General features: G+C 37.9%; 86 protein-coding genes, 3 tRNA genes, 2 rRNA genes and 2 pseudogenes (2 of these 93 cut by a window edge). 71 read left to right on the top strand and 22 right to left on the bottom strand.

Annotated features, from left to right (window positions below; all coding sequences use genetic code 11):
- From ACYIB7_RS14950 to ACYIB7_RS14940, 3 genes are all read right to left on the bottom strand, one after another.
- On the bottom strand, positions 1–2,731 hold the 5' portion of the coding sequence (locus tag ACYIB7_RS14950) for a TonB-dependent receptor (protein WP_103983666.1). The gene continues 509 nt to the left of window position 1, outside the view; only the first 2,731 of its 3,240 coding nucleotides appear in the window; it begins with the start codon at positions 2,729–2,731; its stop codon lies off the left edge, out of view.
- Between the two features lie 233 nt (positions 2,732–2,964).
- On the bottom strand, positions 2,965–3,897 hold the full coding sequence (locus ACYIB7_RS14945) for a FecR family protein (protein ID WP_103983665.1): 933 nt from the start codon (positions 3,895–3,897) through the stop codon (positions 2,965–2,967).
- 172 nt (positions 3,898–4,069) lie between these two features.
- Complete coding sequence (locus ACYIB7_RS14940) at positions 4,070–5,380, bottom strand: acetylxylan esterase (protein ID WP_103983664.1); 1,311 nt, start codon at positions 5,378–5,380, stop codon at positions 4,070–4,072.
- Between the two features lie 621 nt (positions 5,381–6,001).
- Between ACYIB7_RS14940 and ACYIB7_RS14935 the strand changes: the two genes are divergently transcribed.
- The 8 genes from ACYIB7_RS14935 to ACYIB7_RS14900 all read left to right on the top strand — a co-directional run bounded on the left by ACYIB7_RS14935 (position 6,002) and on the right by ACYIB7_RS14900 (position 15,806).
- Entirely contained in the window at positions 6,002–6,313 is a 312-nt protein-coding gene (locus tag ACYIB7_RS14935) for an ABC transporter permease (protein WP_160034706.1), read from the top strand.
- Between the two features lie 69 nt (positions 6,314–6,382).
- On the top strand, positions 6,383–6,904 hold the full coding sequence (locus tag ACYIB7_RS14930) for a shikimate kinase (RefSeq protein WP_480337632.1): 522 nt from the start codon (positions 6,383–6,385) through the stop codon (positions 6,902–6,904).
- 9 nt (positions 6,905–6,913) lie between these two features.
- On the top strand, positions 6,914–8,125 hold the full coding sequence (locus ACYIB7_RS14925) for an alanine dehydrogenase (protein WP_099464687.1): 1,212 nt from the start codon (positions 6,914–6,916) through the stop codon (positions 8,123–8,125).
- A gap of 90 nt (positions 8,126–8,215) precedes the next feature.
- Positions 8,216–10,069 (top strand): 2-oxoacid:acceptor oxidoreductase subunit alpha, encoded by a 1,854-nt coding sequence (locus ACYIB7_RS14920; protein WP_103983660.1) that lies wholly within the window; start codon positions 8,216–8,218, stop codon positions 10,067–10,069.
- A gap of 4 nt (positions 10,070–10,073) precedes the next feature.
- On the top strand, positions 10,074–11,090 hold the full coding sequence (locus ACYIB7_RS14915) for a 2-oxoacid:ferredoxin oxidoreductase subunit beta (RefSeq protein WP_480337630.1): 1,017 nt from the start codon (positions 10,074–10,076) through the stop codon (positions 11,088–11,090).
- A gap of 250 nt (positions 11,091–11,340) precedes the next feature.
- A complete protein-coding gene (pckA, locus tag ACYIB7_RS14910) occupies positions 11,341–12,948 on the top strand; it encodes a phosphoenolpyruvate carboxykinase (ATP) (protein ID WP_099464684.1) in 1,608 nt (535 codons plus the stop codon).
- Positions 12,949–13,135: 187 nt separating this feature from the next.
- On the top strand, positions 13,136–14,236 hold the full coding sequence (locus ACYIB7_RS14905; protein ID WP_103983658.1) for a TlpA disulfide reductase family protein: 1,101 nt from the start codon (positions 13,136–13,138) through the stop codon (positions 14,234–14,236).
- A 31-nt stretch (positions 14,237–14,267) separates the two neighbouring features.
- Entirely contained in the window at positions 14,268–15,806 is a 1,539-nt protein-coding gene (locus ACYIB7_RS14900) for a YifB family Mg chelatase-like AAA ATPase (RefSeq protein WP_480337629.1), read from the top strand.
- A gap of 6 nt (positions 15,807–15,812) precedes the next feature.
- Here ACYIB7_RS14900 and ACYIB7_RS14895 read toward each other — a convergent pair whose 3' ends face one another.
- Positions 15,813–16,649, bottom strand: coding sequence for a helix-turn-helix domain-containing protein (locus tag ACYIB7_RS14895; RefSeq protein ID WP_103983656.1), 837 nt, complete (start codon positions 16,647–16,649; stop codon positions 15,813–15,815).
- Between the two features lie 511 nt (positions 16,650–17,160).
- Between ACYIB7_RS14895 and ACYIB7_RS14890 the strand changes: the two genes are divergently transcribed.
- From ACYIB7_RS14890 to ACYIB7_RS14860, 7 genes are read left to right on the top strand one after another with little or no spacing between them, the layout of a single operon-like run.
- Positions 17,161–18,006, top strand: a complete 846-nt coding sequence (locus ACYIB7_RS14890; protein WP_480337627.1) for a DUF4493 domain-containing protein — start codon at positions 17,161–17,163, stop codon at positions 18,004–18,006.
- Between the two features lie 18 nt (positions 18,007–18,024).
- Complete coding sequence (locus ACYIB7_RS14885; RefSeq protein ID WP_480337625.1) at positions 18,025–18,786, top strand: DUF4493 domain-containing protein; 762 nt, start codon at positions 18,025–18,027, stop codon at positions 18,784–18,786.
- A gap of 13 nt (positions 18,787–18,799) precedes the next feature.
- Positions 18,800–20,125 carry a DUF4493 domain-containing protein gene (locus tag ACYIB7_RS14880; protein ID WP_480337623.1) on the top strand — a complete coding sequence of 442 codons (1,326 nt, stop codon included), beginning with the start codon at positions 18,800–18,802 and terminating at the stop codon, positions 20,123–20,125.
- A complete protein-coding gene (locus tag ACYIB7_RS14875; protein WP_480337621.1) occupies positions 20,125–22,371 on the top strand; it encodes a DUF4493 domain-containing protein in 2,247 nt (748 codons plus the stop codon). The genes ACYIB7_RS14880 and ACYIB7_RS14875 overlap by 1 nt, the downstream gene beginning before the upstream one ends.
- 7 nt (positions 22,372–22,378) lie before the next feature.
- Positions 22,379–23,119 carry a hypothetical protein gene (locus ACYIB7_RS14870; RefSeq protein WP_480337619.1) on the top strand — a complete coding sequence of 247 codons (741 nt, stop codon included), beginning with the start codon at positions 22,379–22,381 and terminating at the stop codon, positions 23,117–23,119.
- Between the two features lie 6 nt (positions 23,120–23,125).
- A complete protein-coding gene (locus ACYIB7_RS14865) occupies positions 23,126–24,751 on the top strand; it encodes a PCMD domain-containing protein (protein WP_480337618.1) in 1,626 nt (541 codons plus the stop codon).
- 10 nt (positions 24,752–24,761) lie between these two features.
- Positions 24,762–28,964 carry an InlB B-repeat-containing protein gene (locus tag ACYIB7_RS14860; RefSeq protein WP_480337616.1) on the top strand — a complete coding sequence of 1,401 codons (4,203 nt, stop codon included), beginning with the start codon at positions 24,762–24,764 and terminating at the stop codon, positions 28,962–28,964.
- Between the two features lie 82 nt (positions 28,965–29,046).
- Here the strand turns inward: ACYIB7_RS14860 and ACYIB7_RS14855 are convergent, their stop codons facing one another.
- Complete coding sequence (locus ACYIB7_RS14855; RefSeq protein WP_103983650.1) at positions 29,047–30,123, bottom strand: SGNH/GDSL hydrolase family protein; 1,077 nt, start codon at positions 30,121–30,123, stop codon at positions 29,047–29,049.
- A gap of 112 nt (positions 30,124–30,235) precedes the next feature.
- Here ACYIB7_RS14855 and metG point away from each other — a divergent pair, with 112 nt between their 5' ends.
- From metG to ACYIB7_RS14710, 29 genes and pseudogenes are all read left to right on the top strand, one after another.
- On the top strand, positions 30,236–32,275 hold the full coding sequence (metG, locus tag ACYIB7_RS14850; RefSeq protein ID WP_480337615.1) for a methionine--tRNA ligase: 2,040 nt from the start codon (positions 30,236–30,238) through the stop codon (positions 32,273–32,275).
- 24 nt (positions 32,276–32,299) lie between these two features.
- A complete protein-coding gene (locus tag ACYIB7_RS14845; RefSeq protein WP_103983648.1) occupies positions 32,300–33,439 on the top strand; it encodes a DegT/DnrJ/EryC1/StrS family aminotransferase in 1,140 nt (379 codons plus the stop codon).
- Positions 33,440–33,451: 12 nt separating this feature from the next.
- A complete protein-coding gene (locus tag ACYIB7_RS14840) occupies positions 33,452–34,468 on the top strand; it encodes a Gfo/Idh/MocA family protein (RefSeq protein ID WP_099464672.1) in 1,017 nt (338 codons plus the stop codon).
- Positions 34,469–34,808: 340 nt separating this feature from the next.
- Positions 34,809–35,738: a UDP-glucuronic acid decarboxylase family protein gene (locus ACYIB7_RS14835; protein ID WP_480337613.1), complete on the top strand. Its 930-nt coding sequence runs from the start codon at positions 34,809–34,811 to the stop codon at positions 35,736–35,738.
- Positions 35,739–35,755: 17 nt separating this feature from the next.
- On the top strand, positions 35,756–37,069 hold the full coding sequence (locus tag ACYIB7_RS14830) for a UDP-glucose dehydrogenase family protein (protein ID WP_480337612.1): 1,314 nt from the start codon (positions 35,756–35,758) through the stop codon (positions 37,067–37,069).
- 41 nt (positions 37,070–37,110) lie between these two features.
- A pseudogene (locus ACYIB7_RS14825) lies at positions 37,111–37,662 on the top strand (ORF6N domain-containing protein).
- Positions 37,663–37,693: 31 nt separating this feature from the next.
- On the top strand, positions 37,694–38,101 hold the full coding sequence (locus ACYIB7_RS14820) for a sugar 3,4-ketoisomerase (RefSeq protein ID WP_099464668.1): 408 nt from the start codon (positions 37,694–37,696) through the stop codon (positions 38,099–38,101).
- Between the two features lie 3 nt (positions 38,102–38,104).
- Positions 38,105–38,593, top strand: coding sequence for a sugar 3,4-ketoisomerase (locus ACYIB7_RS14815; protein WP_480337610.1), 489 nt, complete (start codon positions 38,105–38,107; stop codon positions 38,591–38,593).
- Positions 38,590–39,024: a sugar 3,4-ketoisomerase gene (locus ACYIB7_RS14810; RefSeq protein WP_099464666.1), complete on the top strand. Its 435-nt coding sequence runs from the start codon at positions 38,590–38,592 to the stop codon at positions 39,022–39,024. Before ACYIB7_RS14815 ends, ACYIB7_RS14810 begins: the two co-directional genes overlap by 4 nt.
- Positions 38,999–39,484 carry an acyltransferase gene (locus ACYIB7_RS14805; RefSeq protein ID WP_099464665.1) on the top strand — a complete coding sequence of 162 codons (486 nt, stop codon included), beginning with the start codon at positions 38,999–39,001 and terminating at the stop codon, positions 39,482–39,484. Before ACYIB7_RS14810 ends, ACYIB7_RS14805 begins: the two co-directional genes overlap by 26 nt.
- A gap of 5 nt (positions 39,485–39,489) precedes the next feature.
- Complete coding sequence (locus tag ACYIB7_RS14800; protein WP_099464879.1) at positions 39,490–40,587, top strand: DegT/DnrJ/EryC1/StrS family aminotransferase; 1,098 nt, start codon at positions 39,490–39,492, stop codon at positions 40,585–40,587.
- Positions 40,588–40,677: 90 nt separating this feature from the next.
- Positions 40,678–40,977, top strand: a complete 300-nt coding sequence (locus ACYIB7_RS14795) for a GtrA family protein (protein WP_480337607.1) — start codon at positions 40,678–40,680, stop codon at positions 40,975–40,977.
- The gene (locus ACYIB7_RS14790) at positions 40,967–41,905 is read left to right on the top strand and encodes a glycosyltransferase (protein ID WP_099464663.1); all 939 of its coding nucleotides are present in this window, start codon (positions 40,967–40,969) and stop codon (positions 41,903–41,905) included. Before ACYIB7_RS14795 ends, ACYIB7_RS14790 begins: the two co-directional genes overlap by 11 nt.
- A gap of 6 nt (positions 41,906–41,911) precedes the next feature.
- The gene (locus tag ACYIB7_RS14785) at positions 41,912–43,789 is read left to right on the top strand and encodes a hypothetical protein (protein WP_480337605.1); all 1,878 of its coding nucleotides are present in this window, start codon (positions 41,912–41,914) and stop codon (positions 43,787–43,789) included.
- A 7-nt stretch (positions 43,790–43,796) separates the two neighbouring features.
- On the top strand, positions 43,797–45,248 hold the full coding sequence (locus ACYIB7_RS14780; protein WP_480337603.1) for a lipopolysaccharide biosynthesis protein: 1,452 nt from the start codon (positions 43,797–43,799) through the stop codon (positions 45,246–45,248).
- A complete protein-coding gene (locus ACYIB7_RS14775; RefSeq protein ID WP_099464660.1) occupies positions 45,235–45,894 on the top strand; it encodes a class I SAM-dependent methyltransferase in 660 nt (219 codons plus the stop codon). Before ACYIB7_RS14780 ends, ACYIB7_RS14775 begins: the two co-directional genes overlap by 14 nt.
- A complete protein-coding gene (locus ACYIB7_RS14770) occupies positions 45,891–47,078 on the top strand; it encodes a glycosyltransferase (protein WP_099464659.1) in 1,188 nt (395 codons plus the stop codon). Before ACYIB7_RS14775 ends, ACYIB7_RS14770 begins: the two co-directional genes overlap by 4 nt.
- Positions 47,079–47,080: 2 nt before the next feature.
- The gene (locus ACYIB7_RS14765; RefSeq protein WP_099464658.1) at positions 47,081–47,815 is read left to right on the top strand and encodes an FkbM family methyltransferase; all 735 of its coding nucleotides are present in this window, start codon (positions 47,081–47,083) and stop codon (positions 47,813–47,815) included.
- Entirely contained in the window at positions 47,812–48,921 is a 1,110-nt protein-coding gene (locus ACYIB7_RS14760) for a DegT/DnrJ/EryC1/StrS family aminotransferase (RefSeq protein ID WP_099464657.1), read from the top strand. Before ACYIB7_RS14765 ends, ACYIB7_RS14760 begins: the two co-directional genes overlap by 4 nt.
- A 20-nt stretch (positions 48,922–48,941) precedes the next feature.
- The gene (locus tag ACYIB7_RS14755; RefSeq protein ID WP_099464656.1) at positions 48,942–49,568 is read left to right on the top strand and encodes a class I SAM-dependent methyltransferase; all 627 of its coding nucleotides are present in this window, start codon (positions 48,942–48,944) and stop codon (positions 49,566–49,568) included.
- Position 49,569: 1 nt separating this feature from the next.
- A complete protein-coding gene (locus tag ACYIB7_RS14750) occupies positions 49,570–50,223 on the top strand; it encodes a LicD family protein (protein ID WP_480337600.1) in 654 nt (217 codons plus the stop codon).
- Between the two features lie 9 nt (positions 50,224–50,232).
- On the top strand, positions 50,233–51,237 hold the full coding sequence (locus ACYIB7_RS14745; protein WP_480337598.1) for a glycosyltransferase family 10 domain-containing protein: 1,005 nt from the start codon (positions 50,233–50,235) through the stop codon (positions 51,235–51,237).
- A gap of 26 nt (positions 51,238–51,263) precedes the next feature.
- Positions 51,264–51,953 (top strand): WbqC family protein, encoded by a 690-nt coding sequence (locus ACYIB7_RS14740; protein ID WP_480337596.1) that lies wholly within the window; start codon positions 51,264–51,266, stop codon positions 51,951–51,953.
- Positions 51,953–52,900, top strand: a complete 948-nt coding sequence (locus ACYIB7_RS14735; RefSeq protein WP_480337594.1) for a hypothetical protein — start codon at positions 51,953–51,955, stop codon at positions 52,898–52,900. Before ACYIB7_RS14740 ends, ACYIB7_RS14735 begins: the two co-directional genes overlap by 1 nt.
- Entirely contained in the window at positions 52,897–53,574 is a 678-nt protein-coding gene (locus tag ACYIB7_RS14730; protein ID WP_480337592.1) for a class I SAM-dependent methyltransferase, read from the top strand. The genes ACYIB7_RS14735 and ACYIB7_RS14730 overlap by 4 nt, the downstream gene beginning before the upstream one ends.
- Positions 53,571–54,509 (top strand): glycosyltransferase family 2 protein, encoded by a 939-nt coding sequence (locus tag ACYIB7_RS14725; protein ID WP_480337591.1) that lies wholly within the window; start codon positions 53,571–53,573, stop codon positions 54,507–54,509. The genes ACYIB7_RS14730 and ACYIB7_RS14725 overlap by 4 nt, the downstream gene beginning before the upstream one ends.
- Positions 54,510–54,519: 10 nt before the next feature.
- The gene (locus ACYIB7_RS14720; RefSeq protein WP_480337589.1) at positions 54,520–55,785 is read left to right on the top strand and encodes a glycosyltransferase family 4 protein; all 1,266 of its coding nucleotides are present in this window, start codon (positions 54,520–54,522) and stop codon (positions 55,783–55,785) included.
- Between the two features lie 10 nt (positions 55,786–55,795).
- Positions 55,796–56,545, top strand: a complete 750-nt coding sequence (locus tag ACYIB7_RS14715; RefSeq protein ID WP_099464648.1) for a glycosyltransferase family 2 protein — start codon at positions 55,796–55,798, stop codon at positions 56,543–56,545.
- A gap of 22 nt (positions 56,546–56,567) precedes the next feature.
- Entirely contained in the window at positions 56,568–59,099 is a 2,532-nt protein-coding gene (locus ACYIB7_RS14710; protein ID WP_480337587.1) for a YfhO family protein, read from the top strand.
- A 619-nt stretch (positions 59,100–59,718) separates the two neighbouring features.
- On the opposite strand, the gene ACYIB7_RS14705 is transcribed toward ACYIB7_RS14710, so the two are convergent.
- The 9 genes from ACYIB7_RS14705 to ACYIB7_RS14665 all read right to left on the bottom strand — a co-directional run bounded on the left by ACYIB7_RS14705 (position 59,719) and on the right by ACYIB7_RS14665 (position 72,251).
- A complete protein-coding gene (locus tag ACYIB7_RS14705) occupies positions 59,719–60,843 on the bottom strand; it encodes a glycosyltransferase (protein ID WP_480337586.1) in 1,125 nt (374 codons plus the stop codon).
- Positions 60,844–60,914: 71 nt separating this feature from the next.
- The gene (gene ahcY / locus ACYIB7_RS14700) at positions 60,915–62,333 is read right to left on the bottom strand and encodes an adenosylhomocysteinase (RefSeq protein ID WP_103983621.1); all 1,419 of its coding nucleotides are present in this window, start codon (positions 62,331–62,333) and stop codon (positions 60,915–60,917) included.
- A 41-nt stretch (positions 62,334–62,374) separates the two neighbouring features.
- Positions 62,375–63,394 carry a hypothetical protein gene (locus ACYIB7_RS14695; protein WP_103983620.1) on the bottom strand — a complete coding sequence of 340 codons (1,020 nt, stop codon included), beginning with the start codon at positions 63,392–63,394 and terminating at the stop codon, positions 62,375–62,377.
- 454 nt (positions 63,395–63,848) lie between these two features.
- On the bottom strand, positions 63,849–64,571 hold the full coding sequence (locus ACYIB7_RS14690; protein WP_103983619.1) for a glycosyltransferase family 2 protein: 723 nt from the start codon (positions 64,569–64,571) through the stop codon (positions 63,849–63,851).
- Positions 64,572–64,867: 296 nt separating this feature from the next.
- Positions 64,868–66,028 carry a PepSY-associated TM helix domain-containing protein gene (locus ACYIB7_RS14685; protein WP_480337583.1) on the bottom strand — a complete coding sequence of 387 codons (1,161 nt, stop codon included), beginning with the start codon at positions 66,026–66,028 and terminating at the stop codon, positions 64,868–64,870.
- 68 nt (positions 66,029–66,096) lie between these two features.
- Positions 66,097–66,552: an alpha/beta hydrolase-fold protein gene (locus ACYIB7_RS14680; protein WP_480337581.1), complete on the bottom strand. Its 456-nt coding sequence runs from the start codon at positions 66,550–66,552 to the stop codon at positions 66,097–66,099.
- A gap of 19 nt (positions 66,553–66,571) precedes the next feature.
- Positions 66,572–67,963, bottom strand: a complete 1,392-nt coding sequence (locus tag ACYIB7_RS14675) for a DUF4374 domain-containing protein (protein WP_480337579.1) — start codon at positions 67,961–67,963, stop codon at positions 66,572–66,574.
- 50 nt (positions 67,964–68,013) lie between these two features.
- On the bottom strand, positions 68,014–70,314 hold the full coding sequence (locus tag ACYIB7_RS14670; RefSeq protein WP_103983680.1) for a TonB-dependent receptor: 2,301 nt from the start codon (positions 70,312–70,314) through the stop codon (positions 68,014–68,016).
- A 296-nt stretch (positions 70,315–70,610) separates the two neighbouring features.
- Positions 70,611–72,251: a fumarate hydratase gene (locus ACYIB7_RS14665; protein WP_103983616.1), complete on the bottom strand. Its 1,641-nt coding sequence runs from the start codon at positions 72,249–72,251 to the stop codon at positions 70,611–70,613.
- 173 nt (positions 72,252–72,424) lie between these two features.
- Here ACYIB7_RS14665 and ACYIB7_RS14660 point away from each other — a divergent pair, with 173 nt between their 5' ends.
- Both ACYIB7_RS14660 and ACYIB7_RS14655 read left to right on the top strand, forming a co-directional pair.
- A complete protein-coding gene (locus ACYIB7_RS14660; RefSeq protein ID WP_099464638.1) occupies positions 72,425–73,126 on the top strand; it encodes a response regulator transcription factor in 702 nt (233 codons plus the stop codon).
- Positions 73,123–74,394, top strand: coding sequence for a sensor histidine kinase (locus ACYIB7_RS14655; protein WP_099464637.1), 1,272 nt, complete (start codon positions 73,123–73,125; stop codon positions 74,392–74,394). Before ACYIB7_RS14660 ends, ACYIB7_RS14655 begins: the two co-directional genes overlap by 4 nt.
- A 12-nt stretch (positions 74,395–74,406) precedes the next feature.
- On the opposite strand, the gene ACYIB7_RS14650 is transcribed toward ACYIB7_RS14655, so the two are convergent.
- The 3 genes from ACYIB7_RS14650 to ACYIB7_RS14640 all read right to left on the bottom strand — a co-directional run bounded on the left by ACYIB7_RS14650 (position 74,407) and on the right by ACYIB7_RS14640 (position 76,367).
- Positions 74,407–75,243 carry a PepSY-like domain-containing protein gene (locus tag ACYIB7_RS14650; RefSeq protein WP_480337576.1) on the bottom strand — a complete coding sequence of 279 codons (837 nt, stop codon included), beginning with the start codon at positions 75,241–75,243 and terminating at the stop codon, positions 74,407–74,409.
- Between the two features lie 18 nt (positions 75,244–75,261).
- Positions 75,262–75,699 (bottom strand): PepSY-like domain-containing protein, encoded by a 438-nt coding sequence (locus ACYIB7_RS14645; RefSeq protein WP_099464635.1) that lies wholly within the window; start codon positions 75,697–75,699, stop codon positions 75,262–75,264.
- A 68-nt stretch (positions 75,700–75,767) separates the two neighbouring features.
- Positions 75,768–76,367, bottom strand: coding sequence for an HU family DNA-binding protein (locus ACYIB7_RS14640; protein WP_099464634.1), 600 nt, complete (start codon positions 76,365–76,367; stop codon positions 75,768–75,770).
- A 233-nt stretch (positions 76,368–76,600) separates the two neighbouring features.
- On the opposite strand from ACYIB7_RS14640, the gene ACYIB7_RS14635 reads away from it, so the two are divergent.
- The 4 genes from ACYIB7_RS14635 (at position 76,601) to ACYIB7_RS14620 (ending at position 84,657) form a co-directional block, all read left to right on the top strand.
- Positions 76,601–78,853, top strand: coding sequence for a trypsin-like peptidase domain-containing protein (locus ACYIB7_RS14635; RefSeq protein WP_480337575.1), 2,253 nt, complete (start codon positions 76,601–76,603; stop codon positions 78,851–78,853).
- Between the two features lie 134 nt (positions 78,854–78,987).
- Complete coding sequence (locus ACYIB7_RS14630) at positions 78,988–80,679, top strand: tetratricopeptide repeat protein (RefSeq protein WP_103983613.1); 1,692 nt, start codon at positions 78,988–78,990, stop codon at positions 80,677–80,679.
- A gap of 164 nt (positions 80,680–80,843) precedes the next feature.
- A complete protein-coding gene (locus tag ACYIB7_RS14625) occupies positions 80,844–83,027 on the top strand; it encodes an LruC domain-containing protein (RefSeq protein ID WP_480337574.1) in 2,184 nt (727 codons plus the stop codon).
- A gap of 103 nt (positions 83,028–83,130) precedes the next feature.
- Positions 83,131–84,657 (top strand): DUF4434 domain-containing protein, encoded by a 1,527-nt coding sequence (locus ACYIB7_RS14620; RefSeq protein WP_103983611.1) that lies wholly within the window; start codon positions 83,131–83,133, stop codon positions 84,655–84,657.
- 180 nt (positions 84,658–84,837) lie between these two features.
- Here the strand turns inward: ACYIB7_RS14620 and typA are convergent, their stop codons facing one another.
- On the bottom strand, positions 84,838–86,634 hold the full coding sequence (gene typA, locus ACYIB7_RS14615) for a translational GTPase TypA (protein WP_103983610.1): 1,797 nt from the start codon (positions 86,632–86,634) through the stop codon (positions 84,838–84,840).
- Between the two features lie 170 nt (positions 86,635–86,804).
- Between typA and rpsO the strand changes: the two genes are divergently transcribed.
- From rpsO to ACYIB7_RS14600, 3 genes are all read left to right on the top strand, one after another.
- Positions 86,805–87,074, top strand: coding sequence for a 30S ribosomal protein S15 (gene rpsO / locus ACYIB7_RS14610; RefSeq protein WP_099464629.1), 270 nt, complete (start codon positions 86,805–86,807; stop codon positions 87,072–87,074).
- Between the two features lie 160 nt (positions 87,075–87,234).
- Complete coding sequence (locus tag ACYIB7_RS14605; protein WP_099464628.1) at positions 87,235–87,819, top strand: helix-turn-helix domain-containing protein; 585 nt, start codon at positions 87,235–87,237, stop codon at positions 87,817–87,819.
- A gap of 11 nt (positions 87,820–87,830) precedes the next feature.
- On the top strand, positions 87,831–89,480 hold the full coding sequence (locus ACYIB7_RS14600) for an AMP-binding protein (RefSeq protein WP_099464627.1): 1,650 nt from the start codon (positions 87,831–87,833) through the stop codon (positions 89,478–89,480).
- Positions 89,481–89,558: 78 nt separating this feature from the next.
- Here ACYIB7_RS14600 and ACYIB7_RS14595 read toward each other — a convergent pair whose 3' ends face one another.
- Complete coding sequence (locus tag ACYIB7_RS14595; protein ID WP_103983608.1) at positions 89,559–91,790, bottom strand: polyribonucleotide nucleotidyltransferase; 2,232 nt, start codon at positions 91,788–91,790, stop codon at positions 89,559–89,561.
- 200 nt (positions 91,791–91,990) lie between these two features.
- Here ACYIB7_RS14595 and ACYIB7_RS14590 point away from each other — a divergent pair, with 200 nt between their 5' ends.
- The 3 genes from ACYIB7_RS14590 to ACYIB7_RS14580 all read left to right on the top strand — a co-directional run bounded on the left by ACYIB7_RS14590 (position 91,991) and on the right by ACYIB7_RS14580 (position 94,215).
- Positions 91,991–93,145 carry a TlpA disulfide reductase family protein gene (locus ACYIB7_RS14590; RefSeq protein WP_103983607.1) on the top strand — a complete coding sequence of 385 codons (1,155 nt, stop codon included), beginning with the start codon at positions 91,991–91,993 and terminating at the stop codon, positions 93,143–93,145.
- 191 nt (positions 93,146–93,336) lie between these two features.
- On the top strand, positions 93,337–93,807 hold the full coding sequence (greA, locus tag ACYIB7_RS14585) for a transcription elongation factor GreA (RefSeq protein ID WP_099464624.1): 471 nt from the start codon (positions 93,337–93,339) through the stop codon (positions 93,805–93,807).
- 12 nt (positions 93,808–93,819) lie between these two features.
- On the top strand, positions 93,820–94,215 hold the full coding sequence (locus ACYIB7_RS14580; protein WP_099464623.1) for an HIT family protein: 396 nt from the start codon (positions 93,820–93,822) through the stop codon (positions 94,213–94,215).
- A gap of 221 nt (positions 94,216–94,436) precedes the next feature.
- On the opposite strand, the gene ACYIB7_RS14575 is transcribed toward ACYIB7_RS14580, so the two are convergent.
- Both ACYIB7_RS14575 and ACYIB7_RS14570 read right to left on the bottom strand, forming a co-directional pair.
- The gene (locus ACYIB7_RS14575; protein ID WP_103983606.1) at positions 94,437–95,528 is read right to left on the bottom strand and encodes a PspC domain-containing protein; all 1,092 of its coding nucleotides are present in this window, start codon (positions 95,526–95,528) and stop codon (positions 94,437–94,439) included.
- A gap of 11 nt (positions 95,529–95,539) precedes the next feature.
- Positions 95,540–95,866 (bottom strand): PadR family transcriptional regulator, encoded by a 327-nt coding sequence (locus ACYIB7_RS14570; protein WP_099464621.1) that lies wholly within the window; start codon positions 95,864–95,866, stop codon positions 95,540–95,542.
- 357 nt (positions 95,867–96,223) lie between these two features.
- On the opposite strand from ACYIB7_RS14570, the gene ACYIB7_RS14565 reads away from it, so the two are divergent.
- The 11 genes and pseudogenes from ACYIB7_RS14565 (at position 96,224) to ACYIB7_RS14515 (ending at position 110,507) form a co-directional block, all read left to right on the top strand.
- Positions 96,224–98,032, top strand: a complete 1,809-nt coding sequence (locus ACYIB7_RS14565; RefSeq protein WP_103983605.1) for an AMP-dependent synthetase/ligase — start codon at positions 96,224–96,226, stop codon at positions 98,030–98,032.
- A 59-nt stretch (positions 98,033–98,091) separates the two neighbouring features.
- A protein-coding gene (gene prfB / locus ACYIB7_RS14560; protein WP_146059474.1) for a peptide chain release factor 2 occupies positions 98,092–99,217 on the top strand; the annotation gives its coding sequence in 2 pieces (ribosomal slippage) (positions 98,092–98,154 and positions 98,156–99,217; 1,125 coding nt in all).
- Positions 99,218–99,281: 64 nt separating this feature from the next.
- Positions 99,282–99,872, top strand: a complete 591-nt coding sequence (locus ACYIB7_RS14555; protein WP_103983603.1) for an RNA polymerase sigma-70 factor — start codon at positions 99,282–99,284, stop codon at positions 99,870–99,872.
- 78 nt (positions 99,873–99,950) lie between these two features.
- Positions 99,951–100,841, top strand: coding sequence for a FecR family protein (locus tag ACYIB7_RS14550; protein ID WP_146059473.1), 891 nt, complete (start codon positions 99,951–99,953; stop codon positions 100,839–100,841).
- Between the two features lie 216 nt (positions 100,842–101,057).
- On the top strand, positions 101,058–104,411 hold the full coding sequence (locus tag ACYIB7_RS14545) for a TonB-dependent receptor (protein ID WP_160034697.1): 3,354 nt from the start codon (positions 101,058–101,060) through the stop codon (positions 104,409–104,411).
- Between the two features lie 11 nt (positions 104,412–104,422).
- Positions 104,423–106,387, top strand: coding sequence for a RagB/SusD family nutrient uptake outer membrane protein (locus tag ACYIB7_RS14540; RefSeq protein WP_480337570.1), 1,965 nt, complete (start codon positions 104,423–104,425; stop codon positions 106,385–106,387).
- 20 nt (positions 106,388–106,407) lie between these two features.
- Entirely contained in the window at positions 106,408–107,292 is an 885-nt protein-coding gene (locus tag ACYIB7_RS14535) for a DUF5000 domain-containing lipoprotein (RefSeq protein WP_103983599.1), read from the top strand.
- Positions 107,293–107,392: 100 nt separating this feature from the next.
- Entirely contained in the window at positions 107,393–108,463 is a 1,071-nt protein-coding gene (locus tag ACYIB7_RS14530) for a DUF4855 domain-containing protein (protein ID WP_103983598.1), read from the top strand.
- The gene (locus ACYIB7_RS14525) at positions 108,460–109,569 is read left to right on the top strand and encodes a DUF4855 domain-containing protein (protein ID WP_099464612.1); all 1,110 of its coding nucleotides are present in this window, start codon (positions 108,460–108,462) and stop codon (positions 109,567–109,569) included. Before ACYIB7_RS14530 ends, ACYIB7_RS14525 begins: the two co-directional genes overlap by 4 nt.
- An 85-nt stretch (positions 109,570–109,654) precedes the next feature.
- Positions 109,655–109,728, top strand: a tRNA-Ile gene (locus tag ACYIB7_RS14520).
- Between the two features lie 220 nt (positions 109,729–109,948).
- A pseudogene (locus ACYIB7_RS14515) lies at positions 109,949–110,507 on the top strand (ORF6N domain-containing protein).
- Positions 110,508–110,526: 19 nt separating this feature from the next.
- Here the strand turns inward: ACYIB7_RS14515 and ACYIB7_RS14510 are convergent.
- Complete coding sequence (locus tag ACYIB7_RS14510) at positions 110,527–112,575, bottom strand: alpha-L-fucosidase (RefSeq protein ID WP_480337567.1); 2,049 nt, start codon at positions 112,573–112,575, stop codon at positions 110,527–110,529.
- A 660-nt stretch (positions 112,576–113,235) separates the two neighbouring features.
- On the opposite strand from ACYIB7_RS14510, the gene ACYIB7_RS14505 reads away from it, so the two are divergent.
- The 4 genes from ACYIB7_RS14505 to ACYIB7_RS14490 form a co-directional block, all read left to right on the top strand.
- Positions 113,236–114,763 (top strand): 16S ribosomal RNA (locus ACYIB7_RS14505).
- 189 nt (positions 114,764–114,952) lie between these two features.
- A tRNA-Ile gene (locus ACYIB7_RS14500) sits at positions 114,953–115,026 on the top strand.
- A 22-nt stretch (positions 115,027–115,048) separates the two neighbouring features.
- Positions 115,049–115,125: transfer RNA gene (locus tag ACYIB7_RS14495), tRNA-Ala, on the top strand.
- Positions 115,126–115,263: 138 nt separating this feature from the next.
- Positions 115,264–115,343 (top strand): 23S ribosomal RNA (locus tag ACYIB7_RS14490) (it continues 2,799 nt past the right edge of the window).
- Together the 16S and 23S rRNA genes with 2 tRNA genes alongside form the textbook arrangement of a ribosomal RNA operon.

Raw genomic sequence — 115,343 nt, 5'->3', positions numbered from 1 at the left:
ATATAGGTTTAGGATTACCGTCTTTATCTTCAATAACCCAGCGTCCGTCTTCATCAATATCTACTACTTTGAATCCGTAAAAATCTCCAACTCCTCCGCCAACATACAAACGATGGGTACTCTGTTGGATTGGTTCGCCGGTATTCCCTTCATCCAGAAAACCTGATTTTAATTGAAAACGATCATTGGAAAGAGACAACAATTTGTTCTTATTGGTAGAATAATTGATAGTGCTTCCCCATGTAAATTCTTTTGTTTGTACAGGAATGAAATTCAGGCTGATCTCAAGCCCTTTGTTTTCCATTGTTCCTGCATTTGCGATGATGTTTTCGTATAAATAAGGAGGTTGGGCAACCTGGTATTGCCATAACATATCTTTTGTTTTACGCTGATATAAATCGATGCTACCACTGATACGTTCTTCCAGGAAACCGAAATCGATACCTACGTTCCATTCTTCTTTCTTTTCCCAACGGAGATCGGGATTTGAGTTGGAGGATGGTTTGATAGTCGGTATCCATCCGTCTGCTGTATAAAAATTATCACCTGTTGCCAATTTGCTTAATGATAAATAAGGTTCGGTAGGGATTGTTCCGGTAACACCGAATCCGGCACGTAACTTTAATGTGCTTAATATATTCTTTGTGCTTTCCATGAATCCTTCATTGAATAGATTCCAACCTGCAGAGAAAGCAGGGAAATTACCCCATTTATGGTCTGCACCGAACTTGGAAGAGCCTTCGTGGCGGATGCTTGCAGATAATAGATATTTATTATCAAAATTATAATTTACGCGGGCAAAGAATCCGATAAGCGTGCTTTCTTGTTTTTGAGTAAGTTGTGTCGCTTCACCTCTCTTCAAAGCGGCACCGGAGCCCATATCATTATAAGTATATTGATCAGATGGAAAATCCCAGTTAGTCATGGCAGACCTTTCAAATATGTCATTCTGGTATGAATAACCAACTAATCCTGTTACATCGTGTAGTCCGAATTGTTCTTTGTATTGGGAGGTCACTTCAAGTAAATTCTCTCTTTTGTAAATACTTTTCTTTGAAGCATAACCATTTTTGCTGTCTCTGATCGTGGAAAGATGTTTCTTTGTTTCTGCGTAACCCTGGGTTTCATTGAATGATGTACGGGAGCCTAATACCCTGATGAACCATTGACGGATAGGAGTAAGTGTTACTGTTCCGAATGTCCGCAATTGCGTGTTTTTCGCTTCGCCGCTACTTTCTTCTATAAGAGCAAGAGGATTGGCATATTCATGTATTTCGGTATGTTCAATCCAATTACCGTTGTCATCTTTTGGACGTTCTGTCGGATTGTTGATTAAAGCATTCCGATATATTTCACCTTTGAAACTGGACTTATAAGTACCGTTTTCTGCATTATCTTTTTCTCCCAACATACGGTACTTCTGTTCACGTCCCATGATGTTTAAGTTGAACTTCAATAAGCCATCCCACATGCTGTGGTTAACTTCCAGACGTGAAGTTAATACATCGTTGTTCGATTCTTTTATAATACCTTGTGCCGACTTATAATTAATATTCGCAATATAATTGGTATTTCGCGTACCACCTTTTAAGCTGGCATTTGTAACCCAGGATACAGGAGTACGTGTAATTTCGTCCAGCCAATCGGTATCATATCCAAAGTCGTTGGCCCCTGCAACGCCCTGACTTACAAGTTCGCGATATTCGCCGGCACTCATCATATTCAGCTTTTTCTTTACTTGCTGGGTCGTAACATAGGCTTGTATATCTATAGATAGAGGGGTTTCTCCCTTGGCTTTTTTTGTAGTGATAAAGATAACGCCATTGTTACCACGCGTACCGTAGATAGCTGCTGCCGAACCATCTTTTACCACATCGATACTTTCTATGTCTTCGGTGGCAACTGTAGTAAGATCACCGGGAACACCATCAATAATAACAAGAGGTGAAGTGCTGGACCTCAAAGTTCCTACACCACGTAACATAATTTGTGTGGAAGCAGTTGGATCTCCATTGGGTAATACTACTCCCAGTCCGGCTACTTTACCTTGTAATAACTGGGCGGCATCCTGTACGGCTCCTTTAACGAACGATTCGCTTTTAATACTGGCAATGGAGGAGGTCAATTCGCCTTTTTTCTGTGTACCGTAACCAACTACTACAACTTCGTCCAATACCTGGTTGTCGCTTTTTAGCTGAATGTTATAGCTGTTTTGATTATTAATGGCAACTTCTTGCGTTAGATAACCAATATAGGAAATTTGTAATATGCTTCCTGAGTTTGGGACTTCCAGAGTAAATTTCCCGTCAAGATCCGTAATCGTTCCGTGATCGGTGCCTTTAATAATTACATTAGCTCCAATAACCGTCTCTCCGCGATCATCTATTATTGTTCCTGTAATTGTCCTTTGAGACTGTTGTGCAACCGACGCTTCACGGCGCATTAACATAATATTGTTTCCTTCCATTGCATATACGACATCTGTTTTGTCGAAAATATCCGACAGAACTTCTGTAACTGTGCGGTTGGATGCCGTAACAGAGGTTTTACGGTGCAGATCCACTTCTTTACTGTTATAGATAAACAGATAATCCGTTTGCTTTTCTATTTCTTCCAGAACTTTCCGGGTGTCTACGTTTCGCACTTGTATGTTGACTCGCATCGTTTGGGAATTGACGGATGCAAACATGCCGGCGGTAAACATAAATAGCGATATTAAAGTTAACCTCATCCTTCTAATTGTTTTGTGTTGTGTTTTTTCAGGGCACAAGAATCTCTTATTCCAATTTTTTTTCATACTTTTGTTTTCTAATGATGTTAGCACTTGTAATTTTCGTAATAATTCATTAGGGTGCTGACTTTGACGCGGGGTGTGTGTGAATATACCCCGTGTTTTTGCACCACGATAATCAGGTTACATTCTTCATAGGCTTGTCTGAATTAAGATTAACAATGTGATTCGATTTATTTTATTGTAATTAGATTACGTTCGTCATCTTTTTCGTATGTAAATTTATGTTTGAGTTGAAGTACTTTTAGCACATGTTCGATACCGTCTTTTATACGGAATTTACCGGAATAACGATATTGAAGAAGCGGAGCCCGTTCTACCTTTATGGTTACATCATAGTAGAGTTGCATCTTTTCGATCAGATTTTCGATCGTTTCGTTTTCAAAGCAGAACAATCCGTCCTTCCATTTGAAATAATTATAATCAGGAATATGCTGTTTTGTTAGCTTTCCGTTGGTGAGCTGAGCAATTTCATTTGGTTGCAACCGCAAGTTTTTTGTCATATCCGGAGATGATATTTCGACAGCCCCTTTTAATAATGAAGTCTCAAACATATTACTTCTGTTGTATGCTTTCACATTGAATTCGGTTCCTAAAACATGTATGGCATATTTTCCTGTTTGGACTGTAAATGGGGCTTTTTTGTTATGCTGAACCGTGAAATATCCTTCTCCATCCAATTCTACGTTTCGTGCATCGGCTGTAAAATGATTCGGGAATCTAAATGTAGAATGGGAGTTAAGCCATACTTTTGTTCCATCGGCAAGAGTAAGCTCAACACGCTGGCCGGCCGGTACATAGACAGTCTGCATTTCCGGTAAAATCGTATCCTGATTGAATAATTGCTTGGTTACCATAAAACAGATGATAAGAATGGCTGCGATTTTGGTAAATTCTATGGCAATGCGATATAGATTAAATTTGTGTGCAGGTTTCTTGGTCTGGTTGTGGTCTTTTGTCACATTCCATAAAGAGATATCATATAGTTTGCGGGTAGCCATATATTGGCGCATATTTTCCGGGGATTGTTCGATCCATAACATCACGGACCTTTTCTCATCTTCGGTTGCTTCGCCTTTGATATATCGTAGTAAAAGTTCTTCCATGTAGTATTATATATTATGTGATTTATATAAATAACGATACATGGAAAGATATCCCTAGTAGAAAAGTAATATTATTATAAAAAAATCATCCCGATCATTTTTAAAAAACATCCCGATGATTTGAAAAAATGATCGGGATGTTTTTTAAATGATTAAGGATCGATATGGATCTTTAGTTTATGTTCAATTGTTTCCAAATCCAATTACTCCATTCCTCTGCTTGCTCGTCATACCAGAAGTGTCCGTCCTGCGGGTAAATATGTAACTCTTTAGGCGAAGTTATCGTATTATAAGCTGCTTGCATGGAGGTAGGAGGACATGTTTCATCGTTATATCCCCAACTGAACCATCCTGGGACGGTGAGGAATTTGGCAAAGTTTACGACATCATAATATTTGCAGACATTTTTAACCGCTTCCTTAACTTCTGTAGACTGACTAAGATAATGCGGCCATCCTCCGGCTCTTTTTTCCAGATAAGCCAGATGATCGCACATACCCGGCATTAAGGGAGCGTAAAAAGTTACACGTTTGTCTAATGCAGCAGTGATAACACTTAGGGCGCCTCCCTGGCTTGACCCGGCAACTCCTAATGTTTTATTATCAAATTGCTCAAGACTGCATAAAAAGTCTACAGCCCGTATGCAGCCGGCTATCACGCGGTTGTAGTAGAAAGCGTCACGGTCGGTATTGTTGATTTGCCAATAGTTTTTTAATGCACCGTTGAAAAGGTTGTTGTAAAAAGATTGCGTCATGGTGACCGGAATGCCGTGAATACCGATTTCCAGCGTTATGGCACCATGTGAAGCGGTGTAAACATCGCCGTTATAGGGGCGGATGCCTGCTCCGGGCACACGTAATAGTGCAGGATATTTACCTTCTTTCTTCGGTATGCAAAGAATGCCGTAGGTACGTGATCCGGGGCGGACGTTCTGGAAACTGATGTGATATACATTTACTTTGTCGGTACAACGTTCGGGCAGTAAAACCATTGTCGGGTTAAGATCTGTCTGACGGGCTTTTTCCAAAGTCGAATCCCAGTACGTCTTGAAGTCTTTAGGCATGTCCGTAACCGGTTTTATTTTTTCGGGAGCATAACCTACTGTGGCAAGGCCTGAATAATCTCTTCCATTTACATGGGCTGTTACTTTGCAGCGAAGGAATCCGGGAACAGGCATGCGTCCTTTCACTTCCAACTTGCCGTTTTTGAGCGGTTGATTTGTCTTTTTCTCTGCCGGATATTCGATTGGCCCCAACTCATAGTCGACTGTTACATCTTTCAGTTCGTTCTGCGCTTTGAATACACGGATAGTGAATGTGCATGGTTCGTTTTCGGTATACAGGCAATCCGCCTTGTCGGGCGAAACCATCACGGTAATCTCTTTGCTTTGTGCCTGTACTGCTGTAATAGAACAGAAAATCAAAATAAATAAACTAAGCGTGCGTTTAACATACGCTTTTTTCTCAAGTAGTGTTTTTCTCATGATACAGATAAATAATTTATTAATAAAGCTATGTTGCAAACTTACAGAAAAAAACTGAAAATGCCATTTTCGCCAAATATCAATTTTTTATATATGTCTAATAATTAGACAGTATTGTAAAATTATTGGACACTCCGGCTTTATTCCTGTATTTGTAATTGTCTGATGAATATAGTGTTGTCTGTTTGGGCACGTTTTTTGCAATTTATAACCGTTCTTCTCTTATGAATAAATAAACCGCATAGTGCTAACTAAATTAGAAAATTATGAAATCTATATTCAGAAACTTATACAACGTTTTTCAGAGATCTAAAAGAGCTGTGATTATAAATGTTTTAGGGTTGTCTGTTGCATTTGCAATTATTATTGTTGCAGGAATTAATTTTATGAATATGAGCATGGCTCTGATCCCTAAACGGATGAAGTCAATAAATATACATAAGTACTAGGAGGTACAAACTCGTCTATAAGAGTGAACTATATTTTTGAATCGATAATTGTAAGTTCACTTTCGTTTTTGATTGGATTGGTGTTCGTCTTTTTGGTTTCAAAAACGTCTATAACGTCTTTGTTTTCAGTATAATTGCTATTATTATATCAATTACTGGAGTTTTAGGTCTTGTGTTTTTTGAAAATGAATACCGTCAAAAAGAGATAGGCATTCGTAAGGTGCTAGGCTCCGGTGAGATGGAGATATTAGCTTTGTTTAATAAAACCTATTTAACAATTTTGATTGTATGTTTTGCGATAGCATGTGCTATAGCTCATTATTTTATTGCTAAATGGCTGGAGAATTTTTCCTTGCAGACACCTCTTTATTGGTGGGTATTCTTTGTTAGCGGATTATTCGTTGTGGTAATTACTGTAACGACTGTTAGTTGGCAGAGTTGGAAAACTGCTACGAGTAACCCGTTGGATGCTATAGTGAGATAATTTTCTCTTTCCCTACATTACCTAATGCAATTTAATAATTACATTTGCGGTTAAACTATATGATATAAAATGAGACGTATTTTCCTGATAGGCTATATGGGAGCCGGCAAAACAACGATAGGGAAGGATTTATCCAAACGGTTGGGGCTTTCATTTATAGATTTGGATTGTTATATAGAGGGCCGTTATCTTAAAACGGTGGGACAGCTTTTTGCCGAAAAAGGAGAAGATACCTTTCGCAAGATTGAACGTAATATGCTTCAGGAGGTATCCATGTTTGAAGATGTATTGATTTCTACCGGAGGAGGTACGCCTTGTTTTTTTGAAAATATGGAATTTATGAATCGAAACGGTAAAACCGTTTATTTGCGTGTTTCTGTGGATGAATTGGTAAAACGTTTAGAACTTTGTAAACATACCCGTCCGGTTCTGAAAGGTCATTCAGGAAAAGAATTGAAAGATTTTGTTGCAGAGAGTTTGAGTAAAAGAAGTCCGTTTTATGAACAGGCGTCTGTCGTTTTTGACGCCGAAGTTATGTTGACGGATTCGGATGTGCAAACCATATCTGCGGCTTTGGAAAAGATATTATAGTATTATGTTATGGAAACGACAGGTTGTGGGCAGATTCAGGGAGCTTATATTCCTCAGGAGTTATTGAAGGAAATAAGTAAAATTGGTAATCGTTTGCTGATAGGTATTCCCCGTGAACGCAATAAGGATGAAAGACGTTTGATCCTTACACCGGAAGCAGTAGACATGCTGACAGGATGCGGACATCGTGTCTTGGTGGAAAGTGGTGCCGGATTAGGAATTAATTATTCTGATAATCATTTTTCCGAAGCAGGGGCAGAAATCGTTTCTACGGCAGCCGAAGTGTTTCAGGCCGATATTATATTAAAAGTGTTACCGCCGCTGGAAGCAGAAGTTGCATTGATGCGTCCGCGAACTACCTTGTTCTCGATGATTCAGTTGAATCTGTTTACTCAGGAAGCCTACGAGCTGATGATGGCAAAACGCATTAATGCGATAGCTTACGAGCTGATAGCGGATGATCATAAAAAATATCCGGTATTGAACGTAATTTCCGAAATAGAAGGAACGGCATCTATAACCATTGCCTCCGAATTATTAAGTAACGTACAAGGGGGAAAAGGCATTCTGCTTGGAGGTATCCCCGGTGTTTCTCCCACTGAAGTTGTTATTGTGGGGGCTGGTAATGCGGGAACGGTAGCTGCGCGGGCTGCTTTAGCTTTGGGAGCCTCCGTGAAAGTATTTGATGATGATATAAATAAACTGCGGACTATCCAGCAAGTTTTGGGGCAAGGACTTTTTACCTCTACTTTTCACCCGAATGTATTACAAAATGCTTTTCGTAGTGCCGATGTTGTGATAGGAGCAATGCGATATATAAATACCCGCCACCGTTATGTAATTGCGGAAGAATTGGTCCGTACAATGAAAAAAGGAGCTTTGGTAATAGATTTGCGGATTAATCAGGGTGGCTGTTTTGAAACAACCTGTTGCTTATCTCCAGAGGAGCCGACTGTTTTTGAACAATATGGCGTATTGCACTATTGTAAGCCGAATATCAGTAACCGTGTAGCACGGACAGCATCAATGGCTTTTAGTAATATATTTGTTCCTTTACTTCTTTTTTATGGCGACGCAGGATCGATTCAAGGGCTGATAAAGGCGGATAGCGGTTTCAGGTCGGGAGTCTATATGTATTGCGGGAAACCGGTCAACAGTTATGTCTCTAATCATTTTAATTTATCCTCTAATAGTTTGGATTTATACCTCTCGGCGTTTTAAGTAGTAAAAGTTTTGTACTCGTAAAGTTTATGCTTTACTTTGCAGTGCAGGGTCTTAAATTAATAAGCGATTAAGCTAATATATAATATTATGGCAGAACAGACAAAAGTTACAACTCTGGAAAAGGTTGTAGTGCGTTTCTCGGGAGATTCCGGAGACGGCATGCAGTTAACCGGAACAATCTTTTCAAATCTGTCGGCTATTTTCGGGAATGAAATATCTACATTTCCGGACTACCCGGCCGAGGTACGTGCTCCACAAGGCACACTAAGTGGCGTATCAGGATTCCAGGTACATTTGGGATCACGTAAAATTTTTACACCAGGTGATAAGGCTGACGTATTGGTTGCAATGAATCCGGCAGCATTAAAAGTAAATGTGAAGCATTTAAAGCCGAATGCAATTGTCATTATTGATACCGATTCATTCCAGAAAAATGATCTGGATAAGGCTTTGTTTACAACAGATGATCCGTTTGCCGAACTGGGTTTGAATAGCGTACAGGTGATCGCAGCTCCTATATCTACAATGGTAAAGGAAGGGCTGGTTGAGTTTGGTCTGGATAATAAATCAGCCCTTCGTTGCAAAAATATGTTTGCCCTTGGGTTGGTATGTTGGTTGTTTGAGCGTCCTTTGGATGAAGCTATGCATATGTTGCAGAATAAGTTTGCCAAGAAGCCGGATATTGCTAAAGCTAATATTAAGGTTTTGACGGACGGGTATAATTATGGTCATAATATACATGCTTCTGTTTCAACGTATCGTATTGAAGGTAAAAAAGCAACTCCCGGGTTTTATACGGATGTGAATGGTAATAAAGCAACTTCTTACGGACTGATTGCTGCTGCAGAAAAGGCAGGTTTGCAGTTATTTCTGGGTAGCTATCCTATTACTCCGGCTACAGATATTTTACATGAGTTGTCAAAACGTAAGGATTTAGGAGTTATTACCGTACAGGCAGAGGATGAAATTGCGGGTATTTGTACTTCTATCGGAGCCAGTTTTGCAGGTTGTCTTGCTGCAACATCAACTTCAGGCCCGGGTTTGGCCTTAAAAAGTGAAGCGATCGGTTTGGCTGTAATAGCGGAACTTCCTTTAGTTATTATTGATGTTCAACGTGGTGGCCCTTCAACAGGTATGCCTACCAAGAGTGAGCAAACTGATTTAATGCAGGCTTTGTACGGACGTAATGGTGAAAGCCCGTTAGTCGTTATTGCTGCTTCTACTCCTTGTGATTGTTTTGATGCTGCGTTTTGGGCTAGTAAGTTGGCTGTTGAGCACATGACTCCTGTTATTTTATTGACAGATGCCTTTATTGCTAACGGATCTTCTGCATGGAAATTACCTGATCTGGATAAGTATCCGGAAATTAAGCCGAACTATGTTTCCAATTATAATGATGAAAAAGTATGGAAAGCTTATAGGCGTGACAAAGACAGTTTTGTTCGTTATTGGGCTGTTCCGGGTACAGAAGGATTTGCTCATCGTTTAGGTGGCCTGGAAAAGGATTATGAAACGAGTGCTATTTCTACTGATCCGGCTAACCATCAGAAGATGGTTTCTACTCGTCAGGCCAAGATAGATAAGATTGCCGATTATATACCCGAATTGGATGTTGTTGGTGATAAGGATGCTGAATTGCTGATTGTTGGATGGGGAGGAACGTATGGACACCTGTATGAAACTATGGAAACAATGCAGGAAAATGGCAAGAAAGTTGCTTTTGCACACTTTAAGTTCATTAGCCCGTTGCCAAAGAATACGGCAGAGGTTCTTTCCAAATACAAAAAGGTTGTTGTTGCTGAACAGAATAATGGGCAGTTTGCAAATTACTTACGTAGCAAAATATCAGGATTTAATCCGTATAAATTCAACCGTGTAAAAGGACAACCTTTTGTTGTCTCACGATTAGTTGAGGAATTTACTAAAATAATGGAGGCTTAAAAAGATGGCAACAGAAGAAGTAAAATTTCAACCGAAAGATTATAAAAGCGATCAGTATGTACGTTGGTGTCCGGGTTGTGGAGACCATGCAGTATTGAATTGTTTGCATAAAGCGATGGCCGAAATTGGAGTAGCTCCTCACAATATGGCTGTAATTTCTGGTATTGGGTGTTCTTCACGCTTACCTTATTATATGAATACTTATGGTTTTCATACGATACATGGCCGTGGTGCTGCTATTGCTACGGGTGTAAAGACAGCACGCCCCGATTTGAATGTATGGCTGATAACTGGTGATGGAGACTGTCTGGCTATTGGCGGTAACCATTTTATTCATGCCGTACGTCGTAATGTGGATATTAATATTGTGCTTTTCAATAATAAAATTTATGGTCTGACAAAAGGACAATATTCTCCAACGTCAGATAGAGGATTTGTTTCTAAAAGTTCTCCTTATGGAACTGTAGAAGACCCTTTTGTTCCGGCAGAGCTGGCTTTAGGAGCCCGTGGTAATTTCTTTGCCCGTGCTATAGATGTTGATTTGAAGAATACCACTGAAATCCTGGCAGCTTCGGCTCGCCATAAGGGAACATCGGTAACCGAAGTGTTAGTGAATTGCGTCATTTTCAATGATGCTATTCATAAAGGTATCGTTGATAAGGAATATCGAGCAGAACGTACTATTTTTCTTCGTCATGGAGAGAAAATGTTGTTTGGTAAGGATAACCAGAAAGGTATCGTATTGGAAGGTTTAAAGCTGAAAGCTGTAACAGTAGGAGAAGATGGTTATACAATAGATGATGTTCTTGTACATGATGCTCATGAAAAAGACAATACACTTCACATGATGCTTGCAATGATGGGAGATGATATGCCGGTAGCCTTGGGTGTGATCCGTGATGTGGATGCTCCTACATATGACGAAGCAGTTCACCAGCAGATAGAAGAAGTACAGGCCAAAAAACCGATTCGTAAGTTGCATGACCTGCTTATGAGTGGTGAAGTCTGGGAAATTAAGTAGCAAAATGAGGTGAATTGTAATCTCCACTGAGCAAATGGAATACATGTTTTGTTAAATGCATAGAAAAGAGTCATTATTACTGAAAAATTTCCTTAATAGGGTTCGGACTATAAAAAAATGTATTACTTTTGTACCGCGGTTAACAAGGGGAACTTAAAAACAGCAAGGTTAGAGTATAAGTATATTAAAACCGCTTTACTTACTGAGTGAGATAAAAATTATATAAGTCAATTATTTAAATTAATTCAAGATGGCTAATTTAGATTTAAGCAAGTACGGAATTACAGGTGTTACAGAGATTGTACACAATCCGTCTTATGATGTTCTGTTCGCTGAAGAAACAAAACCAGGTTTGCAAGGTTTTGAAAAAGGTCAGGTAAGTGACATGGGCGCTGTAAACGTTATGACAGGCGTTTATACAGGTCGTTCTCCTAAAGATAAATTCTTCGTAATGGACGAAACCAGCAAGAATACTGTATGGTGGACTTCTGACGAATACAAAAATGATAACAAGCCGGTAGATGAAAAATGCTGGAAAGCTTGTAAGGAATTAGCAACTAAAGAACTTTCTAACAAAAGATTGTTCGTTGTTGATGCATTCTGCGGTGCTAACGAAAATTCTCGTTTGAAACTGCGTTTCATCATGGAAGTTGCATGGCAAGCTCATTTCGTAACAAACATGTTCATTCGTCCTACAGCTGAAGAACTAAAGAACTTCGGTGAACCGGATTTCGTTATCATGAACGCTTCTAAAGCAAAAGTTGAAAATTACAAAGAACTTGGCTTGAACTCTGAAACTGCTGTTGTATTCAACCTGACTGAAAAGATCCAGGTTATCCTGAATACTTGGTACGGTGGTGAAATGAAGAAAGGTATGTTCTCTTATATGAACTATCTGTTACCGTTGCAGGGTATGGCTTCTATGCACTGTTCTGCTAACACAGACAAAGAAGGCAAGAGTTCTGCTATCTTCTTCGGTTTGTCAGGTACAGGTAAGACTACATTATCTACAGATCCGAAACGTCTGTTGATTGGTGATGACGAACACGGATGGGATGATGAAGGTGTATTCAACTTCGAAGGTGGTTGCTATGCTAAGGTTATCAATCTTGACAAAGATAGCGAACCGGATATCTGGAATGCTATCAAACGCGACGCTTTGTTGGAAAACTGTACTCTTGATGCTGAAGGTCATATTAACTTCGCAGATAAGAGCGTAACAGAAAATACTCGTGTTTCTTATCCTATTTATCATATTGAAAACATTGTTAAGCCGGTTTCTAAAGGACCTCACGCTAAACAAGTTATCTTCTTGTCTGCAGATGCATTTGGTGTATTGCCTCCTGTATCTATCCTGACTCCGGAACAGACTCAGTATTACTTCTTGTCTGGTTTCACGGCTAAATTGGCTGGTACAGAACGAGGTATTACTGAACCTACTCCTACTTTCTCTGCTTGTTTCGGTGCTGCATTCTTATCATTGCACCCAACAAAATATGGCGAAGAGTTGGTTAAGAAAATGCAGAAAACCGGTGCTAAGGCATATTTGGTAAATACAGGTTGGAATGGTACTGGTAAGCGTATTTCTATCAAGGATACAAGAGGTATCATCGATGCTATCCTTGATGGTTCTATTGATAAAGCTCCTACAAAGGTTATCCCTTATTTCGACTTTGTTGTTCCGACAGCTCTTCCAGGTGTTGATCCGAATATCCTTGATCCTCGCGATACATATGCAAGCCCTGCACAATGGGATGAAAAAGCTAAGGATTTGGCTACCCGCTTCCAGAAAAACTTCGCTAAGTTTACTGGCAACGCAACAGGTAAGGCTTTGGTTGCTGCTGGTCCTAAGTTATAATTGGTTAAAATTCGTTGGTAATTTTTACTTACGATTAGAAATATTTGAATTAAAAAGCTCAGAATATTACATTCTGGGCTTTTTTTTGTTATATATGAGTTAATTTTATTAGAATTGTGAAGTTGTTTTAAAAATATATTCATATCTTTACCCCAAATTATCTGTTATTACAGGGAAAGAAGGTATAATGATTAAAAAACTAATATATTTTGTCGGAATCTTGTTGTTTTTGTCATCATGTGGCAGGAATGATACTTACCAGATAGAGGGTAAACTTATAAATCTGGAAGACCAGACAATATATGCCGTTTTTGAAGGAGGTGATTATAAGGTTGTTGATACCGTAACTTGCGAAAAGCCAGGCGTTTTTGTAATTGAACAGGCACAAAATGATTTTAATTGTGTAACTGTGTTTTTTGAAAATAAAACCCGGTGGATTACTGCATATCTGAAGCCGGGAGAAAAAGTAACAATATCGGGAGATGCGCAATATCCTTTGTTGCTGCAAGTAAAAGGCGGACGTATTAATGATAAATTATCAGCTATGCGTAGAGGTATAGCACCTTTGCTAAAAGAATTTACCGATCTGAATCGTATATTAAACGAAAAGAAATACAATAGTGCGATAGAAGAAGCCGATGTAGCTTCACGTTTGGCAAATGTAAATTTGCAATTGTCGGAGCACGCTATGGAATATATAAAGGAAAATCCTGATGAAGAAGCATCTATTGTATTGATTCAGTTATTTTTTAATGATGCCGAAGATACACGTAAAACAGATGAATTATTAGCTTTGCTAGATCCGAAGATAAAGAGTTTTTATCTTGTGCGTGAGTTGGAACAAGCCAGTGCCCGTGCAAAACGGACAGCTATTGGAGCCGAAGCACCCGGATTTACAGTAAAAAATATATATGGGAATTCGGTTAGCCTTGATTCGTTTTCTCAGAAATATGTATTGTTGGCTTTTACTGCTCCCTGGTGTGACATGTGCCAAACAGAAGACCTTTATCTGGATAAGGTAGCAACTGAATATCCAAAAGAAAAACTAGATATTTTATTAATCAGCCTGGACGATAATCAAAAAGGCGTTCGCGATGTATTAAAGAAAGATAGCATTGACTGGAATCTGGTAACCGATTCAGCCGGACAAGCCACAATGCTTATCGATTTATATAATGTGAATGCTTTACCCCGTTGTTTTTTAATAGATGAAGAAGGTAAGATCCTTTTGAAAACGGATAATGGGGCGGAAATAAAACAGACGTTGGAAAATCTGATTGAAAGATAAGAAGTCCGACTATAACTTATAAATCTTAACTATGTTAGTAAAATCCTATGCTGCTGCCTTGCAGGGTATCTCGGCTACTGTTGTCACTATTGAAGTAAATTGTACGAAAGGAATCCAGTTCTTTTTGGTAGGGTTGCCGGATGTTGCTGTTCGTGAAAGCCATGAACGGATAATATCAGCATTACAGGTAAGCGGTTATAAATTTCCCCGAAATCGAATTGTTATAAATATGGCTCCAGCGGATATCCGGAAAGAAGGTTCGGCTTATGACCTTCCTTTGGCCGTAGGGATATTGGCTGCAGCAGAAGAACTGGATGTCTCTCTGCTTGATAAATTCCTGCTGATGGGTGAGCTGTCATTGGATGGAAGCCTTTTACCTATAAAAGGAGCTTTATCTATAGCAATTAAAGCCAGGGAATCGGGTTTTAAAGGTTTTATCCTTCCGAAGCAGAATGCTCGTGAAGCTGCTGTTGTAAATGATCTGGATGTGTATGGTGCAACTAATATTAAAGAGGTTATCGAGTTTATGAATGGTAACCAGACAATGCAACCAACAATTGTAGATACCCGGAAAGAGTTTTATGAGCAGCAGGACTTTTTTGATTATGATTTTTCGGATGTTCGCGGCCAGGAGAATGTAAAAAGAGCGTTAGAAGTTGCTGCAGCCGGCGGCCATAATTTAATAATGGTAGGGCCACCGGGAAGCGGCAAATCTATGTTGGCAAAACGTTTACCATCAATTTTGCCTCCTTTTACATTGCGGGAATCACTTGAAACAACTAAGATACATTCGGTTGCAGGTAAGATAAGTGGTGATACATCTCTTATGGTTCAACGTCCGTTCCGTTCTCCGCATCATACAATTTCTACGGTAGCAATGGTTGGCGGCGGAAGCTTTCCTCAACCCGGAGAAATTAGCCTGGCACAAAATGGAATCCTTTTCCTTGATGAACTTCCGGAATTCAATCGTAGTGTTCTTGAAGTCATGCGCCAGCCGCTTGAAGATCGTAAGATAAGTATTTCCAGAGCACGTTTTACTGTCGATTATCCGGCTAGCTTTATGTTAATAGCCTCGATGAATCCATGCCCTTGTGGTTATTATAATCATCCGGAACGTCCCTGCTTGTGTACTCCCGGAGCTGTACAAAAGTATATGAACCGTATTTCCGGTCCATTACTTGACCGTATAGATATACAGATTGAAATAGTTCCGGTTCCTTTTGAAAAGATATCTGAGCAACGCCCTTCCGAGTCCAGTGCGCTGGTTCGTAAGCGTGTAGTGAAGGCTCGCGCAATTCAGCAAAAACGTTTTGTTGACTGCAATGATATTTATTGTAATGCACAGATGACTACCCGGTTGCTCCACAAATACGCTGTCCCTGACGAAACGGGTTTATTGCTTTTGAAAAATGCTATGCAGCGCCTTCATCTTTCTGCACGGGCATATGATCGTATATTAAAAGTATCCCGTACCATTGCCGATTTGGATGGTTCTTCCGATATACATTCTTCCCATTTAGCTGAGGCCATTAATTATCGTAATCTGGATAGGGAAAATTGGGGTACGTAATTCTCCTTAGCTATTTCTGTATTCCTGAGGCCCCATGCCTACATTTCTCTTAAAATATTTGCCGAAAAAAGACATATTTGTGAAGTTTAGTGAATATGCAATATCGTGAATAGTTAAATCTGTTGATTTTAATTGGGTTTTTGCATCCATAATTACCATTTGAGTAATGATTTCGATACAAGTTTTGCCAGTTACCTGTTTTACAATGGTGCTGAGGTGGGCAGGAGTGATGCCAAGCCGCTTGGCATACCACGCAACATTACGTTGCGTGGTGTAATTTTGCATAACGAGTTGTCCGAAGTCTTTACTTATTTGTTCGGCTTTGGATAGATTTGTTTTGTTTGGAACCTTGTCTTTATATATTGCTCCAACACCTAATAATATGCCTGATAGAAGATGGTTTAATATATCTTTGCTTAATTGAAAATTAGCATAAGTCTTGATCAATAGTTTAAAATAGTCTTCTATTAGATAGGCTGATTCTTCCTTTAGAGGTATAATAGGAGTTTCTTTTATTGAATATATGGCATCTAATGCTGGTTTTGTGATATTGGTATTGTTGATGAAATCAGAAGAAAACCCTATAAAATAGATACGTAAATCACCTTTTATGGTATGTATCTGGAAAATAGAACCTGGTAGAATTGTGATGAAACAGCATGGTTTTACCTGGAAACGGGTCAGATTAATAGATACTTCTATCTCTCCCTGCATGCATAGTACAAAAATCTGGGCTTTTAACCGGCATGGGAAATCAGTATAAAGACTCAGGATTTCTTTAGTGACATTTGTTCCTATTACCCAGTCATGCGGCAGATCTATTTTAGGTATATCGTTTTCCATTCTATGATATATTTCTGTATGTGCAAAGATAAAATGATTTTAGAAGCTGTCTGAAAATTAGGTTTTAATTTTACAATAGTTGGTTAAACAACGGATTGTTGTATAAGAAAAAAGTCGTGGGCAGGTAAGTTTTAAAATCATCGGGATGTTTTTGAGAAATCATCGAGGTGATTTTATAAAAATATCCCGATGAAATTTAAATAAGGTTCAAACAGGTTTATCAGCTTGCATTTTGCGAAGGGTCGATTTGCTTTTTTGTATAAGGTTTATTTCTGAAAAATAGGACACGAACGAAATGGCACTAATTCCTTTTTATGCAAAATCAGCATGTTAAAATATTACCTTTTATATAATTTCTAAAAAAAAGAACATGTAATCGAATAAATAGACCTTGCTAAGTTTATGCAGTTGTCGTTTCTTTGCATCGGTTTATTAATAGGTGAAGAAGGGTATTATTTTATTTTTTGTTTGTGTTTTATTGAGGCTGAATTAAGTAATTATTTACTATATAATGAAAAAAAGTAAATTAGCACATAGCCTGTTGGAGGCTATGTTGTATTCTTTCAGCATGCTGATCGTAGCAGCATGCCTTTTCTCGTGTGATACGGATCGTTTAAATGATGGCGGGGGGAGCGGCCGTTTACGTTTGAGTTTGGCTGCAGATACAACGTCTTTAAAAAAAGGAATCAGTAGCTCAACTAAAGCTAATTCTGTATCAGGTGAGTTGCAGCAATTTCTTATTACTGCAGATTATAAAATCCGCATTGTCCAAGATAAAGATACGGTTAAGTCTTATGATCGTTTCGACCAGATGCCATCCGAAATAGAACTGCAGGAAGGTGCTTATACTCTTGTTGCTTATAAAGGAGACGATTTGCCTGCTGCTTTTGAGAATCCCTATTTTGAAGGAAGTTCAGATTTTACGGTTAAAGCCGATATGAGTACACCTATAGATGTTACTTGTACATTAGGAAACGCACGGATAATGGTGGACTATACGGAAGACTTTAAAAAAATGTATTCAGATTATACCACATTGCTTAAAACTTCTTTTATAGGAACAAATGTGGAAGTGCTTAAAACTGAAATACGCCCTCTTTATATGCAAGTTAAAAAGGATGGAACAGAACTTCAGATATTTATTAAGCTAAGAAAAGTGGGGGAGACGAAAGATAAAACGTATGAAATCCCATCTACTATAAAATTGGAACGCAGGCAAAATATCCGTTTGATCTTTAAAACGGATGGAGCTTCCAACGGAATTGGGCTGGATATTCAGCTGGATGATGAGTTAATAAAGCATACATTTGAACCTGTGGAAATTCCTGATTTTATGCTTCCGGAAAATAAAAACTGATAATAAGAAATAGAAAATATGAGATCTGTAGTATACTTTATATATTTATTGATGACAGCCTTGTGTATAGCTGGTTGCAGCAATGAAGAAGACGGAATGCCGAATTTTGCGGATGGAATGGGAGGATTGAACTTGAATACTCCGGCAACGGAGGAAGAGGTGGATATTCCTGTTATATATACCCGGTCAGGAGAAATAACTTTTAATTTGGATCCGGCAACGTTTCCGGTTGTGATTTATAAAGAGGATGGAAAAACAGCTGTTAAGACATTTGACTCTTTTACGGCATTGATAGAAGCAGGTACTCCTTTGGTTCTGCCGGTTAACAATTATGTGGTGAAAGCCTGTTCGTTTAACCCCGATAAAAAAGTCTCGGAACAGCCTTACTTTGAAGGAACTACTAATTTTACGATAGAAGAAAAGGTGGTTCTGAATACTTCGGTGTTGTGTACTTTTAGAAGCCTGGGAGTTGAATTACGCCTGTCCGACCGGTTTAAGGAGTTGATTGCCGAACAGCCTGAGAATTATGATTACACCGTTAACGTATCGAATGAACAAGGAATCTGGACTTTCGATAAAAAGAATATGGAGCCGGGGTATTTTCTGGATAGTTGTGATCGTCTGATTGTAAAAGTCGTTATCAAAATGGCCGGACAGACATATCCGGAGCGTACTTGGTATTTCAAGAATAATGGTGCTGCTCCGCAGGTAGGAGAATATTATATTGTAACACTTGATGCGGGAAGAGACGATCTGAAAATGTCTTCATATAAACTATAAATAATCTGGACGGATGAAAGCAGTTAATAATATATTGTTTTTGGTTTTAGCAGTTTTATTGTTTCTTATTTCTTCATGTGAGATGAAGAAAGACCTGCTTGGACAGATTGATAAACCTGCGGGCAATAAAATACCGGCGGATAAGGCTGGTATGCTCGATTTGGAATTGAAACCGAACAAAGAAGCAGATATTCCCGAATCGAAAGGAGGCGTTTCAGGTTCGGATGTGGTTGTGATAGATGTTAATGATTTTGTTGTAGATATTTTGGACAGTATCGGGCAGGTATATAAGCATTATGAAAGTTATGCCGAGTTGAAAAAGGAAGGAGGACTTCTGCTTCCGGAAGGCAAGTACTCAATCAGGGCAATGCTGGGCGAAGATGTGAATGCCGGTTTTGATTCTCCGTTCTATTCCGGTACGAATCAATGTGAGATAACTCCGAAAGAGGTTGCAAAGGTAATTACAGATTGTGTGTTAAGTAATAAGAAAGTTCAGTTCCGTTGTTCGGATGAGTTCATGAAGAGCTTTGAAGACGATTATTCGATTGTTGTGGATAATGGGAATGGTGCTTTGACTACTTTTAAAGATGAGAAACGTGCCAGTTATTTGAAAAATACCGGGACATTACAGTTTACTATTTACACTACAACTCGTAGCGGTAAAAAAAATAAGGTATATAATATTGATTTGTCTGGACAAACAGAGGTACAAGAGCATAATAATATTCTGGTTGATTTAGGTATTGTAAATGATGTTCCGGGAGATGACGATAATGATAACCCCGGCGGAGAAGATCCTGACGAACCTGAAGATCCGGGAGACGATGATAAGCCGGAACAACCAATAAAATCTCCAACTATAAAAGTAGATATTGTTCTGATAGAAAAAGATTATATAATTGAGATTCCTTCCAATTTCGTGGATGCGGGAGGAGAAGAACCAGAACAACCCGCTGATCCTTCGGACAAACCTACTGTAGGTGCCACTTTGGATGGAACAATATTTAATATTGCGACAACACAGGATGTTACAAATTCATCGAAGGTCGTTATTCAGTTGACGGCTCCGGGAGGATTGAAGACCTTGATGGTTAAAGCAGGGATTGTAATTGATGGTGTACAGACGCCAATGGATCTTGATATATTTGATTTACCTCCTACAATTGCTGATCTATTGAAAGATATGGATTTGCCCCAAAAGGATAAAACCAGTATGCAGAAGTTTGAAATATCTCCATTCATGCAGATGTTGGGTGAAGGAATAAATACGTTTGAAGTGACTATGACTGATAATAAAGGTAATGAGGGCGGTGGAATAATTACTTTAAATAAAAAGTGATGAAAACAAAGAATATAATATATAGTTTATTTCTATTGGCGATCTTCTTTACTGCGTGTAATGAAGATCGTGGGAATTTAGCTCCAGTCGGAACTTTGCGACTGAGCGTAGATAAAAATGAACAAATTCTTACTAAAAGTGCGGTTACCACCGAAAAATTGAAAGTCTGTATTATTAATGCAGAAAATGATACGGTGAAGTCGTACGATGATTATGTGAAAGAAGTAAAGAATGAAAAATTGATATTGCCGGTAGGAACATATACGGTATCTGTTTCATCCAATCAGACGAAAGATGCCGGATGGGAAAAGCCTTTTTACGCTGGCGAAGAAACAGTGGTGGTGAAAGCCGGGGAAATTACCAGTGCGACAGTGGTCTGTAAAATAGCTAATGTTAAAGTAACTGTTACTTATGCAGACCAAGTAAAAGAAAATTTCGTTAATTATGAAACAACCATAAGTAATAGTAGTGGTACATTATTTTACGCACGTGATGAATACCGCTCGGGATATTTTACACCGGATAAGTTGACAGCCAGTTTAGCATTGACAAATAATGACGGTAAAAAGTATACTATAAACCGTGTTTTTACAGATATAAAGCCTCGCTATCATTATACAATTAAGTTTAAGATTGGTGATGAGCCTGAAAGTCCGGAAGGAGGAAGTGGTTTTGGTATAGAAGTGGATGATAATGCCAAAGTGGTAACTTGCGAAGTGGTAATTAATGAGGATGATTTGGAAGGCAAAAAGATTCCGGTTCTTAAACTGTCTGATATATTTAAAGATAACCTTCTTTCTATAAAAGTGGGAGAAGACTTGCCTTCTTCTTCTTTACAGATTACGTCAAAAGTTGGAATAGAAGCACTGACAGTAAAAGCTGAATCTGATTTGTTTAAAACAAAAGAGCTGGAATTGTTTGATTTAACCCATTTGGATGGAATGAGCCAGGCTAAATTGGAAACTTTAGGCTTTCCACTATTGCCGGAAAATCATAATGTGAAAGATATTACGTTAAATTTTGATGTTTTAACCGGTGTATTTTTACAGGATATAGCGTCTCAGCGATCAAAGAAACAGCATAAGTTTACTGTTTATGCGATGGATTCATTACATCAGGAAACAGAGTTAAAGTTTATAATTGAGGCTAAGCCGGATGTTGCTATTTATGTAGAAAATCCGAGTTGTTGGAGTACATTTGCTGTATTGAAGGGTTTCTGTGAAGATAAAAGTAGTTATTTTAAATTACAGATAGGAAACGGAAGTACGGTTGATGTGAAAGATTGCAAATGGGATTCGGAAGGAAATATGACAGCTTTGGTCATTGGCTTAAAACCAGATGTTATTTATAAATATTGGCTGGCTTCAGATGAGAATTCAGATATTGCGTGTGATCCTATAGAATTTACATTGAGTATTCCCTCCGAAGTGCCTAATATAGGGTTTGATAGTTGGGGAACAAGGTCTGGAAAAGGTCCCATGGGAAATGCAACTTATATATCTCCTAATGATGCAACTTATTTTTGGGATTCAGGAAATTTAGGTGCAAAGGCAGGAAACGAAGTGTTGACAGATCAAACAGATGAAGTTGCTTTGTCTTCTTCTAAAAAGGCTGCTCGACTAGCTTCTACTTGGGCAGGGGTGCTTAGCTTTGGTGCTTTTGCTGCAGGAAGTATTTATTCAGGAGAACCGTTGTCTGTAACTACTAGTGGTGCAACATTGAAATATGGACGTCCGTATCAAGGCTTCCCTACCTATTTACAAGGTTATTACAAATATACTCCCGGGGCAATTGATTATTTAGATTCGAGGTGTCCGATGAAAAATATAGTAAAAGGAACTCCTGATACATGTTTTGTTATGGTTGCTTTGAGTACAAAACAGTTTAATGTTGTTTCTACAACAGGAGAGGTTAAAGTTTATCCCAAGGATGACCCTGCTGTATTTGCTTATGGTGAATATTCGTCGGGCAAGACGGAAGACCTGACTGGTGAAACACTGGATGTATCCATATTAAATGGATATGCTCCTTTTAAGATAAGGTTGAATTATAAATCGGATGTACCTTCTACCGGATCATTCTATATACTGATTGTTGCTTCGGCCAGTAAGTATGGTGATTATTTTACAGGCTCTACCAGTAGCGTTATGTATGTAGATGAGTTTAGTCTTGATTATGATTATGATGAGAAGGCTTTTTCTCAAACGGGGCTAAAAGACTTGAAACCGGTAAAGATTAATGAATAAACAAAATATGAGAGGATTTCTATTCCTTATTGTGCTTTTAGCATGTTCCGCTTCATTGTCTGTGCAGGCAAAAGGCAATAAATATGACCGGGGTATTGTGATGAAGACATTTATTCCCAAAGGTCAATGGATGGTAGGAGCTACATTTTCGTATTCCGAACATGTAGACGATAACTTTGAGTTTTTGTCTGTACTAAAAGATATAAACAGTACCGGATATTCATTTAAGGTCACTCCGTTGGTGAGTTACTTTATCCGCGATAATATCAGTATCGGAGGACGTTTTGCTTATTCTCGCTCATTCACTAAATTGGATAACATAAAATTAGCCTTAGGCGATGATTTGAGTTTTGAAGTTAAGGATTATAATAGTGTAGGGAATACTTATTCGGCAGCAGTGTTTTTGCGTACGTACCTAAACCTGGGCGACAGCAAACGGTTTGGCTTGTTTAATGAAGCCCGTGTAAGTTATGGGTATTCTGAAAGTACCGGCTCCTCAGGAACTGGTGTGGATTTGACGGGGATGTATGAGTTGAAACATAACCTGAATATAGGTGTGGCTCCTGGTATTACAGTTTTTGTGAATGACTTTACGGCTGTGGAAGCATCTGTAAATGTGGCGGGTCTTAACTTTAACTGGTACGATCAGACACGCGACCAGGTTTATAAAGGTACACGTACCTCTAGCTCCGCTAATTTTAAAATCAATCTGTTGTCTATCGATTTAGGTATTGTCTTTTATCTTTAGTGTGTTATGAGAGGGAGTGCTATTCTATATTGTTGTTTGTTGCTTTTACCTTTTACAGGATGTATCAAGAATGACTATCCGTTGCCTACGGTTAAGGCAGAGATACTTGAATTAGCTATAGAAGGTGCTCAATCTGTGAAGATTGACGATGCCACAAACACCGTTACTGTCAAGGTGGCGGATACGTTGGATCTAAAAGATATGACGATAAAGAAACTGCTGGTAACAGATAAAGTAACAGTCATTCCGGACGAAAATGCATGTAAAGACTTTGTGAATTTCCCGGATACGGGCTTTACATCATTGGACTATTTGCCAAGCTCGGCTAATACGCATATGGATTTCAGAAAGCCGGTTTCGTTCATACTCCGTTTATATCAGGATTATGAATGGAAAGTACATGTAACACATGCGATTGATCGTAAAATCAGAGTAAAAAATCAGATAGGAAAGGCCTTGGTAGATGAAAATACAAAGAATGTTATTATTTATGTGGATAAAGAATCACAGCCTTCTTTCCGCAATGTAGAAATAGAGGAGTTGCAGTTGGGTAGTTCGATTGCCGAAACAGTACCGGAACCCCAGTCTGTAACAGATTTTACGCGCCCTCGTGTTTTCCTTGTATCTGTATTTGGAGAAACGGAACAATGGACGGTTAGTGTAAAATATCCTTCAGGAGATATAGAGACAACCGAAGTTTCGGCATGGGCGAAAAGAACCTATTTTAGCGGTACAACTAAGACAGGTGAGGTAGATTTGAAATATCGCGTGAAAGGCGAGGAAGAATGGGAGTATATGTTGTCTGGTGACTTAACGGTAGATGGCGAAACTTTCCTTGCTGTTATAACACATTTGCATCCGGAAACTACCTATGAATATATACTGACAATAGACGGTAGCGCTGAAGATATGCAGGAGTTTACTACGGAGAAGATGGAAGAAGTTCCTAATATGGGCTTTGATAATTGGATTAGTGCTAATGGAACTGTTTATCCCAATCTTGATTTGGAATCAAATTATTTCTGGGATTCGGGCAATGGAGGTGCTAAAACAGCCGGGAAGATACCTACGGAAGAAGAAAAACGCAATGTTGTAAAAGGGTCGGCAGCTAATTTACATTCGGAGTATGCAATGGTGGCATTTGCTGCAGGCAATATTTATACAGGTAAGTTTGTTAAAGCGATTGTCGATTTGGCGAACCCGGGAGCTGAACTCGATTTTGGCCGTCCGTATGTAGGCCGTCCTTCCGGAATGCGAGGATATTATAGTTACCGTCCGGGTACTATCGATTATGCCCAAGGGGCATATGCCGATATGATGGGACAAAAAGATTCTTGCCATATTTATATCGCTTTGTTCGATTGGACACAACCTTTCCGTGTGAATACACAAAAGTCGTTATTTGTTGATTTAAGCTGGAGTAATGAATCTATGATTGCTTTTGGAGAGTTTAAGACCGGTGCAACGAATACGGATTACAGTACATTTAAAATAAACATGAAGTACCGGGATTATTTTACTAAACCGACTTATATATTGATTGTTGCCAGTGCCAGTAAATATGGAGACTATTTTACGGGTAGTACGAAAAGTGTATTGTTGTTGGATGAGTTTGAATTGGTGTTTGAATAAAAGAATCGTTATGATTATGAATAGAATATGTAATAGATTATCTCTAGGGATTTGGTTCTTTATTATGTTAATCTTTCCATTGACATTAGAGGCTCAAACACCAGCACTAGTATCTAGTAAAGATCAATTAAAAAAAGCAGTGGCTGCTGGTGGTAGTATCCAACTACAAAATGATATAAATATAGATTATGAATTAACAATATCTAAAGATGTTGTTTTGGATTTGAATGGTAAAACTTTGAAAAGAGAGCAGAAAGAGTATAGTGATATTATTTGTGTAAAATGTACAGCGGGAAATATAGTAATTAAAAATGGTACAATAATAGCGAATCAAACAAGAGGGGCTGCTGGCGGTCGTGGTTCGGGTTTAGATATTAGTGGAGCTAATGTTACAGTAATTAATTGCAATATATCAGGTAAAACATCATCTTGGAGTTCTGTGGCTGGTACTGCAGTCCAATATTATAGTGGTAGTTTACAGCTTGTTAGTGGTGTGTTTTCTGCAAGTTCTGCAGCTTTAGGTAAAGAGTATGCTATTTGGTCGAACTCAGGAAATATCAATAATTTTTTAAAAGGTTGTCTACTGAAAAAAGACAATAATATAGTGACATCTTTTGGCACAAGTATAGAAGGTACAGTAACTGTTTCTCTCATCAACTATGTTATCAAGTACGATTCAAATAATGGCAAAATAACTTCAGATGGTTATACAACTGCCTATTCAATCTTAAATGATGGAGAAGCAAGAATTTTACCAACAGTAACACGTGAGCATTATAAATTTCTCCATTGGTATAACAATTCAGGAGATAATGTAAATGAGAATACAGCGATAACACCATCTACTTTCCCTTATATAGATATTGATCACAAAGACGACCAAACAGTCAGTTTCAAAGCTAAATGGGAGGTCTTGCCTTACACTATCACCTATAATACAGATGGGGGAGGTACAATTGCCAGTACACCGTATACGGTAGAAAACTATCCCGAATCTTTACCAACCCCAACACGTGATGGCTATATGTTCACAGGCTGGTTTAACGGAGCTACCCCTGTTACATCTCCTACCGCATTAACCGGAAATGTTACTTTAACGGCACGTTGGTCGGAGTATAAGTATGCGCTTTCGTATGTTACAAATACAGAGACAACACCCTCAGCTCAAAATTATACAAAAGCAACATCCGGTACAATAAAAATTCCTTCTACATGGGAAAGAAAAGGCTATACCTTTAAGGGTTGGTACGACAATGAAAAGTTTGACGGCAGTCCTGTAACTGTTGCTCCATGTCCACAGGATGGAAAAAATGTAATTGTATCACTTAAACTATATGCAAAATGGGAGGCAATCCCTTATACATTGAACTATGATTTGAATGGAGGCGGTACTTTTGCAATTACTCCGGATGCAACTTATACAATAGAAAAGACTCCGTATGTATTACCGGTACCAAAGCCGAAGACCGAAAATATAACTTTTAAAGGTTGGTATAATAATCCCGATTTAACAGGTGATCCGATAACGACCATAGCCAAAGGAGATATTTCAGACAAACATTATTATGCTAAATGGGTAACAACTTATTATGCTATATGTCACTGGGAGTCTGAGACACGTCCTGGTATTGATAAGGTAGAGGATAAGAAAATATCCTTTACAAAGGAAGATGAAGTAAAGTTGCCTGTGTGGGATATTGTAGATGGATATGATGTTGTGGGATGGTATGAACAAGGGCAAGAAGCTATAATAACTACCATAAAGAAAGGTACGGAACGCAACTTGAATTTATATGCCAAATGGAAGTTAGCAGAGTATTCTATTAATTATGAGGCTTATTATGGAACCTTACCGGGAGATGCGGCTAAGACTTATACTGTAATATCGGAAGATATTACCTTGCCTTATCCGGTACGTTCGGGCTTTACCTTTGCAGGATGGTATACTGAGCAATCTTTGGTAAATAGAATAGAGAAACTGCCGAAAGGTTCTATGGGAGATAAAACCTATTATGCGAAATGGCTGGCTGGAAATATTGTAGTATTTGATAAACCGGCTAATGGTAAAATCTCGGTAAAGAATGGCACGACAGAAATTAAATCGGGAGAAAAAGTTGGTGCAAATACGAAATTAACAGTTATGGCTATTCCGGAATCTTCTGTGTATAGTTTGGTGAAACTTACTGTAAATGGAAAGGAATATACCTCTTCGCCACAAGAAGTAGAAGTGCCTGCAGATAAAGGTTTGACTGTTTCCGCCGAGTTTGCAGACTTGCGTCCATCGGCATTAGCTCCTAAAATAACAACGACACCTTCAAATACAGATTTTGTTCCTGCAGGAGAAAGTGTAACGGTTTCATTAACGAATACGGATGACGCGGCTACCTTGTATTATAGTATAGATGGTTCTACTCCGAAACAATATACACAACCTTTCCAGGTGAGTAGCCTTGCCGAAGGTAAAACAGTTGTTGTTACAGCTTATGCGAAAAAAAACGGTCATAAGGATGGAGTGGCAACGCGCAATGTTGCTTTTGGCAAAGGCAAAGTAACGATTATGTTTACTTTACCGAAGGGAGTAACGGCTATAAATCCGGAAGGTGGCGAGGTTATATCAGCTGTTGCCAGTGGAGGATCATTTGAATTTAAGTTGCTGGTAGAAAAAGCTTATTTTGAATCGGTGGATGATTTGAAAGTGGAAGCAAACGGAGTGGTGATTCATCCGAATGCGAAGAATATTTATACGTTGCCTAATCAAACAGGCAATATTACTGTCCGGGTCAGTGGTGTCAATGGCATTACTCATACTGTAACACTAAAACAATCGGCAAATGGATATATCTGCTATACGGGAGAAGATGAAGATAGCGCACCACGTACGGTGAGCCATGGTGATAGAGTGTCGGTTACAGCAACGGCAGATACAGATTATAAATTCTTCTCGTGGACGGATGGAACAAGTGATAATCCGCGCCAGGTGCTTATAGAAAAGGACACTGTTATCCAGGCACGCTTCGTACAGGAAGATCCGGGCTATTTGATGGTATTGCCAACCTTAACAGGGGCAAAGGTGAAACCGCTGACAGGCTATGCTACCGAAGTGAAAAAAGGTGGAACGTTTAAGTTCTATATCAGCAAGGAAAGCGATTATAGCGAATCGGTTCCGGAAGTATATGCAAATGGTGAAAAATTAACGGTTTACAAGGATGTATATAGTATCTATAATGTAAAGGAAAACGTAGTGATTGCCGTGGATGGCATCCAACTGAATAAAACGGCGCTAAAGCTTGCAGAGAATGTGCTTGCCTTTAATCTGGAAACGGCAGAACAGATTACGGATCAGGCTCTGACGCCTACAACATTGATTTATCTGTTAGCCAAATCGCCTGCAGATAAACGTTTCTCTATGTGGAATGATGGTAAAGCGGATAATCCGCGTATCATTGCGGTGAAGGATGCACAGCAATTGTTGCCACTATTTATATCGACTTCGAGCGAGAAGACAGTAAAAGTAGATCTGCCTCTTATACCGGGAGCCGGTATGGGGGCTGTCAATGCTAATGCCGAGGCTATTGTTTCCGGTAGCGATGTGCAACTGAAACTGGTTATCCTGCCACAGTACAGTAAGAGCCAGCCGATTGTGACAGTAGAAGGTAAAGTGCTTGAACCTGGTATGTCAATGCGTTCTTCTTCGGAAACAAAAACATTATTTTATAATCTGGATAAACTGGCGAAGGACGTGAAGGTGGAAGTATCCGGGTTGGAATTGAATGATTATACGGTCTCACTACAACAAAATACGGGAGGTACGATACGTGCCAGTAAAACCGGTTTGTTGAAGCATGGTACAGTAATTACTCTGAATGCTACACCTTCGAATGGTAATATATTTTTGAAATGGGGTGATGGTAATACGATGAATCCATATACTTATACAGTAACCGGAGATTGTGCGTTTAGTGCTCAATTTGGAAATGGGAATATTCCATTAAATAATGAATCGATTGGAATGGATGGCGTACGTATTTATGTTTCCGGCAGAGTCTTGCATGTGGAAGCAGAAAAAGCTATGAGTTTATGTATTTGGAGTTTTGGTGGACAGATGACACATAATATAGGTATTCCGGCAGGCAATTCTGCAGTAAATCTGCGTAGCGGTGAATATGTTGTGAAGGTGGGTGAAAACAAACCAGTGAAAATATCGATACGATAAACTTTCTGTTATAAAACAATTTGCTCCGCTTATCATCCAATTATTGGATGATAAGCGGAGCAAATTGTTTGTAAGTGGTTGATTATTCCTTTATATGTTTCTTCAATACCGGATAAAGTAATTCCGAATATCTCATAAAGCCTAAGTCTGTGAAATGAATCCCATCGACGGTTGCTTCTGCATCGTGGCCGATCATATCTTTGGAGGAAAGCATATAGATATTTTTTTCTCCTTTTTCTTTTAACGAACGGAAGATTGCATTGATCTCGTCGTTTTTGTCTTTTACCTCCCTGGCAATTTGCTGGTCGAAACGTGTATGAGTGAATATGGGATCTTCTATAAATAGGATTGGTGTATCTGGATGTTTTTCGCGAATGATGGTATAGAACTTAACAGCCCGTTCTTTCATTTGCTCTACACTGGCATTAGGCACGAAGTCTAATACGAACATGGAGGCATCCACTTCGGAGATCAATTCTGCTATTTCGAGATCCAACAATGCGTTACCACTAAATCCCAGATTTATACATTCCCGGTTTAACCAGCGGGAAAGAATATTTGTGTGTGCCATGCCTGGACGATTGGCACATCCTCCCTGAAGAATACTGCTGCCATAAAATACGATGGGTTTTTCTCTTACGGGCAAGTTTATTTTAGGTTGTGTAATTTCTGCAAGCGAGTCAATACCGATACTTAAAGAAACTGTTCCGTCGTATAATGGGAGATATAGCATATATTCCCGTTCTTCCGGTTTCATGTTGGAAATTATAGTTGCCGTATTATCTTTTCCTGTTGGCCGTCCGCTATTAACGAATGTCCATTTTCCGTCAAGCAGACAATAAAGGTCAAGTCCTTTTGTTCCTGTCGGGGTCATGTGGTTCATGAGATTGTTGGTCAGAACCTCCCATTTGGCAGCTATGGTTGTGGAGTTGGAATGAAAGCGGATGGCAAGCCCCGCGCTGTTTTTACCAAGTTCCCAGACGGGCCCTCTCGATATGGACTTTAGAGATTCAGGCAAACGGCTATAGCGTGTATAAGTATTCTCTGTAGCTTTACCTAAAAGAGGAAAATTGGATGCGTCGTGATAAACGATTTGTCCTTTTATTGAAAAAGAAAACGAGAAAAGAAGTAATGAAATTAAAATAACAGGTGTTTTCATAATGTATATTATTAAAAATTGATTCAAAGGTATGAAATAGAATAAGAATCTCCAATATCAGACTTTCATAATAATTCCTTACCTTTGCATCTTAAAAAGAGAACGCAAAGATATGGAAAAACAATTTAAGAGGACGCTGATAACTACGGCGTTGCCGTATGCAAACGGACCGGTACATATTGGTCATCTTGCCGGTGTGTATGTGCCTGCCGATATTTATGCACGTTATCTTCGTTTAAAAGGTGAAGAGGTTTTGATGATAGGGGGTTCGGATGAACATGGTGTGCCTATTACATTACGGGCAAAGAAAGAGGGGATTACTCCTCAGGATGTTGTTGATCGTTATCATGCTATTATAAAGAAGTCTTTTAAAGAATTTGGAATCTCATTTGATATTTACTCCCGGACGACATCTCCTACGCACCATCAAATGGCTTCCGACTTTTTCCGTACTTTATATGATAAGGGAGAATTTATTGAAAAAACAAGCGAACAGTACTATGATGAAGAGGCCAAACAGTTTTTGGCCGACCGTTATATTACCGGAACTTGCCCCCATTGCGGTAATGAAAAAGCGTATGGCGACCAATGCGAAGCTTGTGGTACGTCTTTAAGCCCTACGGATCTGATTAACCCGAAATCGGCTATTAGTGGTAGCCAGCCTGTAATGAAGGAGACCAAGCACTGGTATTTACCGCTGGATAAATGGGAACCATTTTTGCGTGAATGGATTTTGGAAGGGCATAAAGAATGGAAATCGAATGTGTACGGTCAATGTAAAAGCTGGCTGGATATGGGGTTGCAACCTCGTGCAGTAAGCCGCGACTTGGATTGGGGTATTCCCGTACCGGTTGAGGGAGCCGAAGGTAAGGTTCTTTATGTGTGGTTTGATGCACCTATTGGTTATATTTCTAATACAAAAGAGTTGTTGCCTGATAGTTGGGAGACTTGGTGGAAAGATTCTGAAACGAAGATGGTTCATTTTATCGGAAAAGATAATATTGTATTTCACTGTATTGTGTTTCCTGCCATGTTGAAGGCCGAAGGTTCTTATAATTTACCGGAAAATGTACCGGCTAACGAGTTTCTGAACCTGGAAGGTGATAAAATCTCCACTTCGCGAAACTGGGCTGTTTGGTTGAATGAATATTTAGTAGATATGCCGGGTAAACAGGATATATTACGTTATGTCCTGACTGCAAATGCTCCGGAAACAAAGGATAATGATTTTACCTGGAAAGATTTCCAGGCACGTAATAACAATGAGTTGGTTGCCATCTTAGGTAATTTTGTCAACCGTGCATTAGTGCTTACCGAGAAATATTTTGAAGGAAAAGTACCTGCTGCAGGTGAACTGACCGATTATGATCGTCAGACTTTAAAAGATTTTGAAGATGTAAAAGCCAATGTAGAACGTTTGTTGGATACCTATCATTTCCGTGATGCACAGAAAGAAGCTATGAACCTGGCACGTATCGGCAATAAGTATCTGGCAGATATGGAACCATGGAAGTTGGCAAAGACAGATATGGCCCGTGTCGCTACAATTATGAATATTGCTTTGCAGATTACTGCAAACCTGGCAATTGCTTTTGAACCATTCCTTCCGTTCAGCATGGAAAAATTGAATAAAATGTTGAATGTGCAACCGCTTGGTTGGTGTCGTTTAGGTGCGACAGATTTGTTGAAAGCCGGACATCAATTGGGAAAAGCTGAACTTTTATTTGAAAAGATAGAAGATGCTGTTATAGAGGCTCAGGTGCAAAAACTATTGGATACCAAAAAAGCAAACGAAGAGGCTAATTATAGAGCAAAACCGGTACGTGAAAATATCGAGTTTGATGATTTTCTGAAATTAGATATCCGTGTAGGTACAATTCTGGAATGTGCTAAAGTGCCGAAAGCAGATAAACTTTTGCAGTTCCGTATTGATGACGGTCTGGAAAAACGTACGATCGTTTCGGGTATTGCACAACATTACAACCCGGAAGAATTGGTAGGTAAACAGGTTTGTTTTATTGCAAACCTGGCTCCACGTAAGTTAAAAGGTATAATTTCGGAAGGTATGATCCTTTCTGCAGAAAATTTTGACGGTAAATTGGCCGTTATTACTCCTGAGAAAGAGGTAAAACCAGGTAGTGAGGTAAAGTAAATAACTACTTAATACGATATTATTATGGAAGGAAAGAATATTCCGATGGTGGATTTGCGTAGTCAGTATCATCGTTTAAAAGGTGAAATTGATGAGGCTATTTTAACTGTAAATGAAAGCACAGCTTTTATTAATGGTCCACAGGTAAAAGAGTTTGCAACTCATCTTGAGGAGTATTTGGAAATTCCTTTTGTAATACCTTGTGGTAACGGAACGGATGCGTTACAGATTGCATTGATGGCATTAGGGCTGCGTCCGGGAGATGAGGTAATTGTTCCTGCATTTAATTATGTGGCAGCAGTGGAAACCGTTACTCTCTTAGGATTGGTTCCGGTGTTGGTCGATGTAGACCCGTGGACATTTAATATTAATCCCTGGCAGATCGAACAGTGTATTTCCAGACGGACTAGAGCGATTATTGCAGTACACTTATTCGGACAGGCATGTGATATGGGAATCATTTTGGGAATTGCAAAATCTTATCATTTGTATGTTATAGAAGATAATGCCCAATCCTTGGGGACTGGTTATATTTGTGAAGACGGGACTGTAAAAAAAGCCGGAACGTTAGGCCATGTCGGTACTACTTCATTCTTCCCTTCCAAGCCGTTGGGATGCTATGGCGACGGAGGTGCTTTGATGACGTCCGATCGTCGGTTGGCAGATCGAATCCGGATGATAGCCAGTCATGGACAGACCGAAAAATATCATCATAAATTGGTAGGTTGTAATTCACGCTTAGATACGATACAAGCAGCCATTCTGGATGTGAAGTTGAAATATCTGGATGAATTTAATGATAATAGAATAAAATTGGCAGTCCGGTATGATGAAATGTTGTCTTCTTGTAAGCATATTGAAGTTCCTCAAAAATCAACTTTCTCACAGCATATATTTCACCAATATACATTGGTTGTGAAAGATGGAAAACGAGATTCTCTCCAACAATACCTGAAAGAAAAGGGAGTTGCGTCTACAGTCTATTACCCAATACCTTTGCAGGATCAGGAGGCATTTAAGGACACAGCCTTTATTCCTTATAAGATAAAGGTGGCAGGCGATTTGTCAAAATCCGTATTATCAATTCCGATTTACTCTGAAATGACGGTTGAAACACAGGATTATATTATAAAAACGATTTTGGAAGCAGATCAAAAGATCTGATAGGAATATAGAATGAAACAAGGTAATAAAATTCGTTTTGCTGTTATAGGTTGCGGCCATATAGGTAAACGTCATGCAGAAATGATAACCCGTGATGAAGGGGCGGAACTGGTAGCTTTGTGCGATATCCGTACTAAAGGAGAATTGGAAGTTGATATTTATACAGTTCCTTTTTTTCAGAGCCTGGAAGATTTGCTAAACTCCGGTTTGGATATTGACGTAATTAATATCTGTACTCCTAACGGTTTGCATGCACCAATGGCAATTCGCGCGATAGAGACCGGCCATCATGTCGTAATAGAGAAACCAATGGCATTAACTCTCCCTGATGCTGAAAAAGTTGTATATACTTCTCTTAAATATTGTAAGCAGGTATTTTGTGTAATGCAGAACCGTTATTCTCCTCCTTCTGTGTGGATAAAGGAGATGGTAGAATCCGGAAAGTTGGGTAAAATTTATATGGTACAGCTTAACTGCTATTGGAATCGTGACGAACGGTATTATAAGGCTGGTGGTTGGCATGGCGATGCAGCTTTGGATGGAGGGACTCTTTTTACTCAATTCTCCCATTTCATAGATATAATGTATTGGCTTTTTGGTGATATATGTAATATCCAGGCTCGTTTTGCTGATTTTAATCATAAGGATTTGACCGCTTTTGAAGATTCCGGTTTTGTGAATTTCCAATTTGTAAACGGAGGAATGGGATGCCTGAATTATTCTACATCTGTCTGGAATAAAAATATGGAGAGCAGTATGTTGGTCGTAGCTGAAAACGGTAGTGTTAAAATCGGCGGCCAATACATGAACGAAGTAGAGTATTGCCATATTAAAAATTATGAAATGCCCGAATTAGCTCCTACTAATCCGGGTAACGATTATGGACCATACAAAGGATCTGCGCAAAACCATAACTTTGTTATCCGTAATGTTGTGAATGTATTATCCGGCTCCGCTGCTATTACTACGAATGTACTGGAGGGCATGAAGGTTGTGGATATAGTGCAGCGGATATATGCATTGAAATAATAAAACCATCCCGATCATTTTAGGAAACCATCCCGATGATTTTTCAAAATCATCGGGATGGTTTATAATTGCTTGTATGGGAAGTCTTATCCTTATGCAGGATGTTTTACCAAAACCTTTAAAATTCAAACGGAATTTAGATTATATTATGTGAAAAGGATTTTGATTCAAATAACGAAAGCCCGAAACCAGATAAATAACTACCATTTTATGAACTTTAATTTATTCAAATTCCTATCTTTGTGGCACTTTTAGTTGTCCTTGGATGGGGGTGACGAGCTTTTGTGTATCTATAAGAGAATTCCATAATGTATAGCTTAAGGATTAAAAGGGAGATAAAATGAAACAAATTCTGGTCACCGGTGGAGCCGGCTTTATCGGTTCGCATCTTTGCGAACGTCTTTTGAAAGAGGGTAATAGCGTTATTTGTATGGATAACTATTTTACCGGGAAAAAGAAAAACGTCCTTCACTTATTAAACAATCCTTATTTCGAATTAGTTCGTCATGATGTAACATTTCCTTATTATGTGGAAGTAGACGAAATTTATAACTTGGCTTGCCCTGCTTCTCCGATCCATTATCAATTTGATCCGGTAAGTACAGTGAAGACATCGGTTATCGGGGCTATTAATATGCTGGGCTTGGCGAAACGTATAAAAGCCCGTATATTACAAGCTTCTACCAGTGAAATATATGGAGATCCGGCAGTACATCCACAGGAAGAAAGCTATTGGGGAAATGTGAACCCGATAGGACTTCGTTCCTGCTATGACGAAGGTAAACGTTGTGCGGAAACCTTATTTATGGATTATCATCGTCAGAATAAGGTAGATATAAAGATCATCCGGATATTCAATACTTATGGCCCAAATATGCGTCCTGATGATGGTCGTGTAGTTTCTAATTTTATTGTACAGGCTCTAAAGGGTGAGGATTTGACAATTTACGGTGATGGTACACAGACTCGCAGTTTTCAGTATGTGGATGATTTGGTGGAAGGTATGATCCGTATGATGGCTACAGAGAATTTTACAGGTCCTGTTAACTTAGGTAACCCGGGTGAGTTTACTATGCTGGAGCTAGCAGAGATGATTATCCGTCTGGTTGGTTCGAAGTCAAAGATAACTTTTATGCCATTACCATCAGATGATCCAAAACAACGTAAACCGGATATTTCGCTGGCAAAAAAAATGTTGAATGGTTGGGAACCTAAAGTGAAGCTGGAAGAAGGATTGAAGCCTACCATCGAATATTTCCGTAATTTATAATAGACAGTAATTCTGATATGAAAATCGCTATAGTAGGGACAGGGTATGTTGGTCTTGTCAGTGGTACTTGTTTTGCAGAAATGGGTACCGAAGTTTTTTGTGTGGATGTAGATACTAAAAAGATAGAAAACCTGAATAACGGAATTATGCCTATTTACGAACCAGGTCTTGAAGAAATGGTAAATCGTAATAAAAAAGCAGGCCGTTTGCAATTTACCACAGATTTAACAGAATGTTTGAATGAGGTGGAAGTAGTCTTCAGTGCCGTAGGTACACCTCCCGATGAAGATGGTAGTGCTGACTTGAAATATGTGCTGGAAGTTGCCCGTACAGTTGGACGTAACATGACGAAATATTTATTGCTTGTTACAAAGAGTACCGTTCCGGTTGGTACAGCTAAAAAAGTACGTCAGACTATACAGGAGGAACTGGATAAGCGGGGGCTGGATATACCTTTTGATGTAGCCTCTAATCCCGAATTTTTAAAAGAAGGAGCTGCTATCAAGGACTTCATGAGCCCTGACCGTATAGTTGTTGGTGTGGAGTCTGAACGGGCACAGGAATTGATGACTCGTTTATATCGCCCTTTCCTGTTGAATAACTTCCGTGTAATCTTTATGGATGTACCTTCTGCAGAAATGACTAAATATGCTGCCAACGCTATGTTGGCAACCCGTATAAGCTTTATGAACGACATTGCTAACCTCTGTGAAATTGTGGGAGCCGATGTCAACATGATTCGTAAAGGAATAGGCACAGACGATCGTATCGGCCATCGTTTTTTATATGCCGGTTGTGGTTATGGAGGCTCTTGTTTTCCGAAGGATGTAAAAGCATTGATAAAAACTGCTAATAAAAGCGGATATCCGATGCGTATCCTTCAGGCAGTGGAAGACGTAAATGATGAGCAAAAATCTATTCTTTCCCGAAAATTGGAAAAACAGTTTGGCGGACAATTACAAGGCAAACGCATTGCCATTTGGGGGTTGGCTTTTAAACCGGAAACAGACGATATGCGTGAGGCACCTTCTCTGGTTATTATAGACAAACTTCTGAAAGCCGGTTGTGATGTTCGTGCTTACGATCCGGTAGCTATGGATGAATCCCGCCGTCGTATTGGTGATACTATCTACTACGCTAAAGACATTTATGATGCTGTTGTGGATGCTGATGCTTTGTTGCTCATCACCGAATGGAAAGAGTTCCGTATGCCTTCATGGACTGCCGTTCATAAGTTAATGGCAAATCCATTGGTAATAGATGGACGTAATATTTATGATATCAAAGAAATGGAGGAATATGGGTTTGAATACCATTGTATAGGACGGTAAAAGACAGATATTAAATTAACAGATAGACCAAGACCTTAATTATGAAAAAAGAAATCGTTAAATTTCAGGAAGTTGAAGACCGGATTATTATTGTAAGAGATCAGTGAGTATTATTAGATTCGGATGTTGCATATCTTTATGGAGTAGAAACCAAGAGAATTAATGAAGCTGTTAAAAATAATCCATATAAATTTCCAAGTGGATATGTTATTGAATTAAATAACAAAGAGTTAATGTCTTTGCGGTCGAAATTTCCGACCGCAAATTGGGCTAAAATAAGAACCGTACCTAAAGCCTTTACCGAAAAAGGACTCTATATGCTCGCCACCATTTTAAAGAGTGAGCGTGCAACTCAGACTATGATAGCTATTGTAGAGACGTTTGCCAAACTAAAGGAACTTTCCCGTACCGTTTCCGCTTTATCCGAAGCAAACGGACAGGAACAAAAAAGTCTGACGCAGAAAAGTGGAGAATTGATAGCTGATCTTTTGGATGATGAACAGAAAGTAACAGATTCTGAAACAACAATCGAATTGAATCTGGCAGTGTTAAAGGTAAAGCATACGGTGAAAAGGAAAACAGAGAAAGAATAAAAAATATAGATGAAATTAACTTTATTCATAAATGGATAATGTGAAAATTATAAATCTCCCTAAAATTATTGATAGACGTGGAAACCTTTCCTTCATAGAAGCAGAGAATCATATTCCATTTGATATAAAACGTACATATTGGATATATGATGTCCCAGGTGGAGAGAATCGAGGAGGGCATGCTTATAAAGAGAATGAAGAGTTTATAGTGGCTTTGTCGGGAAGTTTTGATATTGTACTTGATGACGGAAAAGAGAGAAAAGTTTATTCTTTGAATAGATCTTATTACGGATTGTATATTCCTAAAATGTATTGGAGAGAAATGAAGAATTTTTCTACTAATTCACTTGCATTAATTTTATCTTCTACTGAATATAGCGAAAATGATTATATCCGTGATTATGATCTATTTTTTGAACAAATAAGTAAGATTGGTTAAGTAATGACTGTGTTTGATTGTTCTATTCTTCAGCTCCCTCGAATTGAAAATGAAAAAGGGAATATAACTCCGATTGCAGGGTTGAAGAATATTCCTTTTGAAATAGAGCGGGTTTTTTATACTTATGATATACCTGGAGGAGAAGCTCGTGGTGCCCATGCTCATAAAGAATGCCATCAATTATTAGTGGCAGCTAGTGGTAGTTTTGAAGTTGTTTTGGATGATGGACTAAATAAGCGAACAATTTTATTAAATCGTCCATTCTATGGATTACATATACCGCCTGGTATATGGGCGTCAGAACAAGGTTTTTCTTCTGGATCAATTTGTTTAGTATTAGCTTCACATAAGTATGATGAGAATGATTATATAAGGAATTATAGAGATTTTGTTTTATTTACAAATATGTTAAATTGTATTAACGGGGGGGGGGGTAGGATATATATGTCTAGTTTCTCTTCTTTACAAAAAAGGGAGGAACTTGTTGCATGATACAGACTACAGTTTATGATTGTACTATCATAGAATTAGATAAGCACCATCACTATAAAGGGAATATAACTGTTGTAGAAAATGGCAAAACAATTCCTTTTGACGTAGAGCGTGTTTACTATTTATATGATATTCCCGGAGGAGAATCTAGAGGAGGGCATGCTCACAAGGAGTTACAACAATTAATCATTGCTGTAAGTGGAAGTTTTAATGTAACGTTGGATGATGGAAATATAAAAAGGACATTTACATTGAATCGACCTTATCAAGGTTTACTAGTAGTCCCTGGAATATGGCGTGAATTAAATGACTTTTCTTCAGGAGCGGTCTGTTTGGTATTAGCTTCGCATAAATATGAAGAAGAAGATTATATAAGGAATTATAACGAATTTATTAGATATAAGAATGGTATATATACATCCCTTGTCTGATGTTCAGAGTAAAAATGTTGATGAGAATACTTATATTTGGCAATATTGTGTAGTGCTGAAAAATGCTGTAATAGGAAAAAATTGTAATATATGTGCTCATGTATTTATTGAAAATGACGTAAATGTTGGCGATAATGTAACAATAAAATCGGGAGTCCAATTATGGGATGGAGTAATTATTGAAGATAATGTGTTTGTAGGTCCTAATGTTACATTTACGAATGATTTATATCCTCGTTCTAAGGAATATCCTGAAAAATTTGAAAAAACATTATTGAAAAAAGGGTGTTCTATTGGAGCTAATTCTACAATTTTAGCAGGTGTTGAGATTGGTGAAAATGCATTGATTGGAGCAGGTAGTGTCGTAACGAAAAATATTCCGGCAAATACGGTATGGTATGGAAATCCAGCAGTTTTAAAGGGGTATGTTACAAAAGAGGGAACGATTACAAAATTATAATGTCAATGGTTAAATTCCTAGATTTAAAACAAATTACTGATAAGTATTCTCTTGAGATTCATGACGCAATATCTCGCGTTATAGATTCCGGTTGGTATCTTCAAGGAATAGAAAATCAAAAGTTCGAGACTAATTATGCGGCTTACATAGGTTCCTCATATTGTGTTGGTGTAGCGAATGGTCTTGATGCTCTATATTGGATATTACGTGCTTATATAGAGATGGGAATAATGTCTGAGGGCGATGAAATTATTGTCCCTGCAAATACATATATTGCATCAATATTGGCTATTACAGATAATAATCTGAAACCTGTTTTGGTTGAACCTTCTTTAGATACATATCAAATTGATGATGCTAGAATAGAAGAAGCTATAACGAACCGGACTAAAGGTATTATGATTGTGCATTTATATGGACAATGTGCTTATACGGATAATATAGGGAAATTATGTGAAAAATATAATTTGAAGCTTATTGAGGATAATGCGCAAGCCCATGGATGTAGGTTTAGTGGCAGAAAAACGGGATCCTTAGGCGATGCCTCAGGACATAGTTTTTACCCCGGTAAAAACTTAGGAGCTTTAGGTGATGGAGGTGCTATTACTACAAACGATAAAGATTTGGCGGAACTTATAAGGGCATTGGCAAATTATGGATCTGCAAAAAAATATGTGTTTAAATATAGGGGACGAAATAGCCGATTGGATGAAATACAAGCTGCAGTGTTAGATGTGAAGTTGAAATATTTGGATCAAAATAATGCAATGAGAAAAGAAATTGCAACGTATTATATGCAGTATATTTCTAATCCGAAAATTATTTTACCAAAAGTTGAGGATTGGAATTCTCATGTTTTTCATTTGTTTACGATTCGTTCTGCAGAACGTGATATTTTGCAGGAGTATCTGACTAAACAGAATATACAAACACTTATTCATTACCCGATCCCTCCGCATAAACAGGAATGCTACAAGGAATGGAACCATTTGTCATTCCCGATTACGGAACAGATACATCGGGAGATTTTGAGTATACCTATGGGGCCATGCTTAACAAAAGCAGAGCAAGAGCAAATCGTTTTGGCGTTAAATCAATTTTAATCAAATGAAAAAATTATACGCAAGCATTGGAAGAGGTTTCGCGGATTTTCTCTGGTTGGAGTTGGCATAACATTCTTTTCATTTTTCCTTTTGTTTAATGAAATCCTTCATGCCAATCCTTATATCGCGTATGTAGTGGCTTATATTTATATATTGAATGCAAAGATTGTCTATAAAACATCATTGGAGAAAAAAGATATGCTGAAATATAGGTTAATCTATATTTCCAGTATGATATTGGGGACTGTCATTTTATGGATATATCTGCAATTATTTTCATCGATAAATGAGACAATTCTTAGTGTGGCAGTATTGCCTGTTACAATGTTGTGGAATTATTTCTTTGTGAATAAAATGTTAACTAAAAAGAAGGTTGAGTATGCCGGATAAATTACTTTCAATTATTTTATTGAGTTATTATAGTGGAGAGCGAATACTAGTCTCTTACCAACAGATAAAAGACTTGTTGGATAAAGGAAATATCCCGTTTGAATTCATTGTGATGGATGATGGTTCAACGGACAAGTCTTTTGAAATTGCAAAAAATTTGGAAAAAGAAAATCCAAATGTGAGAGCATACCAATTAAGCAGAAATTACACGAGTAATTATTCATGGTTTGCTGGGCTATCGGTCTGTAAAGGCGCATGTGCAATAGCTTTGCCGGATGACGAACAGCAACCTTACCAGACAGTCGTGGATATGTACCGATTATGGGAACAGGGGCATAAAGTAATTATACCTAATCGTATAATGAGAGAAGATCCTTGGAGTAGCCGAATATTCTCAATTTGCTACTATAGAATAATTAATGCTATTTCAGAGATAACTTATCCAGAAGGAGGAGCAGATTTAGCTTTTATTGACAGGGAAGTGATAGATGTTTTAAATACCAAAATTCACCCTATAAATACGGCGGTTGTTCCCGAAATATTTCGTTTAGGATTTTCTCCTGTATATTTTCCTTATGAACGTCCATTAGGACTGAATCAAGGAAAATCTAGATGGACATTTAAGAAGAAATTGCGTTTAGCGAAAGATGTGTTTTTCTCATCATCGTCTTTTCCTATAAAATTTATAACTAATCTTGGTTTTTGGACTGCAGCAATATCTGTGATTATAATGGTATTTTATGGGTATATTGCATTGTTTGGTAATCGTCAGTTTTGGGGAGTAACAGTTCCAGGATGGATATCAATAATATTGTTTATTACATTCTTCGGAGGACTGATATTACTAAGTCTTGGAATAATTGCTGAGTATATTTGGCGGATATACGAAGAAGTGAAAGCTAGACCGGGATATATAATTAAAAAATAATTAAACGTGAATTTAAATTTACCTATTTCTGCAAGTACGTTGCTGTTGTATTATGTTTTTGCGAATGTTCTGTTAATGATTGTATTTGTAGCAGGATGGCTTCTTAAGTATTATTGTTTTAAAATAAAAGAACCTATTTCTGCATTTTCAATTTTAACATGTTCTGTTTTAGGACTTAGTGGTATTATAACTATATATTCAATTGTCATAACGAAAGGATTAACCGTAAATTGGGTTTTGTTGTTTTTATTTATTATATATTGGTTTTTCTATAAAAAGGGATATGTTTCAATAAGAGTAAAAAAAACTTATACATCTTCATGGGGTATTTATTCTGTTATAATATGCTCAATTAATATTCCCTTCTTTCTGTTCTTCATGTACAGGATTATAGATTTTGAAAATGGCTTGTTTGTGCCATTTTCATATGATCTGGATTACTATGCAAAGGTTTCTCAATTTTTAGGTAAAGGTTATGAGAATGGCTTGTTGGAATATAATTTTTTCAAGTATATAGCTCCATCTCCATATCATTATTTTGAATTATGGACGAATGTTTTATTATATAAATTTACAGGTTTAAATGCCGTGATTTCATATATGGTCTCACTCCCTATGTTTTTTAATTCTTTGATATTTATATCCTTATTGGCAATAATTGAAAAAAGAAAAAAAATAACATTTGTATATATATTGTTTGCATTTATAGCATTATTATTAGCGGATATAATTCCTTTTCTTTCAGGAATAACACCTTTGATAAAAGGTAGTACATATAGATTAAGTTATCCTAAAATGTTGCCAATATTTTTATTTCTGTTTACTTCATTAGTATTATACATATATAAGAAAAAAGAGACTGCATATTTCACATTATTGTCGATACCGATACTAAATATTATACCATTAGTTGCTGTTTGGGGTACAATGGGAGTAATTTTATTATTTAATACATACAAAAAGCGTAAGATAGATTGGATATATTGGTTTCCTTTAATTAGTGTTTTGGTATTATATTTAATTTATGTATTGCAGTCTCCTCCTCGTTCGACTCATTGGGCAGAACTTTTTCATTGGGACTTATTGCGTCTTTATATAACTCAACCGATATTGTATGTAATAGCTTATATTCATTTTGTAATAGTGATTTTTATATTAAATAAAATATTTTTGAGAAAAGTCTTAAAGACATACAGTATGATATATTTTCTTTTGTGTTTTGTGACAATAACAATGAGTATAATTATGCGTCCTTTTAATTATGATGCAACCCAATTTGTAAATGGCACTATCCCTATTTTTGTTTTTGTTGTTATTGTATCAACTTTCCTTATCACTATTACATTTGATACTATGTTATTTAAGCGTTATCTTTTATACTTTTTTTGTATTATATCCTTGGTTGTAAGTATTATTCAATATAAAATGGATTTAATACCGTGGCGTCCTGTTGCTTCTGATTATAATGCAAAAATAGTAGAAAAAATTCCTCGCCAGGAAGAATATCATATAGGTTTTTATATAGGAGAGAATATAAGGTTAGGAAGTGGTGGTAATTATGTCTCAGGTGTTGTTGATGCCATTACTATTCCTGATATTTTGGACTATTATCATAATAATGTTATTCATTATTCTATAAATAAAGGAGAAAATGAAGCAAGATGGTCTACAGACCATACTCCTTATAGGGACTATTATAACAAACGGAAAGCAGAATTGCCAGAGATATCGGATGACGAAATTCGTCTTGATTTTATTAGAAATAATAATATAGAATATATACGTATATATAAAAGTGCTACTCCTTCTAAATGGTTTCTTTCTCATTTAATTTTAATTGCTGAAGATAAAGGTAGTGGAGAATGTTTTTACAAAATCAAGTAGGGATAAGATGACAGAAGAAACATTAAAGCAAAAAACTGCAAGAGGACTTTTTTGGGGAGGATTGAGTAATGGAGTGCAACAGTTATTGGGAGTACTATTTGGTATTTACTTAGCTCGTGTTTTAAATGCAGAAGATTATGGTTTGGTTGGGATGTTGGCTATTTTTTCTGGATTAGCGAGTACGGTTATAAATAGTGGTTTTACAATTGCTTTGACTAATAAACAGGATGCAACTCATGAAGATTATAATGCTGTATTTTGGTTTTCATTTTTTGTTGGTTTGGCTTGTTATATTATATTATTCTTTTGTGCTCCTTTAATTTCTAATTTTTATAATCAGCCAGAGTTGACAAATCTAGCTAGGGTTATTTTCTTAAGTTTTTTCTTTAATGGATGTGCGGGAGTTTCTTATACAGTATTATTTAAAAAGTTAATGGTAAAAAGACAGGCTCAAATTGATATTACTGTTATGACCTTATCTGGTATAGTGGGGATAACTCTTGCTATGAAAGGTTGTGCTTATTGGGCATTAGTATTTCAAAGTATGACTTTTATTTGCGGTGGAGCTTTGCTCCGTTTTATTTTCGCCCCTTGGAAACCTTCATTTGAAATTAATTTTAGACCACTAAAAGATATGTTTTCTTTTAGCTTAAAGTTATTTTTTACCAATATATTTCAACAATTAAATATTTATATTTTCCCTGTAATATTAGGACGATTTTATAAAGTTACAGATGTTGGGTATTTTACTCAAGGGCAGAAGTGGGTTGTTATGGGTAGTCAATCTTTATGGGGAATGTTTAGTGCTGTTGCCCAACCTGTCTTAGTAGAGGTTTCTAATGATAGAGAACGCCAAGTAAATGTGTTCCGTAAAATGTGTCGTTTTGGTGCATTTGTTTCTTTTCCTGTAATGTTGGGGTTGGCATTTGTGGCGCGTGAGTTTGTTTTTATAGTACTCGGTGAAAAATGGTTGCCGTCTGTTCTTATTTTACAAATATTGTCGATATGGGGTGCATTTTTATTTTTACAAATTCTATATAATCAATTATTAATAGTTTATGGTCGTTCAGATCTTTATTTGAGGGGAAGCATATTTCAGGGAATATTACAAATAGTTTCTGTGTTGATTGCTTTTAAATGGGGTATAATAGTCATGGTCGTTATGTATGTTTCTAGCTTTTTGCTATCATTGTTGTATTGGCATCATTGTGTGAATAAGGAAATTGTACTATCAATGAAAAAGGTATTTATAGATATTGGTACATATTTATTTATAATGTTAGTGACAATCTTTTTAGTATATTTGTTGACAAGAAAAATTATAAATATTTATTTTTTGATTGGAATTAAAATTGCTTTTTCTACAATTATTTATCTTGGCTTAAATTACGTTTTAGGATCAAAAATCTTAAGAGAATCCATATTTTTAATTAAAAATAGATTTTATGAAAAAAAATAAACTTTCTGATGTTGACTATATTACCTCTTATTTTCTTCATCCAATACTTTTTAAATGTTTTGAGAAATATGCTAAAGGCTATTTGCTGGATATAGGATGCGGGAGTAAACCTTATTTGTGTAATTTAGAAAAATATGTTGATACATATTATGGTTGTGATTTTGTCCAATCGAAGGAAAATAATGTTGATTTAGTATGTGATGCTATAGACATTCCTTTAGAAAATGAATCGTTTGATACTATAATTTCTACGCAAGTATTGGAGCATGTATTTGATACGAAAAAATGTATTTCTGAAAGTTTTAGGCTATTAAAGCCCAATGGAGTCTATATTATATCTGTTCCGTTAGTTTGGCCAATCCATTTGGCTCCTTATGACTTTCACCGTTTTACGAAGTATGGAATAAAAAATTATTTAGAAGAAGCAGGGTTTCGTGATATAGAGATTTATTCAAATGGTGGAAAATGGGCGATGATTGGGCAGATGATAAATTTAGGATTGTTTTTCCCTGTTCCAAGGAAACCATTTCTTAATATTATTAAGAAATGGTTTCTGTATTTATCAAATAAGTTTTTTGTTTTTATGGATAAGAAATATTTTAATGATAATTATACTTTGAATTATGTAGTGGTTTGTAAGAAATGAATATATTACTGTTATATTATACTCCTTTTAGTGAAGATGATAGTTTTTATTGGTTCTATAAACAATTAGTTTTATGGTTCAATAAGAAAGGATATCCTAGTGAATTGCATTTCTGCTATTTAGATAAAAAAGAGAAAGAAGTAATTAACGGATTACAATTGCCAGATGCATATAGTTTTAATTCGCAGAGAAATGTTTCTGCAATAGTAAACTATATGAAACTAAATAAGATAAAAATAGTATTTAATTTTTATCTTCCAGTGTGGAAGATAGGTGCATTTTTTATATCAATAAAAAATGCATATCCTGATGTTAAGTTGATAGAATTAATACATAATTGTCCAAACCATTCTCTTCAATTAAAGGAATATTGTTTAATGAATCCTGATTCAGGTTATCGGCCAAGTTCGTTGAAAGAAAGAATTGTAAAAGTATTTCCTAAATTGTATTTAATCTTGTTGAAAAAAAAACTTCATCAAGAAAATAAACAGGCGTATAATTTACACGACGCAATAGTTGTCTTATCTTCATCTTATATTTCTGAATATTTAACGATGATAGGTAAAGAAAAATCAGATAAAGTGTTTGCTATTCCTAATTCGCTGGCTCCTAGTTCATTTTTGAAAAGTAATGTTTCAATAGAGAACAAAAAGAAAGAAATTCTTTTTGTTGGAGGTATAAGGATAGAAAAATCAGTAATGACATTATTGAAAATATGGAAGGAGATTCAATACAAAATACCAGAATGGAAACTTGTTATTGTCGGAGATGGAATACAAATGCCGTTATGTAAAAAGTTGTATGAAGATTATAATCTTGAAAGGGTAGAATTTAAGGGATATGTAGATTCAAGGCCTTTAATTGACAGAGCATCTATATTATGTTTGACCTCTATAATAGAGGGACTTCCTACTGTTTTTTTAGAGGCAATGTCTATGGGGGTTATTCCTATTGGATTTAATACTTTTTCTGCCATTTATGATATGATAGATAATTGGAAAAATGGGGTAATAATTCCTGCTTTTGATATGGAGTTATATGCTAAGTCATTGATTCGTTTGGCTAAGGACGATGAATTAAGGTTTAAAATAGCTAAAGATGCAATATTGAAGGTAAAGCAGTATGATATTGAAAATGTTGGTGAAAAATGGTTTGTTCTTTTTAGGGATCTTAAATTTTTATAATCATGAAATTTAGGTATCGATTGGGTAAATTTATCAAATCAATTAAATTGATAAAATTTTTTGGGCTTAAATCATTTCTGCTTTTTTTTGCACCTCCATGTATGAGAGGTAAGATTATAAAAGTTGGAAAATTTTATTTTCGATTAGGTACCACTGATTTAGGAATATTTGAACAAATATTTTATTCGAAGCAATATGAAATAGATATATGCTCTCCTGAATATATAATTGATGGAGGAGCCAATATTGGCTTAGCAACTTGCTATTTTAAAGAAAAATGGCCGATGTCAAAAATTGTAGCAATAGAACCGGAAGATTCTAATTTTGAATTGTTGAAATTAAATACGGCGAATTTTAAAGATGTAAATTTGCTAAAAGCGGCAGTTTGGAATAAATCTTGTTTTTTAAGTTTTAATTCAGTGCATGCAAACTTTGATTCTTTTTCTGTGAAAGAATCAAATACTTGTACAAGTATTTCTGCTATAACAATAGCAGAAATATTGAGTCGATATAATTATCCAAGGATTGATTTGCTGAAAATGGACATAGAAGGTGCAGAAAAAAAAGTTTTTGATGAAACGGCACATCAATGGCTTCCCTTGGTGAACACTTTGGTTATAGAGTTACATGATAGAATGCAATTTGGATGTGCAAAGTCTGTTTTTTCTACATTATCTGTATATGATTATATATTGGATATAAAAGGAGAAAATTTTATTTTTATATTTAGAAAATGAATAATATAATAACTGTAACATCACCCCTTCTCCCTCCATTAGAAGAATTTATCCCATATCTTCAGGATATATGGAATCGTAAATGGCTTACTAATAATGGGCATTATCATCAAGAATTAGAAAAAGCTCTTTGTGAATATTTAAAAGTGCCTTATATAAGTTTATTTACAAATGGGACATTACCCCTGATGTGTGCATTACAAGCACTACGTATTACAGGAGAAGTTATAACAACTCCATATAGTTTTGTTGCAACAACTCATGCTCTTTGGTGGAATGGTATAAAACCTGTATTTGTTGATGTAGACCCATCGACAGGGAATTTAGACCCTGATAAAATAGAAGCTGCTATTACTCCCAAAACAACGGCTATAATGCCTGTACATGTTTATGGAACCCCGTGTGATATAAAAAGGATACAAGAAATAGCAGATAAATATGGATTAAAAGTTATATATGATGCTGCTCATGCATTTGGTGTGGAAAAAGATGGTGTTTCTGTTGTAAATGCCGGCGATATGGCCACTTTGAGTTTTCATGCAACGAAAGTTTATAATACAATAGAAGGAGGTGCATTGGTTTGCCATGATGAACAAACGAAGCAACGTATAGATTATCTAAAAAATTTTGGATATGCTGATGAAACAATAGTTGTAGCACCTGGTATTAATGGAAAGATGGATGAAATACGTTCAGCTTATGGATTATTAAGTCTTAAATATGTAAATGAAGCTATAGAAAAAAGACGACAAATTACTATTCAGTATAGAGAGGGGCTAAAAGATATATTGGGAATTCGTTTTTTTAATGATTTGATAGATGTAAAACACAATTATTCTTATTTCCCAATTTTTATAAATGAGGAAAAATATGGTATGAGTAGAGATAAATTATATGAAAAAATGAAGTCTAAAGGAATATATGGGCGCCGATATTTTTATCCATTAATTAGCACTTTCTCTACATACAAAGGATTAGAGTCTGCAAATCGTTATAATTTGTCTAATGCATATAAGCTAGCAGATGAAGTCATTTGTTTACCTATGCATCATAAATTAAGCACAAATGATGTATCATATATAATATCTAATATACGTACGAAATAATATTAACTATTTGAAATATAATGAATAAAGATTATTGGGAAAAATTTTATGCGAATAAAAGGGGATGTGTAGAACCTTCGTTATTTGCAAAGTTCGTAATGAACGAATATTTGAGAGAAGGGACTACTTTAGTTGAGTTTGGTTGTGGAAATGGACGTGATGCTGTTTATTTTTCGGAAATGGGAATATGTACATTGGCTATAGACCAATGTGAGAAAGATATATTGAGGCTTATTTCTAATAATAATTCTCATAATTTGCATTTCTTGTGTGCTGATTTTACAGCTTTATCAGATTTGGGTATATTTAATAATGTGTATTCTCGTTTCACTCTGCATTCAATTAGTGAGAATCAAGAAAATGATGTTTTAAAATGGACTTATAACTCTTTAAGCAAGGGTGGATATTTTTTTATAGAAGTAAGAGGACAAAAAAATGAAATATATAGAAAAGGTATACCTGTGCCAAATGAGAGAGACGCATATATATATGAAGATCATTATAGGCGTTTTATAAATAATGAAAGGTTTTGTTCAAAGCTTCATGATATAGGATTTCAGATTGTATTAAATGAAGAAAAAAAAGGATTCTCTCCATATAATAATGATGATCAGACTTTTATGAGATTGATTTGTAAGAAAATATAAAATGGAAATAGAAATTATTATCAAAAATCACAAATTGTTTTTTGAAAAAGATGTAGAGTTGCCTTGTAAGCCTCTTAATCTAGAAATAGCGAAAACTAATCTTTTAAAATTTAAGAAAGAATTAGATAGGGAAGGAGTTGAGTTTACATTGTTTTTTGGGACTTTATTAGGTGCTGTAAGAGAACGAAATTTTATTAAACATGATGAAGATATAGATATTTGTGTGTTTAATGAAGAATCTTTATTGAATTTAATACCGATATTACGAGAAAAAGGCTTTGTTTTTGTTCGTTATGATGAAGATCTTAAGATATATTCTTTTATTAAAGATGAGGTTTATATAGATGTTTATATTCCAAAGAAAGTAAATGGGGTTATGGGGGCAAAATATGTATCTATTATTGGTCAATTTTTTCCAAAAAAATATTTTAATAGATTTGGATATCTTGAATTTTTAGGGGAAGAGTTTAGAGTTCCATATAATACTCATAAAGTATTGTGTTTTCTTTATGGGAAAAACTGGAAAATACCAATTGTCGATAAAAAACCTTACGGAATGGGTAAAGTTAATAAAATAAAGACCTTTTTGTCCGCAATATTAGGCGTTAAAACTAAGCGTTTGATAAGGAAGATTGTGAATTTAGATATTCATTAATATTGTATTATGAAAAATATCAATATATTATCTAATGAAGATGTCTCTTTTGTTTTTAAACAATATTCGGAGAATATATTTCCTTCTGAGTTCAAGTTTTTTTACAACTCAAAAGAAAATATCATTTGGGATTTAGTTATTGTATATGAGGAAATAGATACTATTTATACATTAAAATGTAAAAAAGGGGCAACAATGTTTTTTTCAGGTGAACCTCCTATATGTAAAATTTATCCCCAAAATTTTACTGAACAGTTTTCTCATATAATATCTTCCCACAGAAATCTTCTTCATCCTGGTAATCATCTATTACAACAATCATTACTATGGTATTTTGGATATAATTTTGAGAAAAAGATTGTGACATATAATTTTGATGATTTAATAGACCTACCTAACCATAAAACGAAAAACATTTCTTTTATTACATCAAGTAGAGCTTTTTTACCTGGACATAAAGCAAGACTCCGCTTTTTAAAGGAAGTTCAACAACGTTATGAATCTGAAATAGATTTTTTTGGAGCGGGTATTTCATATGTTGCTGACAAAGCAGATGCAATACTACCATATAGGTTTTCAATATGTATAGAAAATTGTAATATACCTGATTATTGGAGTGAGAAAATTGCGGATGCAATATTGGGGTATTCTATTCCAGTTTATTGTGGATGTCAAAATATTGAAGATTATTTTCCTCAAGAGTCTTTTATAAAATTGGATATAAATGATATTGATAGTTCATTATCTATAATTGAATATGTTATAAAAAATGCAGAAACTATATATAAAGAAAAATATCCTTACCTTTTAAAAGCAAGGGAAAAATTATTGTATCAGTATAATATATTTCCTTCTGCCATTGAATATTATAATAGATTTATTAATAAAAAGGATGATATTGAAGATATTTGTATAAAACCGTCATCGTCATTTAAGGATAATTTAGTAAAAATATTCTTATTAAAGTTGAAGCGTTTTTGTGGAAAAAGAGTATCAGTAAATAATATGTTATAAAATAAAATTTTTGTAAAATCTGCATTATGAGAGTTGGTATTATGCAACCTTATTTTTTTCCATATATAGGATATTGGCAACTTATGAAAATGGTTGATAAATATGTCATTTATGATGATGTCAACTATATAAAAGGCGGGTGGATAAATCGTAATAATTTCTTGATAAATAGAGAAAAAAAAATGTTTACAATCACATTGAATTCGCCAAGCCCTTATAAATTAATAAATGAAATAGAAATCAAAGATGATTTCAAGAAATTTTTGAAAATGATTTATTTGAATTATTCAAAGGCTCCCTATTATAAAGATTTTTTTCCTATTGTTGAATCTATTTGCAATTTTCAAGAAAAAAATTTAGCTTCGTTTTTAGCAAATTCATTTAGGGAAATATTGTCTTATTTGAATATCCAAACCAATTTATTATTATCTTCATCTCTTTCCAAAGATATGTCATTGAAAGGGCAAGATAAAGTTTTACATATTTGTAAATTACTGAATGCAAGTATTTATGTAAATGCGGTCGGAGGGCAGGAGCTATATAGTAAAGAGGATTTTAATAAATATAATGTTGATTTGAAGTTTATTCAGTCAGAAATGGTTTCTTATAAACAATTTGGTGATATTTTTATTCCAAATCTATCAATCTTAGACTTATTGATGTTTAATTCTCCGGTAGAAGTAAATCAGATGTTGGATCAGTATAAATTGATTTAATGAAAGCAATTGGGGGATATTTTGAACTTGAATTAAAACGAGCAAAATCGTATCATAGAAATGCTATACCTTTAAATCTCGCGAGAAACTGTTTGGAATATATTCTTCGAGTACGAAAATATAAAAGAATTTATATTCCGTATTTTACTTGTGAAGTATTATTGGAACCATTACGTCGTGTAGATATTGATGTTGAATTTTATTCAATTAATAAATTCTTTGATCCGATCAAAGAGTATAGATTAGAAGAAAATGAGGCTTTTTTGTATACTAATTATTGGGGATTAAAATCTTCAACTATAATGAATCTCAAAAATGTTTATGGAAGACGTTTAATTGTTGATAATTCACAGGCTTTTTATGCACAACCAGTAGAAGGTATAGATACATTTTATTCTGCAAGAAAGTTTTTTGGTGTTCCTGATGGAGCTTATTTGTATATTGATGAAACATTAAAAATGGATATTGGCTGTGATATTTCAATAAATAGAATGTCTCATTTATTAAAACGTATAGATTTAGGTGTAGAACAGGGGTATGAGGATTTTAAAAATAATGAAGAATTTATAGATCAACCAATTCTAAAAATGTCTTTATTAACGGAAACATTAATGAAATCAATTGATTATAAGTGTATTGCAAATGTAAGAAAACGGAATTTTGAATATTTAAGTTCTAAATTAGGCTCGAAAAATGAATATAGTTTTACTATTGGAACAAATGAGATTCCTATGGTATATCCATTTTTGTCCAAAGAAGGAGAATCGTTGAAAGAAATGTTAATTTCGAAACATGTTTTTGTCGCAACCTATTGGCCTAATGTTTTGGAGTGGTGCAATCCAAAGAGTATGGAGTTTTTTTTGACTAAAAATGTTTTAGCTTTACCTATAGACCAGAGACTAGAAATTTCAGATTTAGATCGCATAATTAATATATTAAATTTATGAATAAATATTGGAGGGAACATTGGAATAGTAGTGAGATTTCTCAGAAAAAATCATTGTTGGCGCAAGTTGAACATACTTACCAAGGAAGTCCTATTTCATCAGAATTATGGAATAAAATAGTTGTTTATGTTCTTGGTAAGTTAAATCTACATCAATCTTCTATTGTATTAGACTTATGTTCAGGTAATGGTTTATTTTCAAATCCAATTTCAGAAATAGCCGAAGAAGTTACGGCGGTAGATTATTCAGCGCAATTACTAGAAAAAATAAATTCTCCAAAGATAAAGAAAATACAAAAAGATATTAATGATGTTTCTTTGCCAATATTACAGTATGATACTGTAATATTGTATGCAGGCATACAATATTTTGATGAGCAAGAAGCATTAAATATTTTTGAAAAAGTTTTTCAATCATTGAAAATCGGAGGAATTTTTTATGTGGGTGATATACCTGATCGTTCTTTATTATGGTCTTTTGCTAATACAGAGCGCTATAAATTTGATTATTTTAAAAATCTAAAAGCTGGAACACCTGCAATTGGAAATTGGTTTTTACCTAATGATTTGGTAGAAATGGGAAGATATTGTGGCTTTAGTCATGTGGAAATATTACCACAACCAAAAGAATTTCCATATAGCCATTTTAAATTTGATATGAGATTGACGAAATGAATATAGCTCCAATAATAATAACTGTTTATACTAGAATAGAGCATTTTAAACGTGCGATTGAAGCATTAAGAAAAAATTCTTTAGCGAAAGACTCTGAATTATATATTGTATCTGATGCTGCATATAGATCAGAAGATATTTTATTAGTTGAACAAGTTCGTTGTTTTGCTGAACATATAGAAGGATTTAAGAAAACACATTTATTATTTTGGAAAGATAATTTAGGACCGAGTACTTCTTGGAAAAAAGCAATTGAAATCGTTTTGCAAAATCATGATTCTTTTATAGGAATGGAGGATGACATTTTGGTTGCTCCATCTTATTTACAATATTTGAATGATGGTTTACAATTCTATAAAGAAGATAAGAAAGTTTTTTGTATATGTGCTTTTACGGCTCCATTTCGGATACCAAAGTATTATAATAAAGATGTTTATTTTTATAATGGTTTATCTCCGTGGGGATTTGCAATTTGGAAAGATAGGTATGAAAAAATAGATCAAAACTATTATGATCGATATTTTGAATTGAAAAAGAATAAAGTTTTATATAAAAAATTTTTATCTATTGGGTTTTATATTAAGGGAATTTTGATAGCTGATTCGAAGGGAGAAATAGAAGCTGACGATATGCGTTGGTATTATCATATGGTTAAAAATGATATGTGTTCTGTTTTTCCTGTTGTTTCAAAAACACAGAATTGGGGATTTGACGGAACTGGCATACATTGTAATGATAAAAACTATTTTTGGACAAAACCAGAGCTAGACGAACGGAATCAATTGACAACATTTATTCCGTTTAAAGGATATAATGAAGATATATTAAGAAATCATCGAAAATTTCAGGATAAAATAAACGGAGGTTTAATTGCAAAATATTTGAAATATACGTGGATTTACTATATTTGGAAAAGATTGAAACACAAGAAATAATTTATTTTAGATGAAGCTCCTTTTCCTAAACACCTCCGAACGTACTGGCGGTGCTGCCGTTGCTGCTAATCGTCTCATGCATGCTTTACAAAGTGCAGGTATAGATGTGAAAATGCTTGTACGTGATAAAACAACAGATAATTGTTCTGTTGTATCATTGAATGACTCTTTTGTAAAGCGAAAGATTAACTTTTTTCGTTTTGTCTGGGAAAGGCTGGTAATATTTATCTGTAACCATTTTAACCGGAAAGATTTATTTAAAGTTTCAATAGCTAATACTGGTACAGATATAAGTAAGCATCCATTAGTACAAGAAGCAGATATTATTCATTTGCATTGGATTAATCAGGGTTTTCTTTCCTTGAAAGATATTCGAAAGTTGATAAAACTTGGTAAACCTATTGTCTGGACAATGCATGATATGTGGCCATGTACAGGGATATGCCACTATGCATGGGGATGTGATAAATTTATGTTGTCATGTGGTCAATGTAAGTTTTTGGACAGTAAAAGCAATATTGATTTATCTTATCGCATATTAAAAGGAAAAGGCTTTATTATAAAGTCGGATATCCATATCGTTGCTGTGAGTTCTTGGCTGAAAAATCTTGCGAAGAAAAGTGCTCTTACTAAAAGACTAAATATTTCGGTTATTCCGAATGTTATAGATACTGCAATATTTTATCCGACGGTTAGGAAGGATGCACGTTTGTTATTATCAATTCCTATGCAAAAACGTGTGGTATTGATGGGAGCAGCCCGCATTGATGATCCGATAAAAGGGCTGGATTTTTTGCGAGAAGCATTAGGTGTTTTGTCGAATGAATGTAGAGATGATATTTTATTAGTATTATTTGGAGGAATGAAGGGCGATATATCCTTTTTATCTTCTTTTCCGGTAGAAGTTCTTTATTTGGGGTCTATTTCTGATACTCAAAAAATTGCTCGGCTATATGCAGCTGCAGATGTTACTGTATGTCCCTCTTTTTATGAAACATTTGGACAAACGATAACGGAAGCGATGGCTTGTGGGTGTCCGGTCGTTAGTTTTGATAATAGTGGCCAGACAGATATAATTGATCATAAACATAATGGATATTTAGCGAAATACAAAGATGCTAATGATTTGGCTACTGGCATTCGTTGGGTATTGGATAATGAAAATAAAGAAGCTCTTTCTTTGGCCTGTGCGAAGAAGGTGCAAGAGAACTATACTGAAAAGGTTGTTGCAGAAAAATATCTTTCTTTATATAATTCATTATTAGAAAGAAAATAAAATTGCTTTTATGACATTTTCTATAATCACCATCACTTACAACGCCTCCCGATGGCTTGAGCGTACCATATTAAGTGTACTTAGCCAATCATTCCCCAATATTGAGTATATCATTATTGACGGGGCTTCTACAGATGGGACAGTTGATATTATTAAAAGGTATGAATCTGGTATTGCTCACTGGATTAGTGAACCGGATAAAGGCCTGTATGATGCTATGAATAAAGGTCTGCAAAAAGCTACGGGAGATTATGTCTGGTTCTTGAATGCAGGTGATACGTTATATACCTCGGATATAGTACAGCAAGTTGTAATTGCTATAAGCAAGAGAAAGCGATTACCGGATGTTATCTATGGGGAAACTGCAATTGTTGATGCGGCTGGAAAGTCGTTAGGTATGCGTCGTTTGAATGCTCCGAGGAAATTAACATGGAAGAGTTTCCGCAAAGGTATGCTGGTTTGTCATCAGTCATTTATATCAAAACGGGAGATAGCTCCGTTATATAATACGAATTATCGTTTGGTGGCCGATTTTGATTGGTGCATCCGTTGCCTGAAAGAGGCGAGAGGCGTTTATAATACGCATCTTATTTTATCGAATTTCCTGGAAGAAGGAATGAGTAGTGTACAACGGAAGGCTTCGTTGAAAGAACGGTATGAAGTGATGTGCAAATATTATGGTACATTGCCAACTATATTAATGCATGGTTGGTTTGCTGTTCGTTTTTATTTTGCTAAATGGTTTAAAGGACGAGTTTAAAAAGAAAACAGATAATTTATATATGCAAGATTTAGTGAAGAAATGGGGTAAGCATGTACTTGCCCTAATCGTGTTTTTAGCCATATCTGCTGTTTATTTCTCTCCGGCAGTGTTTGAAGGAAAACAAGTGCGTCAGGGGGATATGGAAAAACATGCAGGAATGGGCCATAGCCAAATGGACAAGTATGCAAAGACAGCCCAACCAGGTGAGTTTAGTGCTTGGTCTGATGCGATGTTTGGGGGAATGCCGTATGTTTCGGGATATGGATATCCTGCTCCGCAATTACCTAGTTATAGTACTGTTTCAGGTTTATTGTTGAAACCGGGGGCTTATGATGCAGGTATCGTTTTTGCCGGAATGGTATGTTTTTATCTTTTAATGTGTATCATGGGAGTAAATGTATGGCTGGCTATTGCCGGTTCTATTGCATTTGGATTTACCTCATTTAATATTATCATTATAGAAGCCGGACATATTACACAAGCTTGGGTAATTGCATTTATGCCTGTGACGTTAGCAGGAATGGTTCTTCTCTTTAAGAAGAAGTGGCTCTGGGGAGCTGCTCTGTTCTTGTTGGGAGTAGCTTGTTCTGTAAATTATGGCCATATTCAGATGACTTATTATTTAGTACTGATTTGTCTCTTTATATACTTGGGATATGCTGTCTGGAAAGTAAAAGAAAAAGCGTTTGCAGAACTTGCTAAAACGACGGGAATTATGGCTGCTTGTGTCATAGTAGCTGTAATGCCGAATGCAGGAGGAATGTATGTAAACTGGGATCTGGGGCAACACTCTATTCGTGGGGCTACGGAACTGACTACAACTACACCGAGTGGTGAGAAGATATCTTCCGGATTAGATAAAGATTATGCTTTTGCATGGAGTTATGGCAAAAGCGAATTGTTGACATTACTTGTACCGAATGCCTATGGTGGTGGCTCCGGAGGAATGCTGGGTAGCGATTCTGAATTGTATAAAGAACTGAAAGCGAAAGGTGCTCAGGTGGGTAAGGAAGTACAAGCGCCTACATATTGGGGTGATAAATCGTTTACATCGGGACCTGTTTATTTTGGAGCTTTGGTTTGCTTCCTCTTTGTATTGGGAATGTTTGTGATTAGAAATCCTATGAAATGGTGGGTATTTGCCGGCACAATGTTTCTTATACTGATGGCTTTGGGACGTAATTTTGATTCATTCAATACGTTTTTATTCCATTATCTTCCGCTATATAATAAGTTTCGTACGGTAGAATTTGCTTTGGTTATACCGGAATTGATATTCCCGATTGTAGGGATTTGGGGGTTGAAGGAGATATTATCTGATAATGTGGATGCGAAAGCATTTAAGCATGGGATGATAGGAGCTTTGGCTATTACAGGTGGCTTATCATTGATTCTTTGGATAATGCCAAGTGCCTTTCTTGATTTTCGTTCTTCTTTTGATGCTCAATATCAGTTGCCGGATTGGTACTATAATGCATTATTGATAGATCGTGCATCTTTGGCTTCTTCTGATGCGTTACGTTCATTGGTCTTTATTTTGTTAGGGGCTGGTTTGTTATTTTGGTATAATAAGGCTAAGGATAAGCCGACGGCTGCAATAATAGTAAGTGCTGGGGTTGCAATTTTGATTCTTGTCGATTTATGGGGCGTAGATAAACGTTATCTGAATGATAGTAACTTTGTGAGTCCTAATAAGACAAAAGAGATATTCAAGCCTTCGGTTGCTGATACGGAAATACTGAAAGATACTACTTCTTATCGTGTACTGAATCTGAATAATCCGTTTCTGGAAACTAATACATCCTACTATCATCATTCTATTGGCGGTTATCATGCTGCTAAGTTAAGGAGGTATCAGGAGTTGATAGATCATCGTCTGCAAGGTGAAATAGGTACAACAATAGAAGCTCTTAAGAATGCGCAAACAGTGAATGACCTATTGCCTGCTTTGGCTGCAAACCACTCCCTGAATATGTTGAATACCCGTTATATTATTTACAACCCTGAGCAACCTCCATTAGTGAATCCGTTTGCTTATGGCAATGCCTGGTTTGTAGATAAAGTGGATATTGTAGAGAATGCGGATGCCGAAATTGCTGCATTAAATACAATTAATCCTTTGCAAACAGCTGTTGTGGATAAGCGCTTTGCTGATGATCTGAAAGGATTTACTCCACAACCGGATTCTACGGCTACGATCAAACTGGATAGTTATCGTCCGAATAGGCTGGTATATACTTCCATCACTTCATCCGAACAATTGGCTGTATTCTCTGAAATCTATTACCAGCCGGGTTGGAATGCATATATAGATGGTAAACCGGCTTCTCATTTCCGTGTGGACTGGATACTAAGAGGTATATTAGTACCTGCCGGAGAGCATCAGATTGTGTTTGAGTTTAAACCACAAGGGTATATTATAGCTACGAATGTAGCAGCGTATAGCGGATTTGTTATTCTGCTTTTGCTCGTTGTTGCTGTAGGTTATTCTATTTGGAATATTATAAATAGAAAAAAAAATTCTCCTTTCAGAGATAACGAAAACTTATAAATATCAAAAGAAAATGATTTGTTGTTGAATAATGTGGATAGGTTATTTTTAAAATTAATTTGGAAAAAATTTGCATTTCTCAAAAACAATCGCTTCCTTTGTAGGACATAATAATCAAGACCTTAACTATGAAAAAACAACTTAACTATGAAATAAAAGATCTATTTTAACCAAACTTAATATATGATTGGAGAGATCTTTATAAGGTGATTGTCCCAGACAAAGGAGCAATCACCTTTTTTTGTTTTTAGGGATATTCAGCAAATAATAAAAAAATCAGCCAACTGATTCGCAATGCTTTGAACATGAAATAGTTGGCTTTTTGTGTCAACCGTCATTATGTACGCCCTATCGTAAGGGGTAAGGAGACAAAATCTGTCGAGTTCGGTGCAAAGGTCAACAACATACAGATAGACGGGATTTCGTTCATCGAACACATCTCGTTCAAGGCATTTCGGAATACATACGGCAAACGCTATATTGATGATTGACAAAATCAAAAACAGACAGAGTAAAGCCGCATAGCGCATGATTAAAAAGAATCTATCATTGAATGTCCCTAAAAAGCTTATGATATGAAGGTACGGGCATACCTATCCTAGAAGGTTGAGGTTCCGTTTTATAAATCTGTGTTGATAAAATGAAGCAGTTTTTTTGTGAGACTTTCCCATGAAAGAACAGCTTTTTCTTTTTCTATGTTGTCAGCAATAATAAGCAATTTTTCGGGTGATAGCAAGTCTTTAATTCCTTGGGCTATGGCTTGTGAAGATATTTCAGGTACGACAATACCCGTTCCCGGGTCGGCAATACTATGCTGAAAGTCACCTACAGGTGTACTAAGCATCGGTAGGTTATAGTGATAGGCTATAGATACTACGCCGCTTTGAGTTGCCGAACGATAGGGCAGAATCAGAGCATCGGCAGCTGAAAAAAATACAGGTATTTCATTATCTGCAATATACCGGTTGTATGAATAAATACGTTTGCAGGCTGGTGACGCCTCAATTAAGATCTGGTATTTGTCGTAGTTGCCATAACATTCTCCGGCAATCAGCAGCTGATAGCTTTCATCCAGTTTGGACATTGCCTCTATTAACAAGTCAAGCCCTTTATAATCGCGTATAAGGCCGAAAAACAGTAAAGTTTTCTTGCAGGGATCAAGAGCTAGGGATTGGTGGGCTTTTTCTTTGTCTTGCTTTTTACCAAAATGATTATATAAAGGATGAGGGTTTTGTATATACTTAGCACCGTTACAGAGCGATTCCAAATCATTCTTTACCGTATCACTCATCACGATAAAACCATGACTTTGTTTGAATAATAATTTTGCCATCGGTTTGTCAAAGAAACGGGGTTCGTGCGGAATAGCGTTATGGATAAGGGTTATTACTTTGCAATGCTTCTTCATCCGGTTTGCAATGTGTGCATACCCAGGGACAAAGAAAGACATCCAGTAACTTATGATCAACACGTCTGGAGCAAATGCTTTAATTTCTTTTACAGTTTTGCAATAGCTTATAGGATTAATGCTGTCTAATGAACGAACACTATCTACCTTTATCGCTCTGTCTCCTTCTTCTACATATTGCGTTTTGCCGGGGAAAAGAAAATCGGGATAAAGGCGTGAAAAGTTGAAAGCCTTTACTTCGTGTCCTTCTTTTTGCAATTGAGTGTATAGCATGGCGCTAAACTGGGCAATGCCTCCACGGTAGGGATAGACAGGGGAGAGGATAGCGATTTTCATATTGGTTGTAGTTGACGGTTGACAGTGGACAGGTGCGCAGCGGTATTTTTAACTGTCCACTGTTACCTGAATTAATATCTATAGTGATCAGCTTTGTACGGACCTTCTACTGGAACACCGATATAGTCGGCCTGCTTTTGTGAAAGAGTGGATAGCTTGACGCCAATACGCTCCAGATGCAAGCGAGCAACTTCTTCGTCCAGACGTTTCGGAAGACGGTAAACACCTACTTCGTAAGCCATCTGCCATAAATCCATTTGGGCTAATACCTGGTTCGTAAATGAGTTACTCATCACGAAAGAAGGATGTCCTGTTGCGCATCCCAGGTTTACCAAACGGCCTTCTGCCAAAAGGAAGATAGAATTGCCGTTGGGGAATGTGTATTTATCAACCTGAGGTTTGATATTGGTATGCTGGATATTAGGATAGTTTACTAGCTTTTCTACCTGGATTTCGTTATCGAAGTGACCAATGTTGCAGATAATTGCCTGGTCTTTCATTTGTGTCATGTGTTCGATAGTAATGATGTCGCAATTGCCGGTTGTAGTAACGAATATGTTTCCTTCTTTAATAGCTTCTTCCATCGAGGTTACCTCAAAGCCTTCCATTGCAGCCTGAAGTGCACAAATCGGGTCTATCTCTGTAACAATTACACGGGCACCGTATGTACGCATAGAGTGTGCGCAGCCTTTTCCTACATCACCGTATCCGGCAACAACCACAACTTTACCTGCAATCATTACATCGGTAGCACGTTTGATACCATCAGCTAATGATTCACGGCAACCATATAAGTTATCGAATTTGGACTTTGTAACGGAGTCATTTACATTAATAGCAGGAACCAGCAGCTCGCCACGTTCCATCATCTGATACAGACGGTGTACACCGGTAGTAGTTTCTTCCGATACGCCTTTCATTTCAGCTATAGTACGGTGCCAACGCGTATTATCTTCTGCCAAAATGCGGTGTAATGTGTCCAGAATTACTTGTTCTTCATGATTACCACCTTTACGATTTATTGTTTCGGCGTCGTTTTCAGCACGGTACCCCATGTGAACTAATAAAGAGGCATCGCCACCGTCATCTACAATCAGGTTCGGGCCTTTGCCGTCAGGGAAGCGTAATGCCATATCTGTACACCACCAGTATTCTTCCAGTGTTTCGCCTTTCCAGGCAAATACCGGAACTCCTGATGCAGCGATAGCGGCAGCGGCATGATCCTGTGTAGAGAAGATGTTACAGCTTGCCCAGCGTACATCTGCTCCCAACGCAACTAATGTTTCGATTAACACTGCAGTCTGGATAGTCATATGCAGTGAGCCGGTGATACGTGCACCTTTCAGAGGTTTCTGATCGGCATACTTCTTGCGAAGCGCCATCAATCCCGGCATTTCGTGTTCGGAGATTTCGATTTCCTTACGGCCGAATTCTGCCAAACCCATATCTGCTACTTTATAAGGCAGATTAGTTGGAAATAATTGAGACATAATAAAATTACTATAAGTGTTTTTAAAGGCTACAAAGGTAGTTACTTTATTTTGTTTTTTAATGATGTTTTTATTAATAGCTCATTTAAAATGCTTCCGATAAATAAGATGGAAGGTATATATATCGGCATTGCGTATCTCCATGTTGTATTGGGACTTGCTAAAGCAGAAATGCCAATGTATATGATAATAAAGGAAAGTAGAAGACCAGATGTTTGCCAATATTTATCCGCGAAACTACTTTTACGCGTTGTAACAAAGAAATAGATTGAAGCAGCGGCAAATATTATCCAATAAATATAGTGTAGAATGTGCCGTGCCGGGTTTATGTCAGAGAATAGATTGCAAGTGTGTTTATAGTTATCTATCTGAATGTTGTAGTAATCTTGATACATTTTCTCATTTTTAAATTCACCACCATGTTCTCCTATCTCTCTGAATTCAAAGAAACCTGTGAAAGAAGGAATAATGAAACTGGTAATAAAATCGAAGGGATATGTAAATATTAGTTTCTGTGCATATTTAGAATATAATTCTCCTGCTTCTACCCAGGCAATAGGGTAAGGACGGTTGGTCATTTGCATGTAGTAAAATACAAACTGTTTAAAAGGAGAGGTTTGATCCCACATAAGCCCGGTTGACAATGCCGCCTGGGTTGTGAAAATGGAATCGGGGCAGGAGATGAGGAATTTATGATATAGCTGTTCTAATTCTGTGTCAAATTTAGTTACGGGTAGTTGTTTAGCTTTAGGAATTAGTACAGAAGCGTTGTTCATTAACTGCCATCCTCCAAATCCGGAAGTTGTGTTTACTCCGGTTACTTTTTTATATTCGGCCCGTGTAGAATTTTGCAGAAAGAGCAATAAGGCTATTGGAATGCAGGCAATGATTATTCGTAATATAATAGCTTTTTTTTGAAAAGCCAGAAATAGGACTATCATTGATACTGGTACATAAAACATACCTGCATATCTGACATTATATAGCATGGCAAGGCAGCATAGATGAATAATAATTATCCAGATATTTGAACTGTAAACCATCCATAAAGCTGTGGCCATAAATAAAATTGTTAGTGTATTGAATAATCCGTCGCTCATTAAGAAATTGGTACTGAACAGGATGGTTGGTGATAAGAATACAAATAAACAAAGCCCATAGAATATCCATTTATTCTTTAGTTCGATTAAGTATTTGAACGAATACAAAAAGAATAAAGATATTAACGCATTGAAGAAATATGACGCAATGAAGATGAAACTGAAACTACTGTTTATGCTATGCAGAAATTGTAAGTAATAAGAATACCCCATTGGTCTATATATGTTTAATATTCCGCTTTGTGCCGATAGTATGTAAGCTCCTGTATCAGGAAATACAAAAGGAAAAGGGTATAAATTATAAAATAGAACGCCGATTATACTTATTAAAAGTATTAAAACGCAGAGTTCTGTTTTTTGTTCTTTAAACGATATGTAGCGAATAAAATCTTTAAAACTTTTCATGTTGAATAGGTTAATCAGTAAAACGATATTTAATAAGTATCCAAATAGCTTCTATACCATCTGTCCATCGGATTTTTTTGCCTTCATTAATCGAACGGGGATAATAATGAATAGGAATCTCTTTTATCTTAATTCCGTATTTTGCCACTTTGGCTGTTACTTCCGGACAGAATTCAAAGCCAGTACATTTTAAAGGGATTGATTTCAAGAACTCGCTGTTAAAAGCTTTATAGCAAGTAGGTTCGTCTGTTAAATGTTGGTTAAACAGTATGTTTGTGACAGTAGTGACTAATAATCCTCCGTAATAAAAGCTTTGGTATGAATGTTTATTTTCTTTTATAAGAAAGCGTGATCCGTACACAACTTTTTTCTGATTATATATTAGTTCCGGTAAAAGTAGATTATAGTCTTCCGGTTCATATTCTAAATCAGCATCCTGAATAATAACATAATCGCCTGATACTTTTGTTATACCCGTACGTATAGCCATCCCTTTTCCTTGATTGACTGTATGTTGAATTAAATATATGCTCTCATTAGGGTGAGATGAAATGTAATTGTTAACCAGCTCTTTGGTCGAGTCCTTAGAACCATCATCTACAATGATAATCTCCTTTTGGGTTTGTTCAATGAGTTGAACTGATATTATTTTATTAAGTATCTGCACTATAGTCCTTTCTTCATTGTAAGAAGGAATAATGATAGATAGTGTTTTGTTTCGACTGTTTTCCATAGATTGACTTTCTCAGTACTCTAAGAACTACGGTTAACAATCATATCACACTCCTTGATTTTTCTTTCAAACCAGGCATAAATAAGATAAACTAATTAATAAAACATCCTTTTTCAACTGTCTATGAAATAGAAACACAGCTTTTTATAAGAAATTATTACTACTTTTGCATAAATAAACAAAGTTCTTAGAGAACGATGCTATACAAAAAGGGTAGGTAATAAAAAAGGACTGTCTAAATAGTTTAATTCATTAGACAGTCCTTTACCTATAAATTTCCAATCATGCAAAGCCGACTATTTTAGTTTCCTCATCATCTTCTTCAACCAGAAATAGTAACCTGTTACAGCAAAAATTACTCCAAGCAATGAGACCAAGCAGGAAAGTACCCGGGTTATAATACCACCCCAGGAACCTGCATGTACAGAATAAATCCATCCTCTTATCTTACCGGATTTTGGAAGGTCATCATATAACTGAATTTCTGTAATTTCACCGGTTGCCGGATTAAAAGAGTAACGGTCACTACCTCGCGTATTGCCATATTTAAGAGAAGATACAGTTGCCGAACCATCTTGAATTGTAATAGAATTAAAATTAGCATAGCGGTTTTGCAAAGCCGTTAACACATCCGCCCATTGTGTATAATCTGTTTTTTTCTGCCGTTTTTCTTTTCTTTCCGCATTGGAATGTTCATGAGAACCGGCCTTTTTTCCGTAAGTTTCTTTTGAGGTCAAAGCAGAAGAAGGCGAAGTATGTACTTGTGTTTGAGTTGCCTTAACTCCAAAAACCGTATAGAAAGCATTACGATACCAATCAAAAGACCAGGTCAACCCAGTTAAACACAGAACAAGCAAAAGCAATGCAGCATAAAAACCTCCCGAAACATGCAGATCATAAAAGAATCGGAACCAACCGGCTTTAGTCTTTATTTTTAACCTGTTCTTCATTACTTTCTTATTACGCGGAAACCAGACAAAAACACCACTGACAATAATAATAACCAGTATTAGTGTAGAAACACCAACAAGCGTTTTTCCCCACGAAAAACCTCCGTCCCGTTTATATTCATCCAATAACCAACGGTGGAGACGCATCATCTGCATAAAGAAACCTTGTCCGTCATCTATTCCTGTTATCTCTCCGGTATATGGATTCATAAAAACCGCAGCTTTCTTTCCCGGCAAAACCAACTGATATGTTCGCTTTGGATCAGAAAAAATACGAATGCCATTTATCTTCATAGAATAAGGAAGTTGCTGTTGTGCCAAGCTTATTAGAGATGCAGGCGGAAGCGGTTCGTTCTTTACCTCTTTTACAAAATAGCGTGAAGGATAACACAATTTCAATATCTCCGTTTCAAATACAAGTATTGCCCCTGTCAGGCAAACAATAGCAATGATAATACCAAAAGGTATCGATAACCATAAATGTATTTTTAAAAAAAACTTTCTCATTTTCCGAATACTTGTTTTATTCCATCATATATCCCCGGAACAGCAACCGTCCCTGATCCCACCACAAACTAAGATCGATAGCTATATAAATATCGAACAACTCCGTGCTCTTCAGTCAAAAAGCGGCTAAACGTTTCACTACCTCCCCCTTCTAATGTTGTACCTGGAGAAACTTTACCATCACGTCCGGCAGCCGAAGCTGTAGGCGTGAAATCCCGTGTCCGGTCTGTGCTTGATACACCGATAATTATACTTGGCGGAAAGTACTTTCCTCTACCGGAAGAAAAAGCCTTACTGATCCCTACCAAAGCATGGAAAAACGAATCCCCGTCAAGAAGATAAATCACCGGATAAGTTTGTGCCTTATCCTGATCATAGTTTTCCGGAAGATTTATCCAGTAACCCTGTCCCTCCTGCAAAGCCGCAGAATACAATGTTTGTTTTTTACCGATATAAATATCCTCCTGGCTCCGCGTAACCGACGAGAGCAGGAGGAATATTAAAAGAAATTGAATTTTAACCATTTTCCGTGTTTAGCAACTACTAATCTTTAGAAACTGTAAGCTTTCCAACACCGCTGATCTGTTCAGACTCGACAGTAACACCTTTTGTTGCCACAGCCGTTTTAGGATCAATCTGATAAATCGCCGGCTGGTTTCCGTCCGTAGTGGTTACAGGCATATACACCTTGCCATTCTCTGAATAAGGGCTATTCCCAAATCCTGAGATAATATCTGTCGAAGGCATCCCCGCCACATAAGTTAATTTCTTGTCTTCGCCTTTGTAAACAGCCAGTTCTTTAGCTACAAATCCCGATTCTGTCAAAGGTCTGTCATACATCAACAACAAGAAATAGTCTTCTGCGATATGCCAGCAACGCAAAAAGGCTTTGCCATTCGTTGCCGCTTCGATATTGAAATAATAGCCGGAATCGAAATCATCAGTTCCGGATTTGATACGCACCACGCCTGCAGGCAAATTTGTTTTCTGGACATCTGCCGTCATGGTTTTTGCATAACTTGGCGAAAACACATATATGTCGCCATTATCAGCTGCCCAAATAGTCTGATAGTATTGCGATTTATTGCGTCCGCAAGCATAACTGATCTTATCTGTTTTAATCAGTTTCGGATTTTCCAATTTCTCGTTCTCATAAATTGCAATCCATGCTTCATTCGGATGCTGGGTCCATTGCAGTTCCCCTTTTTCGTATGCGCTACTATTGCTACCTCCGGATTCTGTTTTCACTAATTCCGGATATACAACATATTTGCCACCTTCGGCTTTTACTCCATATTTGCTTAATCCCATCGGAATCGGAGCAGAATATATTTTATTATTGGCCTGCAAAATACCGGCCAACGTAACATACTCACCATTACCCAGGTAGTTTTCAGACATAATCACATTATTATTTGTGGTAAATGTTTCATTGACCACATCCAGATAAGACAACAGGAAACCTTTCGGTAAATAACCATTCTCATCAGCGTAAGACGAACCCAAATCACCGGTAGAAGATGTAATGATATAATTATTATAAATACCGTAAGAGGTGAAACGTTTAATCTCGTATGTATTATCACGTTCTTCCACTTTTCCTTTTGCATTCAGTATATATGAAGAAGTAACTCCTGCATTGCCTTGATTATATACCAGGCGATATAAATACTTATCCTGATAGAATATCCACTGCGTTCCGCTTTCCGTTGTAAGACCGTTGTTCTTAGCCGACACTTTTCCTTCGGCCAGTTCGTCAGCGGTTAACAGATAATTAGCATCACCAACAGAAGCAGCGATAACATAACTGGTTAAAGCTTCATTATCGCCGTCGCCACCACCATTTCCGCCTTCAACCATATCATCGTTGCAGGATATTATTGATCCTAAACATAAGATAGCAGCAAGACTCCAGTTTAAATAGTTCTTTTTCATATACAAAACAGATTTTTAATAATTAATATTTATATGTATGCCAGTATGAGTTATTTACCGCCGAAATAAACCCTTACCTTTCCATAGAAAGCCCGTCCGGCTTTCTGGAGGCTAAAATTGTCGTACAGTTTTTCATTTGTAAAATTCCGGCATTCGAATGAGATATTGTATCGTCCGTTTTGTATGCCGTAAGATAAAGTAAGGTTATGGGAGAATTGCGTAGGAACCACAAATTCGGACTCACTACCCACAGCTTCCGAATAGAGCGGAAAACTGTGCATATACAAGTTATCGTATGTAACTGTCAGCATATTACTTTTCTTTCCTAAGTTGCGCCAATAAAATGTAAGGTCCGAATTAGCAAACTGATATGGTAAATTCGGTATCCGCGCCTTATATGTCAGGCTTTCCTGATTACTTCCGTTGCTAACGGTTTTCACATTATCACGCACGTTCATCTGTGTAAAGCTTCCACCTGCACTAATCCAATCCGCAAAACCATATCGTGCAGAAAAAGTAAATCCTTTTGTCAACACGCGTCCATGATTCACATAAGTCGCCCCATATTTACCGCCGCTTAAATCGGATATATTACGCTGGATGTAGTCTTTTGTATTTCGGTAAATCACTCCGCTTTCAACATATATGGAATGCTTCCCAAACATTTCGTCATAACTCAGGTTAAGGTTCAGGTTATCGCTATTCTCCGGTTTCAATGCGATATCACCGGATTCCAGATCCTCATCACCAAACATCTCTTCATTGGTCGGCAAACGATATGCTTTCTCATAAGATAACTTTGCCTGTAGGTTCTTTAAAATAAAGTAAGTTCCTGCCGCTCCATATCCCATTGCATTTACAGAGTTGGTTGTACGTACATATTTATCCTGTGCAGCAGACGTAGCAACCGGGCCGGCTATAAACTGATTATAATATTTACCAAACACAGACACGTTCCAGTGCTCGGAAGGCATCAAACGATAAGACAGGCCGCTAATGTTCTTGCGGGTTTCCTTAGGAATTGCATTTGCCTCCGAATCTTCATTCAGAAGAGAACGGTTCGATCGCCGGAAAGCATTCAATACATGATTAAAGGTAAACATGTGTGCTTTGCCCAAACGGTAATTAGCTGTCAATGTTCCGTTCCAGTTGTTATTATCCGAACGGGTATTCTGATAGGACTGTTCGCCCGGCATTTTAAGAGGACGCATTTCACCACGCCAATTAAATTCATAAGAAGAAGTATCGACATTGTTCGTCATATTCTTATTATAGTTAGCCGTCAGTACCAAATCTAATCCTTTTGTGAACAGGTCTTGTTTACGGTAATCAAGTGATGGCATAAGGGAGTACCCTTTCCGGTACTTTCCGCCAAACACAACTTCCTGCCGGACACCGGTTTGAATGTCTTTATACATCCGTGAGTAGGTAAAACCAAACATGAACCGGTCAGCCCATTTCTTATTAACAATACCAATCTTTCCTACCACAGCTTCATTATGGAAATTGTCGTGAAACCGTTTCACATGTTCAATCTTTTTTTTATTAATTGCTCCGGTAGCAAAGTCTTTCACCGGAGTATCCACATAATAGTCGTTATCAGAATAGTTCTGAAAAGCATTGATTTCATAAGTAAACCCATTACTTAAGGTCTGTCCGAAATTAACATACGATTTATGTGTATTAAATGACCCAAAAGAATAAGAGGCATCTAGAAACCACTTTTTCTGATTCTTTTTGGTAATGATATTGATAACTCCTCCTATTGCATCGGTTCCGAAGCCAACAGGCACGACACCTTTATATACTTCGATCCGCTCTGCGTAATTAACCGGGATATTATTTAATCCGAATGAACTTCCTACGCCTTCCTGCGGTACGCCATCTATAAATATCTTAATATGTTTACCGCTGAATCCATCCATCATCAACTGCATATCCGAGCCAACACCTCCGGATTCACGTAATTTCATCCCCGGAGCTTGTGTTAGCGCTTCACTCAGGTTCTGGGTGGAATTTTGTAAAGCTTTCGTATCAAGAGCCACAGCATTGAATGCTGAACGTTTCAAGCGGCTTATTCCATTGGAAACGACCACAACTTCTTCCAGTTCTGTAGTTTGAGGAGAGATAGTTACATTCTGTTTCGTTCGTTCGCCGGCAACAAGTTTCACCGGCTTTTCTACAGTTTTGTAGCCAATAGCAGACACTACCAGTGTATAGTCGCCTGCGGGAGCTTTCAGATGGAAAATACCATCCTTATTAGTAGTGCCTCCATAATTCGTGCCTTTCAAGTAAACTGTTGCAAAATCTACGATCTCTTTTTCCGTAGACAGAACTTTGCCCGAAATCATGGAGCCATCCTGCGACCATGCATAAGTAGAAAAGACTGATAAAAGAAGTACCAGGAAAAACTTATAAATAACCGTTTTCAATGTATAATGAATTTTGTAACGTTAATAAAACGCTGCAAAGTTCCCTATAAATCAAAAACACATCAATCGCCATAAATAGGTAAATACAGATAGGATTTTATCCTGTCCAGTCACTATTTATAGGTACTAACACCTAAAACAAGACAAAAAAAGGAAAGCGGAGGTCCGGCATAGCACCAGACTCCGCTTTCCATATATAATTAACTCTGTAATGTTTACTTATTGCAAGTACAACGCGGTTTGATCTGCTTGAAGAAATCGTTACCCTTGTTGTCTACCAGAATAAAAGCAGGGAAATCTTCTACTTCAATCTTCCAGATTGCTTCCATACCCAATTCTGGATATTCCACGCATTCAATACTCTTGATATTGTTTTGCGCCAGAATTGCAGCCGGACCACCGATTGAACCCAGGTAGAAACCACCGTGATTCTTACAAGCATCCGTTACCTGCTGGCTGCGATTACCTTTCGCCAGCATAATCAAGCTACCGCCATGGCTCTGGAACAGGTCGACATAAGAGTCCATACGGCCAGCCGTAGTCGGTCCCATAGAACCGCAAGCCATACCGGTCGGTGTTTTAGCCGGACCGGCGTAGTAGATTGGATGGTCTTTAATATATTGAGGCAGGTCTTCTCCCTTGTCCAAACGTTCTTTCAACTTGGCATGGGCAATATCACGGCCTACAATAATCGTTCCGTTCAATGACAAACGGGTTGCTACCGGATATTTATCCAATTCTTTCAGGATATCGGCCATCGGTTGGTTAAGATTGATTTTTACAGCGTTACCTTCACCTGCCTGGCGTAATTCGGCGGGAATCAATTCACCGGGATTGCTATCCAGTTTCTCAATCCAGATACCGTCTTTATTGATCTTACATTTGATATTGCGGTCGGCCGAACAGCTCACGCCCAAACCTACCGGACACGAAGCCCCGTGGCGTGGCAAACGAACGATACGAATATCATGCGCCAGATATTTTCCGCCGAACTGTGCACCCAATCCGATGTTATATACTTCATTCATTACCTGCTTTTCCAGTTCCACATCGCGGAAAGCACGGCCGTATTCATTACCTGTAGTAGGCAAATTGTCATAATAATGAGTAGAAGCCAACTTCACTGTCAACAGGTTCTTCTCGGCAGAAGTACCGCCAATAACAACAGCAATATGGTAAGGAGGGCAAGCTGCCGTACCTAATGTTTTTATTTTTTCAATGATAAATGGAACCAAAGTACCCGGGTTAAGGATCGCCTTTGTTTCCTGATACAGATAAGTTTTGTTTGCCGAACCGCCGCCTTTGGTTACACACAGGAATTTATATTCCATACCTTCCGTAGCTTCAATATCTATCTGTGCCGGCAAGTTGCATTTTGTATTTACCTCATCATACATATTCAAAGGAGCATTCTGGGAATAGCGCAGATTCTCTTCTGTATATGTTTTATAGACGCCCAAGGCCAAGGCTTCTTCATCGCAATAACCTGTCCACACTTGTTGTCCTTTCTCACCGTGGATAATAGCCGTGCCGGTATCCTGGCAGAACGGAAGTACGCCTTTTGCTGCCACTTCTGCATTACGCAGGAAAGTCAATGCCACATATTTATCGTTATCGCTGGCTTCAGGATCATTCAGGATCTTAGCCACTTGCTCGTTATGCGAACGGCGAAGCATAAAGGATACATCACGGAATGCGGTATTTGCCATTGCCGTAAGGCCTTCTTTAGCGACCTTTAAAATAGGTTTTCCTTCAAATTCCGAAACGGATACATAATCTTTTGTAAGCAAATAATACTCTGTGGTATCCGGTCCTAATGGGAACGGTTCCTGATACTTAAAAGGAGGTGTTGCCATAGCGTTTGTATTTTAATTTATAATATTGGTTTAGAATTACTGTCTTTCTTACGGACTGGCAAACTTAACTAAAATTCGTGAGATACAGCCGTTGTTTGGCCTTTTAAAATCTGTATTTCAAGTTTATTTTAAATTCCGTTAGTATATTTGAAGATTGTAAACAAAACATGCACATGAAGATATTAATTGTAGAAGACGAGCCTTCATTGCGGGAACTTATGTATAAAACGCTCTTACAGGAAAGGTACGTAGTAGAAACAGCAGGTACATATCTTGAAGCCAGTTTAAAGATAACGGATTACAGCTACGACTGTATTCTGCTTGATATTATGCTACCCGACGGAAACGGATTGAAACTGCTGGACGATTTAAAGAAGCAACATAAACAAGAAAGTGTCATTATCATTTCGGCCAAAGACTCTATAGACGACAAAGTGTCCGGATTAGAGCTAGGTGCAGACGACTATTTGCCCAAACCTTTCCATTTGGCAGAACTCAACGCACGCATCAAAAGCGTTATGCGCCGTAGATGGGGCAACGGCGACATGTCTATACAACTTGGCAACATACGGATAGAGCCGGATAGTTTCCGGGTATTTATTGCCGGCAAAGAAATCGAATTACTCAAAAAAGAATATGACATATTACTTTATTTCATGAACCGCCCGAACCATCTCATCGACAAAGCCGCATTGGCTGAAGCCGTATGGGGCGACCATATCGACCAGTCGGACAACTTTTACTTTGTATACGCTCAGGTTAAGAACCTGCGTCAACAATTAAAAAAAGCCGGAGCGGACGTTGAGATTCGTTCCATTTATGGTTTCGGTTATAAAATTGTAATCTGTAATAACGAATCTACCGGCAAACAATGAAATTGATATACCGCATACTAATCCGTCTTTCGGTTGTGCTGCTCCTTATACTTAGCGGCTGGGCAGTATTCTTTTATTACACAATGGTTGAAGAAATAAACGATGAAGTAGACGATGCCCTTGAAGACTACTCCGAAACAATTGTCCTTCGGGCACTGGCCGGACGGGAACTTCCTTCTGCCAACGACGGTACAAACAACACCTATCAAATACATGAAATAACCAAAGAGGAAGCAGACTCTTACCCCTCAATACATTATTATGATGCGGAGATTTACATTCAGGAGAAAAAAGAAACCGAACCCGCACGTATACTCCGGACTATTTTCGCCAATAACGAAGGACGTTATTTCCTGCTCGAGGTGTCTACACCTTCTTTTGAAAAAGAAGACTTGCGTGGAGCCGTTGCCTCCTGGATCGTATTCCTTTACGCAACACTTCTTGTTACTCTGCTGATTGTATGTGCTTGGGTATTCTACAGAAGCCTGAAACCGCTTTATACGCTGCTACATTGGCTGGACGGATATTTGCCCGGTAAACCGATTGCTCCGTTACAAAATAAAACGACAATCAGCGAATTCCGCCGTTTGAACGATGCTGCCCAACGCGCGGCAAAACGTTCGGAACTGGCATTCAACCAGCAAAAGCAATTCATAGGAAATGCTTCGCACGAACTTCAAACCCCACTGGCCGTATGCACAAACCGGATTGAATGGCTACTGGACAATACAGACCTGACTGAGGAACAGATGGCTGAATTGTTTAAAACAAAGCATACATTGAATTATATCATCCGCCTTAATAAATCTCTATTGTTCCTGTCGCGAATTGATAACCGGCAATTTACAGAAAGCTGCCCGATCGAAATAAACAATCTGGTAAAAAGACTCCTGGACGATTATAAAGAAATATTCTGCTATAACGGACTAATTGTTTCGCTGGAAGAATCCGGAACATTTACCCTTATAATGAACGAAGCACTGGCAGAGGCTCTAATCTCTAATCTGGTCAAAAATGCTTTCATTCATAATAAGGAGAATGGTTATATCCATATCACCCTGAAAGAACAAAGTTTTGTTATTGCCAATACAGGCACAGATTTCCCACTGGACAGCGAGCATATTTTCGACCGCTTCTATCAGGGAAGCCGCAAGGAAGAATCTACCGGACTGGGGCTAGCCATTGCAGACGCTATCTGCAAACAGTATCAGCTCCATCTTTCTTATGAATACAGAAAAGGAGAACACTTGTTCTCCCTTTCCAAATAAAAACATCTTTATTTATAAAATAATTCCGTCTTTAGTTATCCGCAAGTCCACCTCCAGCTTGCCCTGTTCCAATTCCACCAGATACCATTCTTCGGAAGGAGTCTGGATAAACTCTGCATCGTCAATCTCATAGGTGGCATAAGGAGATGCTTTAATTGCAGCAACTACGGCAGAAGGCAATTCGGAAGCATGCACGTCCGTTTTGGTTTGTACCCAAGAGCCATCCGCTTTAAACAATAGTTCACGCTTAACTTTTCCATCCAGTATATCGACTTCCGTCATATCTTTTTCTTTTTCGATCTCAATAATACGGGCATCCGGGTAAGTAGTCTTTATATATTCCTCAACATTTCCGGCAGGTTGGGCAGGGATAAAGTCCTCATAGTCATCGTCAGTATCGACATCAGCTACTGCCTTTATCAATATGCCGTCCGGCGAGTAATAAATATCCGTTTCAGTGTTTCCTTCTTCTACTTCAATTACGTAAACAGTTTCCATGTCTTTGCGTTCTATCATATCCACGTCATCAACCTTCCAGTTTTTATATTCACTCTGCTGGAAAGATGTTTTCACCGCAGAAGGAAGGGCATCGAATGGAATGTCCGTTTCAGTCATATACCAAACCCCGTTATTGTCATACCAGGCTTCTGTATCTTTATTGTCTTGCTTAAAATCGGCTACCAGGTACGTGTTACGCTTTTCCCATCCCACACTTTTAGCAGACGGATATTGAGTTGTAAAAGCAGTTTGGGTTGTTTCGCTTACCCACTCCAGACCTTTATCATTATTATCGTCACAACTCATTAACAACCCTGCAGCCAATACAATAGTGCATACCATTCTCTTCATAGTAAATTCCTTTCTTATTTAATTATCAATGTTAATCAGATTAAACTTCTTGTCAAATTTTAATTCGAGGCCATTCGATAACTTTGCCTCATAATCACGGGAGCTTTTTTCAATTTTCACGATAGTCTGTTCCGCATAATTCGACTTCACATAACGAAGAATTACAGAAGGAACAACCGCTTCGGGCACTGCTGCATATTTACAATCCACCTCTTTCCAACTGCCATCCTTATCAAACTCTACCTTAATACTATTCGTAAATATAACCTCATACTTCTTGTCGAACCATTCCTTTTCCATTTTAGTCAGGGCAACTTTATCGTTTGGGAAGTACTTCTTTACATACGCTTGTGCCTTGGCAGGCAACTCATTAAACGGAATAGGGCGGTCGTCGTCCGCATGTACCGCCGTATTTACGGCCAGCAGACACATTAATAAGACCAAAATCTTCTTCATTGTTGTTTATTTTTATTGTCAGACATCTTTTTACCAACCTTTCGGTAGGACAAAGATGAAGCACAATTTTAAAATGAATCTGAAATAGAATAAAGAAATGTACTTCCTACAGATTCTTTCCTGAGTTTTCCTTCCTTCATCATCCGTTTCAGATCGGCAGCGGCTTTTGTCTTTCCGCAATGGCAAAGGCTACGATATATTTTACCGGAAATGTAAGGGTGTGTTTTCAGGTATTCCATCGTAAAGGCTTCGCATTGTTCGGGTGTATACATTTCTCTTTCCTTTTCTTCCGAACGGACTACGGGCATTGCTTTTAGACGATCGCGCAATTTGGAAGACGAGCGGAAAGTTACATCACGAAAATGTACCGACTCTGCCCTTATTTCCTTTTTATCCATCACCGGACGGCATTTAAGCGCAATGCCGAATGTGCCTATCCCTTCCAGCTCGATATTGTATCCAAACAGCAAAGCATCGGCTATTACATCCTGCAATAATTGCAGAGCACCTTTTATATCGGCCGAAGAAAGGGACGAACGTCCGTTGGCATTTCTTACCAGATCGTCTAAACGCATAGTTCCGTTAGGTACGAAACGGGCATGAAGCGGCTGTTTTCCATTCTCTTTGTCAGGAGTAAGATTGCGTACTAATTTGTATTGTGCAGACATATTAAGTAAATTGATTTAGTTTTATACGTATTCTGTTAATCCTTTTGCCAGGATATATTACCTGTTTGCTCCCATACTTATAACTGTCCGCCATTCGACGGACAACCGTTCGACGTACGGAGGACAATCGTTCATTGGTCGGCGGACGATCGTCCGCCGACCAATGAACGATTATAAGTAAAGCACCAAAGATATAAAATATCAGCATATTTTTATCTACATTTGCCGGTATTATGAGTAAAGGGTTTCTTTTTATATCTGTTTTCCTGCTGTTGGCTGTCAAACCAACCATAGCCCAAATATCTCACGGAGGAAAGCCCCTGGCCTGGAATGCCCTGTCCGGAATAGAATCCAGAAGTGCAGAAGCTTCATTGTTTGTGGATATGCCGTCTTTTGACGTTGAAGAGGAATTACGCATCGATTCGCTTAATGAAAGTGATATGCGCGGCGGTTACCGTTTTGCCTATAAGTTCATAACCGACTACAATCCCAACAACTCAGGTGTAAATTTCACATTACCGGATGGCACGCGTGTGTGGCGGCTGGGAATCCGTTCCCCAGGTGCTTATTCTATTAATATCTTATTTACCCGATATGAATTGCCTGAAGGTGCCCAACTATTCTTATATAACCGGGACAGAAGCCAGATACTTGGCTCTTTCAACCAGATGAACAATTCCGAATCCGGAATCCTTCCTGTAGCACCAGTACAAGGCGACGAACTTATTATTGAATATCAGGAACCGGCCAAAGCCGCCTTCAGAGGGAAATTGACTGTTGGAGAAGTGAACCATGCCTACCGTAATTTAAGAGGAGACGAACCTAGGCCGGGCTCAGACGAATATAAAGCCATTCCTCCTTTAGCCTGTTACGCAACCGGGGGAAGTATTTATGAACCATTGGGCAGAAGTGTGGTAATGATGCTTATAGACGGAGTGATTGCATGTTCGGGCACATTAGTCAACAACATGCAAAATGACGGGAAACCTTATTTGCTTACGGCATCACATTGCCTGAACCGCAGTTTTACAGTCTCTAATCCCGATTACCAAAAGGTGGCCGGACGGATTGTGTTTTTCTTCAATTATGACAGTCCAACCTGCAATACTATTTTAAAAGGCACAGAAGAAATGTCCGTAGCCTCTGCCAAAAGTATTGCCATAAACGAACAAACTGACCTGGCATTACTTGAGCTATCACAACGCCCTCCGGTATATTACCAGCCATATTATGCCGGATGGAATGCAACACAGATAAGCAATCCTCCTTATGCAGGCATTCATCATCCCGGAGGTTCCGTAAAACGGATAAGTCTGTCGGAAGACAATATAAAGTTGAATACTTTTAATACAATCGGGACACATTTCTATGATAACTGTCATTGGCACGTACAAAAATGGTCTGACGGATTTACCTCAAAAGGCTCATCGGGTTCCGCACTATTCGACTCGGAAGGATACGTAATAGGAGCTTTATCCGGCGGACTATCCATGCAAGACAAACCATTTGACGACTTTTATTATGCACTTAGCCAGACGTGGACAATTTCGGAAGAAACAGATAAGCAACTAAAACACTGGCTGGACCCGGCCAATACAAATAAACTTTTATGCAAAGGGCTCGATCCTTACGAACAAGACCATTGTTTGAAACTGAGTAATGTGGAAGCTACCGGAAAACAGGAATTAATCGAAACGGCATCAATCCCGGCAACTAACACCGAGCCTCTTTTCGGAAACAACTCCTTAGGTGTTACCGAATGTGCCGAAGCCTATACTATCACCGGCAAAGCCCTGATTTACGGAGCTTATTTTGTTACACCATCCGTTACAGGCAGTTATAAAGATCTGAATGTCGAGGTTAACGTTTATGGCGGGACAGACAAGCCCCAAACACTTTTACACACGGAACCATTCCGTCCCTCCTACCAGAACCTGAACACATCCGATAATTCTTTTCAGGAGACCGACAAGCCGTTAAACCGCTCACAAGAGACTTACATTCATTTTTCCAAACCTATCGCCGTTGATGGAACATTTTACATAAGTTATAAAATAACAGCCCCTAAAGGAACTACTTTCTCTGTCTATAATCTTCCGAAAGGAGAAACAACTAAAAACACGGCATGGGCTAATTACAACGGCAAGTGGATCGAGGCTACAACTTACCCGCAAAACCCATTCAGCACATCACTGTACATCGATCCGGTCATACAATATACAACAAGCGTTGGGATAGAAGATATAGAAGATAATAATCCTGTACGTATCTATTTAGAAAATAACCACAAAACACTACGCGTGTTGCTGCCCAACGGTACGGAAAAAGCCAGTTATGAACTATTATCCCTGGAAGGGAAAATTCTTCAGGCCGGAAACATCCGTTCCAATGTTGGCATCATCCCTGTAAATGTATCTGCAAAAGGAATTTATCTTGTGAAAATAACATGTAATAACAGATACTATACACAAAAGTTAATATTTTAATCAAAATTAGAAAGATTTTTCCTTATCTTTACCGCTCATAACAAAAAAAATACTTTAATTTTGCACTTTGATAGGTAAGGGACAATTGGAAGTGAATATATAAACATAGTAACATTTTAAACTTACATCAAATTATGAACAAAAAGTTTTTATTGCCTTTCTTAGTATTGGCAGCAATCGTAACCTTTTCTTCTTGTTCCAACAAGTTGAAACCGTTAGCAGAACAGTACATTAAAGCTGAACCGCAGCCGCTAGAGGCTATCGGTGGCAAAGTACCTGTAACTATCAATGCGACTTTCCCTGCTAAATGGTTCAATAAGAAAGCTGTAGTAACCGTTACTCCGGTACTTCGTTACCAGGGTGGTGAAGCTTGGGGTACTTCTTATACTTACCAAGGTGAAAAAGTGAAAGGTAACAACCAGGTTATCCCTCAAAAAGAAGGTGCAAACGTAACAATGAAGTCTTCTTTCACCTACAAACCTGAAATGAAGAAATCTGAACTGTATCTTACTTTCGAAGCAAAAATCAAAAACAAGACTGTTAAGTTGCCGGATGTAAAGATCGGTGAAGGCGTTATCGCTACATCAGAATTGGCAGACGCTGCATCAGCTAACGCTGCTATCGCCGCCGACAAATTCCAACGCATTATCAAAGAAGCTCATGATGCAAACATCATGTTCTTGATCCAACAAGCTAATCTTCGTGCAAAAGAAATCAACTCTGACGCAGTTAAAGAATGGAAGGAAATCGTTAAGAATGCAGACGAAGCTCCTAATCAGAATGTAGCTATCGAAATCCAGGCTTATGCTTCTCCTGATGGTGGTTTCAAATTGAACAATACATTGTCTGAAAACCGTGAAAAGAATACAACCAAATATCTGAACAAGGAATTGAAGAAGATGAAAGTTGATGCTCCGGTCGATGCTCGTTATACAGCTCAGGACTGGGAAGGTTTCAAAGAATTGGTATCTGCTTCCAACTTACAGGACAAAGATCTTATCTTGCGTGTAATCTCTATGTATCAGGATCCTGAAACAAGAGAAAAAGAAATCAAGAACATCTCTGCTGTTTATTTGGATTTGGCTAACACAATCCTGCCTCAGTTGCGTCGTTCTCGTTTGACAGCTAACGTTGAAATCATCGGTAAGTCTGATGACGAAATCAGCGCATTGGCTAAGAGCAATCCTTCTGAACTGAACGTAGAAGAAATTCTTTACGCTGCTACATTGACTAATAACAATGGCGAAAAGATGACTATCTATACTAAAGCTGCTGAATTATATCCTAACGATTACCGTACTTGGAACAACATCGGTATGATGGCATTCCGCGCTGGTGATTTGAACAAGGCAGAACAAATGTTCAACAAATCCAACTCAGTTAAGAACAATCCTGAAGCTAACATGAACTTAGGTTTGATCGCTTTAACTAAGGGTGACCAAGCTAAGGCTCAGCAATTGTTCGGTAGCGCTGCCGGTGTTGCTGAATTGAGCGAAGCTCTGGGTGTTCTTTATCTGGAACAAGGCGAATGGGCTAAAGCTGCTAACTCTTTCGGTTCAGTTAAGTCTAACAACGCTGCATTGGCTCAGATCCTGGTTAAGGATTACAGCAAAGCTTCTCAAACATTGAATGCAGTTGCTACTCCTGACGCTATCACTTCTTACTTGAAAGCTGTTGTTGCTGCCCGTACAAACGATGCTAACGGTGTTATCAGCAATTTGAAAGCTGCTATCGCTGCAGATAAGGCTTTGGCTAAAGAAGCTGCTATCGATCTGGAATTTGCTAAATATGCAACTAATGCAGATTTCGCATCATTGGTTAAATAAGTAACTATTTTAGATCATATAAAGCGGGTATCTCTTACGAGGTACCCGCTTTTCTTTTATCCAGACTTTCGAAAATGCAATGAAAAACAACAAGTTTCAATAATACACACAAATAATTTGTTTATATTTGCAAAAACTACGAATATTCACAAAAAACACATGCCATGAAATCATTAATAGCATTTATCGGGAGTATAATCCTTCTACTATTTTCTTCCTGCGAGCAGAAAGGTGTATATGTGGAAAAAGAAGAACCAAAGCCTCCTTTGACCGAGGAGAATGATTTTACCTTCCAAACAAAAAAAGATAAAACTGTAGAAGTGATTGCCATCAACGGCAAAGGTAATTATGCCGCAGGTGTTCCATTCTATTTCTATACGGAAACACCTTATACTGACGAAGGAGATTTAAAAGATATTTCTCCTATATTCTATGGAATTACCGGAGAAAATGGAATACTCACAGCCAATATAACAGTACCGGATGCTGTAAAGATTTTATATATCAGGACAGATATTGCCGGTTTTGGCGGTATGCAAACCTATCAAGTACCGGAAGAAGGAACCGGAACAGTCACTTTTCGAGGTCCTTCCCCATCTTTTATATCCGGAACAAGAAGCAGCAACCTGAAAGCAGAAGAAGAGTTCCCATCCATAGCAATATTTCCTGAAACAGTCAACAACGTATACACCTTTTACGAAGGAGCAACCGATTCTTACAACGGTTTACCTGCCTATACGACACAGAATCCCAAACCGGCAGAAAATACATCACTCGATACAAATGGTTCTCCATTAGTGAATTATAAAGGTATCGTTTCTTTTGTAGATGACATGGTGTCTGTCAACAAGAAAGCAGATGAGCTATTCCCTGAATTAAATGTTTCCTTTAAAGAAGAAAACAAATATTTATTAGAAGAAAAGAATAATACCGACTTGGTTGTAACAAGCGCGAATGGAGCAGAAATCTGGGCAACCTATATCGGAGATGGAGGATTCAGCCTGAAAAACGAAAATGTATCCTATAATACACTATGTTATTTCCATTATCCGGTAGGCACTATTCCTGATGCGAGCACAATACGGAAAAATATATTATTCCCGAATACGGATCCGGAATGCACTCCTTCGGGAATACGGGTACAATTACTTTACTGGGATGGAAACAAATATACGAAAGTCTTTCCTAAAGGGACAAAAATAGGTTGGTGCATGATACAAAACGGTTATGGAAAAGAATCCAATATGGCTCAACATCCAAACCGTTTCAGCGAATGGAGAATGAAAATATTAGAAAGCTACCGGTACTCTCTTGCTCCTATGAACAAAGAAATACGGGCAATAAAAGGATTTCCGTCAGAACCAAGTTACAATCAATTTGTAGGACGTTTTGTTGAAGAACTGAACGGAACCATCTACGGAGCAGAGAACAGGGTTACCATGTCCAAAGAAAACGGGAAAATATCGGATGACGATTTTAATGACATTTTATTTTTTACCACCTTTAATCCGGTAGTCAAGCCCAACACAGACATAAACGATAACTTTGAAGATACTAATAATAAAGATGTCATAAGTGAACTGTGCGGTACACTGGCTTTCGAAGATATGCATCCAAGTATCGGCGACTATGATCACAACGACGTGGTTATTGATTACAAATACAATCTGATTAAAAGTAAAGAAACTGCTCAGCTAAATGCAATACAATTAGATTTCTTAGTCAGAGGAGCCGGAGGCATGCGCACTTCCGGTTTCGGTATAGAATTGCCGCAAATTAACAAAAGCGACATCGCCAATATATCAGAGAATGTTATTTATGAATCTGATTGCAGCAAACCTGTATTTATTATTTATAATAACATACGGGAAGTATTTGGAGGAACGAGTGGTATAATTAATACATATCCCGGTACACCCCATATACCTTCATCACCAAAAACGGTTCGAATCGATTTAAAAACATTGTCTGCAGAAGAATCGAACAGCATTACCGTACTGGCATTCAATCCGTTCATATTTGTAGATAACAGAGGCAACGAAACACATCTTATCGACTATAAACCGACAACTAAAAACACAAAGAAGTTCGGTACTATGGATGATAAGTCGGATGGCGTCAGCACATTCTACCGTAGTAATAATGGATTTGCCTGGGCATTGGATATCACCAAAGCAAACTCCAGTGCCGAATCATGGTACTATCCTAAAGAGGGAACAAATATTACTGAGGCATACCCCGGATATACCAATTGGGCTAGTGGTAATCATACAAATACATCATGGTTTGACCGGACAAACGGAATCGAGGAAAATCTCTATATTCCTCCGAAAAATACAGAAGAGTAGAATACCGGAATTCATAAAAAATACAAAATTAATAAGACCCTGTACGTATAAATACGTTTATCAGGGTCTTATTTGCGTTATCGTATTAATATTACCGAAAAACATGAACATATTAGGGAAAACTATTACACTATTCATGCTGCTGTCTTTATGCAGCATACAAACAGTCAATTCGAGTACAACAAAGCCGGTTCGTGGAACATGGCTTAATCTAACTTATCAGGATGTACGCAATAAATACATGAACCCTGCACATATAGATAATACCAACCCGGATTTATGGAGGCTCAAAGTAAAAGAACTGTCGGAAATGGGTGTGAATTATCTGGTCATTTTGGCCGTCGCCAATGAAGGAAAGGCATTTTACCCGTCTAGCTTTATGCCACCTGCCTATCCGGCAGACCGTGAAAGTCCGGTAGAAGCTATTATGAACGCAGCCGATGGTAATAACATGCAGGTTTTTATGAGTTGTGGCTGGGCTAAAAACCAAGATGATGATCTTCGCAAACCCGAAATACGCAAAACACAGATACGGATAATGGAAGAAGTAGCCGCAAAATTCGGTCATCATAAATCATTCTACGGATGGTATTTACCGGTTGAAGATGCCGTTAATCCTTATCTGCCGGAACATGCCGTCGATGCTGTTAATACATTAACGGCAGAAGCACGCCGTTGCAAACCGGATGCTGTAGTAATGGTTTCTCCTTATGGAGTTCGTTTATCAAATGTAGATGATCCTAAGTTCGGGGAACAAATAGCAAAATTAAAAGTAGATATTATTGCATTCCAAGATGAAATAGGGTGTGTGCCTGAAACACTTCCACTGCCTCTGATGAAAGAAAATTTCCGTAAGCTATGCGATATTCATAAAAAAGCCGGAATCCGTTTTTGGGCAAACAACGAATCGTTTACTTGGGAGAAAGGAACAAATTCCAGAAAATCGGCATTAATCCCTGCAGCATTTCCGCGTTTCCTTTCCCAAATGACCGGAGTAACGAAGGCTGGCGCCGAAGAAGTAATCAGTTTTGCTATGTATGGTATATATGACAAGCCGAGCTCGGAAATGCCTATCGGACAACCATGCTTGTCAGCCAAAGCCTATCTGGATTATATGGATTGGAAAGCAGGGAAAGGACGCTGGCCTTTGTTAGAAGCTACATTTACAAATGATCTATACCACGATGCCATAGATAAGAATATAACATTTATATCACAACCAAGTTCTAAATATAATAGAGGAAATCTGACAGACAAGAAACTAGGTGATGAAGATATGAAAAACCCGAATTGGTTAGGATTTAAAGATAAAGACATGGATGCCATATTAGATTTAGATTCTGTAAAGGTTATCCGGACATTAGCAATCCGCTTCCTGAACTATCTGCCTAAATCCATAGCTTTGCCTGATATGGTAGACTTCTATTTGTCTACGGATGGAGAATCCTTTAAAAAGGTAAAGACCGTGGCAATGGAAACAACACCTAATAACATACATGATTGCTGGATTGATATTGCTGTAGCCGACGGATTAAATGAACAGGCACGCTACATTAAGATTGTTGCCTCCAACAAGGCCAATTACTGGCTGTTGGCAGACGAAATACTAGTAAATCCCGAATTTAATTAAAATTCAAAGGATGTACAAATACAAAGCGGGCACCTATGAATTTCTAATAAATATATTGAGCGAGGAATGAAGCTGCAATAATCGTAAAAAACACAGCATGTGCAAGCTTTTAAACAAAACAATATAGGCGATATAAATTGATTTATACCGCCTATACCTCTACTTTATCTGTTAAAAATTTTATCTTCCGGCACGTTTGCGTTCTATTTCATCCAAAATAATTTTACGCATACGCATACTATTAGGCGTAATTTCAACATACTCATCTCCTTTGATATATTCCAAAGCATCTTCCAAACTAAATACTGTAGGAGGAGCCAAAGAGACTTTGTCGTCGGAACCGGATGCACGCATATTTGTAAGTTTCTTTGATTTCGTAACATTTACTACCAAATCATTTTCCTTAGTATGCTCTCCAACAACCTGTCCTGCATATACCTCTTCCTGAGGTTCAATAAAGAAACGTCCGCGTGACTGCAAGTTATTCAAAGCGTAAGCATAAGCCGTACCAGTTTCCATTGCTATGATAGAACCATTCATACGGCGTTCTATATCACCTTTCCAAGGTTGATATTCCAAGAAACGGTGTGCCATAATAGCTTCTCCGGCCGATGCGGTAAGGACAGCATTATTCAAACCGATAATACCACGGGAGGGAATTACAAATTCCAAATGCATACGTTCATTCTTACTTTCCATCATAGTCATTTCACCCTTACGCTTGGTTACCATATCAATAATACGGCTCGAGCAGTCTTCCGGTAAATTAACTGTAAGCTGTTCTACCGGTTCACATTTAACGCCATCAATCTCTTTAATGATAACCTGCGGTTGTCCGACTTGTAATTCATACCCTTCACGGCGCATGGTTTCTATCAAGACAGACAAATGCAATACGCCACGGCCATATACTAGCCATGAATCTGCCGAGTCTGTAGGAACAACACGCAAAGCCAGATTTTTATCCAATTCTTTCTGCAAACGTTCGAAAATATGACGGGAAGTAACGAACTTTCCTTCTTTTCCGAAGAATGGAGAATTATTGATTGTAAAAAGCATAGACATCGTTGGTTCGTCAATAGCAATTGTTGGCAAAGCCTCCGGCTCATTCGCGTCTGCAATTGTTTCACCAATTTCAAAACCTTCGATACCGATAATAGCACATATATCGCCAGACTGAACAGCATTTACCTTGGTACGTCCTAATCCTTCAAAAACGTCAATTTCCTTGATTCTTGATTTTACCATCGAACCATCACGCTTACACAACATAATGTCCTGACCTTCTCTTAATTCGCCACGATGTACGCGACCTACCGCAATACGGCCTACATATTTGGAATAGTCAAGCGAAGTGATCAACATCTGTGAAGAACCTTCCAATACCTGAGGCTCTGGTATATGTTCAACAATTGCGTCCAGCAAAGCGGTAATATCTTCTGTCGGATGATTCCAATCTGTAGACATCCACCCTTGTTTTGCAGATCCGTATATAGTAGGGAAATCCAATTGTTCTTCTGTCGCATCCAAACTAAACATCAGGTCGAACACCATTTCCTGTACCTCAGACGGACGGCAATTCGGTTTATCTACCTTATTAATTACAACAATTGGTTTTAATCCGAGTTGGATCGCTTTCTGTAATACAAAACGGGTCTGAGGCATCGGACCTTCGAATGCATCAACTAATAACAAGCATCCGTCTGCCATATTCAATACACGTTCAACTTCTCCTCCGAAGTCTGCGTGCCCCGGAGTATCAATGATATTGATCTTACAATCTTTATAGTTAATTGATACGTTTTTGGCAAGGATAGTAATACCTCTTTCGCGTTCCAGGTCGTTATTATCCAGGAACTGATCCGGCTCAGCCTGTCCTTCACGGAAGAGCTTGCCGGCTAATAACATCTTATCCACGAGTGTTGTTTTACCGTGGTCTACGTGCGCGATAATCGCGATGTTTCTGATCTTTTGCATTGAAGACTAATTTATTGGGCACAAAAATACAATATTTTTATGACATCTCAGTGACATTCAATGCCCAAAATATAAAAAAGAAAGACAAAAGTCTTGCAAATCAAAAAGTAATCCATATCTTTGCATCCGCTTAGATAACATAGTATTAATTTATTAAAGTAACAAGAATCATGTTTTTAGATTCAGAAAAGAAAAAAGAACTTTTTGAGAAGTACGGAAAGTCAGCTACTGACACCGGTTCTGCAGAAAGCCAAATTGCTTTATTCACAGTTCGTATTGCTCACTTAACAGGACACTTGAAGGTTAATCACAAAGACCATAGTTCTGAAAGAGCACTAAAGATGTTGGTAGGTAAGCGTCGTCGTTTATTGGATTACCTGATAAAAGTTGATATCGAAAGATATCGTTCTATCATCAAAGAACTTGGTATAAGAAAGTAAAAAATTCACTTCATACGAAGTTTATAAAGGGGTAGCTTGATCATAAAGCTACCCCTTTTTCTTTTACTTATTGAGTGTATAATAAAATATTAATGTAAATTTGCGGCGTTTGGTTACAAAATATCAAACTTAATACGGATTCTAATATAAAATCATACTTATGGGAAATAACAAAATAATCGGTGCCAAAATACAAAGCATCCGAGAATCAAAGCAATTGTCGATCGAAGAAGTTGCAGAACGCTCAGGTTTGAAAGTGGAACAGATTGAACGTATTGAGTCAAATATAGACTTTCCGTCTTTGGCTCCTCTAATAAAAATAGCCCGGGTATTCGGTGTAAGATTAGGAACGTTCCTCGACGACCAATCCGAATTAGGACCTGTCATCTGCCGCAAAAAAGACAGCAATGAAACAAACAGCATAGGCTTCACCAACAACGCATCTATGGAACGAAAGCACATGGAATACCATTCGCTTTCACAAGATAAATCCGGACGCCACATGGAACCGTTCCTGATTGATATAGCTCCATCGGAAGAAGGTGTAGACTTCGTTCTTTCTACACATGAAGGTGAAGAATTTATCTATGTATTAGATGGTATAGTGGAAATAAACTATGGAAAAAACACGTTCGTCTTGGAAGAAGGAGATAGTATTTATTATGATTCAATTGTAGCCCATCATGTACATGCCGGAACAGACAGTACGGCCAGAATCTTAGGTGTTGTTTATACTCCTTATTAATCTTTACAGATATGGAATTACAAAACAGAACACTCGGCCAATGGCTTGAGCATTGGGCGGAAACCACACCAGACAAAGAATATATTGTATATTCCGATCGTGATTTGCGCTTTACATGGAGTGAGTTTAATAAACGTGTCGACAACATGGCGAAAGGATTACTTTCCATTGGAGTAAAACACGGAACACATGTCGGAATCTGGGCAACAAACGTTCCGGATTGGTTAACATTCCTTTTTGCAGGTGCTAAAATCGGGGCTGTATTGGTAACAGTCAACACCAATTACAAACAGAGTGAATTAGAGTTTCTGGTTGAAAATGCAGACATCCATACTCTATGTATTACAGACGGTGTATTCGACGGAAGTTATGTTGACATGGTTTATACTATGCTTCCCGAATTAAGAGAATCGCAACGAGGCTATCTGAAAAGTAAAAAATTTCCTGTATTAAAAAACGTAGTTTATATCGGTCAGGAAAAATATCGTGGTATGTACAATACCCCGGAATTATTGCTATTAGGCGATAATGTAAGTAATGAAACATTAGCTGAAGCAAAAGCAAAAGTAAACTGCCACGACGTTGTGAATATGCAATACACGTCCGGAACAACCGGATTTCCCAAAGGAGTCATGCTGACACACCATAATATAACCAACAATGGTTTTTTAACGGGTGAACACATGAAGTTCACAGCAGATGATAAGCTTTGTTGCTGTGTGCCTCTGTTTCATTGTTTTGGTGTAGTATTAGCTTCTATGAACGTATTGACACATGGTTGTACGCAGGTTATGGTTGAGAAGTTTGACCCGCTAGTTGTACTTGCCTCTATTCACAAAGAACGGTGTACTGCTCTTTATGGAGTACCTACTATGTTTATAGCAGAGCTGAATCATCCAATGTTTAAGATGTTTGATCTTACCTCTCTCCGTACCGGTATTATGGCAGGTTCCCTTTGTCCCGTTGAACTAATGAAACAGGTAGATGAGAAAATGTTCATGCGCGTAACCAGTGTGTATGGCTTAACAGAAACATCACCGGGCATGACTCATTCACGAATTGACGATCCGGCTGAAATACGATATAATACAGTAGGACGTGACTTCGAGTTTACCGAAGTACGCGTGATTGATCCTGAAACCGGAGAAGAATGCCCTGTTGGCGTACAGGGAGAAATGTGTAACCGCGGTTATAATAATATGAAAGGTTACTATAATAACCCGGCTGCTACTGCTGAAATAATTGATAAAGACGGTTTCTTACATAGTGGTGATCTCGGAGTAAAAGATGAAAACGGAAATTACCGTATTACCGGACGTATCAAAGATATGATAATCCGTGGTGGTGAGAATATTTATCCTCGTGAAATAGAAGAATTTTTATATCATTTAGAAGGTGTAAAAGACGTGCAGGTGGCAGCTGTTCCATCAAAAAAATATGGAGAAGAAGCCGGAGCTTTCATTATTCTACATGAAGGAGTGAGCATGACAGAAGATGTAGTAAAAGATTTTTGCCGTGGTAAAATTGCCCGTCACAAAATACCCAAATATGTGTTTTTTATCGACACATTCCCTATGACCGGAAGTGGCAAGATACAAAAGTTTAAATTAAAAGATCTAAGCCTGCAGCTACTAAAAGAACAAGGAATAGAACCAATATAAGTATTATAATAAGTACATAAGTAAAGGGGCTATCTACACTCGTTAGATAGCCCCTTTCTTTATAATAATAATGAATGATTATTCTTGACGGTCACGGTATGGTGTACGATTTTCACGATCCTGACGAGGACCACGATCGCCACGTTCCGGTCTTGGTCCGCGCTCTTGTCTTGGCGGACGTTCTTCATAACCTTCCGGTTTAGGAAGAAGGACTTTGTGAGAAAGTTTGAACTTACCTGTTTTTGCGTCAATATCGACTAACTTAACAGAGATGGTATCACCTTCTTTCAAACCTGCTTGTTCCACTGTTTCCAAACGTTTCCAGTCAATTTCAGAAATGTGAAGCAAACCATCTTTTCCCGGCATAAACTCTACAAATGCGCCGTAAGGCATGATAGAAGATATTTTACCTTCGTAAACTTCACCTACTTCTGGAACAGCAACGATACCTTTGACAGCTCTGATTGCTGCATCAATAGTTTCTTTATTGTTGCCTGCAATTTCAATTCTTCCAGCACCATCTACTTCTTCAATAGTGATTGTTGCTCCGGTTTTTTCTTGGATTCCCTGGATAATCTTCCCGCCCGGGCCGATTACTGCACCGATGAATTCTTTACCGATAATCATTGTTTCGATGCGTGGAGTATGCGGTTTCAAATCTGAACGGGTTTCCGGTTGTGCTTCCATTATCTTGCCTAGGATGTGCATACGGCCGGCTTTTGCCTGGGCTAGCGCATTCTCAAGAATTTCGTAAGACAATCCGTCTACTTTGATATCCATTTGAGTTGCAGTAATGCCATCTTCTGTGCCGGTAACCTTGAAGTCCATGTCCCCTAAGTGGTCTTCGTCCCCTAAGATGTCCGAAAGGATAGCGTAATTCGTACCTTTGTTTTCGGAAATAAGTCCCATAGCGATACCTGATACTGGTTTTTTCATCGCTACACCTGCATCTCTCAGGGCTAATGTTCCTGCACAAACAGTTGCCATAGAAGAAGAACCATTTGATTCCAAAATGTCGGAAATGACGCGTACAACATAAGGATAGTTTTCCGGAATCATACGTTTCAGGGCACGCCATGCTAAATGGCCGTGTCCAATTTCACGACGTCCGACACCGCGGGATGCTTTAGCTTCACCAGTGGAGAACGGAGGGAAATTATAATGTAAAAGGAAACGTTCTTTGCTTTGGTTCAATACGTCGTCTATCATCTTTTCATCAGATTTAGTACCTAATGTGACGGTAGATAATGATTGTGTTTCACCACGTGTAAAAATAGCGGATCCGTGAGGGCCTGGCAAACAGTCGGTTTCGATCCAAATCGGACGGATTTCAGTTGTTTTACGGCCATCCAAGCGCTTTCCTTCATCAAGGATAGCTCGACGCATTGCTTCTTTTTCTACATCATGATAGTAACGGCCGATCATTTCAACTTTTTCGTCGGTCAGTTCTTCTTCGGAGAATTGAGCCTTATAATCTTCGATAATTTTCTCGAAAGCTTCGGCACGCTCGTGCTTGCCTATGCCTGACGTTGCAACTGCATAAGCGCTTGCATAGCATTTGTCGTGTACATCTTTGCGAAGTTCTTCATCGTTTACTTCATGGCAGTATTCGCGTTTGTTTAATTTGCCACAAGCTTCAGATAATTCAATCTGTGCCTGGCACTGTTTCTTGATTGCTTCGTGAGCAACTTTGATGGCTTCAAGCATTTCGGATTCCTGAACTTCGTTCATTTCTCCTTCTACCATCATGATGTTGTCTAAAGTGGCACCAACCATGATGTCGATATCCGCTTTTTCTAATTGTGAGAAAGTCGGGTTTACGATAAACTGACCATCAACACGGGCAACACGTACTTCAGAGATAGGACCATTAAAAGGAATATCGGAAACAGCTAATGCTGCAGAAGCTGCTAAACCAGCTAATGCGTCCGGCATATCTTCGCCATCAGCAGAAAACAATATGATGTTTACGTATACTTCAGCATGGTAGTTGTCTGGAAAAAGCGGACGGAGGGCACGGTCTACCAGACGTGATGTAAGGATTTCATAGTCGGAAGCTTTACCTTCTCTTTTTGTAAAACCTCCAGGAAAACGGCCAAATGCAGAATATTTTTCTTTGTATTCAACCTGTAACGGCATAAAGTCAACACCGGGATTTGCATCTTTTGCGGCACATACGGTAGCTAGAAGTACAGTGTTGTTCATACGAACAGTAACTGAACCATCTGCCTGTTTTGCCAATTTCCCGGTTTCGATTGTGATGGTTCTTCCATCACTTAATTCGATCGTCTTGTTAATTGGATTAAGCATAATCTTCTTTTCTTATTTTTCTATCTATAAAAATTGCTGCAAATGTAATGAAAGTTTGAGTGTAAATACATGAAAATGAAAATAAATAACGAGTTAAAAGTAGTTTTTTGTAAAAAACCTCGGAAGAATTATAGAATAATAGTGTCACAATTGCAAATTAATGTATATTTGCAGCACAAAATATATAGATATAAAAAGCAATGAAACAAATATCTACTAAATTGCTGGTTGTGCTCTGTGTGATGTCATTTTTATTTACGTCTTGTAATAAATCTGAATTTACGGTGAAAGGTGTGGTAGCGGGTGCTGATGGCCAGATAATGTATTTGGAGAATGTAGGCATATCAAATGTTACTTTACTGGATTCGGTAAAATTGACTGCTTCCGGTAAATTCAAGTTTTCGAAACCCCGTCCTGCTTTTCCTGATTTTTATCAACTGAGATTAAATAATCAATTGATTAACTTTTCTGTAGATTCAACGGAAACTATTACAATTGCTGCTGATGCAGGTACATTTGCGACCTCTTATACTGTCGATGGTTCTGAAAATTGTAAAGCGATGAAAGCTATTACTCTGGCTCAATTGGATGCAAATCAGATAATAGGTCGTTTACGTAAAGAGTATGAAGCGAAACAATTAGCAGATACTACATACAGGGACAAGGTTCTGGCTGCGGCAAATGCATATAAAGATGTGGCATTTAAGTATATTTATTCCGCCCCGATGTCGGCTGCGGCTTATTTTGCTTTATTTCAGCAGGTAGATGGCTTATTATTTTTCGATTTATATGACAAGAAGGATTCTAAAGCTTATGGCGCGGTTGCTACTAGCTTTGATCATTATTATCCGGAAAGTCCCCGCTCGAAACATCTCCATAATTTAGCATTGCAATCTATAAAAGTAATTCGTGCCCAACGTCCTGTGACATTGAATAATGTAGATGCAAATGAAATAAGTTTCGTGGATATAGCATTGCCCAACGTTCGTGGTAATGTTGTTAAGCTTTCAGAGATTGCTAAAGACAGGCCGGTGTTGATTAATTTTACGGCTTTTCAGACTGAATGGTCTCCTGCGTTAAATATGGAGTTGGGAGATTTGTACACTAAGTACCATGATAAGGGATTGGAAATATATCAGATTTCTCTGGATAGCGATTCTCATTTCTGGAAAAACGGTGCTTCAAATCTTCCATGGATATGTGTGCGTGATCCGCAATCGGTTTATTCTCAAATTGCCGGTTTATATAATGTGAAACAACTACCTGCAATATTTATTTTAGACCGGAAAGGTAATTTGGTAAAACGTGTTGATGATGTGAAAAAATTAGAATCTGATGTGAAGTCGGTTCTGTGAAATTCTTAGTAAACAATCAAGTAGATATGTTGTAAAGCACTTTTAGAAAGTTGTATGTCTTGAAAAAAAAGCATACTTTTGTAAAGTGTTAATGAAATAGAAGAGGAGTTCCGGCCAGGTACTGGTCGGGATTCTTTTTTTATTATGTCGTAAATAAATTTGTTAAAATAAAAATTTAAGGAGGATTTAATATGGCTGTTAGTTATATGACAGAGGAAGGTTATAACAAGATTTTGGCAGAGATCAACTATCTTGAAACCGTGAAACGTCCTGAAATCTCTGCACAAATAGCTGAAGCGAGAGACAAAGGCGATTTGTCTGAAAATGCAGAATATGATGCAGCTAAAGAGGCACAGGGAATAATGGAGGCAAAGTTGGCTCAATTAAAATCATTGATTTCTAATGCCCGTTTGATTGATGAGTCTCGTGTGCAGACAGAAGAAATTCAGATTTTGAATAAAGTAAAGATAAAAAATACGAAGAATAATGCGGTAATGACATATATGCTGGTGTCAGATTCGGAGGCTAATCTGAAAGAAGGTAAGATTGCTGTAAGTACTCCTATCGCTCAGGGTTTAATGGGCAAGAGAGTGGGTGATATTGTTGAAATAAAAGTACCGTCTGGTATAATGAGTTTCGAAATTATGGATATATCTATTTAATCATAAAAGGCAATGGCAACGATATTCAGCAGAATAGTAGCAGGAGAGATTCCGTGCCATAAAGTGGCAGAGAATGACGAATTTTTTGCTTTTCTGGATATAAATCCGGTAGCTTTAGGGCATACGTTAGTAATTCCGAAAAAAGAAGTTGATTATATTTTTGATATTGACGATCCCATGCTCGGCCGAATGATGGCATTTGCTAAACGGGTTGCTCATGCGCAAGAATCTGCTATAGCCTGTAAACGAGTAGGGCTGGCTGTTATGGGGTTGGAAGTTCCCCATGCCCATATTCATTTGATTCCTATTACAAAAGAATCGGATATGTATTTTGGTGGAAAGAAGCTGGAAATATCCCAGGAAAAGTTAGCAGAAATTGCGGCTAAAATTCAGAAAGAATATAAATAAGAAATATTTATTTTAATTTCTAAATAAGATTATTATATTTGTAATCTCTATTATGTAAGCTATGTTTATTAGGACTTGCAAATAGGCTAAATTAGATTCATTAGTGGTTTTTACTCATAAATTTGTTAACCTTGGAAGAAGGCCCCTCTGAGACAGAGCGGCCTTCCTTTTTTTAACGCACAATTATAACTATGGAAATTATTTATTTTAACGAAGCTGTATTATATATGAATGGAAAGATTGTCCCAAAGTAACGTGTTCCATCCATTAATATTGGTGTAATATAGATAGATACCGCAAATTAACATTGAAATGATCCATAATACTAATAAAGTCCATTTGGCTTGTGTTGGTAATGGTTTTGCTTTAAATAACTGTCCGCATATAGTGTATACCAAAGAAAATACCGGAATACCAATCAATAAAATCGTTCCCAGGCATCCTAAAATAACTAATGGGATAGGAGCTCCATTGTATAAATCCATTCCGAATGGTGATAAATGATAGATAAAGCCGGCTCCTCCGGCTGCGAGTGCAATTGTTACTATAACCAGAATAAATATAACTAATAAAAGTACCGGTAATAAGATAATACCTATTAGTATAGTGAAAAATTTGAGTATAAAACCGATAATCATAACAAATGCATCAGCTAATTTCTGGAAGAAATTTCTGGGTTGTTCGGAGCTGATGTAGTCATTTACATTATTACTTACTTTTTCAAAACCATCGGTAACAGTTTTTCCTATATTTTCCAATGTAACACTTTCTCCACGCATAATTAATTTATCAGCAGCAGTATGTGCAACAGGCATGACAATCCAAAGAATGATATAAATAATTACTATTGGCGCATAAGGTATGAGAAGAAGAATAATCATAGCTAAACGGACAGCTGTTACGTCCCAACCCATATAAGCAGCAATACCGCCAGCTACTCCTCCTAATACGCGATTGTCCGGATCACGCATGAGTCTTTTCTTTTCAGAGTAAGCCTGATGTTCTTGCATAGGACGGGCTTTGGGCTCTTCTTTGCTTTTTTCTTCCTCTTCTTCAAAGATTTCTTCGGGTTTACCCATGCGCTTTATCACTTCTTCTACATTCTCTATTGTGATAACATTATAGCCCAGCCGGACACGCTCGCTCAGTAACTCTGAAATACGCATTTCAAAGTCTCCCATAATTTCATCGGTTCCTTCTTCTTTATTGAAGTGGACCCGGAGATTAGATAAATATTTGTCTAATAACTGATATGCATCTTCGTCAATGTGGAAAACCGTTCCTCCCAGATTAACAGTAAGTGTCTTCTTCATTGTCTTTATTTTTAATTGTTTCTAATGTGGTTTATTGTATCATTTAATTCCTGCCAGGAAGTTTCCAGTTCTCCAAGGAAGACAATGCCTTTTTCTGTTAACTGGTAATACTTGCGAGGAGGCCCCTGAGTTGATTCTATCCATTGATAACTTAAAAGTTCGCTGTTTTTTAAGCGAGTTAAAAGAGGATATAATGTACCTTCTACAACAATCAGTTTTGCTTCTTGTAACTTCTGAATTATGTCAGAGGTGTAAGCCGGCTCTTTTTTGAGGAGTAGTAGAATGCAATATTCCAATGTTCCCTTCCTCATTTGTGATTTTACGTTCTCTGCATTCATTGTTTATTGTTTTATGTTACAAAAATATGTAATGCCTGTGTACTATGCAATACATACTACTATGGTTTATGTTCTTTTAACAATATGAGAAGTGTTATTGTTTATTATCTACTATTATTAGGTGGTGCTGTCGGTGTTTATTTCTCTAGCATAAAGCATTTGTTTTATCTGCATAAAACTTTTGTTTCATTAGGATGAAACTTTTGTTTTTCCGGTATAAAACAATTTGGAACCGGTTATCATTATAGACTCTAATTATTGCACAAAATAGATTGATCTGTGTAAAAATAGAAGTAAACCTATGTCTTTTAGAATATAAAAGCTTATTTTTGCGTCAACAATACAAAATAAAGGGTTATGATTTATTATCATTATGCCGAGTTGATACAGCGGCAAGCTGAAAAATATGGTTCGCGTACAGCTCTTAAATACAGAGATAATGTAAGCGGGAAATGGTTGAAAATCTCATGGAGAGAATTTGCCGATAAAGTTATGCTGACTGCTGAAGCTATGGCTGAGTTTGGAATAGAAGTACAGGAAAATATTGGTGTCTATTCCCAGAATATGCCTCAATGTTTATATACTGATTTTGGAGCTTATACAAATCGGATTGTATCTGTGCCGATGTATGCAACCAATTCTCCTGCACAGATTGAATATATTATTAATGATGCTAATATCCGTACTCTTTTTGTCGGTGAGCAATTACAATACAATAATGCATTTAAAGTTCAAAAAGAATCTGCCATATTAAAGCGTATAATTATTTTTGATTCTTCCGTAAAGTTGAACCCGGAGGATAAAACATCTGTTTATTTTGATGACTTTTTGCGTTTTGGGGATAATACTCATGCTGCATCTGCTGTGAAAATCCGTATGAACGGAGCTACTCCGGAAGATTTGGCTACGATAATATATACGTCAGGTACAACAGGGGAATCCAAGGGAGTGATGCTTCATCATTCTAATTATTTGGAAGCAATGCGTATCCATGATATCCGTTTGCCAATGGTTACAGATAAAGATACTTCAATGTGCTTTCTCCCATTGACCCATATTTTTGAAAAAGCGTGGGTATATTATTGTTTGCATAAAGGTGTGAAAGTTGCAATTAATTTGGATCCAAAAATGATTCAAAAGACTTTGGTGGAGGTACGTCCTACTTTAATGTGCAATGTTCCTCGTTTTTGGGAAAAAGTTTATGTAGGAGTTCATGAGAAAATTAATTCGTCATCTCCGTTCATGAAAAAAATCTTTTTGGATGCGATAGAAACCGGACGTTTGTATAATTTGGAATATAAAAATAAAGGATTGAAAGCACCATGCGGACTTAGTACGAAGTTTGCTTTTTATGATAAAACTGTTTTCACGCTCTTAAAAAAGGTTTTAGGTATAGATCGCGGGCGCTTTTTCCCTGTCGCTGGAGCTCCTTTATCCGATGAGGTTAATGAATTTTTGCAATCTGTTAATATTCCGATCCGTTATGGATACGGGCTAAGTGAAACGACTGCAACCGTTTGTTTTTATCCCGAAGAAGGATTCATATTTGGTTCTATAGGAACTATTATGCCGGATATACAGGTTAAAATAGACGAAGCTAATAATGAGATACTGGTAAAAGGAAAAACAGTAACTTCCGGTTATTATAATAAACCTGAAGAGAATGCGAAATCTTTTACTGAAGATGGTTTTTTCCGGACAGGAGATGCTGGCCGGTTGGAAGGCAATGTGCTGTTCTTTACAGAACGAATTAAAGATTTATATAAAACTTCCAATGGTAAATATGTCGCCCCGCAGGCTATTGAAATGTTGATGAGCAGCGATAAATATATAGAACAGATTGCTGTTATAGGCGACCAGAGAAAGTTTGTTAGTGCTTTGATTGTACCGGTTTACTCTTTATTGGAGCAGTATGCAGAACAAAAAGGTATTCGATATGAAAACCGTGAAGATTTGATGAGCAATAAAGATATAATTCGATTAATAGAGTCTCGGATTGAAGAACACCAGAAGAATCTGGCTTCTTATGAACGAATTAAACGTTTTACTTTATTATCACAACCGTTTACAATGGAAGGCCGTGAGCTTACCGATACTCTTAAATTACGTCGTCCGGTCGTAGCAAAGAAATATGCGGAACAGATTGAGGCCATGTATCAGGAATAATAGGGTTGCCGGGTGTTGACTTAATACTTATCTTTGTAGAAAATAATAATAACATAAATATGATAACATCAGACCAACTAAATAATGTGTTGGAGCGTCAGCGGGCGCTGAGGGGGTATCTTTGACATAGATGGCAAGACCATCCAGTTAGAGGAAGAAGAACTTCGTACCCATGATCCTGAATTTTGGGAAGATGCCAAACGTGCTGAAGCCCAGATGAAAAAGGTAAAAGAACTGAAAAAGTGGATTGAGTTATATAATGAAGTTCAAAATGCTGCGGAAGAGTTACAACTGTCGTATGACTACGTAAAGGAAGAAATTATTACGGAAGAGGAAGTAGACCAGGCATATAGTAAAGCCATTCGGTTAATAGAAGATTTGGAATTCCGTAATATGCTTCGTGACGAAGCAGACCAAATGAGTTGTGTACTCAAGATTAACTCGGGAGCCGGAGGAACCGAAAGTCAAGATTGGGCTTCTATGTTAATGCGTATGTATATGCGTTGGGCAGAAAACAATAACTATAAGATTTCTATTGCCAATTATCAGGAAGGCGATGAAGCGGGTATAAAAACGACAACCATTAATATTGAAGGCGATTATGCTTATGGTTATCTGAAAAGTGAAAATGGTGTCCATCGTCTGGTACGTGTATCTCCTTATAATGCACAAGGGAAGCGGATGACTTCTTTTGCTTCTGTATTTGTAACTCCTTTGGTGGATGATACAATAGAGGTGAAGATTGATCAAGCTGCTATTTCCTGGGATACATTCCGTTCAGGAGGAGCAGGTGGGCAGAATGTTAATAAGGTTGAATCCGGAGTACGTTTGCGTTATCAGTTCAAGGACCCGTATACAGGAGAGGAAGAAGAAATTTTAATTGAAAATACGGAAACGCGTGATCAACCTAAAAACCGTGAAAATGCAATGCGTCAATTGCGCTCAATTCTTTATGATAAAGAATTGCAACATCGTATGGCTGAGCGGGCAAAGATTGAAGCCGGAAAGAAAAAAATAGAATGGGGATCACAGATTCGTAGTTATGTTTTTGATGATCGCCGGGTAAAAGATCATCGTACCAATTATCAAACTTCTGATGTTAATGCTGTAATGGATGGTAAAATAGATGGTTTTATTAAATCATACTTAATGGAGTTCTCCGCAAAAGAAGTTGCAGAAAAATAATTTTCCCATTTAAATGGGAAAGGGCAGAATATATCAATATTCTGCCCTATGTTAATTTTATTTCATGAAAGATACAGATAAAATAAGAAACCTTTTGCAAAAAGTGTCGGAAGACAACATGATTGCATTTAACCAATTCTATGATTGCTATTATACAAAGACTTTTCGTTTCTGTTATTGTTTTCTTCGTAATAAGGAAGCTTGTCGTGAAGTAGTTTCTGATGTCTTTCTTTCTGTTTGGAAATCGAAGAAAAGATTGCCCGAGATTACAAATATTGAATTGTACCTTTATATTATTGCCAAAAATGCATGTTACCGTTATTTGAATAATAACTCTTCGTCTAAGTATGTAATGCTGGATCAGATCCCCATGTCTGTGGAACAATTGGACGATAATCCCGAAAGTGACCTTTTGACAAGTGAAATAGAGCAAATGTTAACCGGAGTAATCAATGACCTTCCGGAAAAAAGCCGTATTATTTTTATGATGTCCCGTAGGGATGGACTTAAGTATCGGGAAATAGCTGAGATACTTGGTCTGGCAGAAAGCACTGTCCATGTACAAGCTCGAATTGCAGTAAAAAAGATTGTAGAACAAATGCGCAAATACTATCCGGATATTGATCTGGCGATACTATTTTTTATCGTTTTGTAAAATAATTGATAAAAATATCGATTTCTTTTAAACCTTTTTTTTAAAGCATGACTCCTCTATATAAAAAGGAGGTGTTTTGTGAAAGAAATAATGAAAAATACAGAAGAGGAAAGTCGTTTTACTAAACGGATTCAAATTTCTTCGTCTGTTGAATCGGTAGCAGAGGAATTGAAAGAAGATATTAGAAGTCGCGTTATTCATAAAATCAAAGGAGCCCGACGCCATTCAATATTTGTGAAACTGATATCTGTGGCTGCTGTAGTTGCTGTTCTAGTGTCTGTGGGAGCATTTTTTTATTTGCATGACATAAATTCGTCAGGAGACTTAGTCCGGGTTGAGGTTATGAATGGCGAAACGAAAGAATTGATTTTACCAGATAAATCTAAAGTGATATTAAATGCAGGTTCTGCAATTGAATATAATTCAGCTTTTTGTAAAAATCGAAATATAAACTTATCAGGTGAAGCTTATTTTGAAGTAACGCATGATTCGGATCATCCGTTTATTGTTACCTGTGAAGCATTGAAAGTTTGTGTTTATGGAACAAAGTTTAATGTTCAGTCGTATAATGAATCGTTAAATACTGCAGTAACTTTGCTTGAAGGACAGGTTGGTGTGCGGGATTTGGCAAATAAAATGGAAGAAACTGTCTTGGTACCGGGCGAACAGCTTTTATTTAATAAGGAAAACAATAAGTTTTTAAAACGTCAAATAGAGACTGATCCGTATACTTCCTGGTTAAAAGGAGAAATTTATTTTGAGAAAAATAACTTCAATGAAATTGCTGCTATTCTCGGACGTCATTTTAAAAAAGAATTTGTTATAGCTTCCAACAATTTAAAGAAGATAACTTTTACCGGACAGTTTAAGTCTACGGATAGTTTGGAAGAGATACTTCATATCATATCCTGGGACAACCGGATAAGATATAATATCAAAAATGACTCGGTTTTTGTATACGAGAAATAAGATGCTAAAGTTGTTAACCTGTTTAAAAGTATAATTATGAAAGATTCAACCTAGTTCGTGAAGTCTATAAAAAAGGCCAGAAAACCCGCCAGTCTTCTGACCTTTAAGATTTAAATCACAAAAAGTTTAATTTAAAATCAGTACAAAGTTATGAAAAAAAAGCACATCCTGTATCTACCTGTGTATCCAGGTGGGTGTGGTAAGTTATTTAGTGTTATGAGATTGACATTTATATTCTGTTTGCTTTCCTTGTTTACTGTATCTGCAGCTGATGTTCATTCCCAAAATGTCAGAATTTCTCTGGCGCTGAATAATGTCACATTGGAAAAGGCTTTGGATGCAGTGAAAAAACAGAGTAATTATTCATTCTGGTTCAGGGATGATGAAATAAATCTGCAAGAAAGTGTTTCTGTTCATGCTCAAAAAGAAAGTTTAGATAATGTATTGGGCATTTTGCTGTCTAATTCAGAATTGAATTATCGTATAGAAGGCTCGCATATTATTCTTTATAAGAAAACGGATGTTCCCGAAAAATCGGTGACGCATCAGGATGATAATACTGTGCGAGGTAAAATTTCTGATATTACAGGGCAGGGGCTTCCCGGTGTTAATATTGTAATTAAAGGGTCTACAAGTGGAGTTGTATCCGATGTGAATGGTTATTATGTAATCAAGGCTCAAAAAGGAGATATTCTTCAGTTTTCTTATATCGGATTTAAATTGCAGGAAGTGCCGGTTGGTAAAAATCCCTCATTGGACATTGTTTTGAAAGAAGATGTACAGGAGCTGGATGAAGCAGTTGTTGTTGGTATGGGTAAACAGCGTAAAGCTAGTGTGATTGGATCTATAGCTGCCGCTCCTATTGAAAATATGAAAATACCCCAACGTTCGTTGACTTCAGCACTTTCGGGACGTATTGCGGGTGCTGTTGTTGTGCAGCGCTCAGGTGAGCCTGGGCAAGATAATGCCGATTTCTGGGTTCGTGGTATTTCTTCGTTTGGGGCTAATCAGAAACCATTGATGCTGGTTGATGGCGTTGAACGTGATATGTCTGATTTGTCCATTGAAGAAGTAGAATCCATTTCTATTTTAAAAGATGCATCTGCAACTGCCGTGTATGGTGTACGTGCAGCAAATGGCGTTGTTTTGGTTACAACCCGTAAAGGTGTTGCACAAGCACCGTCGGTAGAAGCTAAATTTGAATATGGAACTTCCGATCTGCCTAATTTGCCGAAGCTTTTGGGCGGAGCAGATTATGCAATGTTATATAATGAAGCATTCGGGCAGGAAAATTATTCACAAGACTATATTGAAAATTTACGTAACAATGCAAACCGTTTCCTTTATCCGAATGTGAATTGGATAGATGAAGTTTTTAAGAAGTATTCTTCTAATATGAATGCCTCTCTTAATATTCGGGGTGGAGGTGAGAGAGCTCGTTATTATATTAGTGCCAGCTTTTTGGAAGATAATGGTAATTTGAAAAATAGTAAGGAAAATGATTATAAATCTAATGTAACTCTTCGCCGTTATAATTTTCGTTCCAATGTGGATGTTACTTTAACCAAAACAACTAATTTAAACATTGAATTAGGTGCTAATCTGACAGATACACACCAGCCTGGCGTAGGAAACGAATGGTTGTATGGTACTTATTATACACCAGTTGAGATGTTGTATTACTATACATATTTATCTACTCCGCTTTCTTGTCCGGTACGGCTTCCTATCGGTACGAACTCTGACGGTTCTACAAAATGGGGATGGGGAGCTCCCAATCAGGTGGGCGAATTAAATCCGGCTGAACGTCTATATGGATCCGGTTATAATAAACTGTTTCGCACACAGATTATGAGCCAGATTGTATTAACTCAGGATTTGTCTTTCTGGTTGAAAGGATTGGAATTTAGAGGATCATTTTCATTTGACTCCAATAGCCAGTCTATTCAAAATCGCAGGAAAATGTCTACAACGTATGCTGTGACAGGCGTAGACGATGAAACCGGTAATTTATTATTCTCAGAAGTAAATAAAGGTTCGGAATTCTTGGGTTATGATGTCAGTTCTTCTAATAACCGTGCAGAAGAATTGAAATTGCAGCTCAATTATAATCAGTTATTTAAAGAAATGCACCGTGTGAGTGGAATGGTAATGTATTATCAGCGTGACTATGTGGATGGTACGGCAAGTGCTTCTATTAAATCTTTGCCGTATAAGAAACAAGGTCTGGCTTTTAGAGGAACATATGCTTTCAAGGATAAATATTTTGCAGAGTTTAATCTTGGATATAATGGTTCTGAAAACTTTCCCAAGGGACATCGTTTTGGTTTCTTTCCTGCCGGAGCTTTAGGATATTTGCTCTCTAACGAATCGTTTTGGAAAATACCATCTGTCAATGTATTAAAAATAAGGGGTTCTGTTGGTTTGGTTGGTTCGGAATCTTTGCCGGAAAATATGCGTTTCGGTTATTTATCTACTTATGGAAGTGGATTGGGTGGTTGGTCTTTTGGTTTGAATCCTTCATATATAAATGGTGTTGGAGAAGATCAGATTGGTATTCAAAATCTGACATGGGAAAAAGGTTTGAAAAAAGATATAGGTATAGAATTGAAGATGTTTAATAATGCTATATCATTAGATTTCGATTATTTCCACGAAAAGAGAACGGATATTCTTATCCAGCGTGCCTCTTTACCTGCTATTGCGGGTTTAAATCAGCAGCCATTTGCTAATATGGGTGTTATGACTAACCAAGGTGTGGATGGTACGCTTGAATTTAGTCACCATTTGGGTAAAGTGGATTATCGTTTATACGGAAATTTCACATTTACGCGTAATAAAATTCTTGAAATGGATGAGCCGGAAAAGAAATGGGCTTATCGTATGAGAACCGGTAATCGCTATAAACAACAGTTTGGTTTGATAGCTTTAGGGTTATTTAAAGATCAGGCCGAAATTGATGATCCTTCTACACCAGAGCAAAAATTCGGAGTAGTTCGTCCCGGTGATGTGAGATACAAAGATGTAAATGGTGATGGTATTGTCGATATTGAGGATGAGGTACCTATAGGTTATTCTTCTATCCCTGAAATTAATTATGGTTTTGGTACGCAATTAAGCTGGAACGGTTTTGATTTTGGTGTTTTCTTCCGCGGGCAGGCTCATGTCTCTTATGCTTTAGGAGGTTCTACTTTTATTCCGTTTAATGAAGGTGTTGGTAAAGGAAATTTATTTGAAAAGGCTTTAGATCGCTGGACGCCTGAAAATCCCAATCCGAATGCTTTCTATCCTCGTTTGTCAAACGGACGTTCTTCCAATAACTGGCAAGCTTCTACTCGTACTATCTATGATGGTAGTTTGCTACGTCTGGCAGATGTGGAGGTTGGCTATTCTTTTAAGAAAAAATGGATTGCGCCGATAGGCATGAAGTCTTTGCGTATTTATGTGTTGGCAAATAATGTTGCCTTGTTCTCCAAATGGGATATGTGGGATCCGGAGACGGGAACTTCTAATGGTAATAAATATCCGCTTCCGAGAAAGATTAATTTTGGTGTAAGAACTTCATTTTAAATAATACAGATATGAAAAACTATATAATAGGTTTATTTGCAGCTCTCACTATGTTTTCCGGATGTGCAGATTATCTGGATAAACAACCCGATGATATGAAAACAGATAAAATGGTTTGGAGCTCGCGCATAGAGACTGAAGGTTATTTAGCAAACGTATATGCAGGTATTCCAATGCATAATTTGCATCAGGATGATCCATGGTTGGGATGCTCAGATGAGTGTGATTTGTCGTGGGTAGTTTATAATACGTATAATATTAATCTGGGTAACTGGACAACTTCAAGTAACTTCTATAATAAATATGCTCTCTGGTATCGTGCCATTAGAGCTTCTTTTGTCTTCGAAAACAATGTAGATCGCTGTGGAGAATTGAGTGAAGATTTGAAAAAGCAGTATAAAGCAGAAGTCAAGTTCTTGAGAGGATATTATTATTGGTTATTAATCCGTCAATATGGCCCCGTTGTTTTGATTAAAGAAGAACAACCGAATGACGCAGATTTTGCAAATATGGCACGTGCTCCGTTTGATGAATGTGTAGATTATGTTTGCGAGATGATGGATGAAGCGGAGAAAGATCTTCCACTGCATTGGCAGGATAATACCAATTGGATGGGTAAGCCTAACAAAATTGTTTGTAAAGCTGTAAAGTCATTAATTCTGACTTTTGCTGCCAGTCCGCAATGGAATGGTAATAAAGATTATGCCGATTTTGTAAATAAAGATGGGACTTTATTGGTAAATACGACGTATGATGAAAATAAGTGGCGCAGAGCTGCTGCTGCCAGCCGTGAAGTGATTGATATTTCGGAACAACATCCTGAAGCCAATCTACGTTTGTACAGAAATAATGAAAATGGAGATGCTGAGTTTAATCCTTATAAATCATGTGTGGATGTACATCTGGTCAACTGGAACTGTGAAGTCATTTTTGCCCGTTCGGAAGGTTCAAATACACAGGCCTGGATGATTCATGCTTTTCCCGGACCTAAAACATTGGGTGGAGTAGGTGCTACTCAGCGTGTCGTAGACGCATTCCTGATGGAAAACGGAAAACCAATTGAAGATCCGGCATCTGGTTATGTGGAAGAAGGCTTTTCTACAGCCCCTAACAAGCATTGGAACCCAAATAACCGTGAAGTGAATACGGAAGAAGGCCGCAAACAGATGATATCAGATATCCGTAAGTCTGAAGCCTGGGGGCATTGGGCTGGAGACTGGAATATGTATGCTAACCGCGAACCTCGTTTTTATGCTTCTATTCTGTATAATAAACGTATTATGCCTTCTTTACCGGACGATATAGAAAAGCGTAATTTCTATAATTCACCGGGCCAACAAGATGGTTATGCCCGCGCAGAGCTGTATTACGGAGGTAAATCCCGCCAGTCCGGTTCTTATACATTTTTCTCCCGTACGGGCTATCTGGTATATAAAAACAATGACCCGATGGCAAATATGTACGATCGTGTTTTCCCACAGCAATACGGAAACGTATTTATCCGCTATGCCCAGATTTTGTTGAATTATATTGAAGCATTAAATGAATATGATCCGGGGAATCAGAATATACGCAAATATTGGGATATGATCCGTAGCCGTGCCGGTGTGCCAAGTGCTTTTATTGCCACTCCTCAGATTGCCGGAAACAAAGAAGCGCAGCGTGATTATATAATCCGAGAACGTCAGATTGAACTTTGTTTTGAAGGCGACCGTTACTTTACAACCCGTCGTCGTTGGTTGGCCGATACACCGGACGACGGCGCAGCAAAAGACCGTAAGTTTGGTGATGGCGGACGTATGTTCGGGATGGATATTAATGCCGGAGATGCTAATACAAACAGTTTTGCATTTACAGATTTCTACAAGAGAGTGCCTTTTGAAACCCGCGTATTTAAAAAAGCCTATTATTTGTTCCCTATACCTGAGACAGAAATAGAAAAGAGTAAAGCGTTGGTTCAGAATCCTTGGTGGTAATATTAAATAAGAAACAGATTATGAAAAATATAATTTTATTATCAGGCGTAATACTCTATTCTGTATTTTGTTTTACGTCTTGTGAAGAGGAAGGAATGGATGAATCTATTCCTGTAAATCCGGTAATGACTCCTATCAAGGCCGTTACTGCTGAAGATGGAGCGGAGACTGTTCAGGCTGTAATATCCGATAAAACAAGAACGATTGAATTGAGTTTGAAAAATTTACAGAGCTTATCCAATGTTAATGTGCATTTGAGTATTGCCAAACGGGCTAAATTGATTGCACCTTCCGATACGATTCTGAAATTGGATCTTACGAAACCAAATGAAGTAGTAGTGAACAACTTGCTTAAAGATGTTACCTATACATTGACTGCTACTATTCCGGAATTTACAATGATTGATGTTAGCAAACATAAAGCTCATTTATTATCCAATGATTCTCGTGTGCTTGAAGGAAATATAGATAAGTTGTGGGACGGATTGAGGATGTCTAAACCCGAAGCGTATGACGAAGTTAATTATGGAAATTATCTTTGTGGTGATCCCGAAAATGCACCTTCTTCATTTACTTATGACATTGGAGAAACAATAAATCTGTATCGTTTTCGCGCCAGTTTGTATTGGGCATATACAAATGTATGCCCTAAGCGTTATGAATTATGGGGTTATTTAGGTGATGGTGTCCCTTCTCAGAATGGAGATTGGGATGAATGGACAAAACTGGGTGACATAGATAATTCTAATTCCAGATTGACAGACTTCGGTGAAGGCGATAATCTTTATTTCGAAAAAGATAAAAGTCCAAAAGTCCGTTATCTGAGACTTCGTTGTTTGGAAAATTATAAGGGGACGACCTCATTCTCTCTCTCTGAAGTGAATGTATGGGGTTATAATATGTAATATAGGTTATTTTTAAGAGTGTGATAAAAGGAGAACAATTCTTTTGTTACACTCTTTTTTTATATTTGTAGTGGAGTTTTAATTAAAATATTTAATAATCATGAAGAATGTGAAGTTGTTAAGTGTAATTGCAGGTTTGGTAATGATGTTGTGTGTAATGCCGGAAACAATATTGGCAATAAAACCCTTTGCCCGTGATATGGTGTTGATTTATGCCGGAGGATCACATCGTAAGGCATGGGATAAAAGCCAGTTTGAGCCTTATGTGGCCATGAAAGATGGTAAAGGAAAGAATCAATGGTTGTTTGATGGTTATCTTTTCCTGGAAATTAAAAACGGACAGGGAAGGGGATTTGCTTCATACTATGAAAAAGAAGGAGCTCGCAGACAAGAATGGACAAAATTGCTGGATGATTATTTTACGCCGGGGCAGATGGTGTGTGCTTTGAATGATTGTGTTGGCGAAGTACGTGCAGCCAATCCGAAAAAATTTGAAAAGAAAAAAGTCGTAATTGGCATGCCGGAACCTATTCCAAATCAAAAAGATTGGGGAGAGATAGATGGAAAGGTGATGGACTTTTCGAATGGTGAGGATCGTTTGGCTGCTTGTCAGTGGTTTGTAAATTATGCCATTAAAAAGTTTAATGAAGCTAATTTGGACAACTTGGAGCTTTCCGGTTTCTACTGGATTGCTGAAGAGGCAACTAATAGCCGTTCATTAGCACATAATGTTGGCGACTATGTCCGCTCTAAAGGTTTCAATTTTAATTGGATTCCTTACTTTAAATCCGATGGATTTCAGGAATGGAAAACTTTAGGCTTCGATATAGCTTATTTGCAACCTAATTATTTCTTTGATAAAAAAGTTCCTTTCGAACGCCTTGACCAAGCGTGTAAACTGGCTGCCGAAAATGGTATGTGCCTCGAAATGGAATTTGATGAAAGAGCATTGAAGAGTGGAGGCTTTGGTAGTCGTCTTTCCGACTATATTAATGCTTTTGATGAATGTGGGGCATTTGCTTCGTTCCCGATAGCTTATTACCAGGGCGATAGGGCTTTCTATAATCTGTTTCATTCTAAGGATATTGAAGATAAACAGTTATATATGGAATTGGCAAAACGTATTGCAGAAAGACAAAAGAGTAAAAAACTAAAAGGTTTGACGAAATGAAATTATACTCATTAATTATATGTTTGATATTATTCGTGTCTTCCTGTGGAGATACGAATGATACCGAACCTGTGCCTGCTCCCCCTGTTGATGAATCAGATTATCCTTGGGAAAAGGAACGTACGGCTTTGTTGCCAACCAAAGATATGGTATTAATTTATGGTGGCGGTGCGCATCGGACAACTGTATGGGATAAGGAACATCTTGTTCCTTATGTTTCTTATACGGATGAATCTGGAAAAGAACAGTGGTTGTTTGACAGTTTTTTATTCCTTGAAATTCATAATGGAAAGGGAAAGATGTTTGCGTCCGGATATACAGATGCTCCGGCTACTCAGAAAGACTGGATGGATTTGGCGGACTTTTATTTCCAGTCGAAAATTGCAGTCGGTGCACTTGATAAATGTATTGGCGATGCGATCCCCCGGATTGGAAAACCTGCCAGAAAACACCGTATTGTGATAGGCTTGCCCGAACCTATACAAGGACAAAAGGACTGGGGCTCGCTAAAGGATGGAAAGATGCTCGATTTTTCCTATTCTATAGATCGTATTGCCGCCTGTGAGTGGTATATTGATTATGTTCGGAAAAAATTCAAGGAATTGATGCCGCAAAATGTAGAGTTGGCAGGCTTTTACTGGATTGCAGAGGAAGCAACTAATACACGTGCCATTGTCCGTGATATTTCTGCTTATCTGAATGAACTGAAATATAGCTTTAACTGGATTCCTTATTTCAAGTCGGACGGTTATAATGAGTGGAAAGGTTTGAGTTTTAATTATGCATTTCTCCAACCCAATTATTTCTTTAATGAATCGGTTCCTTATGATCGATTAGATGAAGCTTGTCAAATTGCGGTCAAAAATGAGATGGATATGGAAGTGGAGTTTGATGAAAATGTGTTGGTTGGAATGAATGAATGGGGCAATCGCCTTTATGATTATATGAATGCTTTCCGTGAAAATGGTATATGGGATACCAAACGTTTGGCTTATTATCAGGGTAATAATGCTCTGTATAAGTTGAGTGTATCATCTCATTCTACGGATAAAAAGTTGTATCATGATTTTTGCCGTTTTGTAGTAGATCGGCCGGAAATAAAGTAGTTTGTTTAAAAAATATGCAAATCATTTGCATAAGTCAGGATTGTTTCATAAGTTTGCATCCGATTTCAGAGTTAGTCTTTGAATAGGTCCCATAGCTCAGTTGGTTAGAGCACCTGACTCATAATCAGGGAGTCCTTGGTTCAAGCCCAAGTGGGACCACTCCTTAATAAGCAAGCAGTTACAATGAAAGTTGTAGCTGCTTCTCTTTTATATTCTCTCCTTAATATACTTACACGTCCCGTAGTTTTTGTTTGTTTCAATTCTTGTAAATATTTCTCTTTAATTATAATTATCCATACTTTTGTGTATAATTAAAGTAATTCAGTTGGGATTACTTGCTCTTGTTGTAGCAAAAATATTAACATCAAAATCAGAGACTATGGAACAATTGCAATTGATACAAAGCAAGATATACGAGATACGGGAGCAAAAGGTTATGCTCGTGATTTGGCGAAAATGTATGGTGTGCAAACTAAAGCCTTAAATCAAGCAGTAAAGCGTAATATCGATCGTTTCCCGGAAGATTTCATGTTTCAACTTACAGATGAGGAAACGCGAAATTGGAAGTCACAATTTGTGGCCTCCAATTCAATAAAGATGGGTGTCAGACGAAATCCTTATGCATTCAGTGAGCTGGGTGTTGCAATGCTGAGTAGTGTTCTGAACTCTAAAACGGCGATACAGATAAACATGAGCATCATGCGAACTTTTGTTGCTATCCGCCAGCTGGTTGTTCTACCTCGGGTTGACAGAGTAGACGAACTGGAAAACCAGATAATGGAATTAAAAAAGTACATAGACGATGTATTTGCCGATTACAATGACATTAACGATGATACCCGTATGCAGCTAGAGTTGATTAACGAAACATTGGCTGGATTACCAACCGTAATAACTCCCTGAATAAACCGCGGCCGAAGATTAGCTTTGTTAAATGAATATTCAGGGAGCTATCCATTACTCTGTTATCACCGAAAACTCACCTATACCCGCCTGTTTCAAATCGTCTACAATGCGGGTGGCAACAAGACGTATTTGTTGGCCGTTGGTTGCAGGGAAATGGATTTCCTGTTCGATCGGATTGGCTTTTATATTCGAAAACTCTCCTTCGGCTACCTTCCGGTTGTCGATGTAAAGCTGATAGTTTGCAATATGTCCGCTGGCATCACGTCCTTGGTTGGGGGTATAACGAAAACCTCTTATTTTGTATGCTTTATCAAGTTGTACAGTAAACTCTTGCTTTCCTATTGGCAAGTAGAAGGAGGTGTAGCCGTTTCCGTCAAATATCAGGGATGTATTTTTGTCTTTCGGAGAAAGAACCTTGTAACTGTCGGATGCTATGTCTAGCAATTTGGTAGAAACAGGACTGGTTTTGCCGAATGTAGCGTCATATAAAATAGCCTTAACAGTTCCTTTCTGACGAAAAGCAAATGGTGCTTCATATAAAGGAGAGTCTTTGGTTGGCTCTGAGCCATCTGTTGTATAGTGTATTTCTGCCACTTTGTCACCGGCCAGGATTGTTACATCTCCATGCAGGTTACGGGTAATAACTGGCTCTGTCATTAAGGCTGGTGCCAAAAATGCTTCTACATTATTAATACAGAGTGGACCACGCGAATCTGTAAAGTTGATACGGATTTTTTTCGCTTTTACTGTTGGAAAGCGTACAATACGTTTATAACCTACCGTGGTAGTTGTATCGGCAGACTTTACCGGGTGCCATATTCCTTCCTTCTCATATTCTATATTGAATGATTTTACGCGTTGTCCTAGTGGGATGTATTCCTGTATCATAATACGGTTTACATCTGATGGATGAGCTAGTGTAAATGTTAGAGAGCCGTTGTGTACATTATCTTCTGTAGCCCAATATGTGTCCCATTCTCCGTCTGTTGCATAACTGGCACGGAATTTTTGCCCGCGAGTGTTGCTGGCTTCTATACGGGAATCTTTCAGTATATTTGTTTTCAAGTCGTTTTGGATGGTCTGATACCATTCGATAGCCCGGATAGAGTCCTGTGGACTGATTTTTCCGTTTAATGCAACCGGGAAGTTCAGCAGGAAATTAGTATTATGACCAACACTGCGATAATACAAGTCTACAAGATGAGCGAGCGATTTTACTTGATGATCTTCACGTGCATGATAAAACCAACCCGGACGTATTGATACATCACATTCGCCTCCCAGCCATTGATCGCCATCCTCCATACCCCATTGGCTTTGCTGGTAGTTGGTCTCTTTGTCGTATGAATAAAAACTCCATTGAGTATCACCTGCCCATCCTTCTTCATTGCCGATCCAGCGTATATCTGGGACAGTTCCTCCGAATATCATTACATCAGGATGGTGAGCCTTGATGGTATCACGGGCTTCTTCATATTTGTAATATGTCTTTGGATCGATAGAACGGGTTTCGTCTGCACCGCCATACCACCCGTTTCCTCCATTTGCTCCGTCAAACCAGTATTCGAATAAGGGGCCATAGTTGCTGACGAGTTCATGCATTTGGGCATGAAATTTTTTCACATAGTCCGGGGTGCCGTAGTTTGAGCTGTTTCTATCCCAGGGAGAAAGATATATCCCGAATTTGAGTCCGTGTTTCCGACATGCATCTGATAGTTCCTTTACCATATCTCCTTGTCCGTTTTTCCAGGGAGAGTTTTTTACACTGTAGTCTGTCGTTTTTGTTTGCCATAGGCAGAAGCCGTCGTGATGTTTGGCAGTCAGGATTACACCTTTCAGACCGGCTGCTTTAATAGTGCGTGCCCATTGGTCGCAGTCCAGATCGGTCGGGTTGAACGTTGAGGCTGGCGTATTGCCATATCCCCATTCCAGATCATTAAATGTGTTTAGCCCGAAATGCACAAATGCATACGTTTCCATTTTGTGCCATTCTGTTTGTGCAGGTGTGGGAACCGGCAAAATGGGGGCAGGAGCCGGAACTTCTTTGCAAGAAAGCAACGTACACAATCCAAATCCCAATAATAAAATGCTGTTTCTCATTATTTCGTGTTTTTTATTAAGTATAGATGTACAAAGATAATGACTTAAATTTACATACGTCAAAAAAAATCATCGTAATGATTTACTCAATTCATCGTAATGATTTTGAAAAGTCATAACTATGAATCTGTTTTTGCGTAACAGTCGTTTTCTGTGATATAAAAAAGCAGAGATTAAAACATAAAATAACCGAACGAAATAAGATAGGCTGAGATATATTATCGCTACCTGACTCATTTCCAGTATTTGCATGTAATATGTATATAAAAACATTAAAAAATTCCCTTAAAAAGTTTGGATAGTAAAAAAGGTAATACTACTTTTGTCCCCGCATTCAAGCGAGAGTGGTTGATAACAATATAGGTTTAAGGTAATTTAGGAAGGGGATGAGGTTAGCCGGGCTAAGCAAAATGTCCAACCTCCTGAAAAGTTCGGGAAACTTTTTTCAAAAATTTCTTTTGAAATATTTGTTAGTTTCAAAATAGTCCTTACCTTTGCACCCGCAATCGAAAGAAAGCGCACGAGTTCTTTGAAAGATTTACATACAACAAGTAGTACAAGTATTATACAGACATTAGATGTTTGTTTTATAGAATAATAATACCGTCAATTACTTAATAGATTTAGAGATTCTGAGCAAAAGGTATAAGAAACAAATTAACAACGAAGAGTTTGATCCTGGCTCAGGATGAACGCTAGCGACAGGCTTAACACATGCAAGTCGAGGGGTAGCAGGGGGTAGCAATATCCCGCTGACGACCGGCGCACGGGTGAGTAACGCGTATGCAACTTACCTATCAGAGAGGGATAACCCGGCGAAAGTCGGACTAATACCACATGAAACAGGGATCCCGCATGGGAATATTTGTTAAAGATTTATTGCTGATAGATAGGCATGCGTTCCATTAGATAGTTGGTGGGGTAACGGCCCACCAAGTCTGCGATGGATAGGGGTTCTGAGAGGAAGGTCCCCCACATTGGTACTGAGACACGGACCAAACTCCTACGGGAGGCAGCAGTGAGGAATATTGGTCAATGGGCGAGAGCCTGAACCAGCCAAGTCGCGTGAAGGATGAAGGTTCTATGGATTGTAAACTTCTTTTAGAGGGGAATAAAGTGCGGGACGTGTCCTGTTTTGTATGTACCCTCTGAATAAGCATCGGCTAACTCCGTGCCAGCAGCCGCGGTAATACGGAGGATGCGAGCGTTATCCGGATTTATTGGGTTTAAAGGGTGCGTAGGTGGATGTTTAAGTCAGCGGTGAAAGTTTGTGGCTCAACCATAAAATTGCCGTTGAAACTGGATATCTTGAGTATGTTTGAGGTAGGCGGAATGCGTGGTGTAGCGGTGAAATGCATAGATATCACGCAGAACTCCGATTGCGAAGGCAGCTTACTAAACCAACACTGACACTGAAGCACGAAAGCGTGGGTATCAAACAGGATTAGATACCCTGGTAGTCCACGCAGTAAACGATGATTACTAGGAGTTTGCGATATACAGTAAGCTCTACAGCGAAAGCGTTAAGTAATCCACCTGGGGAGTACGCCGGCAACGGTGAAACTCAAAGGAATTGACGGGGGCCCGCACAAGCGGAGGAACATGTGGTTTAATTCGATGATACGCGAGGAACCTTACCCGGGTTTGAACGTAAGAAGACCGGAGTGGAAACACTCTTTCTAGCAATAGCTTTTTACGAGGTGCTGCATGGTTGTCGTCAGCTCGTGCCGTGAGGTGTCGGCTTAAGTGCCATAACGAGCGCAACCCTTATCACTAGTTACTAACAGGTCAAGCTGAGGACTCTAGTGAGACTGCCAGCGTAAGCTGTGAGGAAGGTGGGGATGACGTCAAATCAGCACGGCCCTTACATCCGGGGCGACACACGTGTTACAATGGCATGGACAAAGGGCAGCTACACAGCGATGTGATGCTAATCCCCAAACCATGTCTCAGTTCGGATCGGAGTCTGCAACTCGACTCCGTGAAGCTGGATTCGCTAGTAATCGCGCATCAGCCATGGCGCGGTGAATACGTTCCCGGGCCTTGTACACACCGCCCGTCAAGCCATGGGAGCCGGGGGTACCTGAAGTCCGTAACCGTTGAGGATCGGCCTAGGGTAAAACTGGTGACTGGGGCTAAGTCGTAACAAGGTAGCCGTACCGGAAGGTGCGGCTGGAACACCTCCTTTCTGGAGCAAAGGGTCTCAAAAATAGAGTAAAGGAATCGGTATAATATTCTTTACTTGTACTACGGTTGCTATGTATTAAGAAATATGATCTTACTCAAAAAAGGAGAAATTATGGATAAGATTCCATGTTTGTCCTTAGGTAGGGAAAGAGAGAAAAATGATGCTGAGAGTAATCGAGGCAAAGTTGACAGTCCTATAGCTCAGTTGGTTAGAGCGCTACACTGATAATGTAGAGGTCGGCAGTTCAACTCTGCCTGGGACTACAAGAAAATCTCAAGAAAAAAGGGGGGATTAGCTCAGCTGGCTAGAGCATCTGCCTTGCACGCAGAGGGTCAACGGTTCGAATCCGTTATTCTCCACCAGGATTGCTGGGACGTCAGTGACGTCAGGCAGTCATAAAGATCTTTGACATGATGGACAAAAGAATAAAGTAAAGTAGAGCAAAGCTGAAGATATATCAGCCCGACGCAGTACTATTCGTAGTACGGTGTCAAAGGTGAAAGAAAGTAAGCAAGGGCAGACGGTGGATGCCTAGGCTCTCGGAGGCGATGAAGGACGTGATAAGCTGCGATAAGCTTGG

The organism is Parabacteroides sp. KHUB-03 (genome assembly GCF_056640975.1).
The sequence above is the reverse complement of the archived record's forward strand: the minus strand, read 5'-3'. Positions and strand labels throughout refer to the sequence as shown.

Bases quoted from the DNA above. Each gene is read 5' to 3' on its own strand.
- ACYIB7_RS14775 (WP_099464660.1), top strand. From the start codon at position 45,235: ATGAAAAAAAATAAACTTTCTGATGTTGACTATATTACCTCTTATTTT.
- ahcY (WP_103983621.1), bottom strand. From the start codon at position 62,333: ATGTCTCAATTATTTCCAACTAATCTGCCTTATAAAGTAGCAGATATG.
- ACYIB7_RS14660 (WP_099464638.1), top strand. From the start codon at position 72,425: ATGAAGATATTAATTGTAGAAGACGAGCCTTCATTGCGGGAACTTATG.
- metG (WP_480337615.1), top strand. From the start codon at position 30,236: ATGGAAAAACAATTTAAGAGGACGCTGATAACTACGGCGTTGCCGTAT.
- typA (WP_103983610.1), bottom strand. From the start codon at position 86,634: ATGCAAAAGATCAGAAACATCGCGATTATCGCGCACGTAGACCACGGT.
- ACYIB7_RS14635 (WP_480337575.1), top strand. From the start codon at position 76,601: ATGAGTAAAGGGTTTCTTTTTATATCTGTTTTCCTGCTGTTGGCTGTC.
- ACYIB7_RS14605 (WP_099464628.1), top strand. From the start codon at position 87,235: ATGGGAAATAACAAAATAATCGGTGCCAAAATACAAAGCATCCGAGAA.
- ACYIB7_RS14865 (WP_480337618.1), top strand. From the start codon at position 23,126: ATGAGAGGGAGTGCTATTCTATATTGTTGTTTGTTGCTTTTACCTTTT.
- ACYIB7_RS14715 (WP_099464648.1), top strand. From the start codon at position 55,796: ATGACATTTTCTATAATCACCATCACTTACAACGCCTCCCGATGGCTT.
- ACYIB7_RS14625 (WP_480337574.1), top strand. From the start codon at position 80,844: ATGAAATCATTAATAGCATTTATCGGGAGTATAATCCTTCTACTATTT.
- ACYIB7_RS14810 (WP_099464666.1), top strand. From the start codon at position 38,590: ATGATACAGACTACAGTTTATGATTGTACTATCATAGAATTAGATAAG.
- ACYIB7_RS14760 (WP_099464657.1), top strand. From the start codon at position 47,812: ATGAATAATATAATAACTGTAACATCACCCCTTCTCCCTCCATTAGAA.
- ACYIB7_RS14620 (WP_103983611.1), top strand. From the start codon at position 83,131: ATGAACATATTAGGGAAAACTATTACACTATTCATGCTGCTGTCTTTA.
- ACYIB7_RS14690 (WP_103983619.1), bottom strand. From the start codon at position 64,571: ATGGAAAACAGTCGAAACAAAACACTATCTATCATTATTCCTTCTTAC.
- ACYIB7_RS14680 (WP_480337581.1), bottom strand. From the start codon at position 66,552: ATGGTTAAAATTCAATTTCTTTTAATATTCCTCCTGCTCTCGTCGGTT.
- ACYIB7_RS14545 (WP_160034697.1), top strand. From the start codon at position 101,058: ATGAGATTGACATTTATATTCTGTTTGCTTTCCTTGTTTACTGTATCT.
- ACYIB7_RS14580 (WP_099464623.1), top strand. From the start codon at position 93,820: ATGGCAACGATATTCAGCAGAATAGTAGCAGGAGAGATTCCGTGCCAT.
- ACYIB7_RS14675 (WP_480337579.1), bottom strand. From the start codon at position 67,963: ATGAAAAAGAACTATTTAAACTGGAGTCTTGCTGCTATCTTATGTTTA.
- ACYIB7_RS14790 (WP_099464663.1), top strand. From the start codon at position 40,967: ATGCCGGATAAATTACTTTCAATTATTTTATTGAGTTATTATAGTGGA.
- ACYIB7_RS14705 (WP_480337586.1), bottom strand. From the start codon at position 60,843: ATGAAAATCGCTATCCTCTCCCCTGTCTATCCCTACCGTGGAGGCATT.
- ACYIB7_RS14750 (WP_480337600.1), top strand. From the start codon at position 49,570: ATGGAAATAGAAATTATTATCAAAAATCACAAATTGTTTTTTGAAAAA.
- rpsO (WP_099464629.1), top strand. From the start codon at position 86,805: ATGTTTTTAGATTCAGAAAAGAAAAAAGAACTTTTTGAGAAGTACGGA.
- ACYIB7_RS14725 (WP_480337591.1), top strand. From the start codon at position 53,571: ATGAATATAGCTCCAATAATAATAACTGTTTATACTAGAATAGAGCAT.
- ACYIB7_RS14920 (WP_103983660.1), top strand. From the start codon at position 8,216: ATGGCAGAACAGACAAAAGTTACAACTCTGGAAAAGGTTGTAGTGCGT.
- ACYIB7_RS14745 (WP_480337598.1), top strand. From the start codon at position 50,233: ATGAAAAATATCAATATATTATCTAATGAAGATGTCTCTTTTGTTTTT.
- ACYIB7_RS14510 (WP_480337567.1), bottom strand. From the start codon at position 112,575: ATGAGAAACAGCATTTTATTATTGGGATTTGGATTGTGTACGTTGCTT.
- ACYIB7_RS14815 (WP_480337610.1), top strand. From the start codon at position 38,105: ATGACTGTGTTTGATTGTTCTATTCTTCAGCTCCCTCGAATTGAAAAT.
- ACYIB7_RS14720 (WP_480337589.1), top strand. From the start codon at position 54,520: ATGAAGCTCCTTTTCCTAAACACCTCCGAACGTACTGGCGGTGCTGCC.
- ACYIB7_RS14740 (WP_480337596.1), top strand. From the start codon at position 51,264: ATGAGAGTTGGTATTATGCAACCTTATTTTTTTCCATATATAGGATAT.
- ACYIB7_RS14565 (WP_103983605.1), top strand. From the start codon at position 96,224: ATGATTTATTATCATTATGCCGAGTTGATACAGCGGCAAGCTGAAAAA.
- ACYIB7_RS14640 (WP_099464634.1), bottom strand. From the start codon at position 76,367: ATGTCTGCACAATACAAATTAGTACGCAATCTTACTCCTGACAAAGAG.
- ACYIB7_RS14555 (WP_103983603.1), top strand. From the start codon at position 99,282: ATGAAAGATACAGATAAAATAAGAAACCTTTTGCAAAAAGTGTCGGAA.
- ACYIB7_RS14900 (WP_480337629.1), top strand. From the start codon at position 14,268: ATGTTAGTAAAATCCTATGCTGCTGCCTTGCAGGGTATCTCGGCTACT.
- ACYIB7_RS14845 (WP_103983648.1), top strand. From the start codon at position 32,300: ATGGAAGGAAAGAATATTCCGATGGTGGATTTGCGTAGTCAGTATCAT.
- ACYIB7_RS14770 (WP_099464659.1), top strand. From the start codon at position 45,891: ATGAATATATTACTGTTATATTATACTCCTTTTAGTGAAGATGATAGT.
- ACYIB7_RS14685 (WP_480337583.1), bottom strand. From the start codon at position 66,028: ATGAGAAAGTTTTTTTTAAAAATACATTTATGGTTATCGATACCTTTT.
- ACYIB7_RS14835 (WP_480337613.1), top strand. From the start codon at position 34,809: ATGAAACAAATTCTGGTCACCGGTGGAGCCGGCTTTATCGGTTCGCAT.
- ACYIB7_RS14860 (WP_480337616.1), top strand. From the start codon at position 24,762: ATGATTATGAATAGAATATGTAATAGATTATCTCTAGGGATTTGGTTC.
- ACYIB7_RS14765 (WP_099464658.1), top strand. From the start codon at position 47,081: ATGAAATTTAGGTATCGATTGGGTAAATTTATCAAATCAATTAAATTG.
- ACYIB7_RS14890 (WP_480337627.1), top strand. From the start codon at position 17,161: ATGAAAAAAAGTAAATTAGCACATAGCCTGTTGGAGGCTATGTTGTAT.
- ACYIB7_RS14800 (WP_099464879.1), top strand. From the start codon at position 39,490: ATGGTTAAATTCCTAGATTTAAAACAAATTACTGATAAGTATTCTCTT.
- ACYIB7_RS14590 (WP_103983607.1), top strand. From the start codon at position 91,991: ATGAAACAAATATCTACTAAATTGCTGGTTGTGCTCTGTGTGATGTCA.
- ACYIB7_RS14895 (WP_103983656.1), bottom strand. From the start codon at position 16,649: ATGGAAAACGATATACCTAAAATAGATCTGCCGCATGACTGGGTAATA.
- ACYIB7_RS14915 (WP_480337630.1), top strand. From the start codon at position 10,074: ATGGCAACAGAAGAAGTAAAATTTCAACCGAAAGATTATAAAAGCGAT.
- ACYIB7_RS14805 (WP_099464665.1), top strand. From the start codon at position 38,999: ATGGTATATATACATCCCTTGTCTGATGTTCAGAGTAAAAATGTTGAT.
- ACYIB7_RS14650 (WP_480337576.1), bottom strand. From the start codon at position 75,243: ATGAAGAGAATGGTATGCACTATTGTATTGGCTGCAGGGTTGTTAATG.
- ACYIB7_RS14940 (WP_103983664.1), bottom strand. From the start codon at position 5,380: ATGAGAAAAACACTACTTGAGAAAAAAGCGTATGTTAAACGCACGCTT.
- ACYIB7_RS14530 (WP_103983598.1), top strand. From the start codon at position 107,393: ATGAAGAATGTGAAGTTGTTAAGTGTAATTGCAGGTTTGGTAATGATG.
- ACYIB7_RS14855 (WP_103983650.1), bottom strand. From the start codon at position 30,123: ATGAAAACACCTGTTATTTTAATTTCATTACTTCTTTTCTCGTTTTCT.
- ACYIB7_RS14840 (WP_099464672.1), top strand. From the start codon at position 33,452: ATGAAACAAGGTAATAAAATTCGTTTTGCTGTTATAGGTTGCGGCCAT.
- ACYIB7_RS14925 (WP_099464687.1), top strand. From the start codon at position 6,914: ATGGAAACGACAGGTTGTGGGCAGATTCAGGGAGCTTATATTCCTCAG.
- ACYIB7_RS14665 (WP_103983616.1), bottom strand. From the start codon at position 72,251: ATGGCAACACCTCCTTTTAAGTATCAGGAACCGTTCCCATTAGGACCG.
- ACYIB7_RS14570 (WP_099464621.1), bottom strand. From the start codon at position 95,866: ATGAATGCAGAGAACGTAAAATCACAAATGAGGAAGGGAACATTGGAA.
- ACYIB7_RS14945 (WP_103983665.1), bottom strand. From the start codon at position 3,897: ATGGAAGAACTTTTACTACGATATATCAAAGGCGAAGCAACCGAAGAT.
- ACYIB7_RS14595 (WP_103983608.1), bottom strand. From the start codon at position 91,790: ATGCTTAATCCAATTAACAAGACGATCGAATTAAGTGATGGAAGAACC.
- ACYIB7_RS14525 (WP_099464612.1), top strand. From the start codon at position 108,460: ATGAAATTATACTCATTAATTATATGTTTGATATTATTCGTGTCTTCC.
- ACYIB7_RS14930 (WP_480337632.1), top strand. From the start codon at position 6,383: ATGAGACGTATTTTCCTGATAGGCTATATGGGAGCCGGCAAAACAACG.
- ACYIB7_RS14695 (WP_103983620.1), bottom strand. From the start codon at position 63,394: ATGGCCACAGCTTTATGGATGGTTTACAGTTCAAATATCTGGATAATT.
- ACYIB7_RS14735 (WP_480337594.1), top strand. From the start codon at position 51,953: ATGAAAGCAATTGGGGGATATTTTGAACTTGAATTAAAACGAGCAAAA.
- ACYIB7_RS14655 (WP_099464637.1), top strand. From the start codon at position 73,123: ATGAAATTGATATACCGCATACTAATCCGTCTTTCGGTTGTGCTGCTC.
- pckA (WP_099464684.1), top strand. From the start codon at position 11,341: ATGGCTAATTTAGATTTAAGCAAGTACGGAATTACAGGTGTTACAGAG.
- ACYIB7_RS14630 (WP_103983613.1), top strand. From the start codon at position 78,988: ATGAACAAAAAGTTTTTATTGCCTTTCTTAGTATTGGCAGCAATCGTA.
- ACYIB7_RS14600 (WP_099464627.1), top strand. From the start codon at position 87,831: ATGGAATTACAAAACAGAACACTCGGCCAATGGCTTGAGCATTGGGCG.
- ACYIB7_RS14780 (WP_480337603.1), top strand. From the start codon at position 43,797: ATGACAGAAGAAACATTAAAGCAAAAAACTGCAAGAGGACTTTTTTGG.
- ACYIB7_RS14875 (WP_480337621.1), top strand. From the start codon at position 20,125: ATGAAAACAAAGAATATAATATATAGTTTATTTCTATTGGCGATCTTC.
- ACYIB7_RS14670 (WP_103983680.1), bottom strand. From the start codon at position 70,314: ATGATTTCGGGCAAAGTTCTGTCTACGGAAAAAGAGATCGTAGATTTT.
- ACYIB7_RS14885 (WP_480337625.1), top strand. From the start codon at position 18,025: ATGAGATCTGTAGTATACTTTATATATTTATTGATGACAGCCTTGTGT.
- ACYIB7_RS14730 (WP_480337592.1), top strand. From the start codon at position 52,897: ATGAATAAATATTGGAGGGAACATTGGAATAGTAGTGAGATTTCTCAG.
- ACYIB7_RS14880 (WP_480337623.1), top strand. From the start codon at position 18,800: ATGAAAGCAGTTAATAATATATTGTTTTTGGTTTTAGCAGTTTTATTG.
- ACYIB7_RS14870 (WP_480337619.1), top strand. From the start codon at position 22,379: ATGAGAGGATTTCTATTCCTTATTGTGCTTTTAGCATGTTCCGCTTCA.
- greA (WP_099464624.1), top strand. From the start codon at position 93,337: ATGGCTGTTAGTTATATGACAGAGGAAGGTTATAACAAGATTTTGGCA.
- ACYIB7_RS14535 (WP_103983599.1), top strand. From the start codon at position 106,408: ATGAAAAATATAATTTTATTATCAGGCGTAATACTCTATTCTGTATTT.
- ACYIB7_RS14830 (WP_480337612.1), top strand. From the start codon at position 35,756: ATGAAAATCGCTATAGTAGGGACAGGGTATGTTGGTCTTGTCAGTGGT.
- ACYIB7_RS14755 (WP_099464656.1), top strand. From the start codon at position 48,942: ATGAATAAAGATTATTGGGAAAAATTTTATGCGAATAAAAGGGGATGT.
- ACYIB7_RS14710 (WP_480337587.1), top strand. From the start codon at position 56,568: ATGCAAGATTTAGTGAAGAAATGGGGTAAGCATGTACTTGCCCTAATC.
- ACYIB7_RS14645 (WP_099464635.1), bottom strand. From the start codon at position 75,699: ATGAAGAAGATTTTGGTCTTATTAATGTGTCTGCTGGCCGTAAATACG.
- ACYIB7_RS14905 (WP_103983658.1), top strand. From the start codon at position 13,136: ATGATTAAAAAACTAATATATTTTGTCGGAATCTTGTTGTTTTTGTCA.
- ACYIB7_RS14820 (WP_099464668.1), top strand. From the start codon at position 37,694: ATGGATAATGTGAAAATTATAAATCTCCCTAAAATTATTGATAGACGT.
- ACYIB7_RS14540 (WP_480337570.1), top strand. From the start codon at position 104,423: ATGAAAAACTATATAATAGGTTTATTTGCAGCTCTCACTATGTTTTCC.
- ACYIB7_RS14575 (WP_103983606.1), bottom strand. From the start codon at position 95,528: ATGAAGAAGACACTTACTGTTAATCTGGGAGGAACGGTTTTCCACATT.